The organism is Rhizobium sp. WYCCWR 11146, assembly GCF_013591995.1.
In the GTDB taxonomy this organism is placed as follows: domain Bacteria; phylum Pseudomonadota; class Alphaproteobacteria; order Rhizobiales; family Rhizobiaceae; genus Rhizobium; species Rhizobium indicum.
Window position 1 is genome coordinate 363,353 of record NZ_JACCEY010000038.1, and the last position, 115,343, is coordinate 478,695.

At 60.1% G+C, this 115,343-nt stretch carries 108 protein-coding genes and 4 pseudogenes (2 of these 112 running past the window's edge); 70 read left to right on the forward strand and 42 right to left on the reverse strand.

Features of this window, described 5'->3' with window-relative positions:
- The 9 genes from HX899_RS31215 to HX899_RS31255 form a co-directional block, all read left to right on the forward strand.
- On the forward strand, window positions 1-541 hold the 3' portion of the coding sequence (locus tag HX899_RS31215) for an amino acid ABC transporter permease (protein WP_181294179.1). 122 nt of this gene lie to the left of the window's left edge; 541 of the gene's 663 nt are visible here — the last part of the coding sequence; the start codon falls outside the window, past its left edge; the stop codon is at window positions 539-541.
- A 9-nt stretch (window positions 542-550) separates the two neighbouring features.
- The gene (locus HX899_RS31220) at window positions 551-1,216 is read left to right on the forward strand and encodes an amino acid ABC transporter permease (RefSeq protein WP_180196079.1); all 666 of its coding nucleotides are present in this window, start codon (window positions 551-553) and stop codon (window positions 1,214-1,216) included.
- A 31-nt stretch (window positions 1,217-1,247) separates the two neighbouring features.
- A complete protein-coding gene (dapA, locus tag HX899_RS31225) occupies window positions 1,248-2,126 on the forward strand; it encodes a 4-hydroxy-tetrahydrodipicolinate synthase (protein ID WP_180196078.1) in 879 nt (292 codons plus the stop codon).
- A gap of 22 nt (window positions 2,127-2,148) precedes the next feature.
- Complete coding sequence (locus HX899_RS31230; RefSeq protein WP_181294181.1) at window positions 2,149-3,435, forward strand: FAD-binding oxidoreductase; 1,287 nt, start codon at window positions 2,149-2,151, stop codon at window positions 3,433-3,435.
- A gap of 30 nt (window positions 3,436-3,465) precedes the next feature.
- Entirely contained in the window at window positions 3,466-4,956 is a 1,491-nt protein-coding gene (locus HX899_RS31235; RefSeq protein WP_181294183.1) for an aldehyde dehydrogenase family protein, read from the forward strand.
- Window positions 4,953-5,987 carry a proline racemase family protein gene (locus HX899_RS31240; RefSeq protein WP_181294184.1) on the forward strand — a complete coding sequence of 345 codons (1,035 nt, stop codon included), beginning with the start codon at window positions 4,953-4,955 and terminating at the stop codon, window positions 5,985-5,987. Before HX899_RS31235 ends, HX899_RS31240 begins: the two co-directional genes overlap by 4 nt.
- Before the next feature lie 9 nt (window positions 5,988-5,996).
- Window positions 5,997-6,761, forward strand: coding sequence for an SDR family NAD(P)-dependent oxidoreductase (locus HX899_RS31245; protein ID WP_181294186.1), 765 nt, complete (start codon window positions 5,997-5,999; stop codon window positions 6,759-6,761).
- Window positions 6,762-6,772: 11 nt separating this feature from the next.
- Window positions 6,773-7,528 (forward strand): SDR family NAD(P)-dependent oxidoreductase, encoded by a 756-nt coding sequence (locus tag HX899_RS31250; RefSeq protein ID WP_181294188.1) that lies wholly within the window; start codon window positions 6,773-6,775, stop codon window positions 7,526-7,528.
- A 127-nt stretch (window positions 7,529-7,655) separates the two neighbouring features.
- Window positions 7,656-8,513 carry a hypothetical protein gene (locus HX899_RS31255; protein WP_181294190.1) on the forward strand — a complete coding sequence of 286 codons (858 nt, stop codon included), beginning with the start codon at window positions 7,656-7,658 and terminating at the stop codon, window positions 8,511-8,513.
- Between the two features lie 37 nt (window positions 8,514-8,550).
- On the opposite strand, the gene HX899_RS31260 is transcribed toward HX899_RS31255, so the two are convergent.
- From HX899_RS31260 to HX899_RS31270, 3 genes are read right to left on the reverse strand one after another with little or no spacing between them, the layout of a single operon-like run.
- Window positions 8,551-9,135 (reverse strand): TadE/TadG family type IV pilus assembly protein, encoded by a 585-nt coding sequence (locus HX899_RS31260; protein WP_181294191.1) that lies wholly within the window; start codon window positions 9,133-9,135, stop codon window positions 8,551-8,553.
- A 1-nt stretch (window position 9,136) separates the two neighbouring features.
- The gene (locus HX899_RS31265; protein WP_181294193.1) at window positions 9,137-9,667 is read right to left on the reverse strand and encodes a TadE/TadG family type IV pilus assembly protein; all 531 of its coding nucleotides are present in this window, start codon (window positions 9,665-9,667) and stop codon (window positions 9,137-9,139) included.
- Complete coding sequence (locus HX899_RS31270) at window positions 9,664-11,040, reverse strand: TadE/TadG family type IV pilus assembly protein (RefSeq protein ID WP_181294195.1); 1,377 nt, start codon at window positions 11,038-11,040, stop codon at window positions 9,664-9,666. Before HX899_RS31270 ends, HX899_RS31265 begins: the two co-directional genes overlap by 4 nt.
- A gap of 170 nt (window positions 11,041-11,210) precedes the next feature.
- Here HX899_RS31270 and HX899_RS31275 point away from each other — a divergent pair, with 170 nt between their 5' ends.
- Both HX899_RS31275 and HX899_RS31280 read left to right on the forward strand, forming a co-directional pair.
- Entirely contained in the window at window positions 11,211-11,396 is a 186-nt protein-coding gene (locus HX899_RS31275; RefSeq protein WP_181294196.1) for a hypothetical protein, read from the forward strand.
- 7 nt (window positions 11,397-11,403) lie between these two features.
- On the forward strand, window positions 11,404-12,357 hold the full coding sequence (locus HX899_RS31280) for an NADP-dependent oxidoreductase (RefSeq protein ID WP_348647949.1): 954 nt from the start codon (window positions 11,404-11,406) through the stop codon (window positions 12,355-12,357).
- A gap of 398 nt (window positions 12,358-12,755) precedes the next feature.
- On the opposite strand, the gene HX899_RS31285 is transcribed toward HX899_RS31280, so the two are convergent.
- The 5 genes and pseudogenes from HX899_RS31285 to HX899_RS35710 all read right to left on the reverse strand — a co-directional run bounded on the left by HX899_RS31285 (window position 12,756) and on the right by HX899_RS35710 (window position 16,146).
- Window positions 12,756-13,328, reverse strand: a complete 573-nt coding sequence (locus HX899_RS31285) for a TetR/AcrR family transcriptional regulator (protein WP_181294198.1) — start codon at window positions 13,326-13,328, stop codon at window positions 12,756-12,758.
- Between the two features lie 73 nt (window positions 13,329-13,401).
- Entirely contained in the window at window positions 13,402-13,890 is a 489-nt protein-coding gene (locus tag HX899_RS31290) for a DUF302 domain-containing protein (protein WP_181294199.1), read from the reverse strand.
- 56 nt (window positions 13,891-13,946) lie between these two features.
- Complete coding sequence (locus tag HX899_RS31295; protein ID WP_181294201.1) at window positions 13,947-15,392, reverse strand: amidase family protein; 1,446 nt, start codon at window positions 15,390-15,392, stop codon at window positions 13,947-13,949.
- A 177-nt stretch (window positions 15,393-15,569) separates the two neighbouring features.
- Window positions 15,570-15,755 (reverse strand): annotated as a pseudogene (locus HX899_RS31300) (mannonate dehydratase); the annotation flags it as partial.
- Entirely contained in the window at window positions 15,667-16,146 is a 480-nt protein-coding gene (locus HX899_RS35710) for a glutathione binding-like protein (RefSeq protein ID WP_407073943.1), read from the reverse strand. The gene HX899_RS35710 and the pseudogene HX899_RS31300, both read right to left, overlap by 89 nt.
- A 915-nt stretch (window positions 16,147-17,061) precedes the next feature.
- On the opposite strand from HX899_RS35710, the gene HX899_RS31305 reads away from it, so the two are divergent.
- Complete coding sequence (locus HX899_RS31305; protein ID WP_180196065.1) at window positions 17,062-17,367, forward strand: putative quinol monooxygenase; 306 nt, start codon at window positions 17,062-17,064, stop codon at window positions 17,365-17,367.
- Window positions 17,368-17,437: 70 nt separating this feature from the next.
- On the opposite strand, the gene HX899_RS31310 is transcribed toward HX899_RS31305, so the two are convergent.
- On the reverse strand, window positions 17,438-18,544 hold the full coding sequence (locus tag HX899_RS31310) for a LacI family DNA-binding transcriptional regulator (protein WP_181294203.1): 1,107 nt from the start codon (window positions 18,542-18,544) through the stop codon (window positions 17,438-17,440).
- Between the two features lie 524 nt (window positions 18,545-19,068).
- Here HX899_RS31310 and HX899_RS31315 point away from each other — a divergent pair.
- The 7 genes from HX899_RS31315 to HX899_RS31345 all read left to right on the forward strand — a co-directional run bounded on the left by HX899_RS31315 (window position 19,069) and on the right by HX899_RS31345 (window position 26,919).
- Window positions 19,069-20,103 carry a 2-dehydropantoate 2-reductase N-terminal domain-containing protein gene (locus HX899_RS31315; RefSeq protein WP_181294205.1) on the forward strand — a complete coding sequence of 345 codons (1,035 nt, stop codon included), beginning with the start codon at window positions 19,069-19,071 and terminating at the stop codon, window positions 20,101-20,103.
- A gap of 120 nt (window positions 20,104-20,223) precedes the next feature.
- Complete coding sequence (locus HX899_RS31320; RefSeq protein ID WP_138331050.1) at window positions 20,224-21,285, forward strand: ketopantoate reductase family protein; 1,062 nt, start codon at window positions 20,224-20,226, stop codon at window positions 21,283-21,285.
- A gap of 52 nt (window positions 21,286-21,337) precedes the next feature.
- Complete coding sequence (locus tag HX899_RS31325; RefSeq protein WP_246697213.1) at window positions 21,338-22,444, forward strand: sugar ABC transporter substrate-binding protein; 1,107 nt, start codon at window positions 21,338-21,340, stop codon at window positions 22,442-22,444.
- Between the two features lie 60 nt (window positions 22,445-22,504).
- Window positions 22,505-23,485 carry an ABC transporter permease gene (locus tag HX899_RS31330; RefSeq protein WP_210273869.1) on the forward strand — a complete coding sequence of 327 codons (981 nt, stop codon included), beginning with the start codon at window positions 22,505-22,507 and terminating at the stop codon, window positions 23,483-23,485.
- Window positions 23,482-24,993, forward strand: a complete 1,512-nt coding sequence (locus HX899_RS31335) for a sugar ABC transporter ATP-binding protein (protein ID WP_181294208.1) — start codon at window positions 23,482-23,484, stop codon at window positions 24,991-24,993. Before HX899_RS31330 ends, HX899_RS31335 begins: the two co-directional genes overlap by 4 nt.
- A 146-nt stretch (window positions 24,994-25,139) precedes the next feature.
- Complete coding sequence (locus tag HX899_RS31340) at window positions 25,140-26,036, forward strand: ABC transporter permease (protein WP_348647959.1); 897 nt, start codon at window positions 25,140-25,142, stop codon at window positions 26,034-26,036.
- Between the two features lie 109 nt (window positions 26,037-26,145).
- Entirely contained in the window at window positions 26,146-26,919 is a 774-nt protein-coding gene (locus HX899_RS31345; RefSeq protein WP_181294211.1) for an SDR family NAD(P)-dependent oxidoreductase, read from the forward strand.
- A 193-nt stretch (window positions 26,920-27,112) separates the two neighbouring features.
- On the opposite strand, the gene HX899_RS35340 is transcribed toward HX899_RS31345, so the two are convergent.
- A complete protein-coding gene (locus HX899_RS35340; protein ID WP_173863041.1) occupies window positions 27,113-28,834 on the reverse strand; it encodes an extracellular solute-binding protein in 1,722 nt (573 codons plus the stop codon).
- A gap of 72 nt (window positions 28,835-28,906) precedes the next feature.
- Window positions 28,907-29,830, reverse strand: coding sequence for an NAD(P)-dependent oxidoreductase (locus HX899_RS31355; protein ID WP_181294213.1), 924 nt, complete (start codon window positions 29,828-29,830; stop codon window positions 28,907-28,909).
- Between the two features lie 358 nt (window positions 29,831-30,188).
- Between HX899_RS31355 and HX899_RS31360 the strand changes: the two genes are divergently transcribed.
- The 16 genes from HX899_RS31360 to HX899_RS31435 all read left to right on the forward strand — a co-directional run bounded on the left by HX899_RS31360 (window position 30,189) and on the right by HX899_RS31435 (window position 44,473).
- On the forward strand, window positions 30,189-31,322 hold the full coding sequence (locus tag HX899_RS31360; protein WP_181294215.1) for an ABC transporter substrate-binding protein: 1,134 nt from the start codon (window positions 30,189-30,191) through the stop codon (window positions 31,320-31,322).
- A 66-nt stretch (window positions 31,323-31,388) separates the two neighbouring features.
- Complete coding sequence (locus tag HX899_RS31365) at window positions 31,389-32,876, forward strand: sugar ABC transporter ATP-binding protein (RefSeq protein WP_181294216.1); 1,488 nt, start codon at window positions 31,389-31,391, stop codon at window positions 32,874-32,876.
- Window positions 32,877-32,886: 10 nt separating this feature from the next.
- Window positions 32,887-33,852: an ABC transporter permease gene (locus tag HX899_RS31370; protein ID WP_181294218.1), complete on the forward strand. Its 966-nt coding sequence runs from the start codon at window positions 32,887-32,889 to the stop codon at window positions 33,850-33,852.
- A 32-nt stretch (window positions 33,853-33,884) separates the two neighbouring features.
- Entirely contained in the window at window positions 33,885-34,832 is a 948-nt protein-coding gene (locus HX899_RS31375; protein ID WP_181294219.1) for an ABC transporter permease, read from the forward strand.
- Window positions 34,833-34,850: 18 nt separating this feature from the next.
- Window positions 34,851-35,639: a glucose 1-dehydrogenase gene (locus HX899_RS31380; RefSeq protein ID WP_181294220.1), complete on the forward strand. Its 789-nt coding sequence runs from the start codon at window positions 34,851-34,853 to the stop codon at window positions 35,637-35,639.
- 14 nt (window positions 35,640-35,653) lie between these two features.
- Entirely contained in the window at window positions 35,654-36,421 is a 768-nt protein-coding gene (locus HX899_RS31385) for an SDR family NAD(P)-dependent oxidoreductase (RefSeq protein ID WP_181294222.1), read from the forward strand.
- A gap of 16 nt (window positions 36,422-36,437) precedes the next feature.
- Window positions 36,438-37,511, forward strand: a complete 1,074-nt coding sequence (locus tag HX899_RS31390; protein ID WP_181294224.1) for a 2,3-butanediol dehydrogenase — start codon at window positions 36,438-36,440, stop codon at window positions 37,509-37,511.
- 3 nt (window positions 37,512-37,514) lie between these two features.
- Entirely contained in the window at window positions 37,515-38,282 is a 768-nt protein-coding gene (locus HX899_RS31395; RefSeq protein WP_181294225.1) for an SDR family NAD(P)-dependent oxidoreductase, read from the forward strand.
- Between the two features lie 20 nt (window positions 38,283-38,302).
- Window positions 38,303-38,587: a YciI family protein gene (locus HX899_RS31400; RefSeq protein ID WP_138331064.1), complete on the forward strand. Its 285-nt coding sequence runs from the start codon at window positions 38,303-38,305 to the stop codon at window positions 38,585-38,587.
- Complete coding sequence (locus HX899_RS31405; RefSeq protein WP_181294227.1) at window positions 38,584-39,597, forward strand: Gfo/Idh/MocA family protein; 1,014 nt, start codon at window positions 38,584-38,586, stop codon at window positions 39,595-39,597. Before HX899_RS31400 ends, HX899_RS31405 begins: the two co-directional genes overlap by 4 nt.
- Window positions 39,598-39,607: 10 nt before the next feature.
- The gene (locus HX899_RS31410) at window positions 39,608-40,591 is read left to right on the forward strand and encodes a zinc-binding dehydrogenase (protein ID WP_181294229.1); all 984 of its coding nucleotides are present in this window, start codon (window positions 39,608-39,610) and stop codon (window positions 40,589-40,591) included.
- Window positions 40,592-40,595: 4 nt separating this feature from the next.
- On the forward strand, window positions 40,596-41,654 hold the full coding sequence (locus tag HX899_RS31415; protein ID WP_180196048.1) for an SDR family oxidoreductase: 1,059 nt from the start codon (window positions 40,596-40,598) through the stop codon (window positions 41,652-41,654).
- A 17-nt stretch (window positions 41,655-41,671) separates the two neighbouring features.
- Window positions 41,672-42,553 (forward strand): dioxygenase, encoded by an 882-nt coding sequence (locus HX899_RS31420; RefSeq protein WP_246697214.1) that lies wholly within the window; start codon window positions 41,672-41,674, stop codon window positions 42,551-42,553.
- A 9-nt stretch (window positions 42,554-42,562) separates the two neighbouring features.
- Window positions 42,563-43,627 (forward strand): maleylacetate reductase, encoded by a 1,065-nt coding sequence (locus tag HX899_RS31425; protein WP_180196047.1) that lies wholly within the window; start codon window positions 42,563-42,565, stop codon window positions 43,625-43,627.
- 85 nt (window positions 43,628-43,712) lie between these two features.
- Entirely contained in the window at window positions 43,713-44,081 is a 369-nt protein-coding gene (locus HX899_RS31430) for a hypothetical protein (RefSeq protein ID WP_246697215.1), read from the forward strand.
- Window positions 44,081-44,473, forward strand: coding sequence for an SMI1/KNR4 family protein (locus HX899_RS31435; RefSeq protein ID WP_181294231.1), 393 nt, complete (start codon window positions 44,081-44,083; stop codon window positions 44,471-44,473). The genes HX899_RS31430 and HX899_RS31435 overlap by 1 nt, the downstream gene beginning before the upstream one ends.
- A 200-nt stretch (window positions 44,474-44,673) precedes the next feature.
- Here the strand turns inward: HX899_RS31435 and HX899_RS31440 are convergent.
- Window positions 44,674-45,336, reverse strand: a pseudogene (locus HX899_RS31440) (DNA polymerase thumb domain-containing protein); the annotation flags it as partial.
- Window positions 45,337-45,732: 396 nt separating this feature from the next.
- Here HX899_RS31440 and HX899_RS31445 point away from each other — a divergent pair.
- From HX899_RS31445 to HX899_RS31465, 5 genes are all read left to right on the forward strand, one after another.
- Window positions 45,733-46,545, forward strand: a complete 813-nt coding sequence (locus HX899_RS31445) for a hypothetical protein (RefSeq protein WP_181294233.1) — start codon at window positions 45,733-45,735, stop codon at window positions 46,543-46,545.
- A gap of 120 nt (window positions 46,546-46,665) precedes the next feature.
- A complete protein-coding gene (locus tag HX899_RS31450; RefSeq protein ID WP_181294375.1) occupies window positions 46,666-47,919 on the forward strand; it encodes an MFS transporter in 1,254 nt (417 codons plus the stop codon).
- Window positions 47,920-48,350: 431 nt separating this feature from the next.
- On the forward strand, window positions 48,351-49,112 hold the full coding sequence (locus HX899_RS31455; protein WP_181294234.1) for a metallophosphoesterase: 762 nt from the start codon (window positions 48,351-48,353) through the stop codon (window positions 49,110-49,112).
- Window positions 49,113-49,383: 271 nt separating this feature from the next.
- Window positions 49,384-49,824, forward strand: coding sequence for a SyrB-like regulator (locus tag HX899_RS31460; protein WP_181294236.1), 441 nt, complete (start codon window positions 49,384-49,386; stop codon window positions 49,822-49,824).
- Window positions 49,825-49,969: 145 nt separating this feature from the next.
- Entirely contained in the window at window positions 49,970-50,572 is a 603-nt protein-coding gene (locus HX899_RS31465) for a hypothetical protein (protein ID WP_180196044.1), read from the forward strand.
- 204 nt (window positions 50,573-50,776) lie between these two features.
- Here HX899_RS31465 and HX899_RS31470 read toward each other — a convergent pair whose 3' ends face one another.
- The 3 genes from HX899_RS31470 to HX899_RS31480 all read right to left on the reverse strand — a co-directional run bounded on the left by HX899_RS31470 (window position 50,777) and on the right by HX899_RS31480 (window position 52,885).
- Window positions 50,777-51,043: a DUF982 domain-containing protein gene (locus HX899_RS31470; protein WP_181294238.1), complete on the reverse strand. Its 267-nt coding sequence runs from the start codon at window positions 51,041-51,043 to the stop codon at window positions 50,777-50,779.
- A gap of 497 nt (window positions 51,044-51,540) precedes the next feature.
- Window positions 51,541-52,137 carry a hypothetical protein gene (locus HX899_RS31475; protein ID WP_181294239.1) on the reverse strand — a complete coding sequence of 199 codons (597 nt, stop codon included), beginning with the start codon at window positions 52,135-52,137 and terminating at the stop codon, window positions 51,541-51,543.
- A gap of 277 nt (window positions 52,138-52,414) precedes the next feature.
- Entirely contained in the window at window positions 52,415-52,885 is a 471-nt protein-coding gene (locus HX899_RS31480; RefSeq protein WP_180196042.1) for a transposase, read from the reverse strand.
- Window positions 52,886-53,050: 165 nt separating this feature from the next.
- Here HX899_RS31480 and HX899_RS31485 point away from each other — a divergent pair.
- Window positions 53,051-53,176 (forward strand): annotated as a pseudogene (locus tag HX899_RS31485) (DUF3606 domain-containing protein); the annotation flags it as partial.
- An 82-nt stretch (window positions 53,177-53,258) separates the two neighbouring features.
- Here HX899_RS31485 and HX899_RS31490 read toward each other — a convergent pair.
- Window positions 53,259-53,714, reverse strand: a complete 456-nt coding sequence (locus HX899_RS31490; protein ID WP_181294241.1) for an NUDIX hydrolase — start codon at window positions 53,712-53,714, stop codon at window positions 53,259-53,261.
- Window positions 53,715-53,798: 84 nt separating this feature from the next.
- Window positions 53,799-55,250, reverse strand: a complete 1,452-nt coding sequence (locus tag HX899_RS31495; RefSeq protein ID WP_246697216.1) for a CHAD domain-containing protein — start codon at window positions 55,248-55,250, stop codon at window positions 53,799-53,801.
- Between the two features lie 140 nt (window positions 55,251-55,390).
- On the opposite strand from HX899_RS31495, the gene HX899_RS31500 reads away from it, so the two are divergent.
- From HX899_RS31500 to HX899_RS31515, 4 genes are all read left to right on the forward strand, one after another.
- Entirely contained in the window at window positions 55,391-55,846 is a 456-nt protein-coding gene (locus tag HX899_RS31500) for an NUDIX hydrolase (protein ID WP_180196040.1), read from the forward strand.
- Window positions 55,843-56,871 carry a PHB depolymerase family esterase gene (locus HX899_RS31505; protein ID WP_171598333.1) on the forward strand — a complete coding sequence of 343 codons (1,029 nt, stop codon included), beginning with the start codon at window positions 55,843-55,845 and terminating at the stop codon, window positions 56,869-56,871. The genes HX899_RS31500 and HX899_RS31505 overlap by 4 nt, the downstream gene beginning before the upstream one ends.
- Before the next feature lie 849 nt (window positions 56,872-57,720).
- The gene (locus HX899_RS31510) at window positions 57,721-57,963 is read left to right on the forward strand and encodes a type II toxin-antitoxin system ParD family antitoxin (protein ID WP_028739446.1); all 243 of its coding nucleotides are present in this window, start codon (window positions 57,721-57,723) and stop codon (window positions 57,961-57,963) included.
- Window positions 57,960-58,253, forward strand: a complete 294-nt coding sequence (locus HX899_RS31515; protein ID WP_181294243.1) for a type II toxin-antitoxin system RelE/ParE family toxin — start codon at window positions 57,960-57,962, stop codon at window positions 58,251-58,253. Before HX899_RS31510 ends, HX899_RS31515 begins: the two co-directional genes overlap by 4 nt.
- A gap of 95 nt (window positions 58,254-58,348) precedes the next feature.
- Here the strand turns inward: HX899_RS31515 and HX899_RS31520 are convergent, their stop codons facing one another.
- Window positions 58,349-59,182, reverse strand: a complete 834-nt coding sequence (locus HX899_RS31520; protein ID WP_181294376.1) for a helix-turn-helix domain-containing protein — start codon at window positions 59,180-59,182, stop codon at window positions 58,349-58,351.
- Window positions 59,183-59,470: 288 nt separating this feature from the next.
- On the opposite strand from HX899_RS31520, the gene HX899_RS31525 reads away from it, so the two are divergent.
- The gene (locus HX899_RS31525; RefSeq protein ID WP_348647952.1) at window positions 59,471-60,376 is read left to right on the forward strand and encodes an AraC family transcriptional regulator; all 906 of its coding nucleotides are present in this window, start codon (window positions 59,471-59,473) and stop codon (window positions 60,374-60,376) included.
- A gap of 146 nt (window positions 60,377-60,522) precedes the next feature.
- Here the strand turns inward: HX899_RS31525 and HX899_RS31530 are convergent, their stop codons facing one another.
- The 7 genes from HX899_RS31530 to HX899_RS31560 all read right to left on the reverse strand — a co-directional run bounded on the left by HX899_RS31530 (window position 60,523) and on the right by HX899_RS31560 (window position 67,848).
- A complete protein-coding gene (locus tag HX899_RS31530; protein WP_407073947.1) occupies window positions 60,523-61,359 on the reverse strand; it encodes an alpha/beta fold hydrolase in 837 nt (278 codons plus the stop codon).
- A gap of 212 nt (window positions 61,360-61,571) precedes the next feature.
- Complete coding sequence (locus tag HX899_RS31535) at window positions 61,572-63,170, reverse strand: MFS transporter (protein ID WP_181294247.1); 1,599 nt, start codon at window positions 63,168-63,170, stop codon at window positions 61,572-61,574.
- Entirely contained in the window at window positions 63,167-63,610 is a 444-nt protein-coding gene (locus HX899_RS31540) for a DoxX family protein (RefSeq protein WP_171598335.1), read from the reverse strand. Before HX899_RS31540 ends, HX899_RS31535 begins: the two co-directional genes overlap by 4 nt.
- A gap of 182 nt (window positions 63,611-63,792) precedes the next feature.
- The gene (locus tag HX899_RS31545) at window positions 63,793-65,775 is read right to left on the reverse strand and encodes an amidohydrolase (protein WP_181294248.1); all 1,983 of its coding nucleotides are present in this window, start codon (window positions 65,773-65,775) and stop codon (window positions 63,793-63,795) included.
- Window positions 65,775-66,065, reverse strand: a complete 291-nt coding sequence (locus HX899_RS31550) for a XapX domain-containing protein (protein ID WP_138331118.1) — start codon at window positions 66,063-66,065, stop codon at window positions 65,775-65,777. The genes HX899_RS31545 and HX899_RS31550 overlap by 1 nt, the downstream gene beginning before the upstream one ends.
- 62 nt (window positions 66,066-66,127) lie before the next feature.
- On the reverse strand, window positions 66,128-66,820 hold the full coding sequence (locus tag HX899_RS31555) for a hydrolase (protein WP_181294250.1): 693 nt from the start codon (window positions 66,818-66,820) through the stop codon (window positions 66,128-66,130).
- Between the two features lie 95 nt (window positions 66,821-66,915).
- Window positions 66,916-67,848 carry a VOC family protein gene (locus HX899_RS31560; RefSeq protein ID WP_138331120.1) on the reverse strand — a complete coding sequence of 311 codons (933 nt, stop codon included), beginning with the start codon at window positions 67,846-67,848 and terminating at the stop codon, window positions 66,916-66,918.
- Window positions 67,849-67,968: 120 nt separating this feature from the next.
- Here HX899_RS31560 and HX899_RS31565 point away from each other — a divergent pair, with 120 nt between their 5' ends.
- Window positions 67,969-68,868, forward strand: coding sequence for a LysR family transcriptional regulator (locus HX899_RS31565; protein WP_138331121.1), 900 nt, complete (start codon window positions 67,969-67,971; stop codon window positions 68,866-68,868).
- Between the two features lie 394 nt (window positions 68,869-69,262).
- Here HX899_RS31565 and HX899_RS31570 read toward each other — a convergent pair whose 3' ends face one another.
- The 6 genes from HX899_RS31570 to HX899_RS31595 form a co-directional block, all read right to left on the reverse strand.
- Window positions 69,263-69,745: a MarR family winged helix-turn-helix transcriptional regulator gene (locus HX899_RS31570; protein ID WP_180196033.1), complete on the reverse strand. Its 483-nt coding sequence runs from the start codon at window positions 69,743-69,745 to the stop codon at window positions 69,263-69,265.
- A 132-nt stretch (window positions 69,746-69,877) separates the two neighbouring features.
- Window positions 69,878-70,909, reverse strand: a complete 1,032-nt coding sequence (locus tag HX899_RS31575; protein WP_181294252.1) for a leucyl aminopeptidase — start codon at window positions 70,907-70,909, stop codon at window positions 69,878-69,880.
- Between the two features lie 45 nt (window positions 70,910-70,954).
- Complete coding sequence (locus HX899_RS31580) at window positions 70,955-71,596, reverse strand: N-carbamoylsarcosine amidohydrolase (RefSeq protein ID WP_181294254.1); 642 nt, start codon at window positions 71,594-71,596, stop codon at window positions 70,955-70,957.
- A 13-nt stretch (window positions 71,597-71,609) separates the two neighbouring features.
- Window positions 71,610-72,362 carry an Asp/Glu racemase gene (locus tag HX899_RS31585; RefSeq protein ID WP_348647953.1) on the reverse strand — a complete coding sequence of 251 codons (753 nt, stop codon included), beginning with the start codon at window positions 72,360-72,362 and terminating at the stop codon, window positions 71,610-71,612.
- A 70-nt stretch (window positions 72,363-72,432) separates the two neighbouring features.
- The gene (locus HX899_RS31590) at window positions 72,433-73,236 is read right to left on the reverse strand and encodes an alpha/beta fold hydrolase (protein WP_181294256.1); all 804 of its coding nucleotides are present in this window, start codon (window positions 73,234-73,236) and stop codon (window positions 72,433-72,435) included.
- A complete protein-coding gene (locus HX899_RS31595; RefSeq protein WP_181294258.1) occupies window positions 73,233-74,369 on the reverse strand; it encodes an FAD-dependent monooxygenase in 1,137 nt (378 codons plus the stop codon). Before HX899_RS31595 ends, HX899_RS31590 begins: the two co-directional genes overlap by 4 nt.
- Before the next feature lie 357 nt (window positions 74,370-74,726).
- On the opposite strand from HX899_RS31595, the gene HX899_RS31600 reads away from it, so the two are divergent.
- From HX899_RS31600 to HX899_RS31665, 14 genes are all read left to right on the forward strand, one after another.
- The gene (locus HX899_RS31600; protein ID WP_245456294.1) at window positions 74,727-75,266 is read left to right on the forward strand and encodes a (2Fe-2S)-binding protein; all 540 of its coding nucleotides are present in this window, start codon (window positions 74,727-74,729) and stop codon (window positions 75,264-75,266) included.
- On the forward strand, window positions 75,263-78,805 hold the full coding sequence (locus tag HX899_RS31605; protein WP_180196030.1) for a molybdopterin cofactor-binding domain-containing protein: 3,543 nt from the start codon (window positions 75,263-75,265) through the stop codon (window positions 78,803-78,805). Before HX899_RS31600 ends, HX899_RS31605 begins: the two co-directional genes overlap by 4 nt.
- A gap of 12 nt (window positions 78,806-78,817) precedes the next feature.
- Window positions 78,818-81,502, forward strand: a complete 2,685-nt coding sequence (locus HX899_RS31610) for a carbohydrate-binding protein (RefSeq protein WP_181294260.1) — start codon at window positions 78,818-78,820, stop codon at window positions 81,500-81,502.
- 16 nt (window positions 81,503-81,518) lie between these two features.
- Window positions 81,519-83,756, forward strand: a complete 2,238-nt coding sequence (locus HX899_RS31615; RefSeq protein ID WP_180196028.1) for an MGH1-like glycoside hydrolase domain-containing protein — start codon at window positions 81,519-81,521, stop codon at window positions 83,754-83,756.
- 363 nt (window positions 83,757-84,119) lie between these two features.
- Window positions 84,120-85,196 (forward strand): PotD/PotF family extracellular solute-binding protein, encoded by a 1,077-nt coding sequence (locus HX899_RS31620; protein ID WP_181294261.1) that lies wholly within the window; start codon window positions 84,120-84,122, stop codon window positions 85,194-85,196.
- Window positions 85,186-86,100 (forward strand): ABC transporter permease, encoded by a 915-nt coding sequence (locus tag HX899_RS31625; protein WP_029874446.1) that lies wholly within the window; start codon window positions 85,186-85,188, stop codon window positions 86,098-86,100. The genes HX899_RS31620 and HX899_RS31625 overlap by 11 nt, the downstream gene beginning before the upstream one ends.
- A gap of 10 nt (window positions 86,101-86,110) precedes the next feature.
- The gene (locus HX899_RS31630; RefSeq protein ID WP_003554934.1) at window positions 86,111-86,890 is read left to right on the forward strand and encodes an ABC transporter permease; all 780 of its coding nucleotides are present in this window, start codon (window positions 86,111-86,113) and stop codon (window positions 86,888-86,890) included.
- Window positions 86,877-87,926: an ABC transporter ATP-binding protein gene (locus tag HX899_RS31635; protein WP_181294263.1), complete on the forward strand. Its 1,050-nt coding sequence runs from the start codon at window positions 86,877-86,879 to the stop codon at window positions 87,924-87,926. The genes HX899_RS31630 and HX899_RS31635 overlap by 14 nt, the downstream gene beginning before the upstream one ends.
- The gene (locus HX899_RS31640) at window positions 87,926-88,525 is read left to right on the forward strand and encodes a cysteine hydrolase family protein (protein ID WP_138331133.1); all 600 of its coding nucleotides are present in this window, start codon (window positions 87,926-87,928) and stop codon (window positions 88,523-88,525) included. The genes HX899_RS31635 and HX899_RS31640 overlap by 1 nt, the downstream gene beginning before the upstream one ends.
- Window positions 88,526-88,580: 55 nt before the next feature.
- Complete coding sequence (locus HX899_RS31645; protein WP_029874443.1) at window positions 88,581-89,060, forward strand: MarR family winged helix-turn-helix transcriptional regulator; 480 nt, start codon at window positions 88,581-88,583, stop codon at window positions 89,058-89,060.
- A gap of 39 nt (window positions 89,061-89,099) precedes the next feature.
- Window positions 89,100-91,463: a beta-glucosidase gene (locus HX899_RS31650; RefSeq protein WP_181294265.1), complete on the forward strand. Its 2,364-nt coding sequence runs from the start codon at window positions 89,100-89,102 to the stop codon at window positions 91,461-91,463.
- Window positions 91,460-91,789: an XdhC family protein gene (locus HX899_RS31655; protein ID WP_138331135.1), complete on the forward strand. Its 330-nt coding sequence runs from the start codon at window positions 91,460-91,462 to the stop codon at window positions 91,787-91,789. Before HX899_RS31650 ends, HX899_RS31655 begins: the two co-directional genes overlap by 4 nt.
- A complete protein-coding gene (locus HX899_RS31660) occupies window positions 91,789-92,496 on the forward strand; it encodes an XdhC family protein (protein ID WP_181294266.1) in 708 nt (235 codons plus the stop codon). The genes HX899_RS31655 and HX899_RS31660 overlap by 1 nt, the downstream gene beginning before the upstream one ends.
- A 194-nt stretch (window positions 92,497-92,690) precedes the next feature.
- The gene (locus tag HX899_RS31665; RefSeq protein WP_181294379.1) at window positions 92,691-93,335 is read left to right on the forward strand and encodes an NTP transferase domain-containing protein; all 645 of its coding nucleotides are present in this window, start codon (window positions 92,691-92,693) and stop codon (window positions 93,333-93,335) included.
- A 249-nt stretch (window positions 93,336-93,584) separates the two neighbouring features.
- Here the strand turns inward: HX899_RS31665 and HX899_RS31670 are convergent, their stop codons facing one another.
- From HX899_RS31670 to HX899_RS31715, 10 genes are all read right to left on the reverse strand, one after another.
- On the reverse strand, window positions 93,585-94,742 hold the full coding sequence (locus HX899_RS31670) for an iron-containing alcohol dehydrogenase (RefSeq protein ID WP_181294268.1): 1,158 nt from the start codon (window positions 94,740-94,742) through the stop codon (window positions 93,585-93,587).
- 11 nt (window positions 94,743-94,753) lie between these two features.
- A complete protein-coding gene (locus tag HX899_RS31675; RefSeq protein WP_181294269.1) occupies window positions 94,754-96,505 on the reverse strand; it encodes a nitrilase-related carbon-nitrogen hydrolase in 1,752 nt (583 codons plus the stop codon).
- Between the two features lie 28 nt (window positions 96,506-96,533).
- On the reverse strand, window positions 96,534-97,229 hold the full coding sequence (gene urtE / locus HX899_RS31680) for an urea ABC transporter ATP-binding subunit UrtE (protein WP_138331141.1): 696 nt from the start codon (window positions 97,227-97,229) through the stop codon (window positions 96,534-96,536).
- A complete protein-coding gene (urtD, locus tag HX899_RS31685; protein WP_181294271.1) occupies window positions 97,229-97,978 on the reverse strand; it encodes an urea ABC transporter ATP-binding protein UrtD in 750 nt (249 codons plus the stop codon). Before urtD ends, urtE begins: the two co-directional genes overlap by 1 nt.
- A 1-nt stretch (window position 97,979) precedes the next feature.
- Entirely contained in the window at window positions 97,980-99,119 is a 1,140-nt protein-coding gene (urtC, locus tag HX899_RS31690) for an urea ABC transporter permease subunit UrtC (RefSeq protein WP_138331143.1), read from the reverse strand.
- Window position 99,120: 1 nt separating this feature from the next.
- Window positions 99,121-100,014, reverse strand: coding sequence for an urea ABC transporter permease subunit UrtB (urtB, locus tag HX899_RS31695; RefSeq protein WP_138331144.1), 894 nt, complete (start codon window positions 100,012-100,014; stop codon window positions 99,121-99,123).
- A 147-nt stretch (window positions 100,015-100,161) separates the two neighbouring features.
- Window positions 100,162-101,412: a transporter substrate-binding domain-containing protein gene (locus HX899_RS31700; protein ID WP_138331145.1), complete on the reverse strand. Its 1,251-nt coding sequence runs from the start codon at window positions 101,410-101,412 to the stop codon at window positions 100,162-100,164.
- A 247-nt stretch (window positions 101,413-101,659) separates the two neighbouring features.
- Window positions 101,660-102,268 (reverse strand): ANTAR domain-containing response regulator, encoded by a 609-nt coding sequence (locus HX899_RS31705; protein ID WP_072641334.1) that lies wholly within the window; start codon window positions 102,266-102,268, stop codon window positions 101,660-101,662.
- A 12-nt stretch (window positions 102,269-102,280) separates the two neighbouring features.
- Window positions 102,281-103,432 carry a transporter substrate-binding domain-containing protein gene (locus HX899_RS31710; RefSeq protein WP_181294273.1) on the reverse strand — a complete coding sequence of 384 codons (1,152 nt, stop codon included), beginning with the start codon at window positions 103,430-103,432 and terminating at the stop codon, window positions 102,281-102,283.
- 147 nt (window positions 103,433-103,579) lie between these two features.
- Window positions 103,580-105,199, reverse strand: a complete 1,620-nt coding sequence (locus HX899_RS31715) for a GMC family oxidoreductase (protein ID WP_181294274.1) — start codon at window positions 105,197-105,199, stop codon at window positions 103,580-103,582.
- 108 nt (window positions 105,200-105,307) lie between these two features.
- On the opposite strand from HX899_RS31715, the gene HX899_RS31720 reads away from it, so the two are divergent.
- On the forward strand, window positions 105,308-106,228 hold the full coding sequence (locus tag HX899_RS31720) for a LysR family transcriptional regulator (protein ID WP_138331148.1): 921 nt from the start codon (window positions 105,308-105,310) through the stop codon (window positions 106,226-106,228).
- Between the two features lie 335 nt (window positions 106,229-106,563).
- Here the strand turns inward: HX899_RS31720 and HX899_RS35345 are convergent.
- Window positions 106,564-107,075: pseudogene (locus HX899_RS35345) on the reverse strand (LysR substrate-binding domain-containing protein); the annotation flags it as partial.
- Between HX899_RS35345 and HX899_RS31725 the strand changes: the two are divergent.
- The 8 genes from HX899_RS31725 to HX899_RS31760 form a co-directional block, all read left to right on the forward strand.
- The gene (locus tag HX899_RS31725) at window positions 107,022-107,165 is read left to right on the forward strand and encodes a hypothetical protein (RefSeq protein WP_181294276.1); all 144 of its coding nucleotides are present in this window, start codon (window positions 107,022-107,024) and stop codon (window positions 107,163-107,165) included. The pseudogene HX899_RS35345 and the gene HX899_RS31725 sit on opposite strands and share 54 nt — an antisense overlap.
- 282 nt (window positions 107,166-107,447) lie before the next feature.
- Window positions 107,448-109,031 (forward strand): ABC transporter substrate-binding protein, encoded by a 1,584-nt coding sequence (locus HX899_RS31730; RefSeq protein ID WP_181294278.1) that lies wholly within the window; start codon window positions 107,448-107,450, stop codon window positions 109,029-109,031.
- 130 nt (window positions 109,032-109,161) lie between these two features.
- Window positions 109,162-110,142: an ABC transporter permease gene (locus tag HX899_RS31735; RefSeq protein WP_062942061.1), complete on the forward strand. Its 981-nt coding sequence runs from the start codon at window positions 109,162-109,164 to the stop codon at window positions 110,140-110,142.
- Window positions 110,142-111,065: an ABC transporter permease gene (locus HX899_RS31740; RefSeq protein WP_181294280.1), complete on the forward strand. Its 924-nt coding sequence runs from the start codon at window positions 110,142-110,144 to the stop codon at window positions 111,063-111,065. Before HX899_RS31735 ends, HX899_RS31740 begins: the two co-directional genes overlap by 1 nt.
- Window positions 111,062-112,885 (forward strand): ABC transporter ATP-binding protein, encoded by a 1,824-nt coding sequence (locus HX899_RS31745; RefSeq protein ID WP_181294282.1) that lies wholly within the window; start codon window positions 111,062-111,064, stop codon window positions 112,883-112,885. Before HX899_RS31740 ends, HX899_RS31745 begins: the two co-directional genes overlap by 4 nt.
- Before the next feature lie 114 nt (window positions 112,886-112,999).
- Window positions 113,000-113,764, forward strand: a complete 765-nt coding sequence (locus HX899_RS31750; protein ID WP_138390773.1) for a DeoR/GlpR family DNA-binding transcription regulator — start codon at window positions 113,000-113,002, stop codon at window positions 113,762-113,764.
- A complete protein-coding gene (locus tag HX899_RS31755; protein WP_181294283.1) occupies window positions 113,757-115,043 on the forward strand; it encodes a Zn-dependent hydrolase in 1,287 nt (428 codons plus the stop codon). Before HX899_RS31750 ends, HX899_RS31755 begins: the two co-directional genes overlap by 8 nt.
- A gap of 12 nt (window positions 115,044-115,055) precedes the next feature.
- On the forward strand, window positions 115,056-115,343 hold the 5' end (the start) of the coding sequence (locus tag HX899_RS31760; protein WP_138390775.1) for a phosphotransferase. Its footprint extends 681 nt past the window's final position; only the first 288 of its 969 coding nucleotides appear in the window; its start codon is at window positions 115,056-115,058; its stop codon lies off the right edge, out of view.

A 115,343-nucleotide genomic window follows, 5' to 3' on the forward strand; every position in this document is an offset into this window, starting at 1 on the left:
CCTTCTGATCATGAGCCCCTACCGGGTCGTGCGGCTGCCGTTCATGCTGTTCGTCGAATTCTTCCGCTGCACGCCGGCGATCGTTCAGATCGTCTGGATATTCTATTGCGTGCCGATGCTGTTCGACGTCTTCCTCGACCCGGTGACAATGGGCATCCTGGCGCTTGGGCTCAATCTGATGGCGTTCAACGCTGAGGCCTACCGGGCGTCCATCCAGGCGGTTCCGCGCGAACAGCTCGACGCCGGTATCGCGCTCGGTCTCAATCCGCTGCAGCGGGTGCTCTACATCGTCTTCCCGACGGCGTTCCGCGCATCGATCCCGGTACTTCTAACCAACGGTATCGTCATCTTCCAGCAGAGCGCGCTGGTCGCGATCGTCGCTATCCAGGACCTGATGTACCAGGGCAAGACGCTGGCCACCGAGACCTACCGCCCGATCGAAACCTTTACGGTCGTCGCTCTCATCTATTTCGCCGTGTCCTTCCCGATAACCCAGATCGTCGGCCTGCTCGAACGCCGCCGCCAGATCCTTGTCAGCTAGGAGGCCAGAATGACGCTCGACTTCTCCATCCTGCTGCGTTTCGAACACGCACTTCTGCTCGGCCTGTGGATGACGCTCAAGCTGACTGTCATCTGCATCGTGCTCGGATGCTCTCTCGGCTTTCTCGTCGGTCTTCTCAGAACGTCGCGCAATCTCGCGCTTCGCGCAATCTCCAGCATATATGTCGAGTTCTTCCGCGGCACGCCGGTACTTATCCAGCTCTTCTGGATCTTCTTCTGCCTGCCGCTGCTGCTCGGCGTCGAGCTCTCGAACCTGGCGTCGGGTGTCATCGCGCTGACGCTCTATATGGGGGCGATCACCAGCGAGACGTTCCGGGCCAGCCTCAAATCCATCGGCCAGGAACAACTGGACGCCTGTGTCGCCCTCGGCCTGCCGCGCAGGAGCCAGGTGATGAACGTCGTGCTGCCGCAGGCCGTGCTGCGCGCTATCCCGACGCTGCTGTCGAACTGCGTCAGCCTCTTCAAGGAGAGCGCCCTGGTTTCCGCCGTCGGCATGGCGGATCTGATGTTCGTCGGTCAGAACATCTCCAACAACACTGCCCGTCCCGTCGAAGTGCTGACGGTCGTTGCCCTCATCTACTTCGCGATCGCCTTTCCTCTGACGCGGGCCGTCTCGCTCGTGGAAGGCCGGATCCTGAAGAAGCTTGCAATCTGAAGATAGTCGTTCCCAGACAGGAGAATTCCCCATGAAACTTTCCGGCGTCATGCCCGCGCTCATCACTCCCTTCGACACGAACAACAAGATCGACTTCAAGGCGTTCGAAAAGCACCTGACGGCGCTGCGTGCGGCCGGCGTCACGGGCTGGGTGCCGATGGGTTCGACCGGCGAATACTTCTCCCTCTCGAACGAGGAGCGCGACGAGGTGCTCAAGTTCGTCAAGGACTTCGCCAATGACGGCGAGATACTGATTGCCGGCACCAACGCGCCTGCCACCCGCGAGGTGATCGAGAACACGGCGCGCGCCAGGGAGATCGGCTATGACACCGTTCTGCTCGCCACACCCTTCTACACGCGTCCGACGCAGGACGAACTGCTCGCGCATTACCGCGCCGTGCTCGACGCCTCTGATGTCAATCTCATCCTCTACAACTATCCCCCGAAGGACGGCATCGAGATCTCGTTCGACTTGATGGATGCGCTCGCCGACGATCGCCGGGTGATCGGCATCAAGGAGAGCTCGGGGGTTCTGCAGCGCGCTGTCGATATCCATTCGCGCTACAAGGGCCGTATCGATCTCGTCTCGGGTTCCGACGATATCGCGCTGGACTTCATGTTCTGGGGGGCGGATTCATGGATCTGCGGTCCGGCCAACTGCATGGCGAAAGCGTGCTGCGACCTCGACCGGACGTTCCGTTCCGGCGACCTCGAAAAGGCCCGCGAGATGATGACGGTTCTCTACAGAGCGCTGAACATCCTCGAGAGCGGCAAGTTCGTCCAGAAGATTAAATATGGCTGCGAGCTCCAGGGCACGCCGGTCGGTACCTGCCGCGCGCCGCTCGGCGAACTGACGGCGGAGGAGAAGGCCGAATTCAAGGCGGCGATGCAGCCGATCCTCAACTGGTAACAGGCCTCGACTGGTAACACTTATGGGGCGGCCAAGCCGCCCCGAAACCACTGAAATTGCGAGGTTGGCCGTGTCATCCATCGTGGTCGTCGGCGCCGGCATTATCGGCACCACAATCGCCTATGAACTGCAGCGCCGGGGAAAAGCCGTCACCTTGCTCGACAAGGCGGCGCCGGGCCGCGGCGCTTCCTATGGCAACATGGCGAGCATCGCCGTCACCGAATTCATGCCGGCCTCGCGTCCCGGCATCTGGGCGCAGATGCCGAAATGGCTGCTCGATCCGGAGGGTCCGGTCCGCATCCGTCCCGGCTATCTGCCGAAACTGGTGCCCTGGTTCCTGCGGTTCCTGGCTGCGAGCCGTCCCTCGAAGCTGCGGGAACTGGAGGCAGCCGGCGCCGTGCTGTGCCGACGCGTCTACGAAGACCTGGACGCGCTCCTGAAGGAGACCGGCTTGACACACATGCTGACTGCCGAGGGATGTCTCAGTCTCTATGCCGATGACGCCGAGTTCAAAGCCGATCGGGAGCATATGGAAGTCCTGGAGCGCTTCGGCTTCAGGCACGAAATCCTTGGCGGCAATGCCATTCGAGACCTCGAGCCTGTTTTGACGACGAAGATCGGCAAGGCGGTCCTCTTTCCCGACAACCGGTCAATCACCGACCCGTACAGACTTGTCTTCGCCCTTTCGGAACGGTTCGGGCGGCTCGGCGGCAGGATCGTTCAGGGTGACGTCGTCGATTTCGAGCAGGGCGACGCCGGCGTCTCCGCGCTTCGATTGGCGGACGGGCGTACCGTTGTTGCCGACAAGGTGGTGCTTGCGGCCGGCGCCTTCACCGCCCGGCTTTCTGCCCTGCTGCGGGAACATATCCCGCTTGAAACCGAACGCGGCTACCACACGCAGATCATGGAACCCGGCATCTCGATGCGCCACTCGATCATCTGGCCGGCGCGCGCCTTCATGGTCACCCCGACGGCAGGCGGCATCCGCGTCGGCGGCACGGTAGAGATGGCCGGTCTCGACGCGCCACCGGACTATCGGCGTGCGAAGATCCTGGTGAAGAGGGCTCAGGAGGCATTGCCGGATCTGAAGGTCCGGCAGGCAACGGAGTGGATGGGGCATCGCCCGGCGCTGCCCGACACCGTGCCGGTCATGGGGTCTTCCGCCAAGCGCCGCAACGTCTGGTACGCGACCGGCCACGGACATCTCGGCCTCACCTATGCGGCGACGACCGGCCGCCTGATGGCCGATCTCATCACGGGCGTCGAACCGCCCGTAGACATGAAACCCTATCGCGTCGACCGCTTCTGAGAGCGTCGGCGCAAGGCGAAGGAAGTGACTATGCGAAGCGAACTCTATATCGACGGACAATGGGTGAAACCGGTCAAGGGCGGAACCTGCGAGGTGATCAATCCGGCGACCGAAGAGGTGATCCACAGGATCGCCGCCGCAACGGCCGAAGACGTTGACCTCGCCGTGACGGCCGCGCGCCGCGCCTTCGACAGGGATGGCTGGCCGAAGCTGACGGGGGCCCAGCGCGCCGGATATCTCCGCGCCATCGCGGACGGCATCCGCGCCCGTCAGGCCGAGATTGCACGCCTCGAAGTTCTCGACAACGGCAAGCCGTTTCCGGAGGCCGATTGGGACGTCGCCGATGCGGCGGGCTGCTTCGACTTCTATGCGGGACTGGCCGAACAGCTCGACAACAATCCCGAGGAGGCGATCGCGCTTCCCGATGCGCGCTTCACCTCCAAGGCCGTGCGTGAGCCGATCGGGGTGGCCGGCGCGATCATTCCCTGGAACTATCCGCTTTTGATGGCAGCATGGAAGGTCGCCCCGGCGCTCGCCGCCGGCTGCACCGTGGTGCTGAAGCCCGCCGAATTGACATCGCTGACGGCGCTCGAGCTGGCGGCGGTTGCCGACGAAGCCGGGCTGCCTGCTGGTGTCCTCAATATCGTGACCGGGGCAGGTTCGATCGCCGGGCAGGCGATCATCGATCACAGGCAGGTCGACAAGCTCGCCTTTACCGGCTCCGGGCCGGTCGGCTCGAAGATCATGGCTGCGGCTGCCCGCGACATCAAGCGCGTCAGCCTGGAGCTCGGCGGCAAGTCGCCCTTCGTCGTCTTCGAGGATGCCGATATCGACAAGGCCGTCGAGTGGATCATGTTCGGCATCTTCTGGAACCAGGGCCAAGTCTGCTCTGCCACATCCCGCGTTCTTGTGCACGAAGCAATCTATGGCCGTCTGCTCGAACGGCTGATCGAAGAGACGAACAGGATCAAGATCGGCAATGGTCTCGACGAGGGAACCCTTCTCGGCCCGCTCGTCTCGAAACGCCAATATGACCAGGTCGTCGCGGCGATCGAAGGCGCCCGGAAGGCCGGCGCCACCGTCGCCTGCGGCGGCACGCGCCCGGAAGGAATCGACAGAGGGTTCTATCTCAGGCCGACAGTGCTGACCGACGTGCCCCTCGACAGCGACGCGTGGAAGGAAGAGATATTCGGGCCGGTCGTCTGCCTGCGTGCGTTCAAGACCGAAGAGGAGGCCGTGGAGCTCGCAAACGACTCCCGCTTCGGCCTGGCAGCCGCTGTAATGTCGAAGGATGGCGTCCGCGCCGAGCGCGTTGCCGCCGCCTTCCGCGCCGGCATCGTCTGGATCAACTGCTCGCAGCCGACATTCACCGAGGCGCCCTGGGGCGGCTACAAGGAATCCGGCATCGGCCGCGAACTCGGGCGCTGGGGCCTCGACAACTATCTCGAGACCAAGCAGATCACCCGCTTCGCCAGCGAGGATCCCTGGGGCTGGTACATCAAGCCGGAGGCGGCCGAATGAACTGGAAGCGGAGCCTCGATCTGCTGCAGGTCCACTGCCAGGGCGAGGTCGGCAAGGTCATTGTGTCGGGGGCGCCTGAAATACCGGGCGCGACGATGCTCGACAAGATGAACCATATCAACACGGTCGATGACAGCCTGCGCCGCTTCGTCACCTTCGAGCCGCGCGCCAATGTCGCCATGTCGGTGAACCTGCTGGTCGAGCCGATACGCAGCGATGCGGATGCCGGCTTCATCGTCCTCCAGGCCGACCGCGCCCACCCGATGTCCGGCAGCAACTGCATTTGCGTGGTCACTGCACTTCTCGAGAGCGGACAGGTGCCGATGTCGGAACCGGAGACGGTCGTCCGCCTCGACACGCCCGCCGGTCTCGTTGTCGCACGCGCCGTCTGCCGCGACGGCCAGTGCCTGTCCGTCAGCCTCGACAACGTGCCGAGCTTCGCCGAAGTGCTGGACAAGGAGGTGGAGACGCCGAAATGGGGCCGCATTAAAGTCGACGTCGCCTTCGGCGGCGTCTATTACGCGCTCGTGGATGTCGAACAACTCGGCCTCGATATTGCGCCCGCCAATGCCCGGCTGCTCGCAGAAGCCGGTATCGAGCTCAAGTCGCTTCTGTCAGGGCAGGTCTCGGTCGCCCATCCCGTCCTGACAGGCGTCGATGAGATTGCCTACGTGATGTTCCGTGGACAGGAGGCCGATGGGGCAGTGCGGACCTGCACGACGCTGCAGCCCGGCCGCGTCGACCGCTCGCCCTGCGGAACCGGCAGTTCGGCGAACCTGGCGACGCTCTACGCCCGCGGTGAGGTTGCGGTCAGAGACCGCAGAACGTCGCGGTCGATCATCGGCGGGGAATTCCTGGCGGAGGCGATCGGCGAGACCGAGGTGGGCGGCCGCCGCGCCGTGCTGCCGAGAATAACCGGCCGCGCCTTCGTCTATGGCCGGGAGCAGCTGCGCATCTCCGACGACGATCCCTTCGCCGCAGGATTTGCTCTGTCCGACACCTGGGGTCCCCAGGTCGGCCTTCTCGGTTAGGAGCTCCAGATGTCTCTCGTTCAACCCCTCACCGGTCAGACGGTCCTCGTCACAGGAGCATCGGGCGGGATCGGCGCCGCCATCGTCGAGCGCCTGTCTGCCGAAGGCGCGCGGCCCGTGATCCATTACGGGCGCGACAGAGAGAGGGCGCAAGCCCTTCTCGGCAAGCTGGGTGGAAACGGCCTGATCGTCCAGGCCGACCTCTCCAGTCCGGACGGCGCCTTCGCGTTGTGGCGCGACGCGCTCGCGGCGGCGGGGCGGATCCATGCCGTCGTCAACAATGCCGGCATCCGCAGCGAGATCTCGATCGAAGCCGATCCCGTCGATTGGCGGATCGCCTGGCAGACCGAGTTCCAGGTGAATTTCTTCGCAGCCGCCGATCTCTGCAAGGAAGCCCTCGCGCATTTCAAGCACCATGGCGGCGGGCGGATCGTCAACATGGCAAGCCGCGCGGGACAGCGCGGCTATGCGGCCGACGCCATGCCTTACGGAGCGACCAAGGCGGCGCTGATCAATCTCACAAAGTCGATCGCGCGCAGCTTCGGGCGCGATGGGATCGTCGCGGTCTCTGTCGCGCCCGGATGGGTGCGCACCGACATGGCCGAGGAGTTCGTGGCAAAGCACGGCAAGGATGCAGCGGTCGGCGATATCCCGATCGGCGAGATGGCCGAGACGGCGGAGATCGCCGAGCTGGTGGCCTTCCTACTTCGCCCTTCGCAGGCCTCGGTCAATGGGGCGACGTTCGACATCAACGGCGGCAGTTACATCAGGTAGGGAGGTTCGATATGAAAAGATTTGTGGGTAAGGTCGCGGTGGTCACGGGCGGCGGCGGCGGTATAGGGTCGGCCATATCGAAGAGGTTGGCCGACGAAGGCGCCCTGGTGGTGGTGGCTGATGCCAATGCCCAGGCGGCAGGCGAAGTCGCTTCGCTCATCGAGGCAGTCGGCGGATCGGCAACCGCCATCGGAGCCGATATCTCCCGGAAGCCTGAATGCGTCGACCTCATCGAGAAAGCCTTTGCGATCAAGGGCCGGCTGGACGTGCTGGTCAACAATGCGGGCATAAACCGGCGCGGAAACCTGCTGGCCCTGTCGGATGAAGACTGGCAGACGAGCTTCGCGGTCAACCTGGATTCGATGTTCCATCTCTGCCGTGTGGCCCTCCCGCACATGATCAATGCCGGTGGCGGCGCGATCGTCAACACGGCCTCGCAATGGGGGCTTTACCCCGCGCCGAACCACATCGCCTACAACACGACGAAAGCGGCGGTCGCCGCCTTCACCCAGAACCTCGCCCGCGACTATGCGCCCGACAAGGTCCGGGTCAATGCCGTCTGCCCAGGTGAAATCCACACGCCGATGCTGGAAGCAGGCGTCACCCGCGCCGGCCGGACGATCGCCGATCTCGACAAACTCGTCCCCTACGGCCGTATCGGCAGGCCGGAGGAGGTGGCAGCGCTCGTTGCGTTCCTTGCGTCGGACGAAGCGGCCTTCATGTGCGGCTCGCTCGTGGAAATCACCGGCGCCCAAGCTGTGGCTTGAACGGGTCGGTCGAACTCGCTGGCGGCATGCCGGACTGTCGGACGCTTGATCCTGCTTTCGTTTCGGACTTCATCCGTTTACAAGGCGAGGAGGCCGCGAACATTCGACCGAACGGAAGGCATCGATCTTGAATCTCCTGCGTCGCGCACTCTTGGCGTCCATCGGGGCGATGATCGGCTGGAAACCGTCATCGGCCAAGGAAATCAGCCCGGCTTCCGGTGAGAAAACGGCAATCCAAACCGAGGCAGATGGATCGTCGGTGACGCCCCGGCATGTCTTATGTTTCCTCGGCAGGGGACGTGACCTCAGCCCCTTGTCCGATGCGGCATCGCAGGCAATCCGTGACTTCGCGACGGGTTTCAGCATCGACGAGGACTATTCTCAGTCCGAGCCTGATGACCGGATGGTCCAGTCGTTCGCCGTGTGCTGGGATCGGGTCGAAGCCGATGCATGGAGCCCAGCAGACGAGGAAGCCGTCGCCGATCATCAGTCGGTCCTCTATGTCCTCGGGCCGAGCATGCCACAGGCGGAGACGGTGAAGGTTTCGATGCTGGCGCTGCGCCTCGTCGAGCGATTGATCGATGCGGGAGCGGTTGCGGTAAAGGGCGAGAGCGCTGGCATTGCCCATGGCCTCGACCGATGGAGAGAGCTGATCCGGCAAGGCGCCGAGGCGGTAAAGGCCGCCGACCCACTGGCTGGGCAGCGGATCGGCCGACTGGCCTTTGCGAAGCGGCCGCTATCGGTTCCGGGATACCTGGAGAGCGTCGGTTTCCATCTCGTCGGATTGCCGGAGGTCTATGTGCCTGAAACGGCCGGCAACGAAAGGCAGATCGTCGCCATCATGGATGCGGTGGCCGACGAGATCGCAGGGCGGGGCCTTGAACCGACGCTCAAGGGTCGCCACGCAAGCCTCTCCTTCGATTCGACTTACGAAGTGGATGAGTTCAAGTTCAACCCATACGGCATCGTCAGGCTGCCCAAGTGAGCCTGGGCTGTCGCCCCGCAGGGCTTCGATTTCCGCCTCAGTTGTAGGTGATCTTGTCGCCGACCCTCGGGCGATTGAAGTAATGGCGATCGAAGCTGTAGCCATTCTGCCCGGTGAAGTTTGAAAAGAACGCCGAGACCGGCGTCGTCAATGTGTACTGCACCCGGGTCAGCACCACCTGCACGCCGTCATCCTGGATCTCCGAAGGGACCTCGATTGTGCTCGCCGAGCCGGAGGCAAGAGCGGAGGTGTTGAGTGCTGCAGACCAGTTGACCGTTGCACTGCCGCTCTTGGCGATATCGTCCACCGCGAGGGTAATCGTCAGCCCTGTCGTGTCATAGGGCTGCAGGATGAAGCTGGCGCCGGAGAGAAGCTTGGCGACATCGGATTTCGTCCAGGAGCCCTGCTGTGAAATCATGTCGCCTGCGGAAGCGGCGATCTCATCTATCTTCCGGCTGACCGTGAGCGCATGGCCGAGATCGACGGTGCCGAACAGGAGCATCACCAGGATCGGCAACACCAGCGCGAATTCCACGCCCGAAGCCGCCGACCGGTCGCCCATGAGATAACGTGCACGGGATCGGGTAAAGCGGAAGAAGGACAGGCTCCGTTTTATGATCATGTCAGAAAGGCTCGTTGCGGAACAGAACGGAAGATCCGAGCAGGTAGCGGCCGTCCGAAAGCTTGGCGCTCGACAGGCTGAAGAAATTGACGACGGCCGTCCATGGCAGGAACGTCTGAACCAGGATGTAGTCGCTGCCCTTGCCGATATCATAGGTCTCGGTCACAGTGAGATTGCCGCTTTCGTCGATGGGGTCGGCGCTGGTGGCCGAGGAGAGGTCGGAGAGCACGATCACCTTGACCAGCAGACCGCTGGAGCAGCTGAACGACAGCAGCATGTCGTTGCAGATCCTGGCCTTGAAATCGGCCAGCGTGATGTTGGAGGACGCAACCTCGCCGGTGCGGATCATCCGGGAGATCTTGTGCACCGAAGCGTCCAGCGCCGAGTTGACGAAGAACATCAGCGACACTTCGATAATGCCGAATATCATGATGAAGAGCGGCAGAGCGAGGATCGCAAATTCGATCGCAGCGACCCCTTTGCGATCGCCAAGCAGGCGGCGCAACGATGCGAAGTGTTTCCCTCGCCTCATTGGGTCAGCCGGACGGATGCGAGATATTGGGTGAAAAGCGCCGACAGACCTGCGGTGATCTCGGTCGACGACGACGCTGATAGGAACAGACTCTTGGAGGATGCGCAGTCGGAAAGCGCATAGGGGATGTAGTCGCGTCTCGTGATGCTGGTCGACACGCCGCTTTGCATGGTGCCGCCGTAGGTGCTCTTCCAGTTGGCGCTCGCCATGGTCGAGCCGACGGTCGCGTTGTAACCCCAGTCGGTGGTGATCGGCAGGTATTCGGTATAGAGCACCGCCATTGTGTTGGATTGGTTCTTCAGATAGCCGCACCAGTCGGGGTTGAGAGGCGCCACCTTGTTCCAGTATGCGCCGGACGTCTTATTCTTATTTACCTTGTCGGTCACCCATTCGCGCTGCGACTGGACGCCGTCCGTCAGCAGGAGAACCAGCTTGAGCGGCGAGCCCGAGGACGTTCCGTCCCCTCCGGTGCCGACTTTCTGCTTGAGCGTCGCAAGCGACACGTCAAAATAGGTGGCTGCCTTCGAGGTCGCGCTGGTCAGGCCGTAACTTGCGTCCGCAAGGCGATTTCGCGCCGTGTCCGTGCTGAGCGTCGGGGTCAGAACTTCCGTGAGGGTATCGCCGAGGCTATATAATCCGACCTTGATGCGTTGATGATTGCTGTCGGAGTCGTCAATCATGTCGAGCACTTCTCGGACGGCGTCGCCGGCAACATCGGCGCGCAGCTTTATGTTCTTGGCCGTGCTGTATTCGTAATTGTTGGCGTATTTCGTCTTGCCGATAGTGTGCGCATCGCCCGTGTGGCAGGCGAACTGGCATCCGATGCCGGAATACATGGCCGACTGGCCGGCCGTTGTTGCCGCCAGAAGCATCGATGGGGATGTGTCGATAACGATATAGACATTGAGATAGGAGGTGGCTGGCCCCTTGACGGCGCTTGCCACGCTGACGTCAACGGTGTCGATGTTGGCGATCTTCATCAACGTCGTCGGAACCGTGCCGCTGGCCGTCGCCGTGATCTTATGGTTTGACGTATCGATGTCGATGTCGCCAAGCGTATAGCTGTTTTCCACCTGCGCGTGGAACCAGTCTGCAACCTTTTGCTTGAGGGCATCGGTGTCGTCGGTATCGATCTCTTTGACTGCGGCGATCAGGGCCGTGTCGAGATCGCTCTGCATCCTCTGACGGACATTGTAAGTACGGATGTAGTCAAAGCTCGCGCCGACTGCGACGATCATCGGCACCAGGGTGAGGGCAACGACGATCGCGACATTGCCGCCGCTGTCCCTTCCGAGACCGCGAAGGGTTTTGAAGACCCCAGCAAGTGAATATGAAAGACCCGAGCGCAATAAAACCACCGTCAAATAAGTCATACTAATGTGCAAGAAGTATCCGAAGTGCTTAAGTCTTTGTTAATTCCTGCGTTTTCCGAGAGGCGGTGAGCTGTCGGCGCAGTGTTTTCTGCGCAAATTGTATATGCCTGCGAATTATGGATAGCCGTGGAATGACATATCATCTCATTCAGGCTGCGGGGATCGCATGCGTGAGTGAAGCCGGAAGCGGAAACACGCCCGGCGCCATCCGCGACCTCTCCAGCGTTTCGTTCAACAGCGTGCGCTATTCAAGCACGGAGATCAGCGCTTTGGGGGCAAGTTCTGCTCTTTCTTGTGCCGAAGACCAGACCGGCGAGGCTGGCGTGGGACATTTCCGCAAGGCTGGAAATGGATAACCCAGCGATGATCGTGCGTATCAAGAATTCGCATTCAGCGCTGGATCAGGAGGTCGTGCGGGCGTTTCTGAACGTCATGCGGGGACATGTTCCGTTGTTGAAGAAGTCGCCCACGATGCCGATCCAGCCTTCCGACGTCTGGGTCGGCATGGCCTGGGATTGGGCGCTCACTTCGCCCTTCCTGGCCGAAATTAGCCACTTAAACCCGGTCTTTATTCGAACGCCATCGATCCTCGGCCATGAGCTCGCCGGTGTGATCACTGCGCTCGGCTATGGCACCACGGGACTGTCGATCGGTCAGCGGGTGTTCGGCCTGACTGACTGGTTTCGCGACGGCACACTCGCTGAGTACGTCGCGGTGGAGTCCCGCAATCTCGCGCCATTGCCCGGCAACGTCGAATTCACAGTGGGCGCCAGCCTGCCGATATCTGGCCTGACCGCATGGCAGGGACTGTTTCAGCACGGCCGCCTTCAGGCGGGACAGACCGTGCTCGCACACGGCGCGGCTGGCGCCGTCGGCTCGATCGTGACGCAGCTTGCGCGGGAAGCCGGCGCCTATGTCATCGGCACCGGACGCGCCGCTGACCGCCAGAGGGCTCTCGACTTTGGTGCAAATGAATTCGTCGATCTTGAAAACGACACCCTGGAAGACGTCGGCGGCGTCGATCTGCTATTCGATGTCATTGGGGACGATGTTCAGGGGCGGTCCGCAGCGCTGATCCGGGCCGGGGGAACGCTTGTGACAGCCGTCGGCCCGACGGATATTCGACCTGCGGATGGCCTGGCGGTTGATTTCGTCGTTGAGGCTGATCGTGCCCAGCTATCCGAGATCGTTAGTCGGGCCCGGGACGGGAGGCTGCGGACGAACATCGGCAAGGTTTCAAGTCTGGGCAATGCGGTCGCCACCTTCAATTCGACGGAGCGGCGCGCGGGAAAGACGGTCATCCGCGTTCTCCCGTGAGGACGGTGCGAGAAGGAGGATATTCGCGGCGGACTTTGACCGGCGCGTCTTCCTCAATGATTGTCTCGACGTGTACTCCCTGGAGGCGGTTGGTCCAGGGAGTGCTCAATAAAACACGAGCTGCGCATTCCTGCGCCTCGGATTCGCTTCTGCGCCCTCATTCCGGTCATTGAATCCAGCTCCACGTTTTACAAAAACGGCCCTTCGGCAAACAACCTTGTTTCCGTGTTGGGCGTATGGCAGCGGACGCTCGGAAATCCGTCTTTCCCCTCGGGCCTAAGTCTGAAGCCGCGGCGACACAATTCCTACTGATGGGAAATCGTATTACAGGTCGTCAGTTTCAATCCCTTCAAGAGCAACGCTTCCACATACAGCTGGTCTCTCGCGTCGCACTCTGGCTATGTCTTTGCCAAGGTCAGTGCAGCTTGGACTCCACCTTCAATGATCTCCGCCGCTCTCGATGGATCGGAAACAGCTCGCGCTATCTGGAGTGTGCCCACCATTAAGCTGAAGATCGCCATTGCGCGCTCGGATGGTGAGGACAATGGCGAGGCTGGAAGATACGACGCGAGCGCTTCGATGTAACGCGCCAATCCATCCTCATAAGCCTTCCGAGCCGACTCGGGTTGACGCCCGATTTCAGGCAAGAGTGCGGCCGACGGGCAGCCATCTTCGCTACCTTGCAGATGGGCAACGTTCAAATAGTCGCGAATGACATCTTCAATTCCAAGGCTTGCGGTTCGGGCCTGCTCCAAATTTGCGAGCTGTTCATTCAGAGCGCTGACAACGGCCTCCTTCACGAGCGTCTCTTTTGAATCGAAATGCGGATAGAATGCCCCGTTTGTCAGGCCGGACTCCGACATGATTCCTGCCAGGCCCGATGCCGCCACACCTTCCCTGCGAAAACGCTTGGACGCGACGTCGATGATCCGACGTCGCGTGTTCTCCTTGTGACCCTTTTCAAAGCGCATCTATGAGTTCCGTAAATTGGTTAGGCCTCTGCATTACATTGTTCTCGCGTTTAAAGCAGCGGGTGCCGACAGGCTACGATGCTGCAGTTTCGAGCGCGGCTTGCAGATCCTTATCAAGATTTCTCGCGACTTCGTGGACTTCTGGGTCCCCGAACTGGCCGAAGGTGGAGATCGGCCGATCGTACTCGAATGCGACACCGTCGCTGTCCTCGCGAAGGAGCACGCGAATAGGTGCATAGAGGCCGGCAGAGATGCGGTGCCGGGTCATTTTTGTCGCGGTAAGCGGATTGCCGATGTCGTATTGTATCGCCTGACGCTGAAGACCGGCTACTTGAACCGCAGCGCCGTGATCTCGAAATCCGAAAATCGATAGCGGCGGGAGCGCCTCCAGTTCACGAAGCGCTCGGGTCGTTTCCCGATAACGAAGGAGCGTAAAGATCCCGTCGTCGATACTGGGAATCATGCTTTCCAAATTCGACTTTACGGCGTCGAAGACTTTGCTAGAGTGGATTGTAACGTGTTCTACTTCAATCTTCTGGATGTCGACTGATTTGCTTGCCATTCTCATGGTCCTTCTACGTTGGGCTTCGTGATCTGTTCGTCTTGTGCTGCTGGTCTTCAGAGAGACGAGATGGCGAGCGCTTCCACACGACGGGCGACTGACAGCAACCTGCGATCCCCGCCAAAGCGAGCATCGATTTCAAGGCCGATCGGAAGGCCGTTGCCCGCGTTGCCCATCGGGAGGCTGATCCCCGGAAGCCCGGCGCCACTTGCCGGGATGGTGTTCTTCGCCAAGGAAGCGAAGGTCACTTCCTGACCTGCGATCAGAAACTGGTTTTCCTTACCGATCTCGGGTGCGGTGCAAGGTGTCGTCGGGAGGAGAAACACCTCAGCCCCGCTTGTCGCAAATGCATCGCTGAATAAGCGCTGAAGTTTCGGCCGATCATTTGCCAATACGGCGCTATAGCCATCTTCAGAAAGCCATTTGGATCCACTTGGCAGAACATGGTGCTGCCACGCTTCCTTCAGACCCGGCTTGAGGTCCCGGTAAATTTCCTCGAAGGAGGTGGGAATACCGTTCTCTTTGAGAAACGCGGAAATCGCACCCATCGTCTCACGGAAGAAGATGCTCCAGGTTGTCGTGTCGGCAAGCGCTGAGAATTCCTCTCCGAAATCAGTTTCGACGATTTCGGCGCCGGCATCGCGTAGTCTGTGAATGACGTTTTTGAAACGTCCCTCGACCTCGGGATCGATGAGGTCGAGATATTGCTTGGGCGCATAGGCGAACTTCACGCCCTTCAGGTCACCCAATTCGGTGGCCATCGGTGCAGGATCCTTCGTGACGACCTGATCGATGAGCTCGCAGTCTTCGACAGTGCGGGCGAACACGCCTGTCGTATCGAGAACATGGGAAATCGGTGCGACACCAGTTCGCGGCCAACGCCCCGTCGTCGGCTTGAAACCGACGACACCGCATAACGACGCCGGCACCCGGATGGAACCGATGGTGTCACCTCCGAAAGCGGCGGGCACGATGCCAGCGGCGACGGCCGCCGCGGACCCGCTTGAGGACCCACCACTGACGCGATTAGGAGCGCGAGGATTTTTTACCTGGCCATACGGACTGTTGTCTCCCGTCAACCCGAAGGACATCTCGACAAGGTTGTTCTTTCCGAAAACGATCGCGCCGGCTTCCTTAATCGCGCTTACCACCTCGGCGTCCCGTGAGGGCACGTAATCTTTCAGATTGCTGACCCCAAGTGTCGTGCGCAGGCCGCTTGTCAAATAGCTGTCCTTGACACCTAGAGGAACGCCGAGCAGGGGGCCAGATACGCCAGCGGATCGGGCCTTGTCGGCTTCGCGGGCGGCAGTCAGTACAGCCTGTTCGTCGATCGTAATGAAAGCCTTGAGATCCGATTGCTTCCGGGCACGATCGAGAAGTGCTTCGGCGTATGACTCCGCCGCGAAGTCGCCGTCACTGATCGCGCGGGCAGCTTGTGCAACACCTATGGAGGCCAATCCATCGGCATCCCTGGTCTGGTCTGACGTAACTTCCTTGTGCATGGGAATCCTCACGTAACTTCAAGTGATAGGACGTCTCGCCAAGTCTTGAGCAAGGCCCCTATTCGGTTGCATTACGGTCATAATATTAACTTACGACCGTAATGCAATAGATATTTGTATGAACGGGCTTTGGACGGAATTCGACGCGCATAAAATGCTAGAGTTCGCGACGCGGAATCAATTTCGCGCAATCGCCGTCATCACCCCGCGCAATTCCGCGAGACCTTTGAGGCGTCCAACAAGAGGGTATCCGGGATGGGTTCCGCGGCCTCCGTCATTCACCAGTTCGTGTCCATGAGCCGGGCGGAGCGGATGCGCCAATCCGTTCTCCGCTGTCTTTGCGGCGCCCTGCTCGGCAAGCAGGGGTACGGGTGACCCTCGGCGCGCTCCTTAGCCGCCAGGAAGTTGCCGCATCGATGAGGTCAGATGATTGCGAGAGTAACCTTCGTCCCGCTGCTTTCCCTGTTGTCCAGGGGGCTGTCGATACTACGCTGGAGCGCTCGGCGTGCTGCAGCATATATGTCGTCAGTTGCGGGTTCGCGGCGAGCGCGCGGCAGACCCTCAGAAACAGCCGGAGGGCGGCAAGCGTGGAGATCAGCTGCGCATCGGCGAACGTGAAGCGGCCGGCAGCGAGATACCCTGTTTCACCCACTCGCGCGTGGAGTACCGTTAGCAATTCGTGCATCTTGAGGAGCGCCGCCTCTACAGCGCGAGGATCGACCGCGCCGTCCGCAGTCTCGGGAAACAGGCCCATGGATTCTGGTCGGCGGAAGCCAGGCACGTCGACTGCAGGAACCTGGTTCGGAGAAAAAAGCAGCCGTCACTGAATCCTTGCCGACCATCGCATCGTCTCACCATCGACGGGGTGTTCCCGGGCAATCCGACCAGGAGGCAAGATGCAGTTGATTACCGGCGCAGCAGGCTTGAACGGCCGAACGACAGTTGCGGAATTTGTACGCGCGGGGCTGCAGTTCGCGCTCTTGTTCGCAGCGCGACAGCGCGGTGCGGGCGGGGCTCAACCGCATGCCTGGCGTGGAAGTGGAAGGCGACATGATGAATGTTGCGATGGGCGGCGCAGGACTCGAGCGCGTCGTCATGATCTCGTTGCATGCGCGCAAAGGTGGGAGCCGGTGTCATGAGGAATGACATGGACAAGGTGATCGAAGTAGATTTGAAGGTGACATGGTGGGCGCCAATGGGGAAGTCAGACGAGGGAGAGGTTCGATTCCTTTCAAGGTGAGCAAAAGTCCGCCCCGCCAATCATCAGCTGTAATGCCGTCATGCGGAAAAATATCCGAACCGGATAAAATCGTTCTCGAAAAACGTCTTCACTCCGCTCACAATCACGTCGACTGAAAGCAGGCATGGAGGATGCCAGCGGATTGGGGATCATCCGCGTTATCCATCAATTTCGGAGGAAAAAATGGGCACATTCGATTGGAAAAGGCTCTGGGCGTGGCTCGCGGAATGCGGCGCCGTTCACTGCACCTATGATGCGAGCGATATACGTCCGACGGCTAAGTCGTCCGCTGAGAAGCAAATGCTCCTCGGCAGACGCGGTTCAGGCTCTCGCTGATATCATCCCCAATTTCAAGGATCCTGGCCTGCGATTGGCGGCCGAGACCGCATCGGAGCGGCAGGATTGGACATAAGCCAGGGAAGGGCAACTATGTCGCAGCAGCTTACGGTGATTGCGCATCTGGTCACTTGGCCTGAGAAGGTCGACGAGGCAAAGACCGCCATGCTTTTGCTGATCGAGAAAACCCGCTCAGAAGATGGGTGTGTCGACTATGATCTGCATCAGGACAACGACAATCCCATGGAATTTACATTCTACGAGATCTGGAAAAATCGCCAGGCGTGGGAAGAGCACATGGAGATGCCCTACCTGAAAGAATTCGTCGCCCGTGGAGACGAGTTCTTCGAGATCGAGCCCAAAATTCGTTTCATGGCAATGATTTCCGGCAGGAGATAATTCGCAACGTCAAGCCACGAACTGCGGGAAGGCGCGATAGCTTAACGATCGCACTGCTGAGGGGCTCAGCTCATTCGACGGCATCATGATCCGTTCGAATCGGCGTGAGACGATCGGCTCTGTCCGGTGCTGGCGCCAGGCCCGTCGTGCCGCGTACGACCACATGCGGCGTGAGTAGAACGCGTTTCACCGGTTGACTATGATTGCTTATCAGGCTCATGAGCAGCTCGGCGCTTTCAAAGCCAAGATCGCGGCCAGCCGTATGCAGGCTCGTCAACGGCGGTGACAGCAAATCCATGAACCGAAGATCATTGATACCGGTAAGTGAAATCTGTTCCGGGCAGGCAATCCCTGCAGATTTCAGGGCGATCAGGCACCCGACCGCGAGAAGGTCGTTAAAGGCCAGGACTGCGGTGCTCTTCAGTCCCGTGGCCAGCATCTGCCGCATGATGCGCTCACCTTCCGCGACGTCATAGGCTCGCGCTTCGATCACATCAAATCGGCAACCGGCCGCTTTTTCCAGTCGGGCGCCGGCTTTGAAACCTGCAAGCCTGTTCTGTGCCGTTGATGCCGCCAATGGCGGGGTAATGTACACGACATCCCTGTGACCGAGCTCTAGCACGTGCTCCACTAACGCCTGGACACCTGCGGTATCGTCCATCGCCACCGACGAAATTAGGCTGTGCCGCGGATCGCGAAGGACCGCCACGGTCGGTATCCCCGATTTCAGGCACAGCTCGACCGACGGGTCGTTCAGCTCAAAACTCGCCACGATGAGACCGGCGACGTATTGGCCGCCCATGCGCTCGATGATCGAGACCAATTTGTCCGGTTTATAGTCTGAGCTTGCGACAAAGGTTATGTACCCGTCGTTCGCAACACGCTCTTCGATCGATGCAATGATGGGCGCGAACAAAGGGTCGCTGAGACTCGGAACGACAAGGCCGATCGTGCCGGATTTCTGAGTGCGCAGACTTGAGGCCAGCGTATTGGGCCTGTAGCCGAGCTGCTGGGCGACCTTCTCGATTTTCTTTACGACCTTGCTCGAAATGCGATGACGGGACGTCGGGTTCAACGCACGCGAGGCAGTCGAAATATGCACGCCGGCGCTGTTTGCAACGTCGACGATCGTGACGCGAGAGCGCTTCTTCTGATCAGTGTCAGAGTTACCAGTCATATTCCCGTCCAATCATGTGCAAATGGTCCGTTATAAGCGCGCAAGGGTAGGTGATCAAACCTTTGCGCACAAGGCGGCGCACGTCGGGAAGTTCCCTGGCTGTTGTCGATCGACCTCGCAATGGCATGCGCAAACAACTGGCTTCGCACGTTATCTCGATTTCGCCTGGCGGGTGGCTGAGGGCACCATCGCGGGCTGCATCAGCAAATGCCCCACACGTCTTCAACTGGGCTTGCGATCGTAGCCGTGCAGGAATTTTGCCAGCGCTAATTTGTTTTCCGGTGCATTGATCCCCACCGGCTACAAGCTAATCACTTCTATTGAAAATGCAAACGGTTGCCCAAATTTTGTAGGGATATTTCCCATCATTATGAAGAAATTATCGAAAGAAGCTCGCAGTTCCTCAAGAACATAAGGTATAATTGAGCAAACGTTTGCTCTTGACATGGATATTTGGGGACGGTATCGGTGCTGCAGGATCTGGCGGATCGATAAGCGCCAATGAGAGGCGGAGGAGACGCACAGTGGCTTGGGATGAGGCGCTTGATTTGAAAATTGCGTTCGTCGGCACTGGCGCTCAAGGCGCATCGATTGGCGCTGATTTCGCATTGGCCGGGCTGGATGTAACGTTCATCGATCAGTGGCCGGAGCACGTCGCGGCAATGCGGGCACACGGAATAACGATCAACATGCCTGACCGCTCGATCAATGCAAACGTTCGCACGTTGCATCTATGCCAAGTGGCGGAACTGCGCGAGCGCTTCGATATCGTTTTCCTGGTGGTCAAGGCATATGACACCCGGTGGACGTGCCAGCTGATAGAGCCGGTCATGGCTACTGACGGCCTTGTCGTTGGCGTGCAGAACGGAATGACGCAGGACGCGATCGCGTCCGTAGTTGGCGAGGGTCGCTGCGTTGGCGCCGTGTTCGACATGGCGTCGAACATGTTCACGCCCGGCGTGACCAATCGCCAGAACGACCACGACACCTCCTGGTTCGCGCTCGGCGCGCTCGATCCGGCAAATCAGGGTCGAGTAGAGAAAATTGCAGAACTGCTGCGCCACAGCGGCAGGGTTGAGGTCACAGACGACATCCGCTCGGCCAAATGGATGAAGCTGATCGTCAATGCTGCCCAGCTGGTGCCTTCGGCGATCCTGAACCTGCCATTCGCCGAGGCGATGAAGGTTCCTGGCATGGCCGAGGTCATGCGGGCTGCCGGTTACGAGGCGATGCGCGCGGCGATTGCCGATGGCGCGAAGATGGTGCCGATCCTCGGCATGCAGCCGTCAAACGCCAACGACCCCGAGCGCTATGTCGACCAGATATTCGACGAGGTCCAGAAGACTTTCATGATGGCCGACACGCTGACGACAGTCCTGCAGGATTGGCGCAAGGGCCGTCGCGGGGAGGTTCTGGATCTCAACGGGCACGTCGTGCGGACCCTCGAAAAAGCGGGCCAGATGGCGCCGGTCAACAAGCGGGTTGTGGAAGCTGCCCGCGCAATCGAGGCAGGGAAACTGTCGCCCCAGCATTCGAACAGTTCCCTGCTCGTCGCGTGAGGCTCTGAAGTATTGCGTCAGTTCGCCGACGCGCAACCTGGGACGGTCCGCCGGCCGGGAGAGGTGTTCCCAAATCATGCGCCTGTAATCGCGCATACCACTGTCAGAAGGAGATGCCATATGAGTTGGGATAGAAAGGGCGGCCCGAGGATCGCTTTTCTCGGAACAGGCGCACAAGGTGCGTCCATTGGAGCCGATTTTGCTCTGGCTGGCCTTGATGTCACCTTCATCGAGCAATGGCCCGATCATGTGAATGCTATTCGCGAGAATGGCATTACCGTCAACCTGCCGACCCGGACGATCAACGCCAAGGTTCCGGCACTGCATCTGTGTCAGGTCGCCGAAGTCAAAGAGCCCTTCGACATCGTCTTTTTGGTGGTCAAGGCCTACGATACCAAGTGGGCTTGCCAGCTGATCGAGCCGGTCCTGGCGCCCGATGGTCTGGTCGTCGGCCTTCAGAACGGCATGACCCATGAGGACATTGCCGGCATCGTCGGTCGCGAGCGCACCATTGGCGCCGTCATCGAGATCGCCTCGAACATGTTCGTACCGGGTGTCACCAACCGCCAGAACGATCACGACGAATCCTGGTTTGCCCTTGGCGCGCTCGATCCGAAGACGCAGCCGCGCGTCGAAGCCGTAGCCGAACTGCTGCGCAACTCGGGCACCGTTGAGGTTACTGACGATATTCGCTCCGCCAAGTGGATGAAACTCGTGGTCAACGCGGCCGAGCTGATCCCCTCGGCGATCATCAACCTGCCACTGGCCGACGCCGCCCGCGCGCCCGGGATGCTCGAAGTCATGCGCGCCGCCGGATATGAGGCGATGCAAGCAGCGCTGGCCGATGGCTCGAAGATCGTATCGATCATCGGCATGCCGCCGGTCACGACCAACCATCCCGAGCGCTATGTCGACCAGATCTTCGAGGAGGTTTTGAAGACATTTTCTCGCGAGGACACGCTGACCACGTCACTGCAGGACTGGCGCAAGGGCCGAAAGGCCGAGGTTCAGGAGGTCAATGGCTGGGTGGTCGACATCCTGCGCGCCCATGGGCGGACATCACCGATCAATCAACGCGTCATGGACGTCGCGTTCGCCATTGAGGCCGGCAAACTCGAGGCGCACCCGGACAATTCGAAGCTTCTTATCGAAGCCTATGAGGCAGTGGCCGATCACCGCTGAGGACGCAGCCGCCGGTCGGCTGGACAGAGTTTAACAAGAGGAGGAGAATGACATGAGACCGCATCAAAAAGCTCGCATATCCGCGCGCTGGCTTCTGACGACAGTCGGCGCCTGGGCAATGGTGGCACTTTCGCTCGGCCACGCCGGCGCCGAAGAGGCCAAGGGCGGCAAGCTTATCATCGGCATCGACGAGACCGCTTCCGAATACTGGTCCGAATACATGCAGGGCGTGAAGGATATCGGTGACTCCCTCGGCAAGGAGCCGGTCGTTCTGACCAGCAACTACCAGGGGGACCAGCTGCTCGCCCAGCTCGGTGCTACCTACGCTACAGGCTGCAACCAGTGCGCACTCGCGACCGACCCTTCTTCAAACGCCTTCGTCAAGGCGGTCGTCAACCGCTACGCCAAGGCAAAGGTCCATGTCGTCACGATCTGGAACCGGCCAGAAAACATCCACCCCTGGGATACCGATCCGAAGTACTGGGTCGCACACACATCCTTCGACGGTGTCATGTCGGGTTACTATCAGGGCATGGCGCTCTGCAAGGCGTTGAACGGCAAGGGAAAGATCGCCGCCATCCAGGGCGTCCCGTCGACGCCGCCGGCGTTTCAGCGCATCGCCGGATTAAAGAAGGCCCTCAAGGAATGCCCGGGGCTCGAGCTCGTCGACACGCAAGTGGGTGAGTGGCAGGAGACCAAGGCGCAGAACATCACCCGTACCTGGATGGCGCGCTATGGTGACCAGTTGCAGGGCATCTTCGCCTCCAACGACGCGATGGGCCGCGGCGCCGTCGCTGCGCTCAAGGAAAAGGGACTGAACGGCAAGGTTCTGGTGACCGGTTCCGACGGTTCGAATATCGGCCTGGAAATGGTCAAGAGCGGTGACATGCTTGCCACCGTCTGGAACGATCCGGTTCTGCAGGGCGCCGTTTCCATGTCGCTCGCCTATGCCGCCGCCATCGGTGACATCGATCCGGAAAAGCTCACCCATGCCCAGCGCGACTTCTACATCAAGCAGGATGTTGTCACCAAGGACAACGTCGACAAGTACCTGGAGATGAAGAAGAACGCGCCGAAATACACTTACGCCGACATCAAGAAGGACTTCTGGAAGGACTCGGCAGGTCAGATTCCAGAAGGCGCAAACGACAACAAGTAATTGGAGGATAGGTCGATGGAGGCCGCTACCAGAATGAGCTCCAGAACGGGCAGCCAGTCGTTGACGCTTCTTGGCGAACTTAAAACCAAGTTGCCACTGGCCCAGATCGCTGCACCGATCGCAGCGCTCATCGTGCTGTCCGTGGGCTTTCAGCTGATCAGCGGTAGCTTCTTCACCATCGACAACCTCAAATCTGTTGTGGAGGCAGCGGCGGTACCCGCAATACTCGCCGTTGCCATCAGCTTCGTCGTCATTATGGGCTCCATCGATCTTTCATTGGAAGGGATCATGGCGGCGACCAGTATGATCGTTGCCCTGCTCGTCGCAAACGGCGTCAACGGCAATGATTACGGCGTCATGGGATTGCTCATCGCGCTTGCGGCCGGCCTGGGATTCGGGCTCTTCAATGCCGTGCTGAATGCAGTCCTGAAGATGCCGTCGTTGATCGTGACGTTGGGCACCTGGTTTATCGGCTTGGGCATTGCAGCTTTGCTTTTCCCCGCCCGCGTGCCGCAGATCAACGATCCGTTCATTCTCGATCTGGCCAGGTTCCGGATCTTCGATATCAGCCTGGTGGTCTATATCGCCCTGGCGGTCATCGCGGTCAGCGAACTCATCCTGAATTTCACGACCTTCGGCCGCATGATCTATGCGATCGGCGGCGATGAAGGATTGCTTCTGGCCTCCGGCCTGCGCGTCCGGCGCTTCAAGGTCATTGCTTTTGCCATTTGCGGCCTGCTGGCCGGCATGTGTGGCGTACTGCTCTCGGCGCAGCTCAGCACAGGCAATGCCAACATCGGCAGCGGCCTGTTGTTTCCCGCCATCAGCGCGGCGGTTCTGGGTGGAACCGTGTTGACGGGCGGGCGCGGCGGCGCCGTGCAGTCGGCGCTTGGAGCCCTGATCCTCGAAGTACTTAACAATGGCCTCATCCAGATCGGGGCAGGTCCATACACGCGCAACATCATCAGCGGCGCCGTCATCGTCGTCGCGGTTGCCGCAGGCGGCTGGCATCGCCGCCGGAAAATGAGGGTGGTGAAATGACCGGCTCGCTCGTTCTCAAAGGCATTCGCAAGACCTACGGCAATGTCGTGGCGCTCGAGGGCCTGGATCTGGAAATCCCCAATGGGCAGGTTCTCGGCCTAATCGGCCAGAACGGCTCTGGAAAGTCGACCCTCCTGAAGATTCTGGCGGGCCTGACCATGCCCGATCAGGGACAGCTGATCCTCGATGGCAGACCGATCGTGCTGGATTCAGCCCAGAGAGCCGGCAGCTACGGCATCGGGATGGTGCATCAGGAACAGTCGCTGATCCCCAACCTGACCGTCGCGGAAAACATTTTCCTCGACAAGCCGCACCCGGCCAAGCGAAACGGCCTCTATCGTTGGTCGGCCCTGAACAAGGCGGCTCGCGCGCAGCTTCACAAGATTTCGGTCGACCTGCCCACGCAGGCTCTGGTCGAGGACCTGCGCTTTGCCGAACGGCAGCAGGTCGAGTTTGCCAAGGTGCTGGCCATCGAGGAATTGATCGATCGGCCGCCGATCATCCTGTTCGACGAGCCGACATCGGTGCTGACGCCCGATGAAATCAAGCTGCTTTTCAAGCAGATAAACCGTCTCCGAGGCAATGCGACGATCGTTTTCGTCTCGCACCGTCTTGAGGAGGTGCTGGAAATCAGCGACCGCATCATCGTCATGACCGACGGCCGCAAGGTTGCGGAACGCAAGAGCGACGCCGTTGACCGTAGCGAACTCTATGAATTGATGATCGGCCGGCGGCGCGTCGTCGACGTCAGAACCGATCGCAAGCCGATCGATGCCCCGCCGGTCCTGAAGATCGACCGTCTCGGTTGTGGGTCACACTTCCGTAATGTCAGTTTCGACCTTCGCCCCGGTGAGATCCTCGGCATTGCCGGCGTTCTCGGATCCGGCGCCGAGGAGGTTTGCCGAGCCCTGTTCGGCGCAGAGAGCATCGAGACCGGTGAGATCGAGCTCGGTGGCAAGGCACTGACGCCCACGTCGCCGCGGGCAGCCGTCCGCTCCGGCATCGGATATCTCCCAGCGGATCGGCGAAGCGAGGGCATGTTGCCCAGCCGGTCGATCATGGAAAATGCTGTCCTGACCTTCGGTCTTGAATATGGTCTGCGTTCCCTCGTACTGCGTCGCTCCAAGGAGCGGCCGGCTGCACTCCACTGGATGCAGCGCCTGAAGGTCAAGATGGACACACCCTTCGCGCCGATCTCCAGCCTGAGCGGCGGCAATCAGCAAAAGACCGTGTTGGCAAAATGGTTGATGGCCAAGGAGCTGAAGGTCTTGCTCCTTGATCATCCGAGCAGAGGGCTCGATCCCGGCGCGAGAGACGACCTGTTTGACGTGATCCGTGAGCAGGCGCGTAAGGGCCTTGCGATCATCTTTGTCGGAGACACGATCTCCGAGCTTCTGGAACTCTCCGATCGCGTCGTCGTCATGCGCGATGGCGAAATCACGGCCCGCTTCGATCTGGCCGCTGAAGAGATGCCGAGGGAAGAGGAAATCGTCGCAGCCATGGTCTGACCGCCTTTTTGGATGGCGATCACCCGAGCAACTCGAACAATAGCTATACGGACGGCAGGAACATGGGAACAGCGCTAGACAATTCCATTATCCGCACCCTGGGTGCCGATCGATCGACGGTCTGGAGAACTTTCGGACCATTGGGCGTGCTGATCGCACTGGTGGCTAATAGTGCCATCATAGCGCCCGGCGTCCTGGAACCGGATTCCCTGATCGGATTCCTTTCGGATGCAGCTCCGATCGTCGCCCTCGTCATCGGCGGCACTTTGCCGATATTGGCCGGGAGTATTGATCTTTCCGTTGCCGGCGTAGCCTCGCTGACCGGCGTTCTGGTCGTCGCGCTCAATCCGATCCTGGGTCCGTGGACATCCGTTGTCGTCGTTGTCATTGCGATGGTGTTCGGCGCCATACAGGGCTTTATCCATGCCTGGTTGCAACTACCGTCATTCATCGTCACGCTCGGCACGCTCAGCATGCTCTCCGGCCTGTCGCTTCTGCTGTCGAACGCAACCGCCGAGCCGGTGCCGGACAGCGACATCCTTGTGACCTATCTTGCAGACAACACCGGCGGCATCCCGAATAGCGTCATTGCGCTGATCCTCATCGTCGTGGTGTTAGGGCTCATGCTGCGTTACCTCCGCCTGGGGCGTGATATCTATGCGCTGGGCACCGGTGAAAAGACGGCGATGATGTCGGCCGTCAATGCAGTTGCGGTGCGAACGATCATCTTTGCCATATCTGCTGGATGCGCTGCGATTGCCGGTCTGTCCCTGGTCTCGATTACAACGTTCAGTTCACCGACGCTGGCGGGCAATCTGCTGCTGCTATCGATCGTCGGCGTCGTGCTTGGGGGCACCGCCATATCGGGCGGCGTGGGCGGCCTGATGCCGGCTGTCGTGGGCGGCCTGATCACATCCTGGCTGCGCATCCTGACCGTCATCGTCGGCGTGGCGCCGACCGCGCAAAACATCGTCTTCGGTCTGACGGCTCTGTTTGCCGTCGCACTGACGACTGATCGCAGCAAACTCGGGATCATCAAGTAGCGATCGGGCGACAGGCAATGCAGCCGTTCAACGTTGCTAGCAGTTGAGCTCATAGCCGGGTTCGGCGGGACCGCCAGGATGGGCGGCCGCAAATTCAAGGGAGAGCATCATGAAGGACGGAAAACTTTGCATTCTAACGGGCGCAGCAGGGGAAGTCGGCCGCGCCACGGCTCGACGATTTGCCGAATCCGGCTGGTCGATCGTGCTCTGCGATCGGACCGACGACGTAAAGGCTCTGGCCGATACATTGTCGAGAGAGTTCATAGGCGAATATTTTGGCGTCCAGATGGACCTCACAAACGATGAAGAAATCGATTCCGTCGCCAAACTGGCAGCCCAAACCGGGATCCCCTTGCGTTTCCTCGGGCTCATCGCCGCAATCAACCACGATGCCGTCAGCATCGAACACATGGACATGTCGGTTTGGGACAAAGTCCATAATGTGAATCTGCGGGCAAACGTGAAGTTCATCAGCGTCTGCGTGCCTTTGTTACGCAAATCAGGCAACGCATCCATTGCCACCGTCTCGAGTTTCTGGGGGAGGGAGGGGCATGCGTATTTCAGCCCTTACTGCGCGTCAAAGGCAGCATTGATTTCACTGACGCAGAGTGTGGCGGCGGAACTCGCGCCTGATATCAGGGTCAATTGTGTCGCACCGGGCAATATCAACACGTCGATGCACTTCAATGCGCTTGCCGTTGAAGCCGAGAAGAGAGGTATTTCAACAGACGAGATGCGCGCGATAGAGTGGAGCAAGATCCCCATGGGTCGGCCGGCCGAAACCGCCGAAATAGCGGCTGCCATCCATTTCCTATCAACAGACGATTCAAGCTACTTCATCGGCGCAACTCTCGACGTCAACGGCGGGTGCCGGTTGACGTAACCACACGGCAGCTTGGCTTGACGGCATAAACCCCACCGAGGGCCATGCCAAAAGTGCGCAGCCGCGGTGGCGCGTTTGCTCAGGCTCCGATCATCCTTCAATGGCAATCATGCTGCTATGGGTGGGCGGCAGCGAGGTGTACCTGATTCCATCCGCCTTGCTACAGGTGTGAAATCAGGAAGCCAGGTTTTGTCTAAAGCACCTGGTGCCTGGCCCACTTTTTGTGCCTGGATTTCAAGCTGGACTCCACCAGCGCGGCCGCACTCTCGAGAGCGGCTCGTGGGGATTTTTTTCCAAGCAGAGCGTCATGGATCTCCGTACCAAGAACCTTCTCGATTGTGGTGTATTGGGGGATATTGGGACGCTGCCAGGTATGCAGCAGGTTCTTCTTGGCCAGTTGGTCGACAAACCGCACAATCGGCGAGCTTGCCGCCGCTTCCGGATCGGCGCTGACCGAAAAGCGTGGCGCCACCGGGAATCCGTTCTTCACATGCGCCTTCATCGCCTCGCGCGAGGCCATCCAGGCGATGGCGTCGGCGGCAAGCTCAACGCGTTCTTCGGGGAGGTTTGTCGGAATACAGAAGAGAAAGCCGCCTATTGGCGAAACCCTTGTGCCGCCAGGCCCCGACGGCTGGGGCAGGTACTCGACGCGGCGCTTTACGACAGATTGAACGTCATATTCGAAGCGGGCAGTGCGCATCGTCCAGAAATAGCCGAGGCTGGCGCGCCCTTTGAAGAATATCTCGAGCGTTTGGTCCCAGGCCATTTCGAGTATGTTGGGCGGCGATATCTCCAGCAGCCGCCGCATGAAGTCCAGAGCGGCAAAACCTGCGTCCGATACGATCGTACAGCTCAGTTCGTCCGGATCGACGCCATCCAACGTGAAGCCCGACCTGGTCTTCCTTAGCGAGATTGCCGGTTGACCGCATGCCCCCAGGAAGAAGAGAAAGCTCGACGCGATCGGCATGCCCCGCGCACCGTCCCAGACGGCCCCGAACATTCCATTCTCAGGTGCGTGAAACCGCCGACCGGCGGCAATCACCTCGTCGAACGTCTTTGGAAATGGCAGGTCGGCATCGCTGAAGAGATCCCTGCGGGCTGCCAGGATTTCGATGGTACAGTAGCCCGGCACACCGTAGTCCTTTCCTTCCCAGGTAGCGGTGGACCAGATCGACGGGTGAAAGTCGAGGGGATTGATGCCCGTCTTTTGAATGTAAGTATCGATGGGGCGGACGATGCCGCTCTCTGCGAATTCGCCGAGCCATGGCATGTTGAGGGCGATAACATCGTAGTCGGAGACCGGCTTGCTACCATTCTCGCGGGCACGCCGGTACAGTTCCGGCAGGGGGAGGAGATCGAAGTTCTTGCGGGATGCTAGGTTGTTGCGGAAATCCGCCCACATGTTGCGCATCGCTGAGAAGTAGTTGTCGTCGTTCAGCAGAAACCGCAATTCGATCTGCGACTCCGCCCTCTTCTGGACCAGGCGCATCGGGGGAATGATCTGGGATCCGAGCGGCGTTCCCCCGAAATAATACTCATCTTCCTCTTCTCCCACGCGCAGGCCAAGCGTTTGAGCAAGCAGCGACTTCGTCTTGCGCGCATAGGTCTGGAAGGAGCGCAGTAGACCGTCGCTCGGCTGCAGCGCGAAGCTCTTGCCCGTCGATCCCTTGGCGATGCGTTGGATGTAACCCGCCTCGATCATCCGGTTTATCAGCCGCATTGACGTAGCATAGGGCAGGCCCGATTCCTGGCCGAGCGTCGAGATGGAAACGGTTTGACTGAGGATATGCGACTTGATGAGATAGGTGACGATTCTCCACACCGCATCGTCGTCGGAGATCTCCACCACCTCTCTGAAGGGACGTCGCGTTTTTTCGAGAAAGTCGATCACGCGCAGCATCTCGTATTCGTTCACGTCGGCCTCCCCACCGTCGCGCATCCATTCAGAAAGAGTTTAAACAGGAAAACGCAAGATTGACGAGTGCACTCAGATTGCTGTGAGGTTTTGCGGCTTGTCTTCGCGTGGCGAAAGACCAGCCAGCCTCTCGGACTGTTCGAACAACACGAAGAAGTCCTTTTCAGAGAGCCCGTCCGCATAAGCGGCTTCGTACTGCTGCCGGATCATGGACGCCAGGTACATCGGAACATGGTCCGACTTCGCCGCACCGAGGATGAGGTCGAAATCCTTCATCATTTGCGAGACCGAGAAGGCCGGATCGAAGTTGCGGCTGACCAACAGGTCGCGCTTGTAAGCTATCAGCGGCGACGCTACGGCACTTTCGCAAATGACGCTCAGCATCGTCTCGACGGAAAGGTTGCCTTTCAGGCCGAGAGTCAACGCTTCGCCCAGCAGGGCGGCGGTTGCGCCGACCAACGCATTGAGAACGAGCTTCAAATAACGGGCCTCTTCTCCGTCGCCGAGATAAAATTGCTTCGAGGAAAAACACGCCAGCACCGGTTCGACCTTGCGATAGGCGCCGTCCGGTCCCGAAACCATCACCGAGAGATTCCCCGACGAGGCTGTCATCGTGCTACCGGATACCGGCGCGCGAAGATAGGCGATACCGCGGGCGCGGAGTGCTGCGCTCACCTCGGCGGAAATCTCGGGAGAGACGGTGCTCATTTCCATCAGGATCTGACCGGGCTTCATAACATCCGCCAGAGCTCCCTTCGACAGAACCAGATCGCGAAGAATGGCGTCGTTCGGAATTGTCAGCACCACGATATCCGATGCGGCTGCCAAATCTTCCAGCGAATGGGCGACATTGGCGCCTTCCGCGACGATCGTTGCGCGATTTTCCGGTAATGGTTCGAATACCGATAGCGCGTAGCCGGCTTCCAGCACGCGTCGGCTCATGGGGGCCCCCATCTTGCCGATGCCTGCCCATCCAACCCTTAATGTTTCACCCATCTTAAATCTCCCTTCCTTGCCGGAAATTGCCCCGGCGTGAAGTCACCAATGCTGCTGTTGTCGAGGAGGTGCGTGCGAACACGCCGTTTTCCGCAGATGCAGAACGCGCGTCACTCCTCCCACAGGTTTAGTATGGCGAGGCAGAAATAGAATGCGCGACTTAAAATATCCATTTCGGATAATTAAAGGTTTGTGAAAGATGCGGTTCATCCCTTAGCTTTCACATCGGATCGCACGGCGGTTCCTATGGGAGGAATATAGGCCGTCAACAGAGAGACATACCCCGAGGCGCTGGCCGTTCCGGGAACGATACTTTGTTGTCATGCGGTTTGACCAAGTTACACGAGGAGGATCGACCATGAAAACCAAAGTTATCGGTATATTTACTTCACTGGCTTTGCTGTCGAGCACGGCCCCGACACTCGCAGACACCTATGCCGGGGTTCCGCGAACCTTCCTTTTCAACCCGTCGCTTGATGTCTGCTTCAAGGATACATCGCAATACAAGAAGGACGGTCCCTATGTGATCGGGTTTTCGAATGCCGGGCTTGGCGACAGCTGGCGCGTTGTCATGCTGCATTCCATGGAAAAGGCCGCTTTCGAGCACAAGGACCAGATCAAGCAGCTGCTGATCACCGACGCGGGTCATGACGACGCAAAACAGGTTTCCGATATCCAGGACCTCATTTCGCGCGGCGTCGATCTCCTTGTCGTCAGCGCCAATACAGAACAGGCGGTCGATCCGGCCGTGTCCCGCGCCATGGAGCGCGGCATTCCCGTCGTGATGGTCGACCGGCGGGTGTCATCCGACAACTTCGTCACCTTTGTCACCGCATCGGATGCGATGATGGGCCGTCTCTTCGCGCAATGGATCGTCGAAAAGCTTCATGGCAAGGGTAACATCGTCATCCTTGGCGGTCAGGCGGGATCGAGCCCGAACGAACTGCGCGTCAAGGCGGCCATGCAGGTTCTGAACCAGTATCCGGACATCAAGATTCTTGACACTGTTTACTCCGATTGGAGCCCCGTGAAGGGTAAGCAGGTCATGCAGGCCGTCATCTCGAAATACGGCAAGGACATCAACGCCGTGCTTTCGACCCATGGCCTGCAGACGCCAGGCTCCATCGAGGCCTTCCTCGAGGCAGGCTTCAAGCCGGGCGAAATCCCGCCGCACACCACATCTGATGTCAACGGACCGCTGCAGATGGCTTTGAAATACAAGGTTCCGATGCTCGAAGTGGGCTATCCCCCGGCCATGGGCGGCACCGCGATCGATGTTGCGCTCAAGGTGCTTGCCGGCGCTCAGGTTCCCTGCACCTACGAGATCAACGCACAGATCGCCACGACCGATGGCGATGAGACCCCCTCGATCCGTCCCGATCTTCACATCAAGGACATGGTGCTTCCGAACTCGCCGTCCGACATGCTGGTCACCGGCGGAATGGGTCCCGACTACAACCCGACGACATTCAAGATCGACTACCCGCAATAACCTCCCAGGAACTCGGCGGGGCGTGAATGCCCCACCGTTTTTTCAAAGACTCGCGAGGATCAGGCGATGTTGTCACTCGACGGAATATCCAAATCGTTCCCAGGCGTTCATGCGCTGACGGATATGCGGCTCGACGTTCGTGCAGGAGAGATCCATGCGCTTGTCGGCGAGAATGGTGCGGGAAAATCGACGCTCACCCGTATCATCGCCGGCGTTCACCAGCCCGACAGCGGGGTGATCCGGTTTGACGGAAATGATGTGCGCTGGGCAAAGCCGCGTGACGCGAAAGAACGCGGCATTCACGTCATCTACCAGGAATTCGTGCTCTTCCCGCATCTGACGGTCGCCGAGAACATTTTTATCGGCCACGAGCGCAGAAACCGGTTCGGTCTGATCGACCACCGCAGGACGGCCAATGACGCATTGGAGCTCCTTGCGAGGTTCGGGCTTCAAATCGACCCGAAGGCCCTGGTCAAGGACCTTTCGGTGGCCGACCAGCAGATGGTCGAGATTGCCAAGGCGCTCGTCCATGACGTCAAGCTGCTCATTCTGGACGAGCCGACTGCAGTCATATCCGGACATGAGGTCGAGGTCTTGTTCGGGCGTCTTCGAGGACTTCGCGATGCCGGCGTTGCCATCATCTACATCTCCCATCGCCTCGAGGAAATCTTCGCGCTTTGTGACCGGGTGACGGTTCTCAAGGACGGCAAATATGTAGGAACACGCGATATCGCGGCGGTCAATCGCGACCAACTGATTGCTCTCATGGTTGGACGGTCCCTTTCCGAACTCTTTCCGTCGCGCCGACCGGCTGCCGAACGCCCGGTGGTGCTGGAAACCCAGGACCTTAGCATTCCCGGCCGCGTCAGGACCGCATCGATCGCGCTCAGGGCCGGAGAGATCACCGGGCTTGCCGGCATGGTCGGTTCGGGACGGTCCGAACTCGCCTTCGGGATATTTGGCGCCTTGCAGAAATCGGAGGGCCGGATTCTCATCGAGGGTCGGGAGATCGCTTCCATGACGCCGGCACGGGCGATCGGTGCAGGCATCGGCCTGGTGACCGAGGACCGGAAGGGACAGGGGCTGGCGATGCTTCTCGACATCGCGGCGAACGTCACCGCCTCGACATTGCCGAGCGTGACGCGCTTGGGCCTGATCGATAGCAAGCTCGAGAACGATATCGCCCGCGCGGAAATCGAGAACTACAAGATTGCCTGTCGCGGTCCCTCGACGGCCGTGTCTCTGATGTCCGGCGGCAATCAGCAGAAGGTCATCGTCGCCCGCTGGGCCCGGACCAGCACGAAAGTGCTGATCCTCGACGAACCGACCCGTGGCGTCGATGTCGGCGCAAAGGCCGAAATCTACCGGATCATGCACGATGTCGCCAATCGCGGGATAGCGATCCTGATGATCTCCTCGGAACTTCCCGAGATCGTCGGCATGTCTGATCGCGTCATCGTCATGCGCGAAGGCACAATCACCGGCGAGCTTCTCGCCCACGAGATCAACGAAGAAGCCGTCATCGGCCTCGCGACCCATCACGCGGCGGCTTGAGGATATTGTCATGAGCGCCATCGCTTCCACCACATCCCGATTTTTCAGCGGTTCGCGCGCCGGCCTCGCCGTCGTCGTCGGCCTGCTTGTCCTGCTGTTCCTGATCGGCCTCGCGGTTTCCGATCGCTTTGCGACCTCGAACAACATTCTCAACGTCTACGAACAATCGACCGGACTCGCCTTGGTGAGCCTCGGCCAGACTCTGACGGTGCTGACCGGTGGCATCGATCTTTCCGTCGGCTCGATCATCAGCCTGGCATCGATGCTGACCTCGGGCCTGATCAACGGTGACCCGAACATGGTCATTCCTGTCGTCGCTGGCGTCCTCGTGCTCGGAGCGGTCATCGGCGCAGTGAACGGTGGCGTCATCGTCCTGACTGGGGTGCACCCGCTGATAGTCACTCTCGGGACCGGCGCGGTGCTTCAGGGGATCGCGCTTCTCTACGGCCTTGGTCCGATCGGGAAGGTGCCTTTGAATTTCGATTATTTTGCCTATGGGCGGCTTGCGGGCGGCCTGTCGGTTGGAGCCACGTTCGTCCTCTTTCTGTTTGTCGTCACGGCACTTCTGCTGCGCAACACCAGAAGCGGGCGCTACGTCTATGCTGTCGGCGACGATCCCCACGCGTCGGTCCTCATGGGCCTGCCGAAGACGGGCGTGATTATCGGCGTCTACACGCTGTCCGGCCTGTTTGCCGCCTTGACCGCCGTCTATCTCGTGAGCCGCTTCGGGGTGGGGCAGCCCTATACAGGTGCAAACTACACGCTTGCATCGATTACGCCCGTGGTGGTCGGCGGCACCATGCTGGCGGGTGGTCGAGGGGGCGTGATGGGCACGCTTCTGGGCGTCTATCTGGTCTCGCTGCTCAACAATCTACTCAATTTCCTCGATGTCTCCACGCACTACCAGCTGGTCGCCCAGGGCCTGGTGATTATCGCGGCGGTATCGGTCTACGTTGAAAAACGGAGGGTCGCGTGATGAATGTCGCCAATGCCAACAGGGGTGTTGCTATGACGCGTTCTGCTCCAAGCTTCACCATTCTTGCCGCAGCGAAGTCGTACGGCATCTTCATTTTCCTCGTTCTTGCGATAGCTGCAGCGACGATCGCAAGCCCCGCTTTCATCAGCGGCGCCAACGTTTCCAACATGCTGATGCAGCTTGCTCCACTCGGGATCGTGGTTATCGGCCAGGCCTTCGTTATCCTGGTGCGCGGCCTCGACCTGTCCGTCGCCTCGGTGATGGCAACGGCCGCGGTCATTGCAACGAGTTTCAACGGGCAGAACGGCGACGCGCCGATGATCGTCGCGGCCTGCGTGCTTATGGGAGCCGCAACGGGATTGGCCAATGGCCTCCTGGTGACGAAGCGCAATGTGTCGCCCTTTCTGGCTACGCTCGCAACCATGATCGTCCTGCAGGGATTGCGCTTTGCCTGGACGCAGGGCGCCCCATCCGGCAACGTGCCGCCCGTCTTCCGGGCACTAGGCGCGGGTACCGTCTGGGGCATCCCGTACAATCTGATCGTCATGCTGGTGGTTGCCGCGGTCTTCGCAGTCCTTCTGCACCGCGCCGCCTTCGGCAGGCGCGTCTATATCACCGGCGGCAATCCGATCGCCGCACGTCTCGTCGGCATCTCCGCCGATCGCATCATCATCCTCTGCTACATCATCTGCGGCGTCTTGGCGGCCGTCGCCGGGCTCGCGCTTTCGGGCTTCGTCGGCGTCGTCGATAATTTCGTCGGCAAGGGGTTCGAACTGGACTCTATCGTTGCTGCTGTGATGGGCGGCGTTGCGCTCTCCGGTGGACGGGGTTCGGTTCTGGGCGCACTCGCCGGGGCCGCGATCCTCGTGGTGCTGTCGAACGCCGTCGTGATGGTCGGCATGCCGGTTCAATTGCAGATCATCGTCAAGGGCGTCGTGATCATCGTCGCCGCGAGCCTCTACGTTCGCACCGTTCGCTGAAACAAAAGGGAGAATTTCGTGAGCCAGTCGGAAGTAAAGAAGGTTGTGATCGTCACCGGCTCCGGCCGTGGAATCGGCGCCGGCATTGCTGCGGACCTGGCGGCAAAGGGCGCAAGCGTCGTGATCGCGGATATCAACAAGGATGCTGCCGTTGCCGTTGCCGCCAGGATCAAGGACGCCGGTGGCGAGGCGTTCGCCAGCAGCGTCGATGTCTCCGAGCGTGCGAGCGTGAAGGCACTGATTGCGGAAACGGTTCGCCACTATGGGCGGCTAGACGTCATGTTCAACAATGCCGGCATCAGCCAGACCTGCCCGTTCCTGGATGTCACGGAAGATGACTTCAACCGGATCATGAAAATCAACGGCCTTGGCGTTCTGATCTGCACGCAGGAGGCTGCAAGGCAGATGATTGCACAGGGCGGAGGCGGCAAGATCATCAACACGGCGTCGATCGCCGGCAAGCAGGGCTACCCGCTCTTTGCGCATTATTGCGCATCGAAATTCGCCGTCGTCGCCATTACGCAGGCGGCAGCGCGTGCACTTGCCGAGCACCGGATCACCGTCAACTGCTTCGGCCCGGGCGTGGTCGCGACCGAGCTCTGGGAGCAGCTTGACCGGGAGTTCATGGAGCATGGTCTGACGTCCAAGCCGGAGCAGGCGATCAACGAGTTCTCGCAGTCGATCCTGCTCGGCCGTGTTTCCGTGCCGAAGGATATCACCGGCGTTACGACGTTCCTGGCGTCCGAGGCCTCCGACTACATTACCGGCCAGACCGTCATGGTCGATGGCGGTATGGTTCTGATCTGAGGGTAGGATAGCCGATGTCACGCTTGAGGAATAAGATCGCTATTGTCACCGGCGGAAGCACCGGCATCGGCGAGGCAACCTGCCACCGGTTCGCCGAGGAAGGCGCCAAGGTCGCCATCTTCGACGTCGTTGCGGAGCAGGGAAAACGCGTCGCGGAGTCTATCCGGGAAGCAGGCGGAGATGCTGCCTTCTACAGGGTCGACGTCTCGAATGAGGATGAGGTGGAGCCGGCAATCGAGCAGGTCGTCAAAGCCTGGGGCAAGCTTGACATTCTGGTCAACAACGCCGCCGTGACCGGTGTCAACAAACTCGCGCATGACGTGACCGTCGATGAATGGGACCGGATTTTCGCGATCAATGTGCGCGGCGTCTTTCTCTGCACCAAGCATGCGGTCAAGCCAATGATGGCGGCAAAGGGGGGTTCCATCGTGAATTTCTCGTCGATCTACGGACTGATCGGAAACGACGACCTGCCGCCCTATCACGCCACGAAGGGTGCGGTGCTGGCAATGACCAAGACGGATGCCATCTGCTACGCGCCCTTCGGCATCCGCATCAATGCCGTTCATCCCGGTTCCACCAAGACGCCATTGTTCATGAAGGCGGGTGAGACCTATCCGGGCGGTCTCGAGCACTATCTCGATATGATGAAATCGAAACATCCTCTCACGCTTGGCGAGCCCGTCGACGTCGCCAACTGCGTACTTTTCCTAGCATCAGACGAAGCCCGTTTCGTAACCGGCAGCAGCCTTGTCTGCGACGGCGGTTACACTGCGCAATAATCAGAAGGACATACCCATGAAGGCCGTACGCTACTACACAAAGAAGGACATTCGCGTCGAGGACGTTCCGGCGCCGAGCGGGCCGCTGGGGGACGACATGGTCCTCATCGAGCCGCTGGTCTGCGGCATTTGCGGCACGGATCTGCACGAGTATATCGCCGGCCCGATCGTTACCCCGGCGACGCCGCATGTCTATTCCGGCGCGACGCTGCCGCAGATCCTCGGGCACGAGTTTTCCGCACGCGTCATCGAGGTCGGCAAGAACGTCACGCATGTACAGCCCGGTTCACGTGTCTCGATCCAGCCGCTGATCTCCCCGCGTGACGATTACTATGGTCGCCGCGGTCTCTTTCATCTCAGCGAAAAGATGGCCTGCGTCGGCCTCTCCTGGGATTGGGGCGGCATGGGCGAACGCGCCGTCGTCAACGGGTATAACGTGTTCCCAGTTCCCGACAGCGTTTCCGATGTTCAGGCTGCGATGATCGAGCCTGCCGCCGTCGCGCTCTACGGCGTCGACCGTGGCGGCGTGGAAGCCGGAAGCACGGTCCTCGTCTCCGGCGTCGGACCGATCGGTGCGCTCGTCCTGCTCGCTACCAAGGCGGCAGGCGCCACCACCATTTTCGTCTCGGAACTCAATCCGAACCGCCGAGCTCTCGCCAAGCAGCTGGCCCCCGAGGCGATCGTTTTTGATCCGCGCGAAACAGACACCGAGAAGCTCTTCCGTGAACACACCGACGAAGGCGTCGGCGTCGACGTGGCGCTCGAATGCGTCGGAGCGGAGGCCTCGCTCAACCTTTGCGCAAAGGCCGTGCGTCGGCAGGGAACGGTCGTTCAGGTGGGCTTGCACGTCAAGCCGGCGGCGATCGACGCTATGCTCTGGGCCCTCAAGGACATCACCGTCGAGGCAACCTGGTGCTATCCGGTGCAGATCTGGCCGCGAATTGCGGCAATGATAGGCTCCGGGATTTTCCCGGTCGAGAAGATCGTCACCGCACAGATCCGCCCCGAAGACGTCGTCGAGAAGGGTTTCGAGGCACTTCTCGATCCGGCGGCTTCGCATATGAAAATTCTCGTCAACATGAAGGCCTGACCCATGAAAAACCCCATGGACATCAGCGGCCGCAATATCCTGGTCACCGGGGCCGCAGGCGGAATAGGCAGCGCCACATGCCTCTACCTCGCATCGCTCGGCGCGACGGTCATTGCCGCCGATCGCGACGCTTCGGTCGAGAAGATCCGCGATGCGGTTCGCGCGGCAGGCGGCAAGGCCGAATGCATCACCTTCAACGTCGCCGACAAGAATTCCGTAGAGGCGGCGGCTGCAACCGTCGCCGATAAATTCGGCAAGCTCGACGGGATCTTCGCCAATGCGGGCATGTCCTACGAACGCCCGGCGCTGGAGCACAGCGAGGCCGACTGGCGGACGGTCATGTCCGTCAATCTCGACGGCGCTTTCTGGACGGTCCAGGCCTTTGGACGCGCCATGATTGCCAGCGGGCAGGGGGCCGTGGTGATGACGGCCTCGATTGCCGGCATGAAGGCCGTTCGTCCCGAACTGCATGTCGGCTATGACGTATCGAAAGCCGGTGTCGCCCACATGTGCAAGGTTCTTGCGGCGGAATGGGCGCGCTCGGGCGTTCGCGTCAATGCCGTTGGCCCCGGCTATACCGACACCGTGATGCTGGCGGAGGTCGGGCGCACCCAGCCGGCCGTAATGAAGCAATGGCTGGACGACACGCCTGTGGGTCGGCTCATCAAGCCGGAGGAAATTGCCTCCGCCGTCGCCTTCCTCCTCTCCGACGCCGCCAGCGGCATAACCGGCCATGTGCTGATGGTCGACGGCGGCTACTCGATCGCCTGATTTTCTGAAAGGACACGACAATGCATTACATCGTTCATTGCCTCGACCACGAGGGCGCGGTCGACAAGCGCCTTGCGAACTACGACGCGCACAAAGCCTATCTGTCGAGTGCAAAGACGAAAACGGTCATATCAGGTCCGTTGCTTGCAGATGACAACGAAACGATGATCGGCTCGCTATTCCTGTTCGAAGCCGACAGCAAGGAAGAGGTTGTCGCCTTCAACAGCGCAGACCCCTTCACCAAGGCGGGCGTCTGGAAGACCGTTAATATCCATCCCTTCAGCAAGCGGGTGGACAATCGATGACCGTGGTCGAAGAAAAGCCGGTCATTGCCGCGATCGTCGGCCTCGGCTGGTGGGGCAAGAAGATGGCGAGCCTCGTCAATGCCGGCGGCGCCGAAATGCATTTCGTCCGCGCGGTCGATCCAAGCCCGGAGGCCAAAGCCTTTGCGGCCGAACTCGGGCTGCAGTTTTCGCATGATCTCGCAGAAACGCTGGCCGACGACACGATCGAAGCCGTCGTTCTTGCGACGCCGCACGCACTGCACCAGGAGCAGATCGAGCAGGTCGTGGCCGCAGGCAAGCATGTCTTCTGCGAAAAGCCACTCGCCTTGACCCGCCAAGGTGCTGAAAAGTCGGTCGGCCTGTGCCGGAACGCCGGCCTGGTTCTCGGCATGGGTCACGAACGCCGCTTCGAGCCGCCGATCGCGGAGATCCTTCAGTTCGCTGCTGAGGGGAAGCTCGGCAGGCTGCTGCAGATCGAAGCCAATTTCAGCCACGACAAATTCCTCGGCCTCGATCCGTCGAACTGGCGGCTCAAGGCCGATCAGGCGCCGGCAGGCGGGATGACGGCGACCGGCATCCATCTGACGGATCTGTCCGTCAAGCTGATGGGCCTGGCAAGGGACGTCCGGGTGATCTGCGAGAATCTGGCTTCCAAAATCCCGCAGGGCGATACGATGAGCGCCCATATCGGCTTCGTGAATGGCGGATCTGCCTATGTATCGGCAACGCTGGCGACGCCCTTCGTCTCCCGTTTCGCCATCTACGGTACCCTCGGCTGGATCGAGGTGCGCGACAAGGCGCATGTCGAGGCCCCCGATGGCTGGATCGTCACAGAAGGCTGGAAGGATAAGCCGATCACGGTGCGCGAGGTTCCTCCGGCCGAGCCTGTGCGCGACAATCTTCGCGCCTTCGCGCGCGCCGTCCGCGGCAAGGCGGATTATCCGATCACCGGCGAAGACATGATCAACAACATCGCTTTGCTCGAGGCAATCGTCCGCTCTGCCGGGACGGGTGCCGTCGAAACAGTCTGAGGAGGACATGATGAAGGCTCTTGTTTTCGAGGCCCCGGAAAAGCCGGTCATCGTCAATGCGGCCGTGCCTGAAATCTCGCCGAATGAGGTGCTGGTCCAGACACGGGCTGTCGGCATCTGCCATTCCGATTACGAGTTGCTTGCTGGCCGCTACATCATCCCGATCTCGTACCCCGTGACCCCCGGTCACGAATGGAGCGGTGAAATCGTCGAGGTCGGACGCAACGTCACGGGCTTCAGAAAGGGAGATCGCGTCGTCGGCGAATGCGTCGTGCGGACGCCTGAACGGCTGCACCATTTCGGCTTCTCGATGAGCGGTGCCGATCGTGAGTATTTCGCGGTAAATCCGGAATGGCTGCACAAGCTTCCCGATGCTGTCGATGACAAGAAGGCGGCGCTGATCGAACCATTCACCTGCGGCTTCTACGCCGTGCTCCGCTCGGGCGGTACGAATGCCAGCGAAACCGTCGTCGTCTCGGGCGGAGGAACGATCGGACTGGTCTCGGCGGCTGCTGCCATCGGCATGGGCGCACGCGTCATCGTTGTCGATCCGCTCGCGTCGCGGCGGGATGTTGCTATCCGGCTCGGCGCCGCGTTCGCCATCGATCCGTCCGACGGCGGAGCAGCCGACAAAATCCGGGAATTGACCGGCGGCGCAGGCGCGGATCTCGTCATCGAGGCTTCCGGCCATGACGCGTCTCTCGCCGCCGCTTTCGACTACGCCCGGGAAGACGGACGAATGTCGATGGTGGGCATCAATATCGGTCGCAAGGTTCCTGTCGTCATCGGCCAGATCCAGATGAAGAACCTGACGGTGCGCGGATGCATCGGATCGCCCGGCGTTTGGCCCGCAGCAATTCGCTTTCTCGAAAAGACCGGTCTCGACGTGTCGCCGATCCAGACCCACGACTTTGCCCTCACGGACGCCGTTCAGGCGTTTGCATTCGGACAGGATCCGACGAAGAGCATCAAGATCACCCTGTTGAATGGTTGAGCCAATGAGTAAGCATGCACTGATTGTCGGGGCGACCGGCATCACCGGAAGTAATCTTGCGCAGTATCTGCTGGCGGAAGGCGGCTGGAGCGTTTCCGGCCTGTCGCGGTCCGTCAGCCCGATCGCCGGCGTCGAAACCTTGCAATGCGATCTGGTCGATGCGGACTCGGTCCGCGGTGCGCTGGTCGGGACAAGACCGAGCCACGTCTTCATCACCGCATGGGCACGCCAGGAAACGGAGGTCGAAAACTGCAGAGTGAACGGTGCGATCGTCCGCAACGTGCTTGACGGTTTGCAAGGCGGCAGCGTCGAGCATGTCGTCCTGACCACCGGCACCAAGCACTATCTCGGGCCGTTCGAATCCTATGCGAAGACGCAGCCGGAAACGCCGTTCCGCGAGGAGCAGGAACGTCTGCCCGGCGAGAATTTCTATTATGTACAGGAAGACGAGGTTTTCGCCGCTGCGGCGCGCGACGGCTTCACCTGGTCCATCCATCGGCCGCATACGCTGATCGGCTATGCTGTCGGCAATGCGATGAACATGGCCGCGACACTCGCCGTCTATGCATCGATCTGCAGGGAGACCGGCAGGCCTTTCATTTTCCCCGGCTCGCCACAACAATGGCAGGCCGCGACCGATGTCACCGATGCACGCCTGCTTGCGAGACACCTGCAATGGGCCGCAACGACAAAAGCGGCCGCCAATCTGGCCTTCAACGTCGTCAATGGCGAGGTCTTTCGCTGGAAGTGGCTCTGGCCGCGAATTGCCGCCTATTTCGATATCGAGGCAGCGGCCTATCCCGGTGTGCCCAATCCACTCGAAAGCCAGATGGCGGATGCGGAGGCGATCTGGGACGAGATGGTCAGGAAATACCGCCTTCAGCCCAACGCGCTGTCGCGCGTCGCGTCGTTCTGGCATTCGGACGCCGACCTCGGACGGCAGGTCGAGACTTTCAACGACATGGGCCGGAGCCGGAAACTCGGCTTCATGGATTACCAGGACACGACCCAATCCTTCACCGATGCCTTCGACCGCCTGCGGGCGGATCGGATCATCCCGTGAAGTTGAAGGAGGAATTGATGACTGAGACCATGCGCAAAACGATATCATCGACTGACTATTTCACGGAAGAAAACTCGATCGAGACCGTCAACGCCAGAATGGGAAAGGATATCAACCCGCGCCTTGCCGCAGTGATGGCCTGTCTCGTCAAGCATCTCCATAATTTTGCGCGTGAGATCGAACTCACCCAGGAGGAGTGGGAATTCGGTGTCGATTTTCTGACCCGTACTGGCCAGATCTGTAGGCAGGAGCGTCAGGAATTCATCCTCCTTTCTGATACGCTCGGCCTTTCGATGCTGGTTGATGCCGTCAACAACAGACGGCCAGAAGGGGCGACCGAAAACACGGTGTTCGGACCCTTCCATGTGGAGGGCGCCCCGGTACGCCAGATGGGCGACCAGATCTGCCTAGATCGCAAGGGCGAAAGCTGTCTCTTCATCGGGCGCGTCCTCGATCTCGATGGCAATCCCGTCGAGGGAGCGCGCATTGATGTCTGGTCCGACAACGCCCAAGGCTATTACGACGTTCAGCAGCCCGATCTCCAACCAAAATGGAACAACCGCGGCGTATTCCTCACCGGCCCGGACGGAGCCTACAACTTCGTCGGCATCAAGCCGGTCTCGTACCCGATCCCCGATGATGGGCCGGTCGGCAAGATGCTCGCGGCCCTTGGGCGACATCCGTTCCGGCCGGCGCACATGCATTACATGGTCCGCGCCGATGGCTTTCAAAAGCTCGTGACACACACTTTCGTCGGCGGCGACCCCTACCTTGAATCAGACACCGTCTTCGGGGTCAAAAAGACGCTTGTGGCACCGTTCGAGCGCGTCGAGCATGGGAACACGCTCTGGCGTTCGGATTTCGATTTCGTGCTCGTGCCGTCAGCGCAGACACGATAGGAGGGCGAATTGGAGAATTTCGTCTACAACGCAAATCCCGGTCGCGTCATCTTCGGCAATGGAACGATTTCTCGGCTTGCAGAAGAGGCCGAAAGGCTGGGCGTTCGTCGCACATTGGTTCTCTCTACGCCGGAACAAGCCGCGCAGGCCGACGATATTGCGCGGCATCTGGGCTCTCGCGTTGCCGGACTTTATCCGAAGGCGACGATGCATACGCCCATTGAAGTCACCGCCGAGGCAATGCAGGTCGTCGAAAAGCTGCAAGCCGACGCCGTGGTTTCGATTGGCGGCGGGTCGACGACCGGCCTCGGCAAGGCGATAGCCTTCCGCACCGATCTGCCGCAGATCGTGGTTCCCACGACCTATGCCGGATCGGAGGCGACGCCGATCCTTGGTGAGACCGAGAACGGTCGCAAGGTCACGAAATCGGATCCCCGCATTCTTCCCGAAGTGATCATCTACGACGTCGACCTGACTCTGACGCTGCCGGTCTCGCTGTCGGTGACGAGCGGCATCAATGCCGTCGCCCATGCCGTGGAAGCGCTTTATGCTCGGGAGGCCAACCCGATCATCTCGATGATGGCGGAAGCGGGCATCGCCGCCCTTGCGCGTGCTCTGCCGCTCGTTCGAAACGATCCCCAGGACAAAAGTGCCCGCGCCGATGCTCTGTACGGCGCGTGGTTGTGTGGTGTCTGCCTCGGTTCCGTCGGCATGGCGCTGCATCATAAGCTTTGTCACACGTTGGGCGGCATGTTCAACCTGCCGCACGCGCCGATGCATACCGCCGTGCTGCCGCACGCGGTCGCTTATAACAGTACAGCAACACCTGACACGATGAAACGGATAAGCAGGGCGCTCGGCTCCGAAGATGCCGCTGCCGGCCTCTACGATCTCGCATCCGGGCTCGGTGCGACCATGTCGCTGCAATCCCTCGGCATGCCCAAGGACGGTGTCGAAGCAGCCGTCGAACAAGCAATGGCAAACCCTTACTGGAACCCGCGGGCGCTGGAAAAGGATGCCCTCACCAGCCTGCTTGCCCGCGCCTATCGTGGCGAGGCGCCAGCATTCCAGTGATCGTCGATGGAATCTTATACTCCTGGGCTCCGAGACCGAGTTACGAATGCGACGATAGCCGAAGCTACTCCGCTCGGCATCGGGGTTGCAGGCCGCGCGGCCTGCGACGGGCTGGAAGAACCTGCCGGGAACAGAAGCGCTCGACTACGGTTGGCCGATCGAGATCACCTTGCGCGAGGACGACCCGAATGTCGGAAAGCCAGCGCGCGAATTCAGGCACGAAAACGAGTTCAGCGGCTATATCGCCGCCTATTCGGAAGAAGGCCAGGCATTGGGGCTGGAGCGCTTTCAAGACTGGCACGCCCATCTCGGCGGCACGATGTTTCCCATGCAGGGTTATCCCGATTCCTCGCCCTTCTATATCGAGATCTCGGAGATCTTCGGCGGCTTCAATTTCGGCGACGGTGTCGCCCAGATCGACCTCAAGGAGATGAAGCTCGAACGGGCCTGCTGATGCTGGAGAAATTTGAAGGTGGCTGCCAGTTGCCGGGCGCAAGCCCGGCTGAAATCGCGGCCTGCGAGGCGAAACTGAAGATTATCCTGCCGGCGGAGATCAAGGCCTTCCTTGCCGCCTCCAACGGCTTCAACGGAGAGGTCGGCCAAGGTTATCTGATCCTGTGGAGTGCGGCGGAACTATCCGGGGCCGACGGCAACGAGATCTTCGAATTCCGCGACGACCAGCTGCTGCTCGGTTCGAATGGCGGCCCGACCGCATATGGCTTCGTCAAGGGCGACTATATTTCCATCCCCTTCGTCTTTGCCGGAAACTGGCTGAATGAAGTGCGTATTCTCGGCCGCTCTTTCGAGGAGTTCATCGAGGCAATTGAGCGCGGCGAAGGCTGGTAAGGCCATGTGCCTGGCGGTCCGGCTTGCGGCTAATATTGACTCATGTCGCAAAAGAGCATCCGAGGCGTCACCTTCTGGTATGAGGCGCCGACGCCCCATAACTGTCCGCTCTGAGGCGAGTCTCCAAGCCAGGAGAATTTGGTAGGCCGCTGCACATCTCGCCAGTCGCGAGCTAGCGTCGTTCAGGGACCTTGTCTCTGCTACAGGTTGAGGTCGAGTTGCGGCGGCCCCTCGGGCGCGTCTGTAGGCTGATCGTTGGTCAGCGACGATAGTGTCACGCCCAACAAGCGCACGGACCGTTTAAGGGGATAGACGGTTGTCAGAAGTCCGGATGCCGCGTCGAACACATCAGCCATGTTTGCGAATGGCATTGTGCCTGTCCGACTACGTGTCGCCTGGGTGAAGTCCGAGTATTTGATTTTCACGGTCACCGTCTTGCCGCCGATACCCTGTGCCTCGCAAAAGCGCCAGACCTTCTCGGCAAGCGGTTTCAGCTCTGCCGTCGCGCGTTCGAGATCATCGATATCCTCGGCAAATGTGCATTCGGCGCCCACCGATTTGAGGATTCGGTCGGGTCTGACTTGGCGCTCGTCAATGCCACGGGCAATGCCATAGAAATAAGGACCGGACTTCCCGAAATGCTCCTGGAGCAAGGCGAGCGACTTCGCTTTCAGATCGAGACCGGTCTCGATCCCAAGTTTGCGCATGCGCTCGGCGGTCGCCGGCCCGACGCCATGGAATTTCTTGACGGGCAAGGCTTCGACAAAGCCTGGTCCGTTCTTTGGTGTGATGACGGCCTGGCCATTGGGCTTGTTCAAGTCGCTTGCCATCTTGGCCAGGAACTTGTTGTAGGAAATCCCGGCCTAGGCGTTCAGGGCTTTAACTCTTCGGGAAGGTCCGCTTCGAGCCGAACCCGGTCTTCCAACGCGTTCAAATTATGCCGAGTCTTCGATCCTGGAATATCGGAAATCTCGGGCTTTAGGGAATGGGCTCGGCATGGTATCGGGCTCAGGATAAGTTCCGGACCTACACATCGATACGCTGAAGGTGAAGGCCAGGAATTTTCACTAAGGAACCCATCGTGATAGCTTTCGTCGATGGAGAACGCACCGAAATTTTCATGTCGAGCGCCTGATCCTCATCTATTCGGGACACCCTTGCCGCGCTTCGAGGGTAGGGGCTGCCGGACTCTTCGTAGACAGGGCGGGAAAGCTGAAGTATGGCGGACGCAGGAGCCTTGTGAGCCGCGAGGGAAAGACATGACAGACCTGAATCAAGCCTTGCCCAACCGGAAAATACGGCTTCGGAAGACAGGGGTATGGCCGGGGGTATTTTTCTATCTCGGGGGGATGATGCTGCTGGCGGTGGCGGGGTTCATCGGGGCGTGGCAGGCGCCGGGCGTGGTCAATGACTGGCTGGTGGCGAGCGATCCGGTGACGGTGCCCGACGCGGTGATCACCGAGGGGGAATGCCATGCGAGGCGGGTGGTGTTCGTCGATTGCTCAGCCCATATCGCCTATGAAATCGATGGCAAGAGCGTGGAGCGCGATATCGATTTGATGTTCGTGAATTTCCACACGGGCGATTATGAGGTCGACGTGGTGCGTTCAGCATTGCAGCCCGACAGGGCGGCGCTGTCGCTGGGGCTGGACATGCTGTGGAACCGCACGCTCGTGGACAGTGCCCTCGTGCTAGGGGTCGCGGCAGGCGGGATTGTCCTCTTTGCAGGAGGCTTCAAAAGCGATCGCAGTCGCCGGTTGGCGCGGCGGGAAACCAGGCTGGATCTTCGGGAAGTCAAAGTGGCCCAAATCAACCCGGTCTTGACCGGCAAGTATGTGCAGTTCCAATACGGCGCCGACCGCAAGGGCAAGCCGCTCCTGACGTTGTCGCACTTTGGTCGGAAGGAAGAGCCTTATTGGCTCGATGGTCAGCGCGGGATGGCGTTGGCGGCGCTACCGGAAGGGGCGAGCGTGCCGGTACTGCTCGACGCTGAGCTTAAACGGCTCGATGCCTCGCCACCGGAGATTGCGACGATTGCGGCGCGATTAAAAGTGATGATGGCGGGGGCTTGAGGAAGGGCCCGTCAAACAGGTATTCAAAGCGGCGAAGCTCGTCATACGAGACGGATGCACTTGGCATTAGGCGAGAGCGTTCAGTTCATAATCGGACCCTGAGGAGTTCTCGCCGTGGCCATGTTTGAAAAGAAGATGGCTGCGGCAGGTGGGGCTGGTTCTGGCGACGTCGACTCTGGATATGCCTGGCGGCGGCTGGTACTCACGCTCATTCTCGGCACCGTTGCCTGCGTCGGCAATTGGTCCGTCGTGGTGCTTCTTCCAACCCTGCAAGTCGAGTTCGACACGGTGCGTGGCGGTGCCTCGCTTCCTTATACCTGCACGATGCTTGGCTTTGCCTTTGGCGGGGTGGTGATGGGTCGCCTGGCCGATCGGGTCGGCATCGTTGTGCCGGTGCTGATCGGGGCGTTCCTGCTTTGCATTGGCTACATCATGGCCGCCCTTACCACCAATATCTGGCAATTCGCCGCCTGTTCAGCTGTAATCGGCCTTGGATCAGCTGCCGGCTTCGCGCCGCTGATATCCGACCTCTCTCTTTGGTTTAGCAAGCACCGGGCCCTCGCAGTCGCCTTTGCGGCCTCGGGCAGCTATCTTTCCGGGGCGGTTTGGCCGATGGCTATCGAGTATTTTCAGACGACCCAGGGCTGGCGTGCAACCCATGTCGGAATCGGCATTTTCATCCCACTGGTGATGGTGCCCATCGGTCTGCTGTTGAAGCGGCGTCTACAGACCGGAACCTATGTCCAGGCCGAGGCCGCAACCGAAGCAGCACGCAACGAACTGGGTCTCAGCTCAAATGCGCTGCAGGCCGTTCTCGTCGTCGCGGGCTTTGCGTGCTGCATGGCAATGTCGATGCCGCAGGTCCATATCGTCGCCTATTGTGGGGATCTCGGCTACGGTGTGGCGGTGGGCACGCAGATCATCGCCTTGATGCTTGGGCTGGGTGTGGTCAGCCGATTGGCGTCCGGGGCAGTCGCCGACCGGATCGGTGCCGGGCCGATGTTGATCCTCGGTTCCTCAATGCAGGCGGCAGCGCTGCTGCTATATCTGTTTTTCAACAGCAAGTCGTCGCTCTACGTGATCTCCGGCCTGTTCGGGCTATTCCAAGGCGGCATAGTTCCGATGTATGCCGTGATTATTCGTAAATATTTGCCGCCACGTGAGGCAGGTATCCGGATTAGCCTGGTGTTGATGGCGACCGTACTTGGCATGGCTTGTGGGGGCTTAGCCGCTGGTTACATTTTCGATGCCACCGGCTCTTACCGCCTGGCTTTCCTGCATGGCTTCATTTGGAACTGCGTCAACCTTGCTTTGGTGAGCTGGTTGATCCTATGGCCCAGGCTGCGTCGGAGGCAGCAAGCGATGGCGACGTGAACAGGGGCATTTCTAGCCCGGCAACAATGCTCTCGATTCACCCCGTAACTCGCTAACCAAAGATCAGGGGATGAGCGCCTTCTGGTGGGGCGAAGAGACGCCCTGGTGGCGATCGGATAAGGGCAAAAACTATCTTCGGCTCTGCCACAGCGACGGACAGAACAAGCGGAACGTGAGTGAGATAAGCCAACGCCGGCGTAGGCCGCATTAGCGCGTGACGTGATCCTGTCACGACATTCCAAATCAGGCTAAGACAGGTCGGAAATTTCACGCCAACATTCACTTTTGATGGCGCGTCATGGCCGACATGGCCTATAGGAGCTGCCACCACCAAGGCTTGGCCCTGGTCCCGTCCCCGCCGCTCCAAGTCTCGATATCTTGCAAGCACCAGGGAAACCGTCGCACACTATGTTTACTTGCAGGAAGAAATAGTGACTACAACCGAGAGCTTACCGTCCGACATCTATGCCATTGCCGACGTCCATGGACGCGCCGATCTTCTTGAGGTCATGCTTGGATACATCGCGGCTGCCTCGAGTGATCATCAATCCAAGCCGGTCGTGATCTTCCTAGGCGATCTGATCGACCGCGGCCCTTACAGTCCAAAGGTACTCGATCAGGTCTGTTCGACACTCGACCTTTATCCGGGTTCTCGGCTGATCCTTGGCAACCATGATTTTTACCTGCGTGAACTCCTTCGTGGCGCTCTCACCCATGAGGACGCCGTCAACTGGATGGACTGGGGAGGCGTCGCAACGGTGAGCGCATATTCCAATCGCCCGGTGCCTGATTTCGAGAACATCGCCGCAGATATCCGCCGCGTCTTCCCCCACCATGCGGACTTGCTGGAGAACGCGCTGACATTCAAGGAGATCGGGCGCTTCTGCTTTGTTCACGCTGGAATACGTCCCGGTGTTCAGCTTGCAAATCAAAGCGAATACGACTTGCGCTGGATCAGGGCGGGCTTCCTCGACCACATGGACGTCTTTGGCCATGTGGTTTTGCACGGTCACACGATCACGAAGTCGCTGCGACCCGAAGTTTACTCGAATCGCATAGCTTTGGATACCGGAGCATATCGGACTGGCCGGCTGAGCGCCGCCGTAATCAGGCGCGATGAGCTTTCACATTTCGTATGCACCGAACTAACCGCAACCGGTGCCATCCAGGTCGGCGAGTGGCGGCCCGACTAATTGACAAGAGAAGGAGATCGAGTTTCAATGGTTTCCATAGTAGGGCGTTACGCCACAGAATCTCAGATAAATCAGAAGGCTACTTAGATCATAAAGGCGTGCCGGCGGTTCGAACCGTTTCAAGGGAGCGAGAGTGCTTCCGCTTCTTCGCCGATCTTTATATATGAGCAGTAGAGCTGCGTTTCAAAACGGCGAGCTATCTTTAGCGTTCATGTTGACTCCCCCTTTCACTCAGCCGAAAAGAACTCTTGCCGTTAGAGGGAGACGATTGATGGCTGACGAGAACAATACCGGGCCAAAGACCGAGGTTGCAGAGACGTATGTGACGGCGAAAGTGCCGGCGCCTAAAAAGCAGCGCGCACCGCGACGACAGAAGGCAGCCGCCGAAGCAACGGCAGCCGCATCTCTTGCGAAGACGGCAAAGGTGCCGAGCGGTCGCAGGACGCGTGGCGAGCAAACCGGGGAAGCGAAGCTGACGGCGGGGGAAACGCAAGTCACGAGCAAGAGCACTGGGAAGGACGCCGTCAAGCAAACCGGAAGGAAGAGGGCGCCGACACAAACCGAGCCGACCGTGAGCGCGCCTGTTTCGTCTATGGATGAGATGGCAGATCTTATTCAGCTCGAAGAAGAGAATAAAAGGCTCCGCAAAACCCTGGCAGATAAGCTTCGCGCGGAAAATGCCGACCTGCGCAAGCGGCTCGGGCTCGATTGATCGACCATAAATAGCGGAGGCGGTTGCGAGATCGACCTCAGCCACTACATCTTCGGTAGCAGAGAAATTCGCCGGGCTCACGTCACGAGCCCGGATCTAAAGCTGCGGCAACGTCGTGGTGCAGATTGCTCGAGGTTGAAGCATTATGAAATCACCATGGAAATTCCTTGCTCAGTTGACGTCGCGAAGACGGCCGGTGGAAGCACGAGAGAGTGGCGTTGGTGCCGATACCGAAGCGAGCGAAAGCGGCGCGGGGCAAACGTCGGCGCTTTCGTCAGACGCAACGGAAGCATCTGGTCGTCGGGACCACGATGAGAACGCAACTGTTGATCTCGTGGCGAGGACGACTTCAAATGAAGCCGACGGCGATCCCGGCGTCGCCCGAGCAGTCTCGCCGCCAGTCGATGTTGAAGAGGTCCAGACGCCGGCAGATTATGCGGTCAGTCGATCCGGTACTGATGCGCATAGGTTTGCGCCGGAAGGCAAGACAAGCAAAATGTCTCCGCGAACACCACCCTCAGGGCGGCAAGGACGCGCGAAGAAAACCCGAACCGATAGGGGTTCGGAGAGCACTGACGTCGCAAATAGCGATCAAGGTGCTCAATCCTCGTCCTCTCGTGAAAGCTTCTTCGATGAGGTGGCAAGCGTGGACGAGGAGATCAGGCAACTAAGAGGTCAGTTAGCGCAAAAGCTGCATTTGCAGAATGTCCAGCTTGAAAAGATGCTCGAGCGATTCGACCGATCGTGAGCCTGCTCCTGGCGGGGCTTGGACGAACCGGTTGGCGGACAAGCGGAGGTCGACATTGACGCCAGCTTCTGAGACGATCCTCTGCTTCAATCCGTCTCCTTAGATATAAACTGTCGTTGGCGGCATTCGCTGCTTAGATCCGGGGGCTCGACCCTCAGCAAAACAACGGCAGCTGAGACTGTGCCGCCGCTTTCCTACTGGTGGTCATCGGCGAACGACAGTTAGAGCAGCGATACCCGCTTCATCGGCCGCACGCAAAAGCGCTTCCCGGAATTGTTCCGGAGCAATCTGCCCGCTAATTGCATCGACACAGGCTTTTACGGCGGCGACATATTCTTCGCCCTCATCGGATGGCCAATCCTTAATCAGGATATGCGCTGCGTCGCCGAGCGTGCGTACGATCTTGTGCGTTGCCGGACCGTGCAGAGCTAGCCCGACCGGCGCAAATGCCGACGATTTATTCCAGCACATTGTGCTCGACCCCTCAAGGTACTGACGCTGCAATCCCTGCCGCAATATATGAGCATGCTTTAAAATTTGGAATTGAAGATTGTGTGACCGATGAACGAGGTCCCGAGAACCGGCGGCACAGCCGAGATGACTATTGAAATTCGATCTGCGACAAACCACTCGCAGCACGCGGTGCCTGTTCGCGCGAAGGCTCGACGAAATCCAGACGGAAGCCCCCGCGGCGGCGGCTCTACATGATAGCCCCACGGCTATCATCGCGCGTTAGTGCGCGAATTCACAAACGGACTCGCGAATCAATCCTCTGTCGACGCATTGCGAGGGTTTTCCTGGAAACCCTGTCGAGGTCTTACGCAAAAGCGGACCGTGTACGTTTGAGGCGGAGCCGCCTAAGAGACATCGTCGATGACGCGGCAGGGTGTGCCCTCATCAGGCGAGCACTCGACCCTCATTGCCGATCAGGCTCGGATCTGGCGCGACGGCCATTTTCCGGGGCAGTTTTACGCGACATCAAAGCGCTCAAGCATCTTCGTGAGCTGCAAGTTCTGTGCAAGAAGCTGTTCTGCCAGTAGCCTCTTGAGCCGCTTGTTTTCTGCATCGAGGGCAGCTACGTCCTCGAAGGAAACCGCAACCCGAGCAGTCACGGATTTCGTGCTTCGGGGCTTGCTCTTCCCCGTCGAAACGGGGCCGCGCCTAACACGCTTTCGAAGAGTGCCGTTTGATATTCTCTCGGGCTGGAAAACCGTCTGGCTCTCCTGCACCTGCGCAACAACTTTGGCAGTCGGAACGGTAGTCGCATGTTGCTTTGGCACGTCGACCTTTGCGCCGTCGCTTGATGATATCAAAGTTTGTGCAACATTGGCCTCGCCTGGGTGTTTGCGAGCGGAACCCGAATTCATCGCATCAGATGCCATGTCTCCGGCTTCGTCAGGCAGACCATGTGCCGCATTTGAATTGAACGGATGTGGCGCCTTATCTTCCACTTCTCGATTAAAAGCCTTGAGATCAGTGTCACCCCAAATTGAGTTTGTTTGCCCCTTCGTGGGTCGTCGACCCGATTTGAATTCGACAATGAATTTCCGTTGTGGCGTTTTCATCCGGTTTCAACCTCAAGTAAATCGCGTGCAGCCAGCACCAACCGGCGCCACTGCGTTCCCGCCCGCGGACCCATATATTGCCTCGCAGCGCGCTTCAACTAGCCACCGCGCGCGATAGCGACGATACTTCGCACCAACAATACCGTACGGAGTACACGGGCTTTTTGAGGAGCGGGCCAGCGGAAGAATTTCGCGCAGTCGTTGGCCTTAAACACCGGGATTGGGGTGGAAACCGTTCGGATCCAATGGAAAAAATGACCGCCTGGGTGGCCGATTCTTAGCTCAGTCCGAGCCTCTTGCGCAGCTGCGAGTTTTCCGAACGCAATTTTTCCGCCAGAAGCTTGCGAAGCCTCTGGTTCTCTTTTTCGAGCTGCACAAGATCCGCCAGCTCATCACCGGCCGGAACAGGCTTCTCGTTCCTTTGAACAACGGGCATCCCAGTCCGTTTCCAATTATAGTAGGTTTGTTCGGAAATGCCGACCTTCTTGATCGCGTCCTTGAGGGTGCTTTTGCCCTCGGTGACTTGCGTCTCGATCAGCTTGAGCTTGCCGGTTTTTTCTTGCTCGCTGTACGACCTTCGCTTAGAGGCCTGCGACTTTGCAGCAGTTGCATTTGATGCAGATTGCGCCGGTTCGACGGTTGTCTTCTGGCTCTGTGGCGGCTTCTGCTTCTTGGCAGCAGGTGTTTTTGCGTCCGCGTCCGTCGTCTCAATTACAGCAGCCGGTCCTATGTTGTTCTCGTCAGCCATCAGTATTCCTCTTTAGCCACGGCCTGTTTTCGGCTGAGTGATCTCCAGAGTCAACACTAACACCAATCTCCAAATTTGCGGATAGATCGGGGATTGCGCCGAAGAGAAGGCTTGCGATGACGTGCGCCTGCCTCTTGCTATCAGATCGCCTTCGAGAACTTATAAGGAGGACAGGATCACGAGGTCCGGTACGAGGTGGAAAAAGAGCGGGTCTCGAAGTCGAAGGTCAAGGAGACTGTTAAAAAAGTCGGCAACAGCCGCAAGAAGGTCGAAGCTAGCTTGGAGAAGTAGAGACAAGTTCACATTCCAGGAACTCGTGGCTGACGAAAGGCGGAACCGGAATTCCCGAGATCGAAAATCCGCGACCGTCGAGCTAGGGAGGTCGTCCCCCGCGCTCGACCATTCGTCCGAACTTCAGCAGCAGGCGCTCAAGGTCCGGCTCCTCTACGCGGCGGGCGGCCTCAAACGGCGTCAGCCACACGGAATCTCGCTCCGCCATTTCTGGAAAGCGCTTTCGGCTACGGCGGACCTCCAGTAGGAAGACGGCAACGACCGGTCGCGCTCCACTTCCGTCCTGCATCAGCTTGTCATAGAGGAACTCGCCGAAGGGCTTCTTCTTCGCCCTCCCGATCACGCCAGCTTCCTGCCAGGCCTCACGTTCTGCCACCTTGCGCGGCTTCAAACCTGATATCGGCCAGCCCTTCGGGATCATCCAACGTCTCGTCTCCCGCGTCGTGATGAGAAGCACCTGTGGCCCCTTGGGTGTGTTTCGGAAACACAATGCACCATACTGCTGGATCGGCTTCGGATAGACGTCAATCTCATTCATCGTGTCTGCTCGATGTTCATCGACGTTCTCGACCGTGCCTGCTAGACCGAGGTTCCTTCGCTTAAGGTTCATGGCGTCCTCATGTCAGCGCCAGAAGCGCTTCGTGTCGATGACCTCATCTACTGAGGACTGCGCCATGCGGATCAACGTATTCTTGTCCTCGTGGGAAACGACAGAATCTCGAGCAGGGTGGTCGGCCAGTCCATGCTGCTCAAGCACGTCCGGTCCGGTTGCCAGATCGTTTAGTGCTCCAAGATGGTCCTGCAGTGCCTCCATCGCTACGATGAATTTCCGGTACCGACGGGCGCCGCGCTTGTCGTCGAACAGCGATCCGAAGAACTCGGCCGCGTAGCGAAGCTTTTTCGCGTCCTTGCGAACCTGGTGACGATGCTCGTCGTCGGTCTCAGCCAGCGCACTGCCATGCTTTTTTAGCTTCTTACGCATCTTCTCGAGGGCCTTCGCGGCAAACTCCGAAGCTGGCGGGTCCTCAGAAGTTGCGCCACCGCCGCCGGCGCGATCGGTGTCACATTGAAGCCACTCGTTGAAATCGAGCATCAGCGCGCGCCCTCTCGCCGATTCTAGAGCCTCGACAGCGTCGCCGTAGGCCTTGTTGCGGGCATCCTTGAGCTTGGCCCTAAGGTCGGAGTCCTTCGCTTTCATCAGCAGGACGTCGAGATTACGCGCTTCGCCCAGGACGCCAGCGAGCCAGCGAAGTTCCTCTTGGATCCTTTTCGGCTCGTCGCCCATCAGGAGCGGCCTGAACAGGGAGAACGCAGAGCGGAGACGCCGCAGGGCTACCCGCGCCTGATGAAGGGCTTCGGAATTTCGTCGCTGGAGAAGGATCTCTTCGTTGAGACGGAACTGCCGAAAGCAGGACGTGGCGATCTCTCGAAAGGCGGCAGATGCCTTGATGTTTCGCTCGAGATCGAGGCGCTCTGCCTTGAACATGAATTGCAGCCTGTCCAGAAGCGCGAGACCCCGTTCGGACTTGGACTGAATGCCGAACCGGAAAGGTGCGATCGCGTCGATCTTGCGAATGAAGACGAACAGGTCTTTCGGATCCCCGTCCTTCAGTTCGACCTCGATTTCCTGAACAGGCGAGCGCCTGTTGCCAGACACTACGTCTCCCCGATCGACGACCACCTCCAGCCGAGAGCCGTTCAACTCGATGTTCCAGATGCGGCGCTCAATGAACAAGGTGAAAGCGGCTTCCACCTCAAGTTCCGGTCCGAACTCTCTCATGAGAGGGCTCGTATGGTCGAGGACGGGTTCCTTGCCTTCAATGGGAGTCTCCCATTCCGAACGGACAAACAGCGATTTCGCCGGCCCGGATGCCTTCACAGTCTGGACGTGGGAAGAGCCGGTAGAGCGGATGCGCAGAGAGAACCCCTTCTGCGACAGCCGACGATCATCCGTCTCGAAGTAGGTCGATGACTGCTGCAGTGCGTCGTCAGGCTCTCCGAGAAGATCGGAACCCAAAAGGCTCTCAAGGGCTTCGTTAGAGAGGTCGAGCTTGATTTCGATTTCTGTTGGCAAGGCAGGCTCCATTCTGATTGGACGCTCATCAACGCTGGAGGTCCTGTCATAGTTCGGACGCGTCACGAGGTGATGAAGCAAACTGGACTCTCGAACGTCGCCCAGCTAGCTTGCGCGGGCTTCGAAACCGGAGGCGGACGATGCTCAACGAAAACGCCCAGACCGAATTTACGAAAACCATGTCTGGTCGCGATGTCGCGCAGGCTGGTGCTCTGTGCTACCGTCGGAACGAAAACGGTGGAGTTGAAATCCTTTTTGTAGGCAGCCGACGGAACGGTCGATGGGGCATTCCGAAGGGGCACGTCGAAGGTGGTGAGGTCAGCAGCGCCGCGGCGCTGAGAGAGGCGTTCGAGGAGGCCGGGGTCGCAGGCGTCGTCGACAAGACCGTGTTCGGTACGTTTTCTTACCGGAAGGACACGAGTTCCAACCGGTACCACGTGGCCGTGCATCTCCTCCAGGTGTCGAAGATCGCGGACAAGTTTCCGGAGAAGGATGTCCGAAAGACGCGATGGTTCCCCTTGGAAACCGCGCTGCGGGAAGCAGCGCAGCCGGGCTTGCGGATGCTGTTGTCGCAGCTCGAGTGCGTGGGCGTATGAAAGTCGGTTTCGGCAAATCGCTAGCCCGGGTCCTCAAATCCCAGAAGAAATTCAGCAGGCTGATCGAGAAGGCCCTCAAGGCGCCGCGAAACAAGGCGAAACGCGCGACGCCGACACTCCGTGCCGGGAAACCGACTCTGGTCGAGACGACCGCATTTGGAACCAATCCCGGCCGCCTAATCATGAAAACCTTCGTGCCGACAGCGCGGCTGCCGAAAAACCCCGCACTTGTGGTCGTGCTTCATGGCTGCCGACAAACACCCGAAAGCCTGGATAGTGCCGCTGGCTTCTCCAAACTCGCAAAAGACCGCGGCTTCGTTCTCCTTTATCCTGAGCAGAGAAGCGCCAATAATTCGCAACGATGCTTCAACTGGTTCCGCCCAAGCGCCGTCGCCAGAGACCGTGGAGAGATGCTCTCCATCAAGCAGATGATCGAACATACTTGCGAAAAACATCGCATCGACCGCTCGAGGATCTTTATCGCAGGACTGTCTGCAGGCGGGGCGATGACGGCCGCGCTCGTTGCCAACTATCCCCCATTGTTCGCAGGCGCCGCGATTATTGCCGGCATGCCCGTCGGATCGGCCCGAGATGCGATGTCCGCGTTACGAGCAATGAAGTCGGGCGTGACGCCGCCGTCAGGCGGCTGGGGCCGAGCCGTTACGAAGATCTCTTCCGAGGTCAAGACGTGGCCCGCGGTAACGATCTGGCAGGGCATGGACGATAGGACTGTGAACCCGGTCAACGCGAGCGCATGCATAGCACAGTGGCTCGAAGTCCAGGGCATCGACGAAAGCAGCGGACGTGCGGAGGAAAAACCGTGGGGCAGATTGCAATCGTGGCGGGCCGCAGACGGTCTGAAGCTGGCCTTCTATTCGGTCAGGAACATGGGGCACGGGCTTCCAATCAAAATGCGGGACGCTACGAAGTCGAGACGATCTGAAGACCCTTACGTCTTTGCCGCAGAGATTTCGGCTCCAGCAGAATTGCTGCGACTATGGGGCTTGAAGAGACCTATGCTATAGTCGAAAACGCTGTGGCGAGGCCAAATTTTGTCTATTCCCGTTAACGCAAGGTCGTTGACTGCGGCCCTCTCCCCGTTTTGATACCGGATTGGCAACGATGTGCCGATCGGAATCCAAAGTCCACGGAATCAGACATGTCCGATGGGACTTCCGAAACCACATGCTCGAATCTCTCAGTACCTAGAGGTTGGGGCGATGTAGACGACAGGCGTTGTTTAGTTCCGCAGGTTATCAAACGCGCATGGCGCCCTACAGCTGGACGGCCGAAGGCGAGATGATTAACTATGGCCTTCCGTGCCGAGGGCGACGGCTACACGACGGCCTCAAGAAGGGCCTTGTCCAGCCCGGCGTCGAGGGGAGTTCGAGGCAGCCTTCTGGGCCCTGGCGGAGTCCCGCGGGCGACGATCACTATCAAGGTGTCCGGAGATTTTGTCGAGTTGAACAAAACGAAGTGAGGAAGCGGCGCTCGCGTTCAATGTCCAAGCTCGTACACGGACTGTTCGTGCAAATCGCATCCGTGCTGTTACGTGCTTCGTTCCGCCACAGAGGGGCGCTTGTGCCCTCATGACGGCGGGTGATCATGTTGTTACATTATGGTGCTACGCTCCAGCGTCGTTCGCGCCCCGGCTGAGATTTGCTACGGAAAGGCGCGATCCTGCTGCAGCCGCATAGTGGCGTGCCATAGCGGAAAAGTGCTTGGTTCCGTAAATCGCCATATGCCTCGACGCGTCGCTAAGTCGTTGAAGGTTATGCTATCGAGATGAAGTGGTCCGCATCTCATCAAAGGCGTTCTAGCCTTTGACAAACTTTGCCAAAATCGGTTATGTTGCCTTCAAATGGAGGTTATCAATGGCCACGATGAACGTATCTCTTCCAGGCCCGATGAAGGATTGGGTGGAGGCCCAGGCCAGGACCGGGCGATATTCGAATGCTAGCGACTACGTGCGCGACCTGATCCGACGCGACCAGACGCGAAACGACAAGATCGCCGCCATGCAAAGCTTCGTCGAGGCCGGGCTCCAAAGTGGTGTCGGCATCCGATCAAAGGATGAACTCTTTGCTGAAGCGATGGCTCGTGCCAGCAAGTCATGAGTTATAAGCTTTCTGCCGAAGCGGAAGAGGACATTATTGCGATCGCCGAGCATGGTGTCCGCATGTTCGGGGCAGGCCAGGCAAACCGATACCACGATGAACTTTTCGCATTATTTGATCTGATAGCTGTCAATCCGCGCATCGCGCGCGAACGGGATGAGATTGATCCGCCCGTTAGAATTCATCCCTTCAAAGCGCATCTAATCGTTTATCGGATCGAAGATGATGAGACAATTTTTGTAATACGAATTCGCCACGCGCATGAAGATTGGGCAAGTGAATCAATTTAGCGCACCTCGGATGGAACTGTGGGATTTGGTGTGTCTCAGGTTCGAATCGGGTCAAGAGCTTCCGGTTCGAAAATCTCCAAGAGGGCTCGTCTGGATCAGGTGTTGCGCCGCCAATTGCCAGGGGTGGTGCCGACGATACTTGCAAAGACGCGCGTGAAATGGCTTTGGTCAGCGAAGCCGCAGGCGATGGCCACTTCGGCGAGTGGAGTCTTTGAGGTCCGTAGGAGGTTGCGGGCGCGGTCTATTCGCTCACGAAGAACCCATTGATAGGGCGTCATACCGGTCGTCTCACGAAAAGCGCGAATGAAATAGCCGCGCGACAGATTGCACATCTGCGCGACTTCGGAAATTGACACGTTGCCGTCGATGTTCTCAAGAAGCAAACCTTTCGCCAGATCCTCATGCGTCCGCGAAAGGCTACCCGACCTATCAGAGCCTACCGTTGGCCGGCCGCCATAACGCTGGACCAGGTAGGTTCCGATGGCCGTTGTCATTTGCTCGACGAACAGCGCGTTGGCTTCGTCTGGCTTTTCGAGTGCCGGGATCAGCGCCCGAGCGAGATTGGCAAGCACAATATCTTTTGACGCGGTTTCAACTGACAGCGACGTCACGCCGGGCATTTCAGCATCATCTGCAATCTTGCCGAGGGACGCAGGTGAAATTTCAAACAACACGAAATCGAAAGGACCGCGGAGATCCGCCTTGTAGGCGTCCGAGAAATCGCGAATATAGATCGAGTTCTCGGTAAATTCGTGGGTGGTCGCATGATGTTTGTGGAAGATGCGCCGCGTGTGGCCACCGAGAGAGGAAACCCCGACGACAAACCCCCGATCGTTTGCCGGCGTCATGACCTGATCGAGTTGAGTGTTGACTGTCGCCTTCCGAAAGATATCGATGTCTGAACCAGGTAGGCTTTGGTTGATCGACAACTGCTTCAACGAGCACCCGAACCCGTCGGTCGCGTTTCCAGTGGAAGATTGGTGGCGGAGGGGGAGAACTTGGACCACGACGCACTTCTTTCATTTTTAGACACTCGAACACGGACATGCCGGCTTGGTAGCTTTCCCACGCTAAGTTGCCTCACGACAATTTGTTAAATCGGCCCCGCGAGGATCCTTTTGTTCAATATTGCCGTTTGAAATCTGTGTAGGAAACTTTGAAGCGCAGCATCTCGTCGGACGGCTATACAGTTCCCAGCCAGGATGATCGAGACACATGTGAGTGAAGCGTTGACGGTCAGTGAGAGAATTGCGGCGTGTTTTGGGATTAATGCCGTAAGGACGCTGGTAATCAGGCCTCTTTGCGAAGCCAAGCTCGCTGTCGTCCATCTCGAGCACTCCTATGACAATGGCGAACATACAATCTTTCTGCCAGCTGATGACGCTTTTCTGATCATGCTCTATCTCGTTGACGTTGATCATTGCGACATCCGGCCGGACGGAGCACGGACGCCCCTGAAGACCTATTCCAGAGGTTCTATGTGTCTCATCAGTCTGAGGAATGGCGCCGCAATTTCGGTTCGTGGCCGCTTCGAAGCACTCGCGTTTCATATCCCAAGCGCGCTTTTTATCGAGCTCGCTGAGGAAGCAGGCGAGCCGCGTATTGATGACCTCACGACCTGCCGCGGGATTAACGATCAGGTGGTCCGCAACATCGGCGGTGCGCTGATGCCGATGTTCGACATGCCGGACGAGGTCAGAGACACACTGCTTCCTCATATCGGATTGGCGTTAAGTGCCCATCTTGCGCATCGTTACGGACGGTCCCCCATCCAGCACCTGTCGGGCACCGGTCAGCTGTCTCCGCTGCAGGAAAAGCGCATTAAGGCGTACATAGCTGCGAACCTATCGGGCGGCACACCGGTCGATGAGATCGCCGAAGCGTGCGGGTTTTCAGTCGATGAGCTCTGTTCCGGATTTTTGAGCACGACCGGGCAGTCTGTTTCGGACTGGATTGCGTCATATCGAATGAGCAGAGCCCAATCGCAACTGAGCAGAACCGGTGAAACTATTGCCCGGATCGCTGCAGAGTGCGGGTTTCCGGACGAAAATGAATTCGTCGCAGCCTTCATGAAGGCCGTCGGAGTGCCTCCTGCGGACTGGCGCTTGCGTAACCGACACTAACAAAAAAACCGTCAAGCAGCGCTGCGGGGCTTTGAGCTCAGCTTCGGAACAGAACGCTCAGGACTGTCCTCAGTGACAGCCAGCTTCGTCGGGTTTGTTCGGCCGGATCCGGGTGCGGCGAAGACAGCCACACCCGGACAGTCCAATCAAGCTTGGATAAATGCCAAGAGGTCGGCGTTCAGGACGTCAGCGTGGGTTGTCAGCATGCCGTGCGGATAACCCTTGTAAACTTTCAGGGTGCCGTTCTGGACCAGTTTCACGGACAGCCTGCCCGCGTTGTCGATGGGCACGACCTGGTCGTCGTCGCCGTGCATAACGAGCGTCGGAACAATGATTGCCTTCAGGTCTTCCGTCTGATCGGTCTCGGAAAAGGCCTTGATCCCATCGTAATGGGCCTTGGCACTGCCCATCATGCCCTGCCGCCACCAATTCTGGATAACGCCCGGATAGACCTTGGCGTCAGGGCGGTTGAAACCATAGAACGGACCAGTGGGAAAATCGACGAAGAGCTGCGCGCGGTTCTCAGCCACCCCCTGGCGGATGCCCTCGAACACTTCCATCGGCAAGCCGCCCGGATTTGTCTCGGTCTTGAGCATGAGCGGCGGAACGGCTGAAACCAGAACGGCCTTGGCGACGCGGCCGGCCGGCTGGCCGTATTTTGCCACATAGCGAGCAACTTCCCCGCCGCCGGTTGAATGGCCGATATGAACGGCGTTCTTCAGGTCGAGCGCTTCGGCCACGGCGAAGGCATCGGCGGCATAGTGGTCCATGTCGTGACCTTCAGAAACCTGTGCCGAACGACCGTGACCACGACGGTCGTGGGCGACGACGCGGAAGCCCTTTGCCAGGAAGAACAGCATCTGCGCATCCCAATCGTCCGAGGAGAGCGGCCAGCCATGGTGAAAGACGATCGGCTGGGCATCCTTCGGACCCCAATCCTTGTAGAAGATTTCGACGCCGTCCTTGGTGGTGATGTAGCCCATTGTATTATCTCCTTTGGCTGAGGTGGTGGTCGAAGCAGCGTTGGCCGCCAGGCCAAACGATGCGGGAAGTACCATGGCGGCTGCGGCGGCAGCTCCGGAAAGCAATGCGCTGCGGCGGGTGATGGAGGGGAAGTTCTCGGTCATTTTCGCGTACCGTGATCCTTTAACGGCTATGATTCGAGGGTAGTGGAGGATGCCGCTCTCCCGCGTTGCTAGGCGGCCCCCGGCCGGTTGATTGTCAGGAAATGCCGTACGACCGGCTTGTCCGTTCCTGAGTGATAGGCGAGGACCTGGCCTTGTAGGTCAGCATCGGCATTTGAAACCCGCTTGTGCTGGCGAAGATGCTCGGCCCAGGATTCGACCATGAACCATTCGACAATCTTTTGCGGATCGGCGGAGTCTTCCGTCACCCCCCATCCGTAGGCGCCGTCCCGCCGCCGCTCGTGGGACATGTCATCCAGCGCATGCAGGAAGGCTGTGCGATGATGTTTTTCGACGTGGTATTCTATGAGGATCAGAACAGGTCCACGGTCATGGGCGACAGGCTCGGCGACCAAGGGTTCTGGCCAGTGGTTGGACGGCACCATATCCGCGTCGCCTGCCGGCAGCTTTAAGCGATGCATGATGAAGCCCGCAATGAGCAGTCCCACCGCGCCGATCAGCAGCGCCCCCGGCACCCCGGCAGCTTCACCAACGGCGCCCCAGCCAAGGCTACCTGCCGTCATCGCGCCATTGAAGACGGTGAGATAGACCGCCAGGCCGCGACCGCGGACCCAGTTCGGAAGCACGGCCTGCGCTGCGCCATTCAGTGTGGTCAGGGCCGTGATCCAAGCGCCTCCGAGAAAGAGCAGAACAATGATGGCGACCCATTTCGGCGGCGCGAGCGACAAAGCGCCCATGACGAGTGCTGTGATAATAGCGGCACCAAGAAGCAGGCCATCGGCATTAAAGCGTTCGCGCAGTTTAGGCATGAGCAATGCGCCGCCGATCGCGCCGGCGCCGACGGCGCCAAGCAGGATACCGTAGAAGCCTGCGTCACCGCCGAGCAATTGTCGGGCGACGAGCGGCAGGAGTGCCCAGATGGCACTGGCGAAGGCAAAGAAAATCGCCGCGCGCAAAAGCACGACATGCAAGGGCTTGCTGGCGCGGGTGTAGCGCAGGCCTGCACGGAACGCGCCGAAGAAGCCTTCAGCCAGCGCATCATTGGCGTTCTTTGCCCGGGGCCACCAGACGAGCGCCGCGATGACGACGAGATAGCTCGCAACATCCGCGCCATAGGTGACGCCCGCGCCGAAGGCAGCAAGGAGTAGGCCGCCGGCAGCCGGCCCGATCGAACGGGCGATATTGATGCCGAGCGAGTTGAGCGCGACGGCGCTCTTGACGTCCTCTCTTTTCACCAGTTCCGGCACGATCGCCTGCCAGGTCGGCCCCATTAACGCGGCGCCGATGCCGCCAAGAAACGTCAGGCCGATCAGCGCACTGACCGAAAGCATGCCGGTATTTGCCAGGATCATGAGGCTTACGCTGACTGACGCGAGCAAGATCTGCACGGCGATCAGGAACTTGCGACGATCGAGAATATCGGTGAGCACGCCCGCAGGTATTGCCAGGAGGAAGATCGGCAGGGTTCCCGCCGCCTGTACCAGCGCGACTGCGGCCGGCGAGGCCGATAGATCGGTCATGAGCCAGGAACTGGCGACATCGCGCATAAAGCTGCCGGTATTTCCGAGGACGGTTGCAGCCCAAAGAACTGCGAAGACTGGCTGGGCAAGGGGAGCAAAGCTGCCCCCGGAGGATTTGGTAATGCTCATTTGCCAGCTCCCTTGGTCAGATCATTTGCGGCGACAATAATGAAAGCGCCAGCGAGCCCGAGATGCTCGAAGAAGGCGTTGGTTGCCATCATGCGGTCCATGCCTGGGGACAGCTCCCAGAAACGAAGGGCGATTAGGGTGGCAAAGAGCGTGAACCCGGCGAGCGCCAGCGCTCCGGCCCAGCGAAGGATCCCCGACACCACCATGGCCGAGGCCGCCAGTTCGAACACGATCACGGCGACCCCGAAGAAGGCAGCCGGATGAAGACCGAAATGCTCCATCTCGCCGATCGCACTCTGGAAATCGAAAAGCTTGGTCAGCGGCCCCTGGATATAGGCCGCGCACAGGGCAAGGAGCGCAAAGGTTCGGGTTACGGGTGCGGCAACGACCCCGGCAATACGCGGGCGCCAGCTGTTGGAAGAGAGGGAGTGATCAGTCATGTCGGCTCCTGCAATGTTGGCCGCTTCGTCCATGCGGCGGCGTGTTTCCATCTGATGGAGCGATATTGGCCGCAAAGATTGCCGCCAACAATTGCATCAAAAATTGAGATTCTCTTGCGATACTCGCAACAATGTTCCGTGGGGCAGCAATCTGAACGCTGCCCATCGATTATGTTGAAAAGTCACACAGCCCAGCAGGCGCAGCCGAGTGCGCCGAAGAAACCCTTGAGATCGGCGATCGGCAGTTTCGACGTCCAGGCACCGGCGTGGTCGTGGCCGTGGACGTTGCAGGAACTGGCGCAGCCGCAGGAGAAGATCGCGGTCCGGCGCAGGGAATTCATGCCGGCACCCTGCGGTTCACCCCAGGCCGCATAGCCGCCGAACGTGCGAACGGGTGACCAATCCGGCATGGCAGGCGGGACGTTGTTTTCGTCGAGCGCCGAGAAGTCGCCTGCACCGTAGACGATCTTGCCGCCAACCATGGTCAACTGCGAGGTGAGGTACGAGATCTCGTCTTCGGCGCAGGTGAAGAAGTCCTTGTCCGGCACGACGACGTCGGCGAACTGGCCCTTTTCGATCCGACCCTTCTTGCCTTCCTCGTTGGAGAACCAGGTGACCTTCTCCGTCCACATGCGCAGCGCCATCTCGCGGTCGAGGCAGTTGGCGCGCGGATAGAGCTGCATGCCGCCGACCGTCTTCCCGGTCACCATCCAGGCAAGGGAAACCCATGGATTGTAGGAGGCGACACGCGTCGCGTCGGTCCCTGCCGAGACGTTGACGCCCTTCTCAAGCATGCGCTTGATCGGCGGCGTGGCCTCGGCGATGCCATGACCATAGCGCTCGACGAAATATTCGCCCTGATAGGCCATGCGGTGCTGGGTAGCGATGCCGCCGCCGAGCGCCGCGATCCGGTCGATCGAACGATCCGAGATCGTCTCGGCATGGTCGAAGAACCAGTTGAGACCTTCGAGCGGGATGTCTTTATTGACCTTCTCGAAAACGTCGAGCGAACGGGAGATGGTCTCGTCATAGGTGGCATGCATGCGCCAGGGCCAACGGTTTTCAGCGAGCACGCGAACCACTTCCTCGAGCTCGCCTTCCATTTCCGGCGCCATTTCGGGCCGCGGTTGGCGGAAATCCTCGAAGTCGGCGGCGGAGAAGACGAGCATTTCGCCAGCGCCGTTGTGACGGAAGTAATCATTACCCTGCTTGTATTTCACCGACTGCGTCCAGTTGAGGAAGTCCTGCTTCTCTTCCCTCGGCTTCTGGGTGAACAGATTGTAGGCGAGGCGTACCGTCAGTTGGTCCTCATCCGAAAGCTTCTGGATGACCGCGTAATCGTCCGGGTAGTTCTGGAAACCGCCGCCCGCATCGATCACGCCGGTAATGCCCAGCCGGTTGAGTTCGCGCATGAAATGGCGGGTGGAATTGACCTGGTATTCGAACGGAAGTTTCGGTCCCTTGGAAAGGGTCGAATAGAGAATGCCCGCATTCGGTTTGGCGAGCAGAAGGCCCGTCGGATTGCCGATGGCATCGCGGGTGATCTCGCCGCCCGGCGGGTTCGGTGTGTCTCTGGTATAGCCGACGGCGCGGAGTGCTGCGCCGTTCAAGAGCGCCCGGTCATAGAGATGGAGCAGAAAGACCGGGGTATCGGGCGCGATCGCGTTGATCTCGTCGATCGTCGGCAGGCGCTTCTCGGCAAACTGATGCTCGGTGAAACCACCGACTACGCGAACCCATTGCGGAGCCGGCGTGATCGCGACCTGCCGCTTCAGCATGTCCATCGCGTCGGCGAGTGAGCGAACGCCATCCCAGCGGAGTTCCATGTTGAAGTTGAGGCCGCCGCGCACGACGTGGGTGTGGTTGTCGATCAGACCCGGCAGCATGCGCTTGCCTTTCAGGTCGATGATCTTCGTATCCGGTCCGGCGAGCGTCATCACCTCGCTGTCGGTTCCCACCTCGAGGAACAGGCCGTCTTTCACGGCGACAGCGGTGGCGTTCGGATTTGCGCGATCAAGCGTCGTGATCAGTCCGTTGTGAAAAACGATATCGGCGTGCATGGAAGCAGCTCCGGTCTTGATGGGATCGGCGGCATTGGCCGGTGTAAACAGATTTGAAAAGGCGAGGCTTGATGCTGCGCCCAGGAATTTGCGCCGTGTCGTCATCAGCTTTTCCCCAATGTCAAATCGTCGCCTGTGGAGGTCGCCTTCGCTACATTAAGCCCACCCTTCGGAAGGTGACCAAACATGTGCGGCTTGACCTGATGAAGCCAGGAAACGGCAGCGGGCTCGCGGCTCCAGAGATTTTTTGCCAGCGGCACGATCTGTTCGCCGACGAGAATACCTAGCAAGCCGATGAGAGCGATGACGGGCGGAGCCGGGGAGCGGACGTTGAGCAGTCCGTAGATGACGCCGACGAGAAGGCCGACTGCCAGCGATAGAAGGTAAATTTTCATCCGGGCGTTCCTTTTCCAAAAAGATCGCCCCGCCAAGTGGATCAGGGCGGGGCTGTTTCAGATCAGATAGAGGCCGGGTTCGGGCCGATCCGCTTGCCGTGCTTGACGCGTTCGGCGCCGCCGTGGACATGCGTAACAGCATAATCGATGCCCATGCCGTAGGCGCCGGAGTGCTCCTTCACCAGCGACGTGACCGCGTCGTAGGTTTCCTTGCGGGCCCAGTCGCGCTGCCATTCCAGGAGGACCTGCTGCCAGGTGACGGGAACGACACCCGCCTGCACCATGCGGTCCATCGCATATTTGTGCGCATCGACGGAGGTACCGCCGGAAGCATCGGCGACCATGTAGATTTCGTAGTCGGTGTCGTTCATGCAGGAGAGCGCGAAGGTCGTGTTGCAAACTTCGGTCCACAGGCCGGCGACGACGACGTTCTTGCGGCCGTCTGCGGCATGCTTGGCCAGCGCGTCGCGGACGTTCTGGTCGTCCCAGGAATTCATCGACGTGCGCTCGAGGATATCATTGTCGGGGACGACGGCGAGCAGCTCCGGGAAGGTATTGCCCGAGAAACTGTCGGTCTCGACGGTGGTGATCGTGGTCGGGATGTTGAAGATCCTGGCCGCCTTGGCAAGACCGACGACGTTGTTCTTCAAGACCTGGCGGTCGATCGACTGAACACCGAAGGCCATCTGCGGCTGCTGGTCGATGAAGATGATCTGGCTGTTCTGCGGGGTGAGAACCTGAAGCTTGCTGGACATCTCGTGTCTTCCTTTGATTGGGTTGCAGGTAGGTAATGGGGCAGGGAGGGCGGCACGTCTTGAAAGTTATGCCGCCTTATTGTTGGAAAGCGACGTCAGGCAGCCAGCGGTGCCAGGCCGGCTTCGATCTGGTCACGATAGGGCTCGTAGCGAGCCGGCAGTTTCAAAACCTCGCCAAGGTGTGCCGTGTCTTCGTCGCGGTCGAAACCGGGTTCGTTCGTGGCGATTTCGAACAGGACTCCGCCGGGTGTGCGGAAGTAGATAGCCCAGAAGTAATCACGGTCGATGACTGGTGTCACCTGGTATCCCGTATCCATCAGGGCCTTGCGGACTTCGAGCTGCTTTGCGCGGTTCTCGACGGCGAAAGCGATATGATGCACCGAACCCGCCCCCTGCCTTGCGAAAGGCGTTTTCGGAAGAAGCTCGAGGTCGATCGTATCGGCACCATTACCGCCGGGAATGATGAAGCGGGTGACATCGCCATCCGTCTCGGCGCGCTGGTAGCCCATGAAACCGAGCAGTTCGGACGTAGCAGCGGTATCATGCAGGCGAAACTTCGCGCCGGTAAAACCGCGGATACCGACGCTTTCGTCGATGCCGGCACCGCTCCAGGCCCTGCGGCCATCGTCTTCCGCTTCGATCAAAGCAAACCCCTCACCGTCCGGCCCCTTGAACAGTAGGCGGTCGGCACCGAAGGCAGTGTCGGCCTGCAGGTTGCCGACTCCCTTTGCCGACAGGCGATCCTGCCAGAAGGAGAGCGAGCCCTTGGGAATAGCGAACTGGGTTTCGCTGACTTCGCCGACGCCGGGACGGCCGCGCATCACGTCGGGAAAAGGAAAGTAGGTCATGACGGAGCCGGGAGTGCCTGCTTCATCACCGTAGTAGAGGTGGTAGACGTTGGGGTCGTCGAAATTCACGGTCTTCTTGACGCGGCGCAGGCCAAGCGTGTCGGTGAAGAACGCGTTGTTCTGGCGGGCATCCGATGCCATCGACGTGATGTGATGCAGTCCCTTGATATCCTTGATCATGATGTTTCGCCCTTCCGCGACTGGGTTGGTTTGTCTGGTGTGATTGAAACCTACGCCCGTTGATCATCGGCCGGAATTGCAATAATAATTGTCAATGAATTGCGATGGATGCAATAATCGATGAACGACTACAAGCTGCTTCGAACCTTTCTGCTGGCCGCCGAAAAGCGGAACTTCGCGCAGGTTGCGCGCGAACTCGACATGACCCCGGCAGCCGTCACCCGGGCGATCGCCGCCCTGGAAGAAGACCTTGGCGTGCAACTCTTCGTGCGGACCACGCGCCAGGTGTCGCTGACCACCGACGGCGCGATCTTCGCGGCCCAGATCCAGCCGGCGGTGCAGGCACTGGACAATGCGCGCAAGGACGTGATGAATACCCACAAGGCGGATCATGGCCGCCTGCGGATCAGCGCGCCGACCTGGTTCGGCCAGCAGGCCTTGCCGCCCATCCTGTCGGCCTTTAAGGAACGCTACCCGAAGATCAGCTTCGAGATCTCGCTCGCGGATGGGCTCGTGAACATTATTGACGACGACTATGATCTGGCGATCCGCATTTCCGCGGCACCCTCGGACAAGTTCACGATCTGGCGCAAGATCAGCGTCGTGCGCCGTATCCTCGTCGCAGCGCCGGGCAGCCGGTTTTTCGACATGAAACATCCGAACGAGCTCATTCCCGACGATTGCCTGGCCTATAGCGGTGACAGCAAGCGGGAGACCTGGACGCTGTCGGACGGCAGTGGTAGCGCCACGATTTCTGCGGGCCGGGCATTCAGCGCCAATAGCGGAGAGGTGCTGGCGAGCATGGCGGCCGACGGCGTCGGGGTCGCCATGCTGCCCAAGTTCCATGTGGCCGAGCATCTGCGGACCGGACGGCTGGTCCACGTCCTGCGGGACTGGGCGCCGCCAGACTTATGGTTGACCCTGTACTACCCCCCGTATCAGGTGCTGCCGCCCCGTATCGCCTCGTTCTCGAAGTTCTTTGAACAGCAGGTCCCGGCGTTCATGGCCGTAATGGAGTGAGTTGCGGTCGCGACGCCAAGGTGACAAGGCGGGGAAGCTTTTAGTGAGGACCCCGCCCCCAAACGGGCTTATCCGCCTGAAAAATCACCTCTTTGTACTAAATCGCCGGTTCAGGTCCTTCAAGGCGAATAGCTTTACCGGTAAGCGCGGCTGATAGTAAAAACCGACCATTAGGGCATCGAGAATGTCGATGATCTCTACCTCTTCATAAACGCGCCCATGACATTATTCAGCCGCTAAGACACTCCCCTTCAGACATGCGCTCACACCTGGACCGCACAATCCCAGTCGATGCGGCTGTCAGGCAACGTAGGCGACCACCTGCCCCTTTCAATTGCAGATTTCTCCGTAATGGTGCCATCTGAGGAGTTTCCTGTTGAATCCTATCCGCAACCTACAGTTCTGCACACTCGTCATCAGCGATTTTGCGCAGGAGGTACAACAGAGCAATGCGTTCTGCCGGATTGAGGCGTGAAACAGTCTCTTCGCTGATGAGATGTGCCCGGGGATACATCTCCTCGAGCAGGGCCTCGCCCTTGGGCAGCAGCGAGATCACCACCTTGCGGCCGTCGGCCTCGTCCTTGGAAAGATCGATCAGTCCGCGGGCCTTCAGCCGCTCGACAATGCCACGGATGGTCGCCTGGTCGACGGAGGTCGCCTTGACGAGTTCGACCTGCGAACTCGGACCAAGGTCATGCAGCGCGCACAGCGTCACGAACTGCACCGATGTCAGGTCTGGATCGCTGGCATTGGTCTGGAAAATCGACAGATGACGCTGATAGGCTTTGCGCAGCAGATGTCCAACTTGCTCCGTGACATGATAGCCATTCTGAGGCGCAAGCGCTTCGGGCAACTGTTCGGTGTCTTTTGCGGTCATCGTCGGAGCGGCCCATCGGTTCGGCGTCTTTGGCGGGAATGCAGGAAACACCACAGCAGGTTGCGCCGGTCAAGGCGTGTCGAGCCGCATCCGCTCCGCGCGATTTCACGCGGAGCGGCTTGGTAATCTCAGTTATTTGAAGTTGTGCTTCATTTCCTTGACGGCGATGTCGCCATCAAGAACCATCGGTTCATCGTCGAGGAACAGCGAGCAACCGCGCATCGGGATATCCAGATGGCAGGCGGTATCGTTCGGGCCGCCGAGCTCGTTGTTGGGGCCAGTGGAGAACATCACGTTGCCGTAGAAGGAGCGTGCCTCCATGCCCATGCCGCCCGGGAATTCGCCGGGCACCATTCGATGCCACTTGGCGTTCTGATTAAGGCCCCAGCCGACATGGCTCATGCCCATGCCACGCGGGTCGTTGAAACCTGCCATGTAGGATTTGACCAGCTCGGAATCGAGGCCACCGCGGATATCGGTGACCCAACCGTTTTCGATCGTATAGATGATCGGGTCGCGCACGTAGATGTTCTGCGGCAGCAGGATATCGCCGGGAGCAACGACGATTGTACCATCAACGCCGTCGTCGTCACCACCGGTGAATACAAAGCCCGACGGCCAGTGATCCCAGCGGCCAGGCTCGTCCGTGCACGCATATTCCGTGACGGTGGGATAGGTATTGAGCTTGTAGGTCACATCTGTGCCGTGCGCGGAGGTGATCCGCATCACCTTCGCTGTGGACAGCAGGTCTCCGGCAAATTCGACGCGCTCGCGCAGTTCCTTTGTCGGCAGCATGCGCGCGAGAATCTCCGGCGGTTCCACGGCGGTCAGGATACGCGTGCCGGCCGCCTGGATCGCCATCTGTTCCGGGCTGAAGAGTAGGAAGATGCAATCGATCAGCATGTCGGCTGCCTTCAGGGCCTCCACCGCTTCCGGCATGGCTGCGAGGCCTGTCTGGCCGACCGCCCATGCACCTGCTGGCGGCACCGGCGGCAAACGCATGTGATACATCTTGGCGCCAAGACGCATGCCCGCCGCCATGAAGGCGTCGGCGTAATCGAGGCGATCGTTGCCCTGGGTAAGGACAATGAGTTTTTCTCCGTCGTGGACGCCCGACATCTTCAACTGATGCAGGCAGATTTCAGTGAAGCTGAATTGATCCATGCTCGTTCCCTTATCTTTGCTTGAAGGCTTGGGTGTTTCGTCCAGTTACGGACATTCGGACTTGACCTTGGCGATTTCGGCGATCGCCTCCTCCCTCGAAACGACATCGCCATATTTGCTGTCGATATCGAAAAGGTTGGCATTGTGCGGATCCGGGTGCCGGTCGCCGACGCATTCGCGCACGACGATGCCACGGAATCCATGCTGGACCGCGTCGACGGCTGTGGCGCGGATGCAGCCGCTGGTCGAGCAGCCGGCCATGATCACGGTGTCGATGCCCTGCGCATGCAACTGCGAGGCAAGGCTGGTGCCGAAGAAAGCGCTGGCATACTGCTTGACGATAACGAGCTCGCCCTTGGCAGGCTCGACGCCGGCGCAGAACTCGGCCAGCAAATTGCCTTCGACCATTCCCTTCATGACGGGTGATTTCTTCACCCACATGCCGCCGTCAGCGCAGTTTTCCGCAAGATAGAGGATGCGCGTATGGATGACCGGGATGCCGGCGTCGCGGGCGGCCTGGATGAGCGCCGGCGTCTGCGCGACCGCGTCAACCACGCCCGGGGCGTAGAGAGGCGCGCCCTCGGTGGTGTACCCCTTCAGGAAATCGATGACGAGCAGGGCAGGGCGCTGGCCGAAGCCGATGCGGTTGCCCCAGACGCCCTGATAATTGCTTTCCGCGCTCTGCATGATTGGTGTCTCTTCAGTATGCGCCGGACAGAAGTGCGCCGGCGCCCGGCACGGCTGCTTCCAGACCCAGCTTCTTGAGCATACAGTAAGTTGTCGCCACAGCGGCGGTCAGAACCGGCTTGCCGGTCATGGCCTCGACCTTGGCAATCACCGGCAGCGACGGCATCTGCACGCAGGCCGACAGCACGATGACATCGACGTTCGACAGATCGAGCGTCTGGACAATGGCCGGGAGATTTTCCGGGTCGTGGCGGGCGACATCGAGATTGTCGGGAATTTCAAGGGCCCGCCAATCTATGACCTCGAAGCCCTCTTCCCGGATGTAATTCACCACGAGTTCGGTCAGCGGTTTCATATAGGGTGCGACGACGGCGATCTTCTTTGCCTTCATCACCTTCAGGCCCTCGATTAACGCGCCGGCGCTGGTAACGACGGGAATGTTCGTGTCGTTTTCCTGAGTGCGGCCGGTGAGGCGCTTTTCCGACTGGCGGTGATAGCCGAGGCCCATCGCCATGATCGCAACCAGGCAGGCGTAGCCGAGAACATCGACGCGGGCGTCGGAAAGCTCGACGGCGCAACGGTCGGATTCGGCGTCCATCGCAGCCAATTCTTCCTTGACCACTTTCTTCATCCGCATGCGGCTGGAGTGGAAGGTGAAGCGCTCGGGGCGGATGGACTGGCGCGCCGTCAACATGGCGGGAATTTCGGTCTCCATCGTCGTGTTGGAGCTCGGAACGATCTGGCCGATACGGTAATATTTCTGCACGGATGGAATCCTCTGCGTTGCAAAAGCGGGTGCCAAACAAACGGCGGCGGATCGTCGACCCGTCGCCGTATCAATAACGGGAGAGAAAATCTCCAAGCGCGGCAAAAAAGCCATCGAAATCATCCCATGGGATCATGTGCCCGGCATCGGGCACGCGCACGATTTCCACCGCTGGATAAAGTGCCTGGATTTCGTCTTCGTCCACCGGCTCGATGACGCCGCCGCGACCGGCAACCATAAGCATGGCTGGCTGGTTGAGCTTCGGGAGATCGGAGAAGATGTCGTCCTTGTGGAAGTCCTCGAAGGCGGTGACGATGGCGGGCTCGTAGCAGGTGTGCAGCCATTCGGCGCGCAGCTTCAGCTGTTCGTCGGTCCATGTCGGGCAAAACGCCTTCATGCCTTTCGCATCGATGCCCTTTAGCGCCAGGCGGATGCTGTCGACATACCAGGGCAGCTTGCTCGGGTAGGCGCGACGTCCGGGGCCAGACACAGGCGGATCGATCAGCGCAAGCCGCGAGAACGCCCTAGGTGCCGAAACGGCGGCGCGGATTGCAATGCGTGCACCCATCGAGTGGCCAAGCAGTGCCGGAGCGGAAAGTCCGAGCGCTGAGGCGAAGCCGACGACGTCAGCTGCCATCGTGTCGAGCCCGTATTCGAGATCTGGACCGGTCGAAGACAGCCCCCGGCCGCGCACGTCGATCACGTAGACGTCGTAGCGTTCGGCGAGCCGCTCGGCGACAAATCCCCAGGTGATCGCCGGGCTGGTTATGCCGGGGATCAGGATGACGGCAGGGCCGTTTCCGCCGTAGCGCAGATAGTGTTGCCGAATGCCGTTGGCGAAGACGTTTGCCCCGTACAACGCACCGCCGCTCATGCTGCGGTCTCGCTCTTCAGCGGCTCGGCATAGATGTCGTAGCCATAGACCCACGCGGGATCCTCCTGCTTGAGCAGGAAGGTGTTGGCGTTCGAAACGCTCTGGACACGCGTCGCGCGGTCGCGGCGGTTAGTCTCATACAGTCCGAAAGCGGTGCGGAAATCGTTGATGCCGGTTTCCTGCAGGCAGCGGGTCAGCATGGCGGCGTCTTCGATAGCCATCGCGGCACCCTGCGCCATGTGCGGCTTCATCGGATGGCAGGCATCGCCGAGCAGCACTAGGCGGCCCTTGCTCCAAAGCGGGAGCGGGTTGCGGTTGAACAGCGGCCATTTCGTCACCCCATCGGTGCTTTCGATCAGCGCCTGGATGATCGGATGATAGCCCTCGAACGCCGCCGCCATCTCGTCGCGGCTGCTGTCGACGAAGGCCGAATCGAATTCCCAGGCCGGATGCGGAACGCCGGTGACATAGTAATATTCGTCGCGGCTGGCCGTCGTGTAGTAGACCATCATGTGACGGTCCGGACCCCACCACTTGACGCAATCCTCGAAGGTCAGGTCGTATTTCTTCAGCTTGTCGGACGAGATCAGGGCGCGATGGCCGACCCAGCCGCTGTAATTCGGCTTTTCTTCGCCGAGCAGCGTTTCGCGAACGCGCGAATTGATGCCGTCGGCGCCGATCACGATATCGGCGCGGACCGAGGTTCCATCTTCGAATTCGATCAGTACGTCGGTGCCGCTGTCGTCGAGGCGAGCCAGCTTCTTGCCGAAATGCAAGGTGCCCGGTTGCAGCGCATCGCACTGAATGGCCTGCAAGTCGCCACGGTGAACGGTGCAATAGGTCTGGCCGTAGCCCTCGAGCGGAACCCGCGCGATGTATTCGCCGGTAATGCCGTCGCGGCTAAACCAATGGCTCGGCGTGCTGCTGATGCTGATGACCTTCTTGTCGACGCCGATGCGCTCGAAAATCTTCAGGACGTTCGGCCCCATATGGATGCCGGCGCCCAGGCGCGAGAAGCTCGGCGCTTGTTCATAGACGTTGACGTCAAAACCCGCGTGCTGGAGTAGCGCACCCGCGACGGCGCCACCGAGGCCGGCGCCGATAATCGCGATCTTTTCTTTTCGGTTAGACATAGCGACCCTACTTAGCTGTCTTTCGACGCATTGTTCCCACGATTGGAGGCTTGGCAAAGTCTAGCGCATACACTCTAAATAGCAATAGCGAGGCTTTGATTTTCATCGAAATTAAGTAGAAATTCGCCTAGTAATTGAATATACTAGCAAAATCGCAATGGCAAAATCCGACTTGTCATTCGTCACTATAAAGCGTATACGCTTCTTAATAAAATAAAAGGGGCAATAGATGCGAAGAGTCGGTGACTGTCGCATCGTTATGGTTTGTGGGCGTCCGCGCGATGTCTGCTGCGTAGCGGTTCGGCCAATGGAAAAAGGCGTGGTCTGTGTTTCGTTCTCCGGTGCGGAGGGCCTGCTTTGACACTGCCAGTTTGCTTCAGTTTGAATGTGAACGACGCCGTCGAGAGCGTCGAAGCAAGCCCGGAAACACCACTTCTCTATATCCTCAGAAACGATCTCTCCCTGAATGGTCCGAAATACGGTTGCGGGCTCGGCGAATGCGGTGCCTGCGCTGTACTTGTCGATGGTCGCGCCGTTCGCTCGTGCACGGTGCCGCTCGGTGCGGTCGGCAAGCGCCGTGTCACCACGCTCGAGGGTCTCGGTACGCCCGAGCATCTGCATCCGGTCCAGGCGGCCTTTATCGACGAGGCCGCTGCTCAATGCGGATATTGCCTGAACGGCATGATCATCGCCACCGCAGCCCTGCTCAATCGCAACACCGATCCCGACGAGGACACGATTCGCGAGGCGCTGCGCCATCACCTCTGCCGTTGCGGAACGCATATGGAAATACTCGCCGCGGCCAGGCGGGCTGTCGCCTATGCCAAGGTCGAGCGAGCGCGCCGATCCATGCCGGACGGTGTCTCGCCAAAAGCCGCGAAGGAGGTCTCCCCGTGACCGACCACCGCCAAATGCCGAAATCGGCCTATATGTCGGCCGCCGACACGCTGCTGATCGTCAACGATGCACTGCTCGGCGATGCGGCCGAACTCTATATCGCGGTGGGCGCCGATAGCCGAGTGACCGCGTTCAACGGTCACGTCGATCTCGGGACAGGCATCCGAACTTCCCTGGCGCAAATCGTCGCCGAGGAACTCAGCGTGCCGTTCGAGCATGTGGACATGGTGCTTGGCACCACCTCCGCCGCACCCGACCAGGGCGCGACCATCGCCAGCGAAACGATCCAGATCACCGCGGTGCCGCTGCGGCAGGCCGCCGCCACCGCCCGCCATCATCTGCTGGCCAAGGCAGCCGAGAAGGTCGGCGTGCCGCTTGAGCGACTGAGGCTGGAAGACGGCATCATCCGTTCCGACGGTGGCGAGAACTGGCAACTGAGCTTCGGCGACATCGTCGCCGGCAGCCATGCCAGGCTGTCGACCGACAAGCATGCGGCCCTGAAACCGGCCTCAGACTACAAGCTGGTCGGTTCGTCGCGTCCGCGCGTCGATATTCCCGAGAAGGCGACGGGGCGCTGGACCTACGTGCATGATGTCCGCGTGCCGGGCATGCTGCATGGCCGCGTCGTGCGGCCGCCCTATGCCGGTTTCGATCACGGCGACCATGTCGGAAACAGCCTGATTTCGATCGACGAGGCATCGGTCGCGCATATTCGCGGGCTTGTCGGCGTCGTCGCCATCGGCGATTTCGTCGGCGTGGTCGCGACACGCGAGGAAATCGCCATCGAGGCGGCGAAGAGCCTGAAGGTCGTGTGGCGCGCGCCGCCCGAGTGGCCGGATCTCAACGCGCCGGAAAAGGCGCTGCGCGCCAATCCGTCGACCGCGCGCAAGCTTGCCGATCTCGGCAATGTCGATATGGCACTGGCCAGCAGCGCCCAGGCGATGAACCGCACCTATGTCTGGCCCTACCAGATGCACGGCTCGATTGGGCCGTCCTGCGCGGTGGCCGACTACAACGAAGGCGGGCTGACGGTCTGGTCGGGGACGCAGAACCCGTTCCCGATGCGGCGCGATCTGGCGCTGCTTCTCGACATACCGGAAGAGCTGATCCGGGTCGAGCGGCTGGAAGCCGCCGGCTGCTATGGCCGCAATTGCGCCGATGACGTCACAGCGGATGCCGCCCTGCTGTCGCGCGCCGTCAAGGCGCCTGTCCGTGTCCAGCTGACGCGCGAACAGGAGCATGCCTGGGAGCCGAAGGGCGCCGCCCAGATCATGGACGTGCGCGGCGGGCTCGATCTGGAGGGCGGTCCGTCCGCCTATGATTTCGAAACCCGCTACCCCTCCAATCTGGCGCCGACCCTTCCCTTGATCCTCACCGGCAAGGTGCCGCCAGTCTCCGACGTCATGCAGATGGGCGATCGCACGGCCATCCCGCCCTATGCCTACGGGAACCTCCGCGTCACCGTGCACGATATGCCGCCGATCGCGCGCGCCTCTTGGTTCCGCGGCGTGTCGGCGATGCCCAACACGTTTGCGCACGAATGCTATGTCGATGAACTGGCAGCCGCGGCCGGCGTCGATCCGGTCGAGTACAGGCTTCGCTACCTCCACGATCCGCGCGCGGTCGATCTAGTGCGTGCGCTGGCCGAACGGGCAAACTGGGTACCGCATACGACATGGGGCACGCTCGGCGGCGAGGGCGACCTGCTCTATGGGCGAGGGTTCGCCTATGCCGTCTACATCCATGGGCCGTTTCCGGGCAAAGCCGCCGCCTGGGCCGCCTGGGTCGCCGATGTCGCGGTCAATAAGAAGACTGGCGAGATCGCGGTCACCAAGGTGACGTGCGCGCAGGATTCCGGGATGATGATCAATCCGGATGGTGTCCGCCACCAGATCCACGGCAATATCATTCAATCCACCAGCCGGGTGCTGAAGGAAAAGGTCGAATTCTCGTCGACCGCCGTGCAGTCGAAGGAGTGGGGTGGCTATCCGCTGATCACCTTTCCCGAGGTGCCTGATATCGACGTGTTAATGGTGCCGCGGCAGGACGAACCGCCGCTCGGCGTCGGAGAGTCCGCCTCCGTTCCCAGCGCCTCGGCCATTGCCAACGCCGTCTACGACGCTACCGGTATTCGCTTCCGTGAGCTGCCGCTGACGCCGGAACTGGTGCTGGCCGCGCTGAACGGCAAGACGGACGAAACGCCGGCCGCCCCGCCCGTCAAGAAGCGGAACTGGTGGAACATCGGTCTGTCCGCCGTCGGTGCGGTCGCGGCTCTGTCCGGCATCGTCACGATGGCCTCGCCATGGCGCCCGGCGATCGGCACCATCCAGCGCCCGGACGCGAACGTCTACAGCGCCGCCACCATCGAGCGCGGCCGGCTGGCGGCTGCGGCCGGCGCCTGCAATGTCTGTCATGTCGGCAATGACGGCACACCCTTCGCCGGCGGACTGCGCTTCGACACGCCGTTCGGCGCCGTCTATGCCACCAACATCACCCCGGACGCGCAAAGCGGCATCGGCGCCTGGTCCTACCCGGCCTTCGAGCGCGCCATGCGCCAGGGCGTGAGCCGTGATGGCCATCACCTCTATCCCGCCCATCCCTACACCTCGTTCGCGGGCGCCGAGGATGCCGATCTTCAAGCGCTCTACGCCTACATGATGATGCAGGCGCCGGTCGCCGGAAAGACGCCGGAGACGAAGCTCAAATTTCCCTACAGCATCCGCGCGATGATGGCGGGCTGGAACGCGCTGTTCCTGAAAGCGGAGCCGTTCAAATATGTCGAGACCCGCGATGCGCAGTGGAACAGGGGCGCCTATCTCGTCGAGACCCTGGGGCACTGTTCGGCCTGCCACACGGACCGCAATTTGCTCGGCGCGGAGAAAAGCGGCAGCGCCCGGCTTTCCGGCGGCTTTGCCGACGGCTGGGAGGCGCCGGCCCTGAATGCGTTCGCCAAGGGCCCGGTCGGCTGGACGGCCGATGCCTTCTACGACTATCTGCGCACCGGACACTCGCGCGATCATAGCAGTGCCGCCGGCCCGATGGCGCATGTCGTCGAGGTGATGCAGCCGCTGCCGGATAACGATATCCGGGCCATGGCGACCTATCTCGCAAGCCTCAACGAGGGGCCCGCCGGGACCAAGGCACAGAGCGAGGCGGCCGTTGCCGCGAGTGAAGCGGCCAAGGCTTCCGCCGCGCGGATTTCGCCGAAGGGCGAGCGTATTTTCAATGGTGCCTGCGCTACTTGTCATACCGGCAATTCGATTTTGTCGTCGCTGGCCCTCAACAGCAATCTGCATGCCGCGACGCCCGATAATCTCATCCAGGCGATCCTGAACGGTGTCGAGGCGCCGGCGATCCTTGCGCAGACCACCGGCCGGGAAGCCCCCGAGGTGATGTCGATGCCCGCGTTCCGCCAGACACTGAACGAGAACCAGATCAAAGACCTCGCCGATTATCTGAGAGCGCGTTTCGCGCCCGACAAGCCGGCCTGGACGGAAACGACGAAAGCCATGCAACGGGTGACGGCAGCAAGCCACTAGGGAGCAGACGATTTGGACCAGATCCGAACCGGACAGGATATCGACCCCCGCGACTTGTTCGAGAACCCGACAGCCGCGTTTCGCCCGTCGGCTTACTGGTTCTGGCATTCGATCCCGACGCAGGAGGTTTGCCACGACCAGCTGAGCGATTTCAAGCTGAAGGGGATCGGCACGATCCTGATCCAGGCCCGGCTTGCGATGTCGCGCGATGATTACCTGTCGCCGGCCTATCTGGACGCCTATCGCGTCGCGGCCGAGATCGCCGGCAAGCTGGGGCTGAAGCTTGGAATCTACGACGATTACAACTGGATCAGCGGCCATGCCGGCGGCCGAACTGTCGCGGGCCGCGACGACTTGCGCGAGCGTCACCTGTTCTGGTCGTCATCAGGGCATGGGCGAGGGCAGATCAGCGGCATCCACCCGCCGTTCACCCGGACAATGGGCGCCGATATCGTCGAGTGGCAGTATGAAGGAAGCGTGGTCGAATGGTGTGAGTGGACGGTTGAAGCGGCGTTGCTGCATTCGTCGGCCGGCATCGACGGCCTCGATCAGATCGTCGATGTTACGGCGCGGACATCCATCGTCGACAGCGACGGCGTGTCCTGCACCTACGCTTTCGACGGCGCGGCCGAGGACGGCCAGATGCTGACGGTCTTCGTCAGCGCCCGGTCGACCACTTCGCGGCTGATCAACTACCTCCTGCCGGAGGCCGCGGAGCGGTTCATCGAGGTCGGGCTTGATCCGCTGGTCGAGACGCTTGGCGATCTCGTGCCCGATCCCGTCGGCTTCGTGTTCTACGACCAACCGGCGGCGGGTTTTTACAAATGGGATCAGATCTCCGGTTGCCTCGGCAACAGCCTGCTGTTCGCGCCAAGCCTGCCGGACGCCGTTTCGTGTGGCACTTTGGAACCTTTCGCCAAAACGCTGCTGGCATTGCTGCGCGACGTCGGGCCTGGGACCTTGCGGTTACGGGCGCGGTTCTATGCCGTCTATTCGGCGCTGATGAACGAGGCCTTTTCCGGCACTTTGCGCAGATGGGCCGAGGGCAGGGGGATTGTGCTCACCGGGCACGAGATCCTGCCGCATATCAGTTCGTGGTCGCTGAACGGCGGCTTCACCAGCATCGACCCCAGGGTGGCGCTTGCGGTGGATTTCTTCGGCATCGACGCTTTGAGGCATGAAACGGCAGTCGATTCCAACAACTTCGTTGCTCAGCTTGCGCCGAAGCTAGGCGATTCCGTTGCCCGATCGAATGGCCGCAGCCGTTGCGTCGTCGAAACATATGCCAGTGCCGAGCGAACGCCGGTGCGCGCTGCGGGGCAATGGGAGTTGACGCTGGAGACGATCAGGGCGCAGGCAATCCGGCTCTATTGCCTCGGCACCCGGCAGTTTCTGTGGCACGGCGTATACCAAACTGACGGTCATGACGACGATCCGACACCCTTTGCCAATCCGCGTTTCGATTTTGGACCGGGCATCAATTTCGAGCCGTGGTGGAGCTACCATGATCTGTTCGCGCAGGAGACCGCGCGCATTTCTGCCTTCATCGAACCGGCCACCCCGCGCACGCCGGTTGCGATCCTCTATCCGCTTCATACCGCCTTTGCAGAAGGCCCACGTCACAACCACGCCACCCACATCGGTGCATGGTGCGGAGGGCTTCTGGCTGAAGGCTGCGACTTCATGTTCGTCAGCGAAGCCGATCTCGCGACGGCAAGGATCGAGCACGGCCGCCTGCTGGCATCCGGTCTCTCCTTCGATGCTGTTGTCCTACCATCGGTCACGGTGTTCGAGACGGCAAAGACGTTGCGCGAGCTAGACGCCTTCAAGGCTGCTGGCGGAGTTGTCTGGTCGTCAGGAGATCGCTTGTCTACCGTTTGCGATGGCGACGATCCGCTGAGCCCGATAGCTTCCACGCACTTCGATCACATGCCTGAGAGGCGAGATATCACTGCGCTCTTGTCGTTGCTGCCGCTATCAGGTCCGGCTGTGGTCTGCCATTCGCCGGATCGTCCTCGGCAATGGGTCGGGCATGAAGCCGATGGCTGGTGGCGGATTGTTCTCTTCAACGATGGCGCAACGCCGCTGGTGAGCGAGATTTCCTTCGGTGATGGCGTCGACTCCGAGATCTGGTCCGCCACGACCGGCAAGGTGGAGGATGTCGCTGCCTTCAGCCGCCTGACGGTCAGGCTCGCCCCGCAGGAAGTGCGCTGCATGCGGCTGCGCGAGACGGCGCAGCGGATAGCAAGAGAGGGCCGTCTCACGGCCCAGCCGCCGCTCGATGCCGCGCGCGCCGTATCGCTTGTCGTCGGCTGGAGTTTCGCGCGAGGCGCCGATGCGGCATTCGTGCCGATCTCGGTCGAGAGCGGATGGGAGACGCAGGGATTTGCCGATTTCTCAGGCACGGGTATCTACCGGCTGGCGCTTGAGATCGGCGACGAGGCGGAGTGGTTTCTCGAATTGCCGGAGGTCGCAACCGTGGTTGTCGCCCAACTCGATGGCCGGCAGATCGATCGGCGGGGCTGGCGGCCCTACCGTTTTGCTTTGGGGCGGCTGATCCCCGGTGTCCATTCGCTGGAACTTCGCGTCGCGAACACGGCGGCAAATCGCTACTACAACAATACACCCTATCTCGGCGAGAGCCTCGACAAGAGCGGGTTGACCGCAGCTCCGACACTCATCCCGCTTAAAACCTGACCGGAAGCCCAGAATCATGCCACAACATTCGACGATTCCCCTGATGCGCGCCTGGAACAGTTGGTCCAGTCGGCCGGCCGAAATGGTCTTCCTGCCGCTCGGCGTGCGGATCACGCCGGTGCTGTACTCGACCCGCAGCAAGAAGACTTCCGCGATCGAGCCGCGGCGCGACACGGTTCGCCTTGGCCGTCACGCCATCGACGGCTCGCTGATCGAGCTGGAGACCGACCACAGCGGTACGACGGTCGCCTTTTCGACGACGAAGACCGATCCCTTCGCCATACGCGGCAGCTGGAACGGCAAGGTGTCGGCCGAGTGGGGGCTGCGCTTCTGGTTGACGCTGGCGATCTCGTCCGAGGGCGGCGAAGTGGCGATCCATGATACGGGCCGCAACATCACGCTGCTGAAGGTTGGCACGCGATTCGTGGCGGTCGCGACAGCCGAGGCGCCGGTGCACGTGACCGGTCACGACACGATTGACGCGCTGCGGGCGGACTTCGAGGAAAACGGCTACTTCTACACCGCCACCCGCCAGAACGAGGCACCGGTGATCGCCTTGCGCTTCAATCTCGAGATGATGCGCAAGGGGGCCTATGCTGCAGCCGTCGCCGACAGCGCGGAGCTTGCGATTGCCAAGGCGCAGGCCTGCCTTGCCGCCGGCGCGCCGGCAGAGATCGCCAATGCGCAGACCGGTGTGTTCGAGGGCGCGCTCGACGCGATGCGTGACGTCGTTGCCTGGAACACCATCTGGGACGAAACCAACGCGCGTTCCTACACCGCGGTCACCCGCATCTGGAACCTCGGGAAATTCGCCGTCTGGTTCAACGACCAGATTTTCGCCGCCCTTCTTGCGGGCGTGTTCGACGCCGATCTGGCGCGCGAAAACATGGCAACGGCAATGGCGGGTGCGACGCCACAGGGCAACATCGCTTGCATTGTCACCTCCAACGATGCATGGGTCGATCGCAGCCAACTGCCGTTTGGCGCGCTCGTTGTCTGGCAGCTCTACCAGCGCACCGGCGAACGTTCGATGATCCAGGCAAGCTACGATGCGGTGGTGCGCAATCGGCGTTGGTGGCAGGAAAATCGCGATCCCGACCGCTTCGGTCTGCTCTCGTGCGGAACATCGGATGTTGGCGAGGGCCTCTATAAGGGCACAGCCTTTGGCGCGCGCAACGAAACCGGCATGGACAACTCCGCGACCCATGACGAAGCGGTCTACGATCCCATCACCCGTACGCTGTCGACCTTCGATCTGGGTCTGAACTGTGCCGCGGCTCTCGACGCCGAAATGCTGTCGAAAATGGCGGCCGTGCTCGGCAAGCATGACGATGCGCGCGAATTCGCCGCCCTTGCCGAGCGTAGCCGTACGCTCATCTCGCAAACGTTATGGGACGAAAGCCGTGGCATCTTCGCTAATCGCCAGCGCCGCGGTGGCTTCGTGCGGTCGTTATCCCCAACCAGCTTCTATCCGCTGCTTTGCGGTGCGGCGACGCCCGCGCAGGCGGCTCGGCTGCTCCAACATCTTAGCGACGAGAGCACCTTCGGCGGCGACTATGTGCTTCCGAATGCAACACGCGACGATCCTGCCTTCGCCGAAAATGTCTATTGGCGCGGACGCATCTGGCCGAACGTGAACTACATGGTCTGGCTCGGCCTGCGCCGCTATGGCTTTGTTGCCGAAGCCAGCAAGCTCGCCAGCCAGGGCTACGATCTGTTCATGAAGAACTGGCGCGACGATCGCATCGCCGCCGAAAATTACAACGCGGTGACCGGCGAAGCAATGGATCAGGGCGATACCGATCCGTTCTACATCTGGGCCGCCATGCTGCCGCTGATGGCGACCGCCGAGATCGTCGACTTCGATCCCTGGACGGGGTGGACGATGTGCAACACCGGCCAGGATTTGGTGCTCGGGCCGGTGGTCTCGCCGTCTGGAGCGCTCGGGCTGACCGTCAAGTCAGGAACACTGGTGATGACATTGAACGGGCGCGCAGCGCTGAAGACAGATCTGCACACTACGCTGTCGCGCATCGTCTTTGCCGCCGGGCGGATGGCCTGCACGATTGCTCCGGTCTCCGAGGCTGGTTTCATCGAGTTGCCAGGCTTGGCATTGGGCGATGTTCTTGCCGCCCGTATCAACGGGCAGGACATCAACTATTTGTCGGGCGGCGACGGAATACGCGTCATGATTGCTGAACACGCGGAGGATCGCCGGCTCGACGTCTATTTTTCATCGTCAAGCGCTCACTAAAGCAAGGCAGTGCTTGACAGGTCTCGATTCCTAACCGATAGTTTGTATACAAATAAAATAAAAGACTGATGCTAAAGTCAGAGGGTTGAACGAACAGCTTGCAGGAGATCCGTGGATTCATGCCGGCCGCTCAATGAAGTGATGTGCTCTTCTTAGAGAAGTGGTGTGCCGCTGCGTCGCAGCGCGCGCTTCATTTCGCCGAGACGTCAGCGCTCCACGGATAATGCTCATCTGTTTTTAGTATGTATACAAACGATTAAGCGCTTTGGCACGTTGTTTGTTTTCAAGCTAGCCGATCCGTTGAGGTCGATGACCGCGGGTCATGATGGTCCATAACTGTGTATCTTCAAGAGGGGTGCCACAATGACTGAACTCACCAGACGCAACACAATGAAGTTGATGTCCGCAGCACTGATTGCTGGCGTCAGCATCTCCACCTTGCCGCGGAAAGCCATTTCGGCCGGATCCATCACGGTCCTCAACTGGCAGGGCTACGGCACCGACGAAGCCTGGTCGCTGAAGGCTTTCACGGAAAAGACCGGCATCACAGTCGTTCACGACTACTACAGCTCGGAATCGGAAATGCTGACCAAGATGCGCACCAATCCGGGTGCTTATGATCTTGTTATCCTCAACGCTGCGCGTTGCGCCCAGGCGGTTGCCGAAGACCTGCTGCAGCCGATCGATTTCAGCAAGATTCCAAACGCGTCAACAGTCGACGAGACCCTGCGCGCCAACCCGAACTTCAGCAAGGACGGCAAGGGCTATGCCGTTCCGTGGGTCTGGGGCATGACCTCGCTTGCCATCCGCGAGGGCATGACGGTTCCCGACAGCTACGCTGCCCTCGCCGATCCGGCCTATAAGGGCCGCGTTGCCATGGACGACGACGCCATCATCAATGTCGGTGTCGGCGCACTAATGAGCGGGCAGGACATCAACGATCCCAAGGATCTGGCTGCTGTTACGGCCGCGCTGAAGTCGATCAAGCCGAACGTCAAGTTGCTGTGGTCGACAGAAGACCAGTGGAACAAGTCGTTTGCCGCCAAGGAGTTCGACCTGTCGCTGTTCTGGTCGGGCGGTTCGGTTCGCTCCAAGCGCGTTTCCAAACTTCCGGTTCAGTTCGTAGTGCCTAAGGAAGGTGGCGTCGGTTGGGTCGATGGTCTCGGTGTTCCGACATCGGCTCCGAATCCAGAAGGTGCTCTTGCCTTCGTCAACTGGATGATCGATCCGACATTCTATGTCGAATGGGCAACCAAGATCGGGGCGCCCGCCTCGTCGAATTCGGCAGCCCTTTCAGCACTTCCTGCCGACGATCTCACCCGCCTGGTACACAAGACCGAATATTTGAAGACGACGTCCTTTGTCTCGGGCATTCCCGACGACCGGCGCGAAGCCTTCAACAATGTCTGGCAGGAAGTGAAAGCCTTCTATGCAGAATGATCGTCTGATATCAGCGTCAGAGCGCGGACCTTCGGGTCCGCGCAGCCGGCGCCCGCTCCCGCCATGGGTTTCGACGACGGCGCTGCTGCTGCCGACCTATGGATGGCTGACACTTGCCGTCTTTCTGCCGCTGCTGACCATGTTCGTGTTCAGCTTCATGTCGGCGACACCGATGGGCAAGGCCCCGATCGTCTTTACGCTGAAGCAGTACCGCGCGTTCATCGATCAACCCTATCTGGTCGGGATCGGTATCACGTCGCTGCTGATCGGCTTCTGGACGACGCTGTTCTGCGCGGTGCTTGGTTTCCTGGCGGCCGTGGCACTGGTCCGCTCGACCTTCGGCAAGACGCGCGAGATGTTGTTGATCCTCATTCTCCTGCCATTCTGGACCAACGGTCTTGTGCGCGTCTTTTCGTGGACCATGGTGCTGCGCGAAAACGGCTTTCTCGACAGTCTGCTGCATATGATTGCTCCGGACGCGGGTTCCATCGGCTTTCTCTACACGCGCTATGCCGTGGTGGTTGGTCTTGTTCACGGCTACCTGCCGTACATGATCCTGACCTGCTACATAGCGCTGGTGGCCATCGACGACGCGATCATTGAGGCTGCTTCAAGCCTCGGCGCGCGCTGGTGGACCATCCTGTTCAAGATTTTGATGCCGCTTGCGGCTCCCGGGCTGATCTCCGGCGCCGTTTTGATCTTCATTCCGGTCATCGGTTCATTCATGGAACCGCGCATTCTGGGCGGTCGTGTCGGCGTGACCATGGGAACGGTGATCGAGGATCAGTTCACCCAGGCCTTCAACTGGCCTTTGGGCGCATCGCTGTCCTTTACGCTGCTGGCTGTCGTGCTCGCAATTTTCGCAACCTTCTCCGGTGTCCTGCGCCGCGGGACGGTCGCTTGAGGAAGGGATCATGAAAACGCTCGGTCCAATCTATCTCATTGCTATCCTCATCTTCCTCTACACGCCCATTCTCGTGATGATGGCGATGGGGTTCAACGCTTCGCCACTTTACGAGCTGCCATTCCATTTCTCGCTGCAATGGTACGACGCGCTCTGGGACAACAGCATCCTTCTGACGGCGGGTCTGAACAGCCTGGTGATCGCGAGTATCACCGCGGTTCTGGCGACGGCTTTGGGTACCATGGCGTCCGTTGCGCTGTCGCGCCGAACCTTTCGCGGCAGAAGTCTCCTGCAACTGATGCTGCTGCCGCCGATTGCCATTCCCTGGCTGATCACCGGCACGGCCATGCTGATCTTCTTTTATTGGACCGGAATCGGGCGCGGCATGCATGCCCTGTTGATCGGCCATGTGGCACTCGCCATCCCCTACGTTGTTCTGGTCGTCGGCACGGGCTTCAAGACAATCCGCGCCGACCTTGAAGAAGCCGCGATGAGCCTTGGTTCGACACCGGTTCACGCCTTCTTCTCGGTGACGCTACCGCTGCTTTATCCGAGCATCCTTGGCGCCGCGCTCTTCGCCTTCGCCGTGTCGCTCGACCAGTTCGTGATTTCCTACTTCCTCGCAACGCCCGGATACACCACCCTGCCGGTGCAGATCTACTCCTCGATCCGCAAGGGCTTCACCCCTGAAATCAACGCGATCTCCACCGTGCTTCTGCTCGGCTCGATGACGATCATCCTGATTTTTGCGCGCTTCGCCAAGCCCGGAGACACAAGTGACAAACGTTAAAGTCAATTCCGTCGCCAAGACCTACGGCACCACACCGGTCCTGTCCGATATCACCACCGAGTTCCCTGAAGGCTCTTTCACCAGCCTTCTCGGCCCATCCGGCTCCGGCAAGACCACACTGCTGCGCATCATCGCGGGCTTTATCAAGCCCGACCAGGGCGTCGTCACGATCGGCAACAATGATGTCACCGACATTCCGGTCTGGGGCCGTAACATCGGCATGATGTTCCAGTCCTACGCGCTGTTCCCGCATATGACGATTGCCCAGAACGTCGCCTTCGGTCTCGAACGCCGGGGCATCAAGGGCGCCGCCGCCCGCAAGGAAGTCGACCGTGCGCTGGAAATGGTGCATCTGCCTGGCTTTGCCGATCGCATTCCCAAGCAGTTGTCCGGGGGCCAGCAGCAGCGCGTTGCGCTTGCCCGCGCCATGGTCATCAAGCCGAGCGTGCTGCTCCTCGACGAGCCGCTGTCGGCGCTCGATCGGCGACTGCGCCAGGAAATGCAGGTCGAACTGTTGCGCATCCAGCGCGAAAGCGGCCTGACGACGATCTTCGTCACCCACGACCAGGAAGAGGCGCTGACGCTGTCCGATAAGGTAGCGATCCTCGACAAGGGCCGCATCGTCCAGATCGGCGAGCCGGAAACCGTCTATGAGCGACCGCTGACGCGCTTTGCCGCCGAATTCCTCGGCGATTCCAACTTCCTCACAGGCACCGTGGACAACGGCGCCGTGCGTCTCGCCGATGGGACGGTAGTTCAGACTACCGGCACGTTGCCCGCAAGCGGTTCGAACGTCACGCTCGCCGTGCGCCCCGAGAAGATGTCGATCGCATCGGGTCCGACGGATGGCAACTGCCTGACGGCACGCATTACCACCGTCATCTATGCAGGTCCCGTGCTGTCCTATTTGCTGGAAACCGCAGACGGTCTGCCGCTGAAGCTGTTTGCACAGAACCGCGATGGCAAAGTCCTGAGCGATGGCGACACCATCACCCTGACCTGGGCCGCGGAACACACCGTCCCGGTGGCCGACTGATGATGGCACCCGCGCCACTCTCCAGGAATGCGTTGCATGTCGTCATCGACATGCAACGCCTCTTCGCTGAGCAAACGGCGTGGTATACGCCAGCGATCGAAGGCATCCTTCCCAATGTGGTGGCGCTGAGCAAAGCGCGGCCCGCTGAGACTGTCTTTGCTCGCTTCATGGTGCCCCAAAATGCCGAAGGTGCCTTGGGCCGCTGGAAGACCTACTATCGTCGCTGGTCATCAGTGACGCTGGATGAGCTCGATATCGCCATGCTGGATCTGGTGGCGCCGCTTACAGCGATCGCCGCTCCAGGCTCCATCGTCGACAAGGAGACCTACTCGGTCTTTGGCTCGCCCGGGTTTACTGCGCGTTTGCAAGGATCGGCAACGGACACGCTGATTTTCTCGGGGGTCGAGACCGACGTCTGCGTCTACGCGAGCGTTCTTGATGCGGTCGACGCCGGCTACCGGGTCATCCTCGCCGAGGACGCACTGGCAAGCGGCGACTTGAAGGCGCACGCCATGGTCATCGAGATCCTGGCGCCAAGGCTTTCGGAGCAGATTGAAATTCTAACGACAGAAGCCATTCTGAAATTATGGCGAGAGTAAATTCGGCAGCGCCATTGCCGGTCACCACGATGAACAGGCAGATTTGAGAGATCCGATGGACGTTCCGTTCAAAGACAAAGGCGGCCGACAAAAGACCGCAGCGACCGAGGCGCCCGGCCAGCAGGCACAGTATGCGCTTGGCGAGCAGATCGGCTTCTATCTGCGCCAGGCCAACCAGCGGCACGTGGCGATCTTTGCGAGCCTGATGGCTGAGAAGCTGACCACCACCCAATGGGCGGCGCTCGTCAGGCTGAAGGACCTGCAGCCCTGTTCGCAGGGCAATCTCGGCCGCGAGACCGCCATGGATATGGCGACCATCAAGGGCGTCGTCGATCGACTGGTGAAGCGTGGCCTCGTTCACACCGCCCCCGACGCCACCGACGCGCGCCGGCTGGTGCTGACGCTGACGCCGGAAGGCGAGGTGACAGTGGCCCGCAACCTGTCGGTCGCGCTGCAGATCTCGCAGGAAACGCTGAGCACGCTGACGCTTGCCGAGCGGATGATGCTGATGGAACTCCTGCAGAAGATCTGTTGAGAAGAGACCACGACTGTTTCTACACATCGAGAGAATAGCATGTTTCAGCCCAGCGAAGACGAAATCAAGTCGCTTGTCGGCCAGATGACGGTTGCCGAAAAGGTCGATCTTCTGAGCGGACGCGGGCTGTGGAAGACCGCATCGATCGAACGGCTCGGTATTCCATCGATTGTCATGACCGATGGTGCCCATGGCGTTCGCTACTCCACAACCCAGATCGACGCCGGCGACAATGACGAAGACAGCCTCCAGGCGTTTCTGGCGGTTGTCGGCCAACAGGCCGATGCATCAGGCGGCATGTTCGGCACGACACGTCCTGCAACCTGCTTTCCAAACGGCAATCTGCTTGGCTGTTCCTGGGACGTCGATCTGGCCTACCGCATGGGTGAGGCGCTGGCGGTGGAATGCCAGGATTTTGGCGTTCATCTCCTGCTTGGGCCAGGCATTAATATCCGCCGCACGCCGCTTGCCGGCCGCGCTTATGAATACTACTCCGAGGACCCCCTCATCAGCGGGGACATTGCCGCAGCCGTCATCTCGGGCCTACAGGACAATGGCGTCGGCGCCTCGTTGAAGCATTTTGCCTGCAACAATTCCGAGATTGAACGGACAACGACCAGCTCCGATGTCGACGAACGGGCTCTTCGCGAAATCTATCTGGCGGGCTTCGAACGGGTGATCGGAAAGAGCGCGCCGTGGACGGTGATGAGCGCTTATAACCGGCTGAACGGCATCCAGGCAGCAGAAAATCACTGGTTGCTCGGCACCGTATTGCGTGAGGAATGGGGCTATGACGGGCTTGTCGTCTCCGATTGGCACGCGATCAAGGACCGTGGTGCGGCGGTCGCTGCCGGGACTGATCTCGACATGCCGGAAAGCCGGCCACGCAAGGCCCGCCTGCGGGCGGCGATCGAGGCTGGTGATGTGGCGCCCGAGGTGGTCGATGCCGCCTGCGCTAGGGTTCTGGCGTTCGTGCGCAAATGCAAGACGCAGGAGCGGCGCGACACGGTCGCCGATCTCGACCGGCACCACGCTCTGTCGCGGGAGATTGCAGCGGAATCGATCGTCTTGCTGCGCAACGAAGGCCGGACATTGCCGCTTGATCCGAATAGCACCGGCCGACTCCTCGTCGTTGGTGACGGCGCTACCATCCCCGTGATCCAAGGTTCCGGTTCGGCCACGACCAATCCCTATCGCGTCGACAGCCCCTTCGTTCAGATTGCCGCGCGGGCAGGCACTAACTTCGAGGTGCAGCATCTGCCATTCTCCTCTGCCGCAGAGGTCAATATGCAGGCGTTGATCGAGGCGACCGTCGAGGCGGCGTCTTCTGCCGATTTCACAGTGGTGTTTGCGGAAAACGAGAAGAGCCGGCACGGCGAGGGCAACGACCGCGACACACTGAAGCTGGCCGCCAGCCACGACGCCCTCCTTCATGCGCTGGCTGCATCCGGTTGCAAGGTTATCGTCGTGCTCTCGATGCCGGATACCGTCGAAATGCCGTGGCTCGAGGATGTCGATGCCGTGCTCGCCGCGTTCTACGCCGGGCAGGGCGGCGGCGAAGCGATTGCCCGCGTTCTGTTTGGCGAGCAGAACCCCTGCGGCAAACTCTCTGCCAGCATGCCCGTGCGGATGCATGACATTCCGGGCTGGCACACCTATCCCGGTGAGCATGGGCGCCATCTATATAGCGAGGGTGTTTTCGTCGGCTATCGCTTCTACGATCTCAAGGCAATCGCCCCGGCGTTTCCCTTCGGGCACGGTCTCAGCTACACGACCTTCAGCTATGAGAATCTCTGGATCGACATACAGGAAGTCGCTCCGGGCGTGGCCTGTACTGCGAGCGTTACTATCCGCAACACCGGGTCTGTCGCGGCCAAAGAGATCGTTCAGCTCTACGTTCGTCCGGTAAAACCCGGCTTAAAACGGCCGATCCGGGAACTCAAAGCCTTCTGCAAACTGTATCTGGAGCCCGGCGAGGCGAAGATGGTGCCCCTTACCCTCGTTGAACGGGACTTCCAGTACTTCGACGCCGTCCGCTCCGCATGGGTGCTGGACGCGGAGGCTTTCGTCATAGAAGTGGGTGCATCATCACGTGATATCCTTCTGGAGGCCATTTTACCATGCCGGCCGGAACGTCCAGTACTGCCCGTGCTTTTGCCCAACTCTCCAACGGCGCTGGTATTTGCCCATCCGAAGGCCGAGGCCGCTCTGGTTGACTTCTTTGTCGCCACGCTTTCGATCTCCAGTGCGGAAGCCACGGCGCTTCTCGCGAAGACAAAGGGCTCCTTCCTCGGCTTGTATGACACCCTGAGCTGGTACGTCGGCGATAGCGTCAGGGAGACGGATATCGCCCAGGTCTTCGCAAGCTTGAACGACACTTACGTGGAAGATTCGCTCGAATGACAACTGCATCACATCCAAACGATCCACTATTGACGGCCGAGACATGGATAGATGAAAGTCGCGCCGTTGCCATCGCAACGGTCATCGAAACCTGGGGCTCGGCTCCACGTCCGGTTGGCAGCCATCTGGTCGTCGACGCAGACGGCAATTTCGAAGGCTCGGTTTCCGGCGGCTGTGTCGAAGGTGCGGTCGTCACGGCCGCGCTCGATGTGATTGTCGGTGGCACGGCGCAGATGCTAGAGTTCGGCGTCACGGACGAGACCGCCTGGCGCCTTGGACTGTCCTGTGGCGGGCGTATCCGCGTTTATGTCGAAAGGCTCGACTGATGCAGCTTGCGAGCCTGCAACGCCTAAACGCTGCGCGCCGCAAACGGATCGCTGCGATTCTGCTGGCTGATCTTGACAGTCATACCGAACGCATCGTTCTAAGGGGTGATCCGCTTGACGGGCCGATCGCAGATTTGATCGAAGACGCCTTTCGCTCCGGCCGCTCGATGGCGTTCGATGCAACCGAAGGCAGAGGGTTCCTGAACGTCTATTTACCTGCGCCGCGTATCGCCATTATCGGTGCCGTGCACATTGGCCAGTATCTGACGCAGATAGCAGGACTTGCCGGTTTCGATGTGCGCATCATCGATCCGCGCACGGCCTTTGCGACTAGCGAACGCTTCCCTGGTGTGCCGCTCTCCACCGACTGGCCTGCCGATGCTTTTCTGCTCGATCCGCTCGACCGTTACACGGCCTTGGTTGCACTCACCCATGATCCGAAGATCGATGATCTTCCGCTAGCCGAGGCGTTGCGGACGGGCTGCTTCTACATCGGTGCGCTGGGTAGCAGAAAGACGCATGCTGCGAGGACCGACAGGCTTGCGTTGGAAGGTTTCACCCCCGATGCGCTTTCAGCCATTCATGCTCCGATCGGGCTCGATATCGGGGCTTCCAATCCGGCCGAGATCGCCGTGGCGATATTGGGCGAAGTCATTCAAGCACTTCGGTCGCGCCCTCTTTCGTTATCTGGGGATGGAGGACCATGAAATTCGGTCAGTTATCCATCGACGACGCTAACGGGCGTGTGCTTGCTCATCCGCTGAGGTTGCCGGAAGGCACTTTTTCGAAAGGCCATATTCTGAAAGACTGCGACCTCGCGCGGCTAAAGCAGGCTGAGCTTCGCCACGTGACGGATGCGCGCATGAACTCGGATGATGTGGGAGAAGACCAGGCCGCCTGGATGCTGGGACAATCCATCGCGACTGAAGATATAAAGCCAATAGTGGCGATCGTACTTCTGGCTGCCGGTATGGCGACGCGCATGGGCCCGAACGGCGCCCCCAAACTGCTGGCCGAGTTTGACGGGATGCCGCTCGTCCGCCGTTCGGCGTTCGCTGCGAGCAATAGTCATGCCGAATCCGTCATTGTGGTCGTCGGCCACCGCCAGGACGACATCCGCAAGGCACTCTCCGATCTCCCATTGAACATCGTCGCAAATCGGGATTACGCGTCCGGGATGGCAAGCTCCCTGGTGATAGGCTTTGCCTCTGCCGAGGCGAATGGTGCCGACGGTGTCCTCGTCATGCTCGCGGACATGCCGGGTGTGACCAGCAGCGATCTCAACCGGTTGATTACGGCCTTTCAAGATGGCAAGGGTGCATCGATCGTTCGTGCCGTCTCGCAGGGCAAGCGCGGAAATCCCGTTATCCTGCCGCGGTCGCTGAACAATGCGGTTCTGCGGCTGAAGGGCGATGTCGGCGCCCGCTATTTGATCAAAGCCTCCGGGCTGCCGGTGATTGAGGTCGAGATTGGCGACGCGGCGCAGATCGACGTCGACACGCCCGAGGCCATCATCGCGGCCGGGGGCATTCCTGCGGAAAGCTGACGCGACTCCATTTCGCGTTGGTTCTGATCTACAGCCATAGTTCCATAAATTTGCTTATCAATCACTTAACGCATTGAGTAGGGCGTCGCGGATCAGCTGCTGCATCACCTGACCTGCGCTGGACTTCTGGCAACGCTGGTATGATCAACGCTCCCCTTTCGCAAACTGCGTCGGGGACGGCGCGAATGTCTGCTTCTGCCGGCAATCGGCGTTGTCACATATGGAGCGACCCTGGCGTCCGGCACGTTTTTACCAAGCGACTTCGTAGATCCTGGCGGCATCCGACAGCGACACCGTGCGCGGATTGTTGACCAGCAAGCGGGTCTGTTCCATCGCACTTTCCGCTAGTAGAGGAAGCCCGTCCTTGGGAATTCCGACATCGCGCAGGCGTACGGGCAGGTTCAGGCGCACAGGGATCAATGCCAGTCCTTCGATGAAACCGGAAAGCCGTTCGGCCTGACTGGCAGGCTCAAGGTGAGGAAAGAGACAAGGTGCCAGTTCCGCATAGGCATCACCACACGCGATCGCATTGAAGCGCAGCACATGCGGTAAAACAAGACTGTTGGAAAGGCCGTGCGGAACGTGATAGCGGCCACCGATCGGATAGGCGAGAGCATGGACGGCAGCGACCGGCGAATTGGCAAAGGCCTGACCCGCCAGCATTGCGCCGAGCAGCATCGCCTGTCGGGCGGCCAGATCGCTTCCGTTCATGACCGCAATCTCGATATTTGCCCCGAGAAGCCGAAGAGCCTCCTTGGCAAGGGCACGGGAAACCGGATTGTTGTTCGTACTCGCGGAGGTAAAAGCCTCGATGGCGTGCACCATGGCGTCGATCCCCGTTGCAGCGGTCACGGCCGGTGGAAGGCCGAGGGTCAACTCCGCGTCGAGAAAGGCCGTATCAGGTAGCAGGACCTGCGATACGACGCCCTTTTTCTGGTATGCGCCCGTGGTGACGATGGAAATCGGTGTGACTTCTGATCCGGTGCCTGCCGTTGTCGGCACGAGCACCAGCGGCAAGCGCTGCCCGGTCACGTTTCCAACCCCGTAGATATTGCCGAGCGCTTCTCCGCTTTTGGCAAGAAGAGCCACGAGTTTCGCGACATCGAGCGACGAGCCGCCGCCGATGCCAAATACACCGGTCGCGCCAAACTCGATCGCCCGCGCCACAGCCGCGTGAATAATGGCTTCCGGCGGATCAGCCACAACGCCTGTAAAGATGGATGTTTCAGCGCCACCTGCCGAAAGGCTCGCCAGGGCCGGCTGCACCAGCCCCGCCTTGACGACCCCATCGTCCGAAATCACCAGAACACGCGGCCCAAGCCGCGTTTTCGTCAGCTCTGAAAGTCTGGCGATGCAGCCTGGCCCCGCGATGATCTGCGGGACGGTTGCGAATGTGAATGTGGACATCTGCCTGTCTCTCACTGATGCCATTTGACCAGCGGCTGATAGTGATGCGGCTGGCGCATGACAACAAGATCCTTTCGCCGGACGATGTTCGTCGGATACGGCGTATCGAGATTGGTGGTGTCGACGGCTGCCGCCGCAATCCCGTCCTCGTCCAGGATTGCCGATTCTTGGCGTGGAAAGGCAAAGGAATCCGGCCCGAACACAGCACTCTTGCCCAGGTATCCCCGCGCTGCATCCAGCACATTGGCGAAGGCGAAATAAACGTTGTTCTCGCCACCGCGCACGCGCAACGCATGCCAGTGGTAGGGATCGGCGCCCTTGGGGATCGGATAGTTATGCGGAATTTTCGTGCCGTTGTGGCTGCCGGTGAAAGTGCCGGCTATGGCTGATGGGCAAGCGACCACGTCGCATCCCATGAGCGCGAGCGAACGGATGGCTTCCGGATAGAGCGCGTCGTGGCCGACCGCCAGGCCGACGCGGCCGATGGCAAGATCGTAGACTTTCCATTCGTCGCCGGCCGTCGCCCAGCTGTCGGCAATGCCGAGATGCGTCTTGCGGTAGCTGCCCACAAGACCCTCGGGTCCTGCAAGGACCGCGCTGTTATAGACCTTGTCTCCGTCCGCCTCGGCAAATCCGGCGACAAGATAGAAACCAAGCTTCATTGCCAGACGAACGAAGGCGGATACCGTCGGGCCTGAGAGCGGCTCCGCCCGCGTTTCAGGGCCCCCTAGTCCGGTCAGCGACAGCTCGGGGAAAACCAGAATGTCCGGCGCTGTCGTCGCCTTCGCCTCGGCTGCCAGTTGAGTGATGCGGGCAATATTGTCTGCGATGACAGAGGACGGGGCGAACTGGGCGACAGCGGCGCGCGATGTGCGTCCGCGCGGTATCGGCTGGTATCCGTAGAGACGGAAGTAATCGCCCGGGTTCCAGGTGAAGCTGTTGGTCATCATGTTCATGTAGAGTTCGGGCCGGCGAGACTCGAAAACCGGTTCGCACAGGACCTCGCGGCGGCGGGCAAGAGCGAGATCGATAGTGCCATAGGCGATCCCGTCGCCCGTATCGATGGAGGCGGCGACCGTGCCGTCGGGATCGATCACGCAGCTTCCGCCGGAAAACTGCACGGTTCTCTCCAACCCCCAACGGTTGCTTTCGATGACATAGCAGGCGTTTTCAAAGGCGCGGTTGATCCAGTAGGGTGCCGGCGTGCGCTCCTGCAGCCAGTTGGAGATATGGCAGATGATGTCGGCTCCCGCGAGAGCCTCCAGGCGCGCTGTCTCGAAGAAGTGCAGATCCATGCAGACCAGCATCGAGATCCGGCCGATCTCCGTTTCGAATACCTCGTGGACGATGTCGCCGTTGGCAGCCCATTTCGGCTCCGCGATATAGGGATGCGATTTGCGATGCCGGCCAACGACGCCGTCTGGACCGATCAGGACGGCGGTATTGTAGTAAAGATCACTTGCCGGGTCGACTTCCGGCATGCCAACGACGATATAGCAGCGGTGTTTGCTGGCAATGGCCTGGAAAACATCTGTGGTCGCTCCGGGGATAGTCTCGACGAACGGTTTCACCTCGGCCCTGTCGAACCAGCAATAGCCGGTCGTGCCCATTTCGGGCGTGACGATCAGGCGCGCACCTGCCTCCGCTGCCTCTTCGCAAAGGGTTGCCAGCCGGCTGATATTGCGCGCCTTTTCGAACATGGTCGGTTCGAATTGGATGGTGGCCGCGGTATAGCTTTGTGTCGATGTCATTGTTGTTCCCATTGTCTCTATGAAAGGATATCGGTCTGTTTCAGACAGCCATGTGCCGGTGAACAAGCGCGTCGGAGAGCCTGTCGATGGCGCCGGCCGCGACCACGCCTCCCTTCTCCAGCATTGCGAACTGGTGAGACGCGTGCCGCGCAAATGCGACGTTTTGCTCGACGAGGATGATCGTCATGCCGATCTCGCGATTGAGCCGAATGATGATCTTTTCGATCTCCTCGACGATGGAGGGTTGGATACCTTCGTTCGGTTCATCGAGAAGTAGCACTTTCGGATCTGCGGCCAGCGCGCGGGCGATGGCGAGCTGCTGCTGCTGGCCGCCCGAAAGCACGCCGCCCGGCCGATCGAGATTGGCCATCAGGTATGGAAAAAGCTCTGGCACCAGCGCAGGAATCTCGCGTTTGCCATCGGTGCGGGCAAAGGCGCCCATCAGGATGTTCTCGCGGATAGTAAAATCGGGAATGATCTCCCTGCCCTGAGGGACGTAGGCAATACCGGCCCTTGCCCTTTCATGCGTTGGGGATGCGGCCATGTCCTTTCCCTGCAGACGCATCTCGCCAGTCATGCGGTCGGTCAGTGCCATCAGGGTTTTCAACAGGGTCGTCTTGCCAGTGCCGTTGCGGCCGAGAATGCTTGTCACCTTGCCGGCCGGAACATCGAGCGTGATGCCGTGCAGGATATGGCTGCGGCCGTAAAAGCTGTGCACGTCTTTCAACGACAGCATCAGGATATTCCTTTCGAACCGAGATAGGCTTCACGGACTTTCGGATTGCGCTCGATATCTTCGACGCTTCCTTCCGCCAGAACCTCTCCGAGATGGAGAACGGTGATGCGCTCGGCGATTTCGCGGACGAACCCCATGTCGTGTTCGACAACGAGAATCGTATGGCGACCTTTGAGATTGTTGATGATCTCTGCCGTCTTGCGGGTTTCAGCCTGGGTCATGCCGGCTGTCGGCTCGTCGAGCAGAACCACCTTGGGATCCTGAACGATGAGCATGCCGAGCTCCAGCCACTGCGTCTGGCCGTGGCTCAAATAGGCGGCCATCACGTCGTGCTCGGCATCGAGGCCGATGAGGGCAAGGACGTAGTCGACGCGGTTTGCCTCCGCTCGTGAAAAGCCGAAGCGAAGATTGGCGAGCACTGAAGGGTTGCGGCAATTGGCGACCTCCAGATTCTGTCGCACGGTAAGGTCGCGAAAGACGCTGGGGATCTGGAATTTCCGGCCTATGCCGGCGCGTGCGATGCGGTGTTCGGGCCAGTTGGTGATGTCGGTGTCGTAGACGAACACCTTGCCCTGCGTGCTGTGGGTCTTGCCGCTGACCAGATCCATCAAGGTCGTCTTACCCGCGCCGTTTGCGCCAAGCAGCACACGCAACTCGCCGTCGAAGACTGTGATGCTGACATTGTTGACGGCTCGGAAACCGCCGAAGTCGACGCTAAGACCGTCGATGGTCAATGCGATGGCGCTCATATCACAATGCCTCGCTTTGCTGCGGCAATGCCGGAAACGCCTTGCCTGGTTTGCGCCGACGGACGAACCATCGCAGCACATCATGCGCAACGCCGCCAAGGCCGCGCGGCATGAACAGAACGACCAGCACGAAGATGAGACCGATGATCGCCTTCCATGCCTCGACCAGCGCTTCGGTCTCGCTGACCTCCGCCTCGATCATGTTGATCAGGATCGCGCCGACGCAGGCGCCAAGCAGGGAGGAGCGGCCGCCGACGGCAGCCCAGACCACCATCGTCACGGAGAAGGACAGATCCATGAAGGTCGGAGAGGCGAACTCCGCGACGACCACGTAGAGCATGCCGGCAACGCCGGCGATTCCCGCCGAAATGACAAAGAAGAACACCTGGTAGAGCGAGACGTCGAAGCCGAGATACCGGGCACGCACATGATCGTCGCGGATCGCCTGCAGGATCATGCCCGCGCGGGTTTCAACGATGAGGCGGGCACCGATGAGCGTCAGCGACAGGCATGCGGCACACAGATAATAGGTCGCCCGGCTATAGGGATCGAATTCGATGCCACCGATCGTCAGCCAACCAAGATCCGTCAGGCCGTTGAAGCCGTTTGTCACCGGTTGCGCATCGACCATGACGAGACGGACAAGCAGAACGAGCGCCAGCGTGATGATCGAGACGAAAACGCCGGAAATGCGCTTGCGGAAAACCAGCATGCCGAGTGCTCCGGCAATCACCACCGGAAGCACGATGCCGAGCACGAGACCCACCGACTGGCTTTGAAACGGAAGCCAGAGGAAGGAGCCCTTATTGATGCAGCAAAGCTCCGTCGGCGCGCCGGGCTCGGCATTCCAGAGCATGAAGTCAGGAACCGGTTTGTCGGAGCCCTGTTGGAGACTGGTCAGGCTCGACAGCTTCAGCGACATGGCCAGCATGTATGCGCCGAGACCGAAAAATAGCCCCTGGCCGAGATTGAGAATACCGGCATATCCCCATGTGAGGGCGATGGCGACGCCCAGCATGCCGTAGACCAGGTATTTCGAAATGCGGTTCAGCCAGAATTCGTCGCCAAAAACGGGCGCTGCAAAAATCACCGCGATGAAGAGCACATAGGCGGCGACCTGGAATTTCCGTTCGATGCTCATGTCAGCGCCCCTTGAACGAGAACAGCCCGCTGGGCTTGACGAGAATGACGAGAATGACGACCCCGAACACGACGGCACGTGCCAGGATGTCGTTCGTACCAATGGCGACCAGCGCATTGATTTCGCCAAGCAGCCCTGACGACAGGATGGTGCCGAAAAGGCTGCCGACCCCGCCGGTGACGACGACCATGAAGCCGTCGACGACCATCGTCGTGCCCATGTCGGGAAAGACCGTCTTGAAGCCGGACATCATGACGCCGGCGACGCCGGCAAGGCCGGAACCGAAAGCAAATGTCATGGCGTTGACGCGTTTCACGTCGATTCCGCAGGCTGCGGCCATATTCGGGTTCCGGATGATGGCGCGAACCTGCATGCCGCCCGCCGTCCGGTAGAGAATGAACCATGTCGCCAGTGTCAGCGCGGCGGTAACGGCGATGATGAAGGTGCGGTAGGCGTTGATGTCAGCGCCGGCAAGCCTGAACGTGCCCTGCAGGTAGGCAGGCACCGCGACGTTCTGCAGGCCGGCCCCAAGACCTTCGACATGAATGCCGAAAAAGGATAGGCCGAATTCGAGGCGCACGGCCTGCTGCAGGAGGATGGCGATCCCCCAGGTGGCGAGAAGCGTGTCCAGCAGACGGCCATAAAGCCGCCGGACGACCAGCCGCTCGATCAGCAGACCGAGCAGGGCCGTCACGACGAAGGCCAGCGGGATGGCGAGCAGAAGGCTTGCCTTCAGCCAGATGCCGGAGAGGACGGCGACATAGGCGCCGATCATGACCATCTCTCCATGAGCCATGTTGATGACGCCCATGGCGCCGTAGGTGATGGCAAGGCCGAGCGCCACCAAAAGAAGGATCGAGCCGAGACTGAGGCCGATAAACAGAATGTCGAGCATAGCGCCACCGTTCGTGAGAAGGCCGGGCCGAACTCTCCTGCGCCTTCCCCATCCTGACGGCAGGATGACAGCTCGCGGAGGAAGAGAGGGCCGGCCTTCGAGACATGATCCCGCCATCCATGGATGGCGGGACGACGCGGGGAGGGGTCAGCCCTTGAGCTTTGCGGCGTCGAGACCGTTGCTGGTGCAGAACAGATTGCTCTCCGTCTCGCCATAGGCCGAATAGGGCAAAGGCTTGATCGGCGCCGGGTAGGCGTTCACCACCTTGCTCTGGCCGTCCGCCTGCCATTGCCCGATGCGCGGCGTCAGCCAGCAATGCAGGTTGTCGGGGTCGGTGGTCACCTTGCCGCCGGGTGCTTCGTAGGTTTGGCCGCGAATGCCGGCCCTGATCGCGTCAGCCGAAAGATCGCCGGACTTTTCGACGGCCTGCTTCCACAGAAAGACCTGGAAATAGGCTGCTTCGAGAGAATGGTAGGTGACGGCTTTCGGATCGTTGACGAAGGTCCTGAAGCGGTCGATGAAGCTCTTGTTCGCCGGCGTGTCGATCGACATGAAATAGGGGAAGGAGGTGTAGCTTCCGGCCGCATATTCGGCGCCCATCGCGGCGATTTCGATTTCGGAGGTGACCGTCGCGCAGATCGGCAGAACCTCCTGCGAGAGCCCTTGGTTCTTGAACTCTCGGTAGAAGGCGATGATGGAGTCGCCGACCACGTTGGACAGAACCACGTCGGCGCCCGACTCCTTGATCTTGCTGACCATGACGGCCCATTCCGAATGGCCGAGTTCCAGATATTCATCCGCCACCCATTCGGCGCCGGCCGCCTCGATCAGCTTCTTGGAAACCTTGGCCATTTCGCGAGGATAGACATAGTTCGAGCCGACGATGAAGAATTTCTTCTTGCCCAGTTTCTCGACGATCCAGGGAATGTAGTTGGCGAGCTGCTGGTTCGGAACGGCGCCGGAATAGACGACGTTGCGCGAGCACTCGAAGCCTTCGTAATGCGTCTGGTAGAATAGCATCGCGCCGCGTCGCTCGAAGATCGGCAGCACGGCCTTGCGGCTGGCCGATGTGTGGCAGCCGAACACGGTCGAAATTTTGTCCTTGAGGATCAGTTTCGAAGCCTTCTCGCTGAAGGTTTTCGGATCGGAAGCACCGTCTTCGACGACCACCTCGACTGGGCGACCGAGAACACCGCCGGTCGCGTTGATTTCGGCCACGGCCATCATGACGCCGTTTGCCAGAAGCTTCTCGGCAACGGAAAGCCCGCCCGTCTGCGAGTAGAGAGCGCCGACCTTGATGGCATCGGCTGCGAAGGCGCGGCTGCCCAGAGCCGGCAGGGCGAGTGCGGCAGAAGCGGTCGCTGCGGTTTTCAGAAATTCTCGTCTGTTGAACACCATCTTGGTTCCCCTTTTTTGATTGGCGCGCACGGCGGCACGGCCCGCCGAACGGCAAGGCTTTCATGCCGGAAATGAGTAGAGAACTGACGTCACTGTCAGCAGACAACAAAAAACCCGCGAGGCTTGTCACAGCCTGCGGGCACCCTTGCCATCACCGCATCACGGCTGCGCCGCGTGCAACAGCGGCACATGGCTTCGTCAAACGAAGGGATGTGCCGGAGGTGTTTTGTTGGAAACACGTGAAAAACTAATCATGTTTTTGGGACGGGCGCAAGAGCTGTTCGGCGTTGATAATCGAATTGGCGATTTCATCGATCGGCACGCGCCGAGCCATCGCCTGGTCGCGCATTTCGCGATACGCCTCATTCTCGCTTGTGCCGCGATTGGCCATCAGAATGGCTTTGGCCCGGGCAAGTTTCTGGTCTCCCAGTACCTTGCGCTTGTATTTGCGTGCTTCCTTGACGAGCTTTTGCCGCTCCAGCCAGAGGTTGCGGGCGATGGCGAGATTGGTCAGCAGACCAAAGGGTTTGATCGGTCTTTCGACAATGGCGAGCGCGCCGCTTTCCAGAACGATCTGCAAGGTCGAGGGGTTTTCGTACCCGACGATGGCGAGCATGGTCGGAGCAGGATTGGGGAAAGACTTCAGCAGGCGTTCGATTTCCGGTCGCGCCTCATCTTCCATCGCGAGGAAGACGACATCTGTGCCGTGCGGCAACTCGGCAGGCACCGGCCAAAGGCAACTGACCGTACAACCGATACGGCGCAGGTGATCGACGAGAAACTCTCCTTCGGATGTCCGGGGGTGGATGACCAGAACCTTGAGGTCCCGTAAATCTCTGAGAAGGGCGAAAGACATCGTCGCTCCCTCTCAAACCTGAACACGATGCGGGAAAGTCTGCGTCAAGTCCGGGCGATATTCTCGCATGAACGGGTCTGGCGCCACCCGGAGCGACGGATCGTAGACGATGTCGTAGCCGCCCTGGGGGTTCACCCTTGCCACTCTTGGCCACAGATGCGTGTGGTTTGTCGTCCGGTCTATCTTCACCGCACCCTGCGGTGCATCGTACTCGACATCATAGAGAGCCGGCAGAAGCTGCTCAAGTCCGTCGCCACCGGCGCGCTGCAAAGCCGCCGCATAGAGATAAACCTGGAAATAAGCCGCTTCGGCCGGTGCGGTCGGAAGCATCTGCAGGCCGTATCGCTGTTGGTAAGCCGAGACGAAAGCGCGGGCGCGGGGCGTATCCAGAGAGGCGAAGAAGGGGGCTGCGGTGATATGCCCCTCGGCCACATCCGGCCGCATACGGATCACGTCCGCCTCGCTGGTCGATTGGCTCGCGATCGGCATTGTAGCCGCATCGAACCCGGCCTGCTTGAACGCCGTGTAGAAGGGAATGATACCGTCGCCGACAATCGTCGAATAAATGACATCCGGCTGTACCGCGCGAATGTGCCGGATGATCTTGGCAACGTCCTCGGTTTTGAGGTTCAGGGGAACATACATCTCGTCCAGGACCTGTCCGCCCAGCTGAAGAAACAGGTCGCTGATCGTCCGGTTGGATTCATAAGGATAGACGTAGTTCGAACCCACCAGGAAAACCCGCTTTCCATAGTGCTCGGTCAGGAAGTCGACGAGCTGGACGGAGTTCTGGTTGGGGGCAGCACCTGTATAGATGCAGTGACGGGAGTATTCGAATCCCTCGTAGAGCGTCGGGTAAAACAGCAGTGCATCACGGGCCTCGATGACGGGCAGAACAGCTTTGCGGGTGCTCGACATATGGCAACCGAAAACGACCCGGACCCGATCTTCGTCGCAAAGCTTGACTGCAAGTTCCTTGTAGAGATTGGGCGTCGATTGCGGATCGTACACGACGGGCTCGATCGTCCTGCCGAGCACGCCGCCGGCCGCGTTGATTTCGTCGATCGCCAGCAAGGTCGCGGCCCTCTGGGTTGTTTCCACGGCTCCCGTCACACCCGTTTCGGAGAACAGCACACCGACCCGCCAATTTTCTGAATGCATCATCGCCCACCAAAAAATAAAAAAGCTCCCGCCCGTTTCCGGTCGAGAGCTACCCTGCTCATGGAATATCAGCGGCTCATTGAAGCCAGCCGATCCATGATGTCAGTTTCCGTGTCCGGTGACAATAGCGGAACGAAAGGCCGTGCATGGTTATCGGCTTGCATCCTCAAGGACCATCGCAGCACCTTTCATCGCGATCATCGCGATCATCGCCGTCGGCGTATTGGTATTGCCAGAGGTGATCGTCGGCATGATCGACGCATCGATCACGCGAAGACCCGCTACCCCGTGGAGGCGCAGGCGTGCATCGACGACGGACAGCGGATCGTCCGCGCGACCCATCTTCGCGGTCCCGACCGGATGGAAGATGGTGGTGCCGATATCGCCGGCGGCCTTCGCAAGCGATGCGTCGTCGTCGCCGACGGCAATGCCCGGCAGAACTTCCTCCGGCTGGTACGGTCTCAGCGCGGGCTGTGCCATCAGCCGCCGCGTCGCGCGGATAGCGTCCGCTGCCACCCGCCTGTCTTCCGCTGTCGTCAGATAGCGCGGGGCGATGAGCGGCGGTGCGTGGGGATCGGCTGAGCGCAGCCGCACCTCGCCGCGCGACGTTGGCCTCAGATTGCAGGCGCTGACGGTGATCGCGGGAAAACGATGCAACGGTTCGCCGAACCTGTCCAAAGACAGGGGCTGGACGTGAAACTGGATGTTGGCGCGATCGTGCGACCGATCAGAGCGCATGAACAGACCGAGTTGGGACGGCGCCATGGTTAGCGGTCCACGGCGACGCAGGGCGTAGTCGATCCCCATCAGGCCACGGCGCAGAAGCGAGTGATAGGTTTCATTAAGCGTACGGGCGCCGCTGATCCTGTAGACGGCGCGTTGCTGCAGATGATCCTGGAGATTGCGCCCGACGCCGGGCCGCGCGAGAGCCGGTTCGATGCCCGCGGCAGCAAGCCATTCAGCCGGCCCGATGCCCGACCGGTGCAATAGCTGGACGGAGCCGATGGCGCCGGCACTCAGCACGACTTCGCCTCTTGCCGTCGCCGTTCTTAAGACGCCGTCGCGGATATAGCGCACCCCCGTTGCCCGACCGTCTTCGATGACCAGCCTGTCCACCAGAACGCCTGTTTCAAGCCGCAGGTTCGCCCGCGCTAAGACCGGCTTCAGAAAACCCCTTGCCGAAGACCACCGACGACCACGTTTCTGATTGACGTGAAAATAGCCGGATCCTTCATTGTCACCCGTGTTGAAATCCGCGATCTTGGCGACTCCGAGTTCCGCTGCAGCCTCCCGAACGGCGTCGAGGATCGGCCAGGAAAGACGCGGGGCCTCGACGCGCCAGCCGCCGCCTATGCCATGATGCGCGCTTTCCCCCATAAAGTGATCTTCCATCTGCCGGAAATGGGGCAGAACGTCCTGCCAGCCCCAGCCCGCAAGACCGAGGCTCGCCCATCCATCATAGTCCGCCGCCTGACCACGCATGGCGATCATTGCGTTGATCGCGGAGGAGCCGCCGATGACTTTGCCGCGCGGGTAGGACAGCGAACGGCCGTTCAGGCCGGCTTCGGCCTCCGTCTTGAACATCCAGTCGGAGCGGGGATTGCCGATGGTGAAAAGATAACCGACTGGAATATGAAACCAGATCCAGTTGTCCTTGCTGCCGGCCTCAAGGAGCAGCACGCGGTTCCTTGGGCTTTCAGACAGCCTGTTCGCAAGGATACACCCTGCCGTCCCTGCCCCCACGACAATGTAATCATAATCCCCCTCCATCGCTTTTCTCCGCCTTACGATCGATATCCAAAACGGGTTTATCGGCGACGCCACTGAAGACAAGGCGCGGAGAAGCACATACGATGTGCAAAAAGGAGTTCTGGAAAGATGGATTGGGACAATATCAGGGTATTTCTGCACATCGCTCGCACTGGCCGGGTTATCGATGCGGCAAAGGCCCTAGCGCTTGACCACTCAACTATCAGCCGCCGTCTAGCCAAGCTCGAGGAGAGCCTTGGGGTTCAGCTATTCGAACGGGCCGGGCGGCGGTTGCGCATCACGTCGGCCGGCGAAGATCTCAGACGCTCGGCGGTCAAGCTGGAATCGATCGTCCTCCAGGAGATCGGCGGGCTCGGTGCCGAGACGACAACCGGCATGACGGGCCGCGTGCGGATCGGTGCACCGGAGGGGCTCGGAGTAGGTTACCTCGGCGGACGCATTGCAGCCATCATGCAAGACTATCCGAACCTTGACATCGAGCTTGTTGCTTTGCCTCAGACCTATTCGCTTTCTTCGCGGGAAGCCGACATCGCTATTTCGCTCGATCGCCCGGAAGAAGGCAGCCTGGCGACACGCAAGCTGACCGATTATGAGTTGGGCTTTTACGCCACCCGTGACTATCTCGGGCGAAACGGCTTTCCCCAGACGCTGGACGATTTGACCGGCCACACGCTCTGCGGCTACATCGCGGGGCTTCTCCACACGAGGGAGCTTGCCTATCTCGACATTGCGGATCTGAAGCCGGCGATGCGGTTCACGAGTACGAGCATCATTGCCCAATGCGCCATGATTGAAAGCGGCATGGCAATGGGCGTTCTGCCGGCCTATCTTGCTGCAGGAAAACACCTGCTTGTCCCGGTCCTGCAGCCGTCGTTCCTCTTGCGCCGCAGCTACTGGCTGTCGGTTCATGAGGACCTTCGGCGTCATGCCCGAATTCGCAAGACTGTCGACTTACTCACCGCGGCAGTTCGAAGGGAAAGATCGTTGTTTGCTAAGGCTTCTTCGACACGCGATACGTCAGCATCGTAGCATGCCTCTATCCGGACGATCAAAAGGGGTTTCAACATAGCGTCCTATATTGTCCGCCAGCAGAGGCAGTCCGTTCTTTGGAATTCCGACATCCCTCAGGCGCACGGGCAGGTTCAGGTGTACAGGCAACAATCCCAATCCTTCGCTGAAGATCAAGAGCCGGAATTTTCAATGATGCCGAAGGTAGAGGACTGGGTTTCGGGTTCAAATCTTTTCAAGAGCTTTTAAATGCTCTCCCGCTATCGGCGCCCATTGCGGACCCATCCGAGGCATCGATCAACGATTATGTCGCCGATTTGTCGAAGGTGTCTCAGCTGTGGCTTCATCAACCGCCGCTATCTGCCGATTCGCCTTCGTGGCAACGCGGCGACCTCGTCCAGCAGCCATGCGCGGAACGCCCGACAGGGCGGAAGTCCTTCCTGCTCAGTGGCGCGACCGCATGATAGGCGCTGGTGCTTTTGACCTGATGTGAAAGGCTTGAACGAGCTGGCCATTTGCGAGCTCGGAGTCGATGAGGAAAAGCGGCGCAACGCGAGCCCCAGTCCGGCAATGCAGGCTTGGGCCATGTTGCTAAACTGTTCGAACCGCATGGCCTGCGATGGGGTGCCGTTGACTTGGAGGATTTCAAGAAATGGCTCGAGGCCTGGGACGCCATCCGCAGCAGCGACAGGCGAAGCAGATCTTCGGCCCTCACGATTGGATGTGACCTGAGAAAAGACGGGGACGCGATCGGTGCTACCATCTCGTTCATAAGAAATATGCTTTCCGCACCGGGCCAATCGGGCTGGCCGATATGAATCGCCATGTCTATGTCGTCACGGTCGAAATCAAACACGCCTATGTGGGAATGGCCGCAAAAGGAGCAACTGTTGTCGGTGGAGATGGCGAGATTTGCGCGTTGCCTTTCCCTGCGTATTTTTTAGGCGCCAAAATGTGATTTTGTGATATTTATAGAAATATCTGATCCGCTTATTCTGCCTGCGCAATAGATAAATGCTGAAAAATTCACCATTCTTGAGATCTTCGCTAGCGCCGCAGCGATCGAATTTTCCGAAAATGCACTTATAATCAACAGAATACAAGTCGTCGGAGTCGGCTTGCGACGAGAGTATGGCATTGCGGTTTTCTAATTTACGAGAGCCCATTGAAAAAGGAAAAAATGCCCGATATCGTGGAATAATAAGAAAGCCACATAAAACCACAAAAAGGGAAGCAGCTTATGAATGACATCAGCAGACGCAATTTCCTCGCCGGGCTTGGTGCGGCTGGCACGGGTGCCGGTCTCCTGCAGATCAACCCGGATTTTCTGTTCTCCTCGGCCTTTGCCCAATCGGGTAAGGCGGTGGTGTTCCTGTCGGCGGAAAACATTACGGGCAACTGGGACCCGACCGGTCACACGACGCTGTCGCAGAAGAATATCGAAGGCTTCGTCATGGGTTTCCTGACGCGGACGCCGATGACTGTCGAAAAGCCCGATGAAGTGGTCTATGAACTGGCCACCAGCATCAAGCTTCTCGATCCGAACAAGCTCGAGATCAAGCTGCGCGAAGGCGTCAAATTCCACGACGGCAAACCCTTCAAGGCCGAAGACGTCAAGGCGACCTTCGAATACGGCTCCAAGCCGGACCGCCCGGCCCAATTCTATCCCGGCCCGACCGAGACGCTTGTTATCACCACCCCTGACGACTACACGGTCATCGTCGATACCTCCAAGGGCGGATATCCGGCCCATCTGTTCATCTTCCTCGCCTCATACCTGCCGATCATGTCGGCGACCGATGTCGCCGGCGGCCCGACCGGCCCGCTGACGCAGCGCCTGAACGGCACCGGCCCGTTCAAGTTCGTCAAGCAGGAAGGCAATGCCACGATCCTCGAAGCCTATCCTGATTATTTCCTCGGTACGCCGAAGATTCCGGGCATCAGCTTCAATTTCGTCGGCGACAGCACGACACGCATGTTGTCCCTGCTCAACGGCCAGGCCTCGATCGTCGAGCGTCTGGAACCGGAACAGGTGACCTCGCTCGAGGGCAACGACAAGATCGCCATCAGCAGCGTCGTCTCGGTCGAGAACAAATATCTCTGGTTCCGCTGCTCGAAGGCGCCGTTCGACAACCCGCTCATCCGCAAGGCGGCCTGCCACGCGATCGACCGTTCGATGATCGTCGAAATTCTGGGCTCGGCCGGCCATGCTTCGTCCAATTACGTGTCGCCGGTGAAGTTCGGCTATGTCGACCTGCCGAACTATCCGGAATACAGCCCGGAAAAATGCCAGGCGCTGCTGGCCGAGGCCGGCTTCCCCAAGGGCGAGGGTCTGCCGCCGCTGGAATACATCACCTCCGTCGGCTTCTACCCGAAGACCAAGGAGTACGGCGAGGTCATCACCGCCATGCTGCAGGAACAAGGTTTTCAGGTGTCGCTCTCCGTTCTGGAAATCGCCGCCTGGAACGAACGTCTCTACGATCGTCCGGGCGGCGGCCCCGGCCATATGGTCGATTGCGGCTGGTCCACCGGTTCGCCCGAACCCGACCTCGTGCTGCGCACGCATTTCCATTCGACCTCGAAGCGCATCACCGGCATCGTCGACAAGGAACTCGACGCGACACTCGACAAGGAGCGCAGTGCCCCGTCGCTCGATGAGCGCAAGAAAATCCTGCAGACCGAAACCATGCCCATGCTTGCCGAAAAGGTGCCGGCCCTGTCACTGTTCACTTCGGTGATGATCCACGCGATGGACAAGTCGCTGGCCGGTCTCTTCATCTATCCTGACGGGTCCATGGACGCCTCGAAGGCTGCGTTCGGCTGACGCTGGCTTGCGTTTTCCGCGGCACCGGAGGCCGGCGCCGCGGAGATTTTCGTTTCGCTCATGATGTCAACAAACGACCGCGACCGTCACCGCTCAGGGCGGATCGCTCCGATTGCTGCCAGGATATGACATGTTCATTCTCAGTTTTCTGGTTCGACGGCTGGCGCAAGGTGCGCTGATCGTCTTTCTGGTGACGCTGCTTATCTTCACGCTGCTACGTGTGGTTCCCGGCGATCCGGTCCGGCTGATGGCCGGCGGCATGGCGCCGGAAGCGCTGATCGAGCAGATCGCCAAGGACATGGGCCTGCGTGATCCCATCCTCGTGCAGTTCGGCCGCTACATGAGCGGCGTCGTCAGGGGGGATCTCGGGCAATCCTTCGTGCGGCCTGCAAGCGGTGCTTCCACCGGCGGTTCCAGTTTCGGCGATTCCACCCGCGGCGAGCGCGCCGAAGTGCTAACCCTGATCGGCGACACCCTGCCGATGACGCTGCAACTCGGCGGGCTGGCAATATTTTTCGCCCTGGTCTTCTCCTTTCTCGTCGGCATTCCCGGCGGACTGGCGCCCGGACGATGGCCGGATCGCGTCGCCTTCTACATTTCCTCGATCTTCATATCGCTGCCGAACTTCTGGCTCGGCATCGTCCTTGCCATGCTTCTGTCGGTCAAGCTCGGTTGGCTGCCGGCGATCGGCTACTCCGGCTTTGCCTATACTATCCTGCCGGCGATCGTTCTTGCCGTCGAACTGGCGCCGGTGCTGATCCGGACGCTGACCGGATCGGTGGCTACCGTGATGATGGAGCCCTTCATTGCAGTCGGCAATGTCCGCGGCCTTAGCCGAAGCCGCATCATCGTCGCCCATGCGCTGCGGAATGCCTCCGTTCCGCTGCTCAACCTGATCGGCATCCAGATCAGCGGCCTGCTGGGCGGCGTCCTCGTCGTCGAATTCATCTTCGACTATCCGGGCCTTGGACTTTTGACCATCAACGCCGTGCTGCAGCGAGATTTCCCGCTGATCCAGGGGATCGCCATCGTCACCAGCGCGATCTTCGTCTTCATCAACATCGCAGTCGACCTGATTGCCACCATGATCGATCCAAGGTTGGAATATTGATGAGCGTGACAGAGACAGACATGCCGGCAAACCCGGTTCCGGCAACACAACGCGGTGCTTCGGTGGCGCGGCGTATCTGGCGGATCGCCCTTGCCTCCAACGAATTCCGTGTTGGCGCTGCCATTTTCATCGTTTTAGTTCTGGCGGCCCTGCTTTATCCGCAACTGAGCGGCATCGACCCCACGAAGATGAGTGTCGCCACGCGCCTGCATGCGCCGCCGTTCATGGGCGACAAATGGAGCTGGACGGCGCCGCTCGGCACTGACCAGATCGGCCGCGACATGCTGGTGCGCAGCCTTGTCGGCCTGCGTTACTCGTTGCTGATAGGGCTTTCCACCGTTCTCGTCATGCTGATTATCGGCTGTTCGCTCGGCACGATCGCCGGCTACTATGGCGGCCGCGTCGACATGGCGATCATGCGCCTGACCGATGCCCAGCTGTCGATCCCGATGATCATCCTGGCGATCACCGTGCTTGGCGTCTCGCGTCCGACGATCCCGGCGATCATCCTCGTCCTCGGCCTGTCGAGCTGGCCGGTCTATGCCCGCGTCACCCGCAGCGTCGTGATGACCGAGCGCAAGCGGGAATATGTGCGCGCCGCCGAAATCTATGGTGCGTCCGATTTCCGCATCATGGTGCGCCTGCTGGCGCCCTTGGTACTGCCGCCGATCGTCTTCGTGTCGGTGCTCGATGTCGCCCGGATGATGATCTTCGAATCCATCCTCGGCTTCATCGGGTTGGGCGTTCAGCCGCCGACGCCCACCTTCGGCAACATCATCGCCGACGGCCGCAAGTATCTGCTCAATGCCTGGTGGATCGCCACTATGCCGGGCGTGTTCCTGTGTCTGTGCCTGACCAGCATCAACCTGATGGGCGCATCGCTCGAACGGGCTCGCAATCGTATCTATGGAGGCAAATCGTGACTGGCACACCGCTTCTGCAGGTTCGCGATCTGAGCGTTGGCCTGGAAACGGGCGCTAGCATGCGTCCGATCATTTCCGATATCGACTTCGATCTGGCCCCGCGCGAAATTCTCGGCATCATCGGCGCGAGTGGTGCCGGCAAGACCGTGCTCTCGCGTGCACTCGTCAACTGGATCGATCCGCCGCTGAAAGTCACCTCCGGATCGGTGGTCTACAAATCCCAGAACATCCTCGATCTGCCGGCACAGAAGCTGCGCACGCTGCGCCGTGAGATCGCCTATGTCGGCGCTAATCCGGCGGGGGCTCTCGATCCGACCCTGCCGGTCGGCCAGCAGATCGTCGAGAAACTGCGCGCGGTCGCACCGGAGATTGCGCATGAGGAAGCCAGGAAGCGGGTCATCGATCTGCTTGGCGCGGTGCGCATCCCTTCGCCGCAGATGCGTTATCACGAATATCCATCGCAATTCAGCGGCGGCATGATGCAGCGCGCCCTGATCGTCGATGCGCTGGTCAGCAATCCGGCTTTCCTCGTCGCCGACAATGTGACCCAGCCGCTTGATGTTACGGTCGCCGCCCAGGTGCTGCGCCTGATGCGGGAGTTGACCACGCGTTTCGACACGGCGATCGTCTTCATATCCTCGTCGCTGCCGCTGGTGAGCGACGCTGCCGATCAGATCCTGGTGCTGGCCGAAGGCAAGGTCGTGGAGCGGCAGGCAACGAAGGCACTCGTCAACACGCCGGAGCATCCCTATACCCGCGAGCTGATCAGCCAGATCCCGAAGATTTGGACGAGCGAAGCTGTTACCATCGACCTGCCGGCTGAGACCCGCGAGCCGATCATCAGCATTCGCGATGCCACGCGTTCCTACTGGGTGCGTAAGCGCGGCACCTTTGCCAGCTACAGCACCGTGCGTGCCGTGCGCAACGTCACCTTCGACGTCTTTCCGGGCGAGAACTTCGGCATCGTCGGCGAATCCGGCTGCGGCAAGTCCACTCTCATGCGCTTGCTCAGCCGGCTGGAACGGCCCGATAGCGGCCAGGTCCTCTGCGACGGACAGGATATCACCAGGCTTTCCGGCAAGGGGCTTTTGAAATTCCGGCGCGATTTTCAGCTGGTGCTGCAGGATCCCTTCAATTCGCTGCCGCCACGCACCGCCATCGGCGCCATCATCGAGGAGCCGCTGAAGACGCACGGCATCGTAAGGGGCGCGGAGTTGCGTGACCGCGTGCTCTCCGTGATGCGTGAGGTCGGCCTGCCCGGTACGCTCTACGATGAGCTTCCGCTGGGTTTGAGTGCCGGCCAGCGCCAGTGCGTCAACGTCGCCCGCGCCATGGTGCTGGAGCCGAAGGTGTTGATCATGGACGAGACGCTGTCGTCGCTTGACCAGACCGAGCAGTTCAAATTGCTGAAGCTGTTCGAGCAGTTGCAGGCCCAGCACGGCCTGACCTATGTCTACATTTCTCACGATCTGGCGATGGTACGGCGTGTCTGCAATCGCGTTGCGGTCATGTATCTCGGCGAAGTCGTCGAGATCGCCGACAACGGCCGGCTGTTCTTCGATCCAGGCCATCCCTACACCAAGGCCTTGCTCAGCGCCGTGCCGACGCTGGAGGAGCGCCGCTACAAGCCGGAAGAGTGTCTGCTGGAAGGAGAGCCGCCAAGCCCGATCGACCTGCCGCCCGGTTGCAGTTTCGCCAGCCGCTGCCCGAACGCATTCGGCCGCTGTCACAAGCAAAGCCCGGTCCTGACCGCCCGCGGCAACAAGGATCTGGCTGCTTGCTTTTTGGTGGAAAACACGCTTTCCCATGCCGCAGCTTGAAACCGCAAATTGCATCGAAACCCGGGGGGATCAGAGGATGAAAGAAACAGCAACTGCGGCGGGACACGCCTGTTCGACAGACTTGCCCATGGGCTTGTGACCGGGAAAGCCCTCATGACCGACCATCCCCAGGCACGTCTGCAACACATTCTCGAAGAGCTGGCCAAGCATGGCCGGGTCACGGTCAAGGAACTGGCGACGGAATTTTCCGTCAGCCCGGAAACCGTGCGCCGCGACCTGAAGCAGCTGGAGATGGAAGGGCACCTGCGCTGCATCTATGGCGGCGGCGTGACGCCGCGTCGGGATGCCGATCAGCCGATCTCGCAACGCATGCGCGTCAATGCCCGTGAAAAGGCAAAAATAGCAACCCTCGCTGCCAGGGAGCTGCGCGACCATACCAAGATCTTCCTCGACAGCGGCACGACGATGCTGGCGCTGTCGCGCTATCTAGTCGATCGGCCGCTGATCAATATCTACACCAACTCGCTGGATATCATCCAGACCTTGTCGGGGGTGGAATCCAATAACGTGGTCGCGGTCGGCGGCGTTCTGCGGCCGAGCTACCGGGCGTTTCTCGGCACCGATACGCTCAATGTGATCCGCGAACATCTCTTCGATATCGCCTTCGTCAGCGCGGTGACGGTCGATGTCAATCTCGGTTTCATGGACCTCGGCGAGGACGAGGCGCTGGTGCGCCGGGCGTTGCGCCGCCATGCCAAGCAGGTGGTGATGCTCGCCGACAGCAGCAAGTTCGGCCGCCAGGGTAATTTCTGCACCTATAATTTTCGTGACGTTGATCTGCTCATCACCGATGCGCCTCCGCGGGCAGATTTCCTTGAAAAGTTGGAAGAGGCGCGAGTGAAGGTGATTTATGCTTGAAACCCGCAACGAGCCGGCATCCCTGCCTGAGGTCGATGCCGAAGCCCTGCACCGGATGATGGAGGAAGTCTCCGTCTTCGGCGGCGGGCCGGGTGGTGCGATGACGCGGCTGACCCTGTCACGGGACGACAAGGCGGCACGTGACTGGCTGGCGAACTGGCTGAAGAATTCGGGCCTGCGCCTGGAGATCGACCCGATGGGCAACATGTACGGCTTCCTCGATTGGGCCGGGCCGGATGCACCTCTGGTCATGAGCGGGTCGCACCTCGACAGCCAGCCGAACGGCGGCCGCTTCGATGGCGCCTACGGCGTGATTGCCGCCTGCGCGGCGATCGACGCCATACGCAAGCAGGTTGCCGCGGCTGGGGTCACGCCGAAAGTCAATTTCTGCATCGTCAACTGGACCAACGAGGAGGGCGCCCGCTTCCAGCCGAGCCTTCTCGGCAGCGGCGTCAATGCCGGCGAACTGACACTCGATTTCGCGCTCGCCCGCAAGGATGGCGACGGCATTTCCGTCAATCACGCTCTTGATGAAATCGGTTATGCCGGCACCTTCGGCCCGGTTATTCCCGATGCGCTGATCGAGCTGCATATCGAGGGTTCGGCCGAGCTGGAAAAGAACGGCATGCGCTTTGCCATCTTCAACCGATTCTGGGGCAACGTCAAATACCGGCTCGCCTTCATCGGCCGCCAGGCGCACACCGGCCCGACGCCGATGGCCGAGCGCCATGACGCGCTCCTGGCCGCGGCCTACCTGATCGCCGAGTTGAAGGGTTTTGCCGACCAAGCCGGGATCGACCTGCACACCTCCTGCGGTCGTCTCGAGGTCTATCCGAATTCTCCCAACGTCGTGCCCGGCGAGGCGGTGATGTTCATCGAATTGCGCTCTGCCAAGCCCGATGTGCTTGCCTGGGCGGAAGCCCAGCTCAACGAGAAAGCTGACCTCTGCGCCAAGAAAGCGGATGTCGGCTTCGAGGTCCGCTCGATCGACCGCCGCCGCGCCGGGAACATGGACGAGCGACTGGTTGCCCTGGCCCAGGATACTGCTGCCGGCTTCGGCCTTGAAACCTTGTTGCTCGACACCATCGGCGGACATGACGCGGTCAGCATGACGGCCGTTTCCCCGGCCGTTGTCATCGCCGTGCCGAGCGTCGGCGGCGTCATCCACCACCCAACGGAGTTCACCACGCCGGAAGACCGGTTGCTGGGCGCGGAAATCCTCAGCGCCATGCTGTGGAAATTCTGCCTCAACGGCAACATCCTGAAAACCATCGACTGAAGGATTTGGAGCATGAAGGCACTCGGGCAAGCATCCACAGTGGATGAGAAGGCGGCTGAAGCCGCCATCCGCGCCGTTTCGGGCTGGGCGAACGCCGATATGCGTTATGCGCCGGGCATTGCGGGTGTCGCCTCGCCGACGCACCGCGCCGTCGACAGCCAGAACTGGTTCGTTGCCAGGGGAGATGCGCCCGCCACCTATTTCCTGAAAATTCTCCATACGGACCAGTCGGATTTCATCGATCTGGAGAGGTCCGTTAGCGCCGCGCGTCAGGCTTCAACCCTGGGCCTGACGCCGGCG

Excerpts from the sequence above, each read along its gene's own strand:
- HX899_RS31735 (WP_062942061.1), top strand. The coding sequence starts at position 109,162 with ATGTTCATTCTCAGTTTTCTGGTTCGACGGCTGGCGCAAGGTGCGCTG.
- HX899_RS31705 (WP_072641334.1), bottom strand. The coding sequence starts at position 102,268 with ATGTCTTTCGCCCTTCTCAGAGATTTACGGGACCTCAAGGTTCTGGTC.
- HX899_RS31370 (WP_181294218.1), top strand. The coding sequence starts at position 32,887 with ATGAGCGCCATCGCTTCCACCACATCCCGATTTTTCAGCGGTTCGCGC.
- HX899_RS31740 (WP_181294280.1), top strand. The coding sequence starts at position 110,142 with ATGAGCGTGACAGAGACAGACATGCCGGCAAACCCGGTTCCGGCAACA.
- HX899_RS31730 (WP_181294278.1), top strand. The coding sequence starts at position 107,448 with ATGAATGACATCAGCAGACGCAATTTCCTCGCCGGGCTTGGTGCGGCT.
- HX899_RS31285 (WP_181294198.1), bottom strand. The coding sequence starts at position 13,328 with ATGCGCTTTGAAAAGGGTCACAAGGAGAACACGCGACGTCGGATCATC.
- HX899_RS31720 (WP_138331148.1), top strand. The coding sequence starts at position 105,308 with ATGGATTGGGACAATATCAGGGTATTTCTGCACATCGCTCGCACTGGC.
- HX899_RS31295 (WP_181294201.1), bottom strand. The coding sequence starts at position 15,392 with ATGCACAAGGAAGTTACGTCAGACCAGACCAGGGATGCCGATGGATTG.
- HX899_RS31630 (WP_003554934.1), top strand. The coding sequence starts at position 86,111 with ATGAAAACGCTCGGTCCAATCTATCTCATTGCTATCCTCATCTTCCTC.
- HX899_RS31475 (WP_181294239.1), bottom strand. The coding sequence starts at position 52,137 with ATGAAAACGCCACAACGGAAATTCATTGTCGAATTCAAATCGGGTCGA.
- HX899_RS31465 (WP_180196044.1), top strand. The coding sequence starts at position 49,970 with ATGAAATCACCATGGAAATTCCTTGCTCAGTTGACGTCGCGAAGACGG.
- urtB (WP_138331144.1), bottom strand. The coding sequence starts at position 100,014 with ATGCTCGACATTCTGTTTATCGGCCTCAGTCTCGGCTCGATCCTTCTT.
- HX899_RS31580 (WP_181294254.1), bottom strand. The coding sequence starts at position 71,596 with ATGCAGAGCGCGGAAAGCAATTATCAGGGCGTCTGGGGCAACCGCATC.
- HX899_RS31385 (WP_181294222.1), top strand. The coding sequence starts at position 35,654 with ATGTCACGCTTGAGGAATAAGATCGCTATTGTCACCGGCGGAAGCACC.
- HX899_RS31435 (WP_181294231.1), top strand. The coding sequence starts at position 44,081 with ATGCTGGAGAAATTTGAAGGTGGCTGCCAGTTGCCGGGCGCAAGCCCG.
- HX899_RS31565 (WP_138331121.1), top strand. The coding sequence starts at position 67,969 with ATGAACGACTACAAGCTGCTTCGAACCTTTCTGCTGGCCGCCGAAAAG.
- HX899_RS31615 (WP_180196028.1), top strand. The coding sequence starts at position 81,519 with ATGCCACAACATTCGACGATTCCCCTGATGCGCGCCTGGAACAGTTGG.
- HX899_RS31595 (WP_181294258.1), bottom strand. The coding sequence starts at position 74,369 with ATGTCTAACCGAAAAGAAAAGATCGCGATTATCGGCGCCGGCCTCGGT.
- HX899_RS31675 (WP_181294269.1), bottom strand. The coding sequence starts at position 96,505 with ATGGGAACAACAATGACATCGACACAAAGCTATACCGCGGCCACCATC.
- HX899_RS31235 (WP_181294183.1), top strand. The coding sequence starts at position 3,466 with ATGCGAAGCGAACTCTATATCGACGGACAATGGGTGAAACCGGTCAAG.
- HX899_RS31400 (WP_138331064.1), top strand. The coding sequence starts at position 38,303 with ATGCATTACATCGTTCATTGCCTCGACCACGAGGGCGCGGTCGACAAG.
- HX899_RS31505 (WP_171598333.1), top strand. The coding sequence starts at position 55,843 with ATGAAAGTCGGTTTCGGCAAATCGCTAGCCCGGGTCCTCAAATCCCAG.
- HX899_RS31670 (WP_181294268.1), bottom strand. The coding sequence starts at position 94,742 with ATGTCCACATTCACATTCGCAACCGTCCCGCAGATCATCGCGGGGCCA.
- HX899_RS31480 (WP_180196042.1), bottom strand. The coding sequence starts at position 52,885 with ATGGCTGACGAGAACAACATAGGACCGGCTGCTGTAATTGAGACGACG.
- HX899_RS31345 (WP_181294211.1), top strand. The coding sequence starts at position 26,146 with ATGAAGGACGGAAAACTTTGCATTCTAACGGGCGCAGCAGGGGAAGTC.
- HX899_RS31550 (WP_138331118.1), bottom strand. The coding sequence starts at position 66,065 with ATGAAAATTTACCTTCTATCGCTGGCAGTCGGCCTTCTCGTCGGCGTC.
- urtD (WP_181294271.1), bottom strand. The coding sequence starts at position 97,978 with ATGAGCGCCATCGCATTGACCATCGACGGTCTTAGCGTCGACTTCGGC.
- HX899_RS31645 (WP_029874443.1), top strand. The coding sequence starts at position 88,581 with ATGGACGTTCCGTTCAAAGACAAAGGCGGCCGACAAAAGACCGCAGCG.
- HX899_RS31490 (WP_181294241.1), bottom strand. The coding sequence starts at position 53,714 with ATGAATGAGATTGACGTCTATCCGAAGCCGATCCAGCAGTATGGTGCA.
- HX899_RS31660 (WP_181294266.1), top strand. The coding sequence starts at position 91,789 with ATGCAGCTTGCGAGCCTGCAACGCCTAAACGCTGCGCGCCGCAAACGG.
- HX899_RS31450 (WP_181294375.1), top strand. The coding sequence starts at position 46,666 with ATGTTTGAAAAGAAGATGGCTGCGGCAGGTGGGGCTGGTTCTGGCGAC.
- HX899_RS31415 (WP_180196048.1), top strand. The coding sequence starts at position 40,596 with ATGAGTAAGCATGCACTGATTGTCGGGGCGACCGGCATCACCGGAAGT.
- HX899_RS31575 (WP_181294252.1), bottom strand. The coding sequence starts at position 70,909 with ATGGATCAATTCAGCTTCACTGAAATCTGCCTGCATCAGTTGAAGATG.
- HX899_RS31405 (WP_181294227.1), top strand. The coding sequence starts at position 38,584 with ATGACCGTGGTCGAAGAAAAGCCGGTCATTGCCGCGATCGTCGGCCTC.
- HX899_RS31305 (WP_180196065.1), top strand. The coding sequence starts at position 17,062 with ATGTCGCAGCAGCTTACGGTGATTGCGCATCTGGTCACTTGGCCTGAG.
- HX899_RS31530 (WP_407073947.1), bottom strand. The coding sequence starts at position 61,359 with ATGGGCTACATCACCACCAAGGACGGCGTCGAAATCTTCTACAAGGAT.
- HX899_RS31515 (WP_181294243.1), top strand. The coding sequence starts at position 57,960 with ATGAGTTATAAGCTTTCTGCCGAAGCGGAAGAGGACATTATTGCGATC.
- HX899_RS31280 (WP_348647949.1), top strand. The coding sequence starts at position 11,404 with ATGATCGTGCGTATCAAGAATTCGCATTCAGCGCTGGATCAGGAGGTC.
- HX899_RS31240 (WP_181294184.1), top strand. The coding sequence starts at position 4,953 with ATGAACTGGAAGCGGAGCCTCGATCTGCTGCAGGTCCACTGCCAGGGC.
- HX899_RS31710 (WP_181294273.1), bottom strand. The coding sequence starts at position 103,432 with ATGATGCATTCAGAAAATTGGCGGGTCGGTGTGCTGTTCTCCGAAACG.
- urtE (WP_138331141.1), bottom strand. The coding sequence starts at position 97,229 with ATGCTGTCGTTGAAAGACGTGCACAGCTTTTACGGCCGCAGCCATATC.
- HX899_RS31420 (WP_246697214.1), top strand. The coding sequence starts at position 41,672 with ATGACTGAGACCATGCGCAAAACGATATCATCGACTGACTATTTCACG.
- HX899_RS31725 (WP_181294276.1), top strand. The coding sequence starts at position 107,022 with ATGAATCGCCATGTCTATGTCGTCACGGTCGAAATCAAACACGCCTAT.
- HX899_RS31230 (WP_181294181.1), top strand. The coding sequence starts at position 2,149 with ATGGGGCGGCCAAGCCGCCCCGAAACCACTGAAATTGCGAGGTTGGCC.
- HX899_RS31570 (WP_180196033.1), bottom strand. The coding sequence starts at position 69,745 with ATGACCGCAAAAGACACCGAACAGTTGCCCGAAGCGCTTGCGCCTCAG.
- HX899_RS31665 (WP_181294379.1), top strand. The coding sequence starts at position 92,691 with ATGCTGGGACAATCCATCGCGACTGAAGATATAAAGCCAATAGTGGCG.
- HX899_RS31555 (WP_181294250.1), bottom strand. The coding sequence starts at position 66,820 with ATGTCCAGCAAGCTTCAGGTTCTCACCCCGCAGAACAGCCAGATCATC.
- HX899_RS31250 (WP_181294188.1), top strand. The coding sequence starts at position 6,773 with ATGAAAAGATTTGTGGGTAAGGTCGCGGTGGTCACGGGCGGCGGCGGC.
- HX899_RS31245 (WP_181294186.1), top strand. The coding sequence starts at position 5,997 with ATGTCTCTCGTTCAACCCCTCACCGGTCAGACGGTCCTCGTCACAGGA.
- HX899_RS31650 (WP_181294265.1), top strand. The coding sequence starts at position 89,100 with ATGTTTCAGCCCAGCGAAGACGAAATCAAGTCGCTTGTCGGCCAGATG.
- HX899_RS31355 (WP_181294213.1), bottom strand. The coding sequence starts at position 29,830 with ATGGGTGAAACATTAAGGGTTGGATGGGCAGGCATCGGCAAGATGGGG.
- dapA (WP_180196078.1), top strand. The coding sequence starts at position 1,248 with ATGAAACTTTCCGGCGTCATGCCCGCGCTCATCACTCCCTTCGACACG.
- HX899_RS31365 (WP_181294216.1), top strand. The coding sequence starts at position 31,389 with ATGTTGTCACTCGACGGAATATCCAAATCGTTCCCAGGCGTTCATGCG.
- HX899_RS31620 (WP_181294261.1), top strand. The coding sequence starts at position 84,120 with ATGACTGAACTCACCAGACGCAACACAATGAAGTTGATGTCCGCAGCA.
- HX899_RS31655 (WP_138331135.1), top strand. The coding sequence starts at position 91,460 with ATGACAACTGCATCACATCCAAACGATCCACTATTGACGGCCGAGACA.
- HX899_RS31410 (WP_181294229.1), top strand. The coding sequence starts at position 39,608 with ATGAAGGCTCTTGTTTTCGAGGCCCCGGAAAAGCCGGTCATCGTCAAT.
- HX899_RS31590 (WP_181294256.1), bottom strand. The coding sequence starts at position 73,236 with ATGAGCGGCGGTGCGTTGTACGGGGCAAACGTCTTCGCCAACGGCATT.
- HX899_RS31360 (WP_181294215.1), top strand. The coding sequence starts at position 30,189 with ATGAAAACCAAAGTTATCGGTATATTTACTTCACTGGCTTTGCTGTCG.
- HX899_RS31500 (WP_180196040.1), top strand. The coding sequence starts at position 55,391 with ATGCTCAACGAAAACGCCCAGACCGAATTTACGAAAACCATGTCTGGT.
- HX899_RS31220 (WP_180196079.1), top strand. The coding sequence starts at position 551 with ATGACGCTCGACTTCTCCATCCTGCTGCGTTTCGAACACGCACTTCTG.
- HX899_RS31335 (WP_181294208.1), top strand. The coding sequence starts at position 23,482 with ATGACCGGCTCGCTCGTTCTCAAAGGCATTCGCAAGACCTACGGCAAT.
- HX899_RS31320 (WP_138331050.1), top strand. The coding sequence starts at position 20,224 with ATGAGTTGGGATAGAAAGGGCGGCCCGAGGATCGCTTTTCTCGGAACA.
- HX899_RS35710 (WP_407073943.1), bottom strand. The coding sequence starts at position 16,146 with ATGGGCCTGTTTCCCGAGACTGCGGACGGCGCGGTCGATCCTCGCGCT.
- HX899_RS31535 (WP_181294247.1), bottom strand. The coding sequence starts at position 63,170 with ATGAGCATTACCAAATCCTCCGGGGGCAGCTTTGCTCCCCTTGCCCAG.
- HX899_RS31390 (WP_181294224.1), top strand. The coding sequence starts at position 36,438 with ATGAAGGCCGTACGCTACTACACAAAGAAGGACATTCGCGTCGAGGAC.
- HX899_RS31715 (WP_181294274.1), bottom strand. The coding sequence starts at position 105,199 with ATGGAGGGGGATTATGATTACATTGTCGTGGGGGCAGGGACGGCAGGG.
- urtC (WP_138331143.1), bottom strand. The coding sequence starts at position 99,119 with ATGAGCATCGAACGGAAATTCCAGGTCGCCGCCTATGTGCTCTTCATC.
- HX899_RS31325 (WP_246697213.1), top strand. The coding sequence starts at position 21,338 with ATGAGACCGCATCAAAAAGCTCGCATATCCGCGCGCTGGCTTCTGACG.
- HX899_RS31395 (WP_181294225.1), top strand. The coding sequence starts at position 37,515 with ATGAAAAACCCCATGGACATCAGCGGCCGCAATATCCTGGTCACCGGG.
- HX899_RS31265 (WP_181294193.1), bottom strand. The coding sequence starts at position 9,667 with ATGAGGCGAGGGAAACACTTCGCATCGTTGCGCCGCCTGCTTGGCGAT.
- HX899_RS31755 (WP_181294283.1), top strand. The coding sequence starts at position 113,757 with ATGCTTGAAACCCGCAACGAGCCGGCATCCCTGCCTGAGGTCGATGCC.
- HX899_RS31460 (WP_181294236.1), top strand. The coding sequence starts at position 49,384 with ATGGCTGACGAGAACAATACCGGGCCAAAGACCGAGGTTGCAGAGACG.
- HX899_RS31700 (WP_138331145.1), bottom strand. The coding sequence starts at position 101,412 with ATGGTGTTCAACAGACGAGAATTTCTGAAAACCGCAGCGACCGCTTCT.
- HX899_RS31510 (WP_028739446.1), top strand. The coding sequence starts at position 57,721 with ATGGCCACGATGAACGTATCTCTTCCAGGCCCGATGAAGGATTGGGTG.
- HX899_RS31290 (WP_181294199.1), bottom strand. The coding sequence starts at position 13,890 with ATGGCAAGCAAATCAGTCGACATCCAGAAGATTGAAGTAGAACACGTT.
- HX899_RS31470 (WP_181294238.1), bottom strand. The coding sequence starts at position 51,043 with ATGTGCTGGAATAAATCGTCGGCATTTGCGCCGGTCGGGCTAGCTCTG.
- HX899_RS31310 (WP_181294203.1), bottom strand. The coding sequence starts at position 18,544 with ATGACTGGTAACTCTGACACTGATCAGAAGAAGCGCTCTCGCGTCACG.
- HX899_RS31545 (WP_181294248.1), bottom strand. The coding sequence starts at position 65,775 with ATGACGACACGGCGCAAATTCCTGGGCGCAGCATCAAGCCTCGCCTTT.
- HX899_RS31260 (WP_181294191.1), bottom strand. The coding sequence starts at position 9,135 with ATGATCATAAAACGGAGCCTGTCCTTCTTCCGCTTTACCCGATCCCGT.
- HX899_RS31375 (WP_181294219.1), top strand. The coding sequence starts at position 33,885 with ATGACGCGTTCTGCTCCAAGCTTCACCATTCTTGCCGCAGCGAAGTCG.
- HX899_RS31445 (WP_181294233.1), top strand. The coding sequence starts at position 45,733 with ATGACAGACCTGAATCAAGCCTTGCCCAACCGGAAAATACGGCTTCGG.
- HX899_RS31640 (WP_138331133.1), top strand. The coding sequence starts at position 87,926 with ATGATGGCACCCGCGCCACTCTCCAGGAATGCGTTGCATGTCGTCATC.
- HX899_RS31270 (WP_181294195.1), bottom strand. The coding sequence starts at position 11,040 with ATGACTTATTTGACGGTGGTTTTATTGCGCTCGGGTCTTTCATATTCA.
- HX899_RS31625 (WP_029874446.1), top strand. The coding sequence starts at position 85,186 with ATGCAGAATGATCGTCTGATATCAGCGTCAGAGCGCGGACCTTCGGGT.
- HX899_RS31750 (WP_138390773.1), top strand. The coding sequence starts at position 113,000 with ATGACCGACCATCCCCAGGCACGTCTGCAACACATTCTCGAAGAGCTG.
- HX899_RS31560 (WP_138331120.1), bottom strand. The coding sequence starts at position 67,848 with ATGATCAAGGATATCAAGGGACTGCATCACATCACGTCGATGGCATCG.
- HX899_RS31540 (WP_171598335.1), bottom strand. The coding sequence starts at position 63,610 with ATGACTGATCACTCCCTCTCTTCCAACAGCTGGCGCCCGCGTATTGCC.